Here is a 112,366-nt window from a genome sequence, read left to right on the forward strand (position 1 = left end):
GGCAAGTCGACGACGGCTGCCAATTTTGCCGCTCTCCTGGCCAGCAGTGGCAAGCGTACGCTGCTGATCGACGCCGACTTGCGCAATCCGGGCTTGAGCCGCACGCTGAAGTCACCGCCGCAGGCCGGGTTGATCGAGGCCGTGCTCGGCGAGGTACCTTGGACGAATGTCGTCAAGGTCGACCCGCGCACCAAGCTTGCCATCCTGCCCGTCGTCGTACGCGATCATCTCCTGCACACCAGCGAGCTGCTGTCGTCGCAAGGCATGCATCATCTCATGGAAAATGCGCGCAAGATGTTCGACTACATCGTCGTCGATCTGGCACCGCTGGGACCCGTCATCGATGCCAAGGCTTTTGCGCCGCAGGTTGATGCCTTCCTGCTGGTGACGGAATGGGGTGCGACGCCAACGAACCTCGTGCGTGATGTTCTGGAGCAGGAGCCCCAGATCAACTCGCGTATTCTCGGTGTCATCCTCAACAAGACCGACATGTCTGAACTGCCGCGCTATAGCGATTTCGGCGGAACCGAACGCTACCGGCAGAAGTATGTGAGCTACTACACCGAAGCGCAGCCGCGCGCGCAGGTGGATGCGTAGTTACCCTACGCCCTACCGGCCTTGAGGCGGGTTCTGGCCAGGGCATGTTCACGCCAGATCGTGAATATGCCCGCCGCCACCACGATGATCGCGCCCGCGATCATCGTGGCGCTCAGGCTTTCGCCGAATATCGCAACGCCGATGATGGCGGAAAAGACGAGTTGCAGATAAGTGAGCGGTTGGATCACCACCGCGTCCAGCAGATCGTAGGCGCGGATCAGGAAATAGTGGCTCGAGATGCCTGTCAGGCAAAGTATGCCCATGAAAGCCCAGTCCTGCGGCGCCAGCGTCGTCCAGAAAAACGGGCCGATGCAGCTCATCACGATGCCGCCGACGACGCCTGTGTAGAAGAAGCTGGTCTTGGCGCTGTCCTCGCGGCTGACATAGCGGGTGAGGACCACGTAAAGCGAGAAGAGCAGCGCACCGGCAAGCGGCATCAGGAAGCGTGTGTCGAAGAGGCCGCTCTCAGGTTTCAGGATCAGCAGAACGCCAACGAAGCCGCCGCAGATTGCCAGCCATCGCCGCCAGCCAACCTTCTCGCCGAGGATGGGTATGGACAGCATGGCCACCATCAACGGCCCCGACGACAGGATCGCCTGCGAACGGGCCAGGCCGACCATGACGAAGGACGAAATGACGACGACGATCTGCGCTGCAAGCAACAGGCCGCGCGCGATTTGCAGCACAGGCCGCCTGGTCCTGACGGCCGTGCGAAGACCACCCGGCGAGCGCGAGGCCAATGCGATGGCAAAGAGCATGAAGGCCCAATAACGGATCATCGCCACGAGAAGCGGCGGATAGGCGCTGACCAGATGTTTCGAGATGCCGTCCTGTATGGCGAATATGCTGATCGCCAACAGCGTGAAGACATAACCGGCTGTGTTAGATTTCATTTCGTTTCGAAGAAGATGTGCGGACCCCGGAGACGCCGGTCGCCCGACGCAGCGCTCACACTAGGCCATTCGCTTTCGCAATCATAGGCTTTGCTTTCGTCTTTTGCCCATGCACTGCCGACAGGATCAGCTCTTCTTGCGATCCGCGACAAAAGCGGTGAACCCTTCGATGAATTTGGCGAGGTTCTGCTTCACCTTGTCGTCGGCGATCCCGCCTTCCGCGTCGAAGACGCTGCCGGCGCGCGATACCATCAGCCGGCCGCCGAACCATGGATCGGCGCCGAGCGTGCGCAGCACCGTTAGCCAGGCGTTCTGGCTGAGGATCGTGCCGAAATTGCCGGGAGAGGCGCCGAGAACAGCAATCGGTTTCGCCCCAAAAACAAGAGCAATATCGTTGGAAGGTCGGCTCATCCAGTCGATGGCGTTCTTGAACACGCCCGGGAGCGAGTTGTTATATTCCGGCGTAAACAGGATCAGACCATTCGCCGATATGGCGAGGTCCTTGAGTTCCTGCACCTTCTCGGGGATGCCTTCTGCGGCTTCAAGATCGGCATCATAAAGCGGCACGCCATGAATGGTGCGCGCGACGAGCTCGACACCGCTCGGCGCCAGTTCGACGGCGGCATGAAGCAGGGCCGTGTTGAAGGAGCCTTTGCGCAGGCTGCCTGATATGCCGAGAATCTTCATCGCATCCCCCTGTGTCCGTTTGAGCGAGACATTTATGGTTCGGGGCCGTTCGTCAAGGGGTGGCGGTGATCTCGCCTTGCGTCATGCCGCAAGCAGGGACTTCAGCTTGATGCTGCTTGCCTCCAAGGCACCGGGATCAGGATGCGCGCGAGCGGCGATCAGCATTTCTGCGAGACGGATATCGCGCGCGACGGCATTGCCGCGGCCAATGCCGCTCGCGGCAAGAAGCCTGCCGCTTTCGTCGAGATGAAAGAGAATGAATGCGCTGTCGCCAAGATCGCGGCGGATATGCGTGGCCGCTCCGTCGGCGAGCCCGGCAATCTGCAATGTCAGGTCATACTGGTCGGACCAGAACCATGGCACGGCTGAGATTTCCGCGCCTTCTCCCAGCATGTTGGCGGCGGCCAGGTTTGCCTGCTCCTGCGCATTACGCCAGGATTCGAGCCGAACGCGTCGTCCGCCATAGAGCGCCAGCGGGAAGGAGCAGCAATCGCCGGCGGCATAGATATCGGAGGCTGAAGTCTCCAGCCGTTCGTTGATGGCGATACCATTGTCGATCGTCAGCCCGGCTGCCTCGGCAAGCCCGATATTCGGCGAGGCGCCGATGCCGACGAGCAGCAGGTCGGCAGGGATCATTTCACCATTGGCCAGCCTTATGATGACCTTGTCCGTCTCTTCCCTCACCTTATCGATGGTTTGACCGCAACGAACATTCACGCCCTCCAGCCGGTGGCGTTCCGTAATTGCCTCAGCGATTTCTTCCGGCACGCCGCGCTTCAGCACGCGGGGCAGACCCTCGATGACCGTAACGTCGGCACCCCGCATGCGCGCTGTTGCCGCCAGCTCGAGCCCAATGAAGCCACCGCCGATAATGGCGATGTGCCGACCCGGGTGGAGAGCGGCATGCAAAGCCACCGCATCCGCGTGGGTCCGCAGCACGCGGATGCGGTCGGAAGTGCCATCGGCACCCGGGAGACCGCGCGCGGTGGCTCCGGTTGCGAGCAGAAGCTTGTCGTAGCCAAGCATGTCTCCGTCTGCGAGCCTGATTGCTTTTGCGACAGGATCGATCGTTGTCACCGTCGTATCGAGCCTGAGGTGGATCGATTGCTCCTGGTAACGTTCCGATGCCGCGACGAATTTGGGGTCAGGTGCCTGACCCGATCCGTCTTTCGAAAGCGGCGGGCGTTCGTATGGGGCGATGGCCTCGGCACCGATCAGGGTGACGTCGCCGTCAAAGCCTTTTTCTCTGAGCGCGAAGGCTGCGCGAGCACCGCATTCTCCGGCCCCGACGATGACGAAATGAGCCACGATTGCCTCCTCAGAGTCCGATGAAAACTGTGCCGTCTTCGACCTTGACCGGATAGGTCTGCAGGTTGACGCAGACCGGCGCGCCCTTGGCCTCGCCGGTCCTGTAGTCGAAGCGGCCATTGTGCTTGGGACATTCGATGATGTTGTCCATGACCAGACCATCGGCAAGATGGATCTTTTCATGGGTGCACAGGCCGTCGGTGGCGAAGTAGTCGTCCTCGGGGCTGCGATAGACGGCAAAGGTTCGCCCATCATGGTCGAAGCGGATGACATCCTCTTCGTCGATCTCGCCTTCAGCGCAGACTTCGATCCAGTTGTTGCTCATGTTTTCCTCCCTTTGAGTGCCGTTATTATTGGGCTGCTGCCGGTAGTTCACTGTGGAATTCCTCGCGATAAGGCCGTGCCGTCGGCGGCAGTTCACGCTTCAGGAAGTAGTCCTCATTGCGTAGCTGCCGCAGGAAGGCCGGGATCATCTCGCGGTAGCCGGACCATATGGATGGGTTGGCCGCCGGCAGATCATGCTTGATCATCGCGTGCAGCTTCGGCAGGGCGTGATACGGCACCATCGGGAACATGTGATGTTCGACATGATAGTTCATGTTCCAATAGATGAAGCGGCTTACCGGGTTCATCATGACGCTGCGGCTGTTCAGCCTGTGGTCGATGACATTGTCGGCAAGGCCACCATGCTGCAGCAGGCCCGTCAGAACATGATGCCAGGCACCGTAGAGTCGGGGCAGGCCGATCAGCATCAGCGGCAGGATCGAGCCCATGGCAATCGCCGTCGCAACGGTCACGACATAGATGGCGAGCCAGATGCGGGCGATGCGGATGGCCTTTGGCTGCTCCATCTCGGGAATGAAGGTCTTTTCCGCGGCGCTGACGACGCCGGCTGAATTGCGCAGCATGTCGACCATGGCGTACCAGGCATCGAGGATGCCGACGAAGTTCAGGACAAGGCGGAAGAGATCAGGCGGCCGCATGACAGCAATCTCCGGATCGCAGCCGACGATGACCGTATCGGTGTGGTGGCGGGCATGGCTCCAGCGCCATGTCACCGGATTGCGCATGATCATGAAGCAAGCGATCTGATAGACCACATCGTTCATCCAACGGGTCTTGAACGCCGTGCCGTGGCCGCATTCGTGCCAGCGGCTGTCCGAGGCGGACCCATAAAGCACGCCATAGGCCAGGAAAAACGGGATACAGATCCATGAGCCCCAGAAGGTGATCCCGAGAGCTGCAAACAGCAGCATGCTGCCCAGCCAGATGATGGTGTCGCGGATCGCCGGCGCGTCGGAACGCTGCATCAGCGCCTTCATGTCCTTGCGCGGGATATCCGTGTGATACCATTCGGCGGCGGCAAGCCCGGTTTCCACCGCCCTTTTGCCGCTGGTGCCAAGCAGGCTGTAATCCCGTTTGATTATCTCAGTCATCGCCATCTCCCGCGGCACGCAACAGCACGCCGCCCTCATGTCGAAAACGATAGATCGAGTTTTCGCTTGCCTCAATGAGGGAATGATGGAATCTATCAAAACATATCAAACTCTGATGTCGTCGATGAAGGCATATCTCAGGAGCAACCATGCGTCGCCCCACCATATCGGATCTCGCCAAGGCATCTGGCGTTAGCGTCGCCACCATTGATCGCGTCCTGAATGGACGTCATCGCGTGCGGGAGGAGACGGCAAGACGGGTTTATGAGGCGGCACAGGAAATCGGCTATCATGCAGTCGGTCTCCTGCGTCAGCGAGTCTTCGAAGATCTGCCGCAATATCGACTGGGTTTCGTCCTGCAGAAGCCGGTTCAAGCCTTCTACCAGGCTTTCGCCAAGGAGGTCGTCGTGGCGGCGCAGGCGGTCACAACAGCCCGGATCAACGCTCTTGTGGATTTCGTGCCGGCTTCGACGCCAACGGCTATCGTCGAGAGAATGAAGGCGATGGCTGCGCGCAGCCAGGCGATCGCGCTCGTCGCGCCGGATTATCCAGCCGTCACGGCTGCAATCGAGGAGCTGAAGGAGAAGGGCATTGCGGTCTTTTCCCTGCTGTCCGATTTTTCCACCACCGCGCGGCAGGGCTACATCGGCGTCGACAATCGCAAGGTGGGACGCACCGCGGCCTGGGTTATCGCGCGTTCGGCGCGTCGGCCCGGCAAAGTCGCCTGCTTCGTCGGCAGTCATCGCTTTCTTGGCCACGAGCTGCGCGAAATCGGCTTTCGAAGCTATTTTCGTGAGAACGCACCGGAATTCGAGGTGCTCGATACGCTGATCAATCTCGACACACCGGAGATCACCCATGAAGCGACGCTCGATCTCCTGCAAAAGCATCCTGATCTCATCGGTTTCTATGTCTGCGGCGGCGGCATGGAGGGCGCGATTTCAGCGATCCGTGAAGAGCATCTGGCGGGCAAGCTGATCGCGGTCGTCAACGAACTGACACCAGAATCGAAGGCGGCGCTTGCCGACGATGTCGTTACCATGGCGATCGGCACGCCGCTCCCGGCTCTGTGCAAGGAACTGATGAGCCTGATGATGAAGTCGATCGAAAGCGATGCAACGGTCATCCCCGGACAAAGCGTCTTGCCCTTCGAAATCTTCGTCTCGGAAAACATCTAGCGCGAATGATGTAATTCTATCATTTCTGGGATAATTCTATCAAAAATGATGGTGATGGCCGATGGATTGCGATCATGAATCTCGCTAGTCCTTCGCTGGCTGGCGCAAGGGGTCGAGATATCTTTCCCGGCCATCGGTCTTGAGGAGGAGTGCCCATCATGAGTTCCATTCGTTTCGCGCTTAATCATATGTGCGCGCCGTCGCTTCCCCTGGAGACATTCTTTGCCGCTGCAAAGCAGCTCGGCATCGAGAGCGTCGAGATCCGCAATGATCTGGCCGGAAATGCCATCCTGGACGGCACGCCGGCATCAGCCGTCAAGGAGCTTGCAGCGCGCCATGGGCTTGCCATCATCTCGATCAACGCGCTGCAGCGCTTCAACGAGTGGACTGAGGAGCGCGCGAACGAGGCGGCCGAGCTGATCGCCTATGCGCGCGATTGCGGTGCCGCGCCTTGGTGCTTGTTCCGGTCAACGACGGCAGCGGCCGCGAGCCGGACGTGCGTCGTGCCAATCTCCGAAAGGCGCTGTCGGCCCTGAAGCCGATGCTGGAGGCTGCCGGCATCATCGGTCTCGTCGAGCCGCTCGGCTTCGAAATCTGCTCTCTGCGACTGAAGAGCGAAGCGGCCGAGGCGATCGACGAACTCGGGGCAAAGTCGACCTTCTGCCTGGTGCACGATACCTTCCACCATCATCTGGCCCGTGAGACCGCGATTTTCCCTGAGCTGACGGGCCTGGTCCATATTTCCGGCGTCAGCGATCCCGACGTATCGGTTGCCGACATGCGCGATCCCCATCGCGTTCTGGTCGATGCCAGCGATCGCCTCGATAACGTCGGGCAGCTGCGAGCGCTGCTGTCTGCCGGCTATGCCGGCCCTGCATCCTTCGAACCCTTTGCCCCGACAGTTCATGCTTTGACGGAGCCCGTCGCGGCGATCAAGGAAAGCATGGCGTATGTGACGGGCAAACTCTGAAGGCCGCAGTTGTCCGCGGGCAACTGAGCCGTGCTCAGTCGTGCGAATGTGTGCCCGAGTGATGCGGACCATGTTCCGATGGAATGAGATGCAGGTTTCCGAAGCGCACACCGCGTTGGGTGATCACGCTGTCGGCAAAGCTTTGTATCTCATCCGCCTTGCCCTTTAGCACCGAGACCTCAAGACAATCATGTCCGTCGATGTGGACGTGAAGGGTTGAGACCGAGAGGTCATGGTGGTCATGCTGCGCCGTCGTCAGCCGGCGCGACAGGTCGCGGGTCTCGTGCTCATAGACATAGGTGAGCGCCGCAAAGCAATTGGCTTCGCCATCGATGGCCGGTTGAGCGCGGGTCACGGCATCGCGAACGAGATCGCGCAGCGTTTCCGAGCGGCTTGCATAACCGCGCTGCACGCTGATCTTGTCGATCGTCTCCAGAAGATCATCATCGATGGTGATGGTAATGCGCTGCATATCGTGATCCTCTTTTGCCCCAAGCTTTGTTGGAATCGACTAGAGGAAATTTCGGCATGTTTTGCAACCAGGTGCATCGCTATTGCCGGCCACGGAAACGGCGCTGATAGGTCGGATCGTAGAGTGAGCTCTCACGGAAATCGCTGGCGCCGAGCGATGGGCCGACGAAGATCAGGGCGGTCCGTTCGATCGGTTCCGCCGCCACCTGCGCCTCGATCGTGCCAAGCGTGCCGCGAAGGATCCGCTCGTCCGGCCAGGAAGCCTTGACGACGATCGCAACGGGGCAATCCGCACCATAAAGCGGCGTCAGATCCTCGACGACTTTTGCGAGCGCATGGATCGCCAGATGGATGGCGAGTGTCGCGCCGGTAGCGCCGAATTTTTCCAGCGTCTCATTGTTCGGCATCGGCGAGGCGCGACCGGAAACGCGGGTGAGAACGAGGCTCTGCGCAACGGCAGGGATGGTCAGTTCGCGTCCAAGCGCGGAGGCGGCGGCGGCGAAAGCGGGAACGCCTGGTGTCAGCGTATAGTCGATGCCATGCTGCTCAAGCCTGCGGATCTGTTCGGCCACAGCGCTCCAGACGGAAAGGTCGCCGGAATGCAGGCGCGCGACATCCTCGCCCGCTGCTGCTGCTTTCAGATACTCCGCCTCGATCTCGTCCAGCGACATTGGCGCGGTGTCGACGATGCGGGCGCCGGGCGGGCAATATTGCAGCAATTCCGGCGAAACGATCGAGCCGGCATAGAGGCAGACCGGGCATTTGCCGATCAGGTCGCGACCGCGAACCGTGATCAGGTCCGCAGCCCCTGGGCCTGCGCCGATGAAATGCACCGTCATTGCTTTACCTCGTCTCTATTCATGGCTTGATCCAGGACCATTGCGTCACCGGCATGGCCGGCCGCCAGCCGGTCATGCGGCCGACGGGAGCGGCCCGGGCGATGTCGATGCGGACCAGGGAGCCGCCCCGCCGCGCGTGCTCGATGAGCAGAATGGCTTCCATTTGGGTCGTGACTGCATTGGCGACCAGCCTGCCACCGCTCTTCAACTGACTGATAGCGACGTCGAGCACACCCGCATCGCTGCCGCCGCCACCGATGAAAATGGCATCGGGCGTCGCCAGTCCCGCAAGCGCACCCGGCGCCTCTCCCTCGACGATGGTCAGGCCTGGCACGCCGAAGTTGCTGGCATTGCGCCGGATGCGGGCGGCTCGCTCGCTCGAAGCTTCGATGGCGATGGCGCGCAGCGATGGGTCTGCGAGCATCCATTCGATGCCGATCGAGCCGGAACCGGCGCCGATATCCCACAGCAGCTCGCCACGACGTGGCGCCAAAGCAGACAGCGTCATCGCGCGTATCTCGCGTTTGGTGATCTGGCCGTCATGCTCGAAAAGCTCATCGGCAAGGCCGGCGATGACCGGCAGGATGCGGGCGCTTTCGTCAGCCTTGACCTCAATGCCGCAGATATTGAGGTCGTTGATATCGCCGAGCGCAAAGTCGACCGCTTTTTGCTGCGAAACCTTCTCCTGCGGCCCACCGAGCGCCTCGAGAACCGTTAGCGTCGACTGACCAAAGCCGGTGGCGAGCAGCAAAGCGGCTAGAGCGGCCGGGCCCTCGCCATCGGATGTCAGCGCTAGAATCTTGCGGCCCGGATGCAGATGCGGACGGATGAGATCGATCGGGCGGCCGTGCAGCGAAAGGGTAGTCACATCCTGCAAGGGCCATCCAAGCCGTGAAGCCGCAAGGCTGAAGGAGGAGGGGGCGGGAATGACCATCATTTCGGAAGCGGGGATGTGCCGCGAGAGCGTCGCACCGACGCCATAGAAGAAGGGGTCGCCGGAGGCGAGCACAACGGTCGGTTTGCCACGAAGGGCGAGGACCGCATCCACCGATTTCTCGAACGGGCTCAGCCATGTCTGCACCTCGCCGGTGATCAGCGGCTGCATCAATTCGATATGGCGTGCCCCGCCGAAGACCATAGGTGCAGAAGCAATCAGCCGCTTGGCCTCATCACCAAGGCCGGCTGGACCGTCTTCGCCGATGCCGATAAGAGTGAGCCAGCGTTGAACTGAAGGTGTCTCAGCCATGGGCAAGGCTCGCATTCTGATCCTGGGCGGCACGACGGAAGCCCGTGCGCTGGCGGCAGCACTTGCCCCCCGCGCCGATCTTGACGTTGTCCTGTCGCTGGCCGGCCGAACCGCCGATCCGGCTCCACAGCCGGTTCCGGTGCGCAGCGGCGGCTTCGGCGGCGCGGAGGGTCTTGCCAGCTATCTCCAGGACGAAGGGATCGATCTGATGATCGATGCAACCCACCCTTTCGCGGCTCGCATCTCCGCTAATGCCGCACAAGCGGCTGCTCAAAGCGATGTTGCGGCCTTTGCGCTGCGCCGCTCGGCCTGGGTGCCTGTCGAAGGAGATGTCTGGCTTTCCGTTCACAGCGTCCCGCAGGCCATCGCCGCGCTCGGTGCGGCGCCGTGGCGAGTGTTCCTCGCGACCGGGCGGCAGGAGGCTCACTATGCCGATGCCGCTCCCCATCATCACTATTGGGTTCGCAGCGTCGATCCGGTAGAGCCGCCGCTGACGGCTCCCGATGTCTGCTATATCCATAGCAGGGGGCCGTTCCGGCTGGAGGATGAGCTGGAGATGCTGCGCGGGCATGGCATCGACGTAATCATCGCCAAGAACAGCGGCGGCGATGCCACCTATGCGAAGATCGAGGCTGCGCGGCAGCTTGGCATCAGGGTGATCATGATCGAACGCGCCGAGGCGACCGGCCTGCCGGCGGTCGAAACACTCGAAGCTGCGCTCGATCGGATCGATCATCTCGTCTCTTCCCTGATGAAGCGTGGCGTGTAGACCAGATCCGGGCGTCCTTCGCGGGCAATGACGCGCGTCTCGGCCGAGCCGATGATGACGCAGGTCGCCATATCGGCCTGCGACGCCTCAGCATCCGCCAGCCGCGCAATCGTCAGCCGCTCATCCGGGCGGCCGGCTGCTCGACCGAAGATGACGGGCGTGTCTGCAGGCAAGGTGGTGCGCAGGATTTCGAAGGCTGTGCCGAGCTGCCAGGGCCGCGCCTTGCTGATGGGATTATAGAGCGCAATGACGAGACCGGCCTGGGAGACGGCGCGGAGCCGGCTTTCGATAATGGGCCACGGCTTCAGATTGTCCGACAGCGAAATCGCGCAGAAATCATGACCCAGCGGCGCGCCGATGCGGGCGGCAACGGCGAGCATGGCGGTAATTCCCGGCACGACGACAAGGTCTACCTTATGCCATTCCTCCGGTCCGTGATCGATCGCTTCGCAGACCGCCGCAGCCATGGCAAAGACGCCGGGATCGCCACCTGAGACGACGCAGACATTGGCTCCCGCACCAGCGCGATCCAGTGCCGCCTTGGCGCGGTCCAACTCTTCGCGATTGTCCGAGGCATGGCGGATCTGATCGGCGCGAAGCGTCAGGCGATCCAGATAGGGGCCATAGCCGAAGAACTCGGTAGCGTCCGCAACAGCTGCTAACGCTTCCGGCGTGGTCTGCTCTGGGTTGCCGGGTCCCGTGCCGATAACATAGAGGCGCCCGCTCATGGCCTGCCTTCCCATCCTGGGACCAGCACCAGCGAGAAGTACGGCGCCTCGGCATCGTCGCGGCTTGCAAGCGGAGTCATCGCCCCGTTCGTCATCGTGCCGCGCTCGACATAGATGGCCTCGTTCAGCCGGCCGGCCAGTTCCAGCGCGCGGCGGATCTTCGGCAGGTTGCGGCCCACCTTCATGATCACGGCGGCCTGCGTATCGCCGAGGCGTCGGGCCAGTTCTGTCTCCTTCATCGTTCCCGGCAAAACCGAGAGAACGTCGTCTCCCTGCACCATCGGCAGGCCGGCGAGCGACCAGCAGCCGGACATGGCCGTTACGCCGGGTATGACCTCGGTCGGGAAGCGATCGGCCAGGCGCACATGCAGATGCATGTAGGAGCCGTAGAAGAGCGGATCGCCTTCGCTGAGCACGGCAACAGTCTTGCCCTCGCGCAGATGTGCCGCCACCATCTCGGCGGAGGCATCGTAGAAGGCGGTGATCTGCCTTCCATATTCCGGTGCGTCCTTGTCGATCTCCGTCGTGACGGGATAGTAGAGCGGCAGCAGCGTCACATCTGCCTTCAGAAATTCGCCGACGATCGCCTTTCCGTTGCCGCCTCTGCCCTGCTTGGCGAAGTAGGCGACCACGTCGGCGCGCTCCAAGGCTCTGACAGCCTTGATCGTCAACAGTTCCGGATCGCCCGGACCGGTGCCGACGCCGATCAACTGTCCGCTGGATGACATGCTCATAGGCCCGGCCTCGCCAAAGCATTGAGGGCAGCGGCCGTCATGGCACTGCCGCCGAGGCGGCCGCGGACGATGGCAAAGGGAACGCCGTAGGAATTCTCCGCAAGGGCATCCTTGGATTCCGCCGCGCCGACGAAGCCCACGGGCATGCCGATGATGGCGGCAGGCTTCGGAGCGCCATCGCGCAGCATTTCCAGGAGGTGGAAGAGAGCAGTCGGCGCATTGCCGATGGCAACCACAGAACCGGCAAGGCGTTCGGCCCATAGATGCATGGCGGCAGCCGAGCGCGTGTTGCCGATGGACTTTGCGATGTCGGTGGTGCGCGGATCCTGCAGCGTGCAGATCACCTCGTTGGCAGCCGGCAGACGGGCACGGGTAACGCCGCGGGCGACCATTTCCGCATCGCAGAAGATCGGCGCGCCGGCAGAAAGCGCCTTGCGGGCTGACGAGACAAAATTGGGGGAGAAAAGAAAGTGTTCAGCCGCTTCCACCAATCCGCAGGCATGGATCATGCGGACAGCGACATCGGCCTCGGCTTCGGGAAAACGCGACAAGTCTGCTTCGCTGCGGATGATCGCGAAGGAGCGTTCATAGATCGCATCCCCCTCGCGGATATAGTCATAGTCAGGCATTTCTATCCCTGTCGTAAAGCCGTCGCGATTGCGTCCCGGCCGAGCCGTTTAAGACACTGCCCGGCCGATTCGCCAGCAGCTTTGTTGTTTCGCACCAGATCACCGAGTTCGGCCAGTGCTGATTTCAGCTTGTCCCTGCCGATGTAGGTCACCGGCTCGCTCGATGCTGACCCATTTACGACAATACCATAGCCCGTTGTAGCCCCGACGATCGTAAGCATCGCCTCACCTGGATGGGCGCAGCCCTTTTCGCAGCCCGACAGATGCACGTCGAGCGAACCGTCGAGCAATTCCGGGGCGATGCGAACAAGATCGGTCGCGGCATGTCTTGTGACATAATGAGCGGAAGCACAAGCGCCCGCGCCTGAGCAGGGAATGGCATAATTCGCCGGGTCATCAGCGCGGGTTCGAAAGCCACAGTCAGCTGCTGCCTTGCGCAATTGTTCCGCTGCATTTGATGACAGCCCCAGCAACAGCATCGCATGTTCGGGCGCCGTGCGGATCTCATGGACACCAGCCATCTCCGCAACGGCGAGAAAGCGGCGAAGCTGCACGGCGTGGATCTGGCCGAAGGACGGGCGCAGTCCGAGGACGCTGCGCTCTTCATCGAGGGAGATGACGCCGACGGGTGAGACGGATGGGTCTCGCACATCGCGTGTACGGTAGCCGTCGAACTGAAACAGGGCGCGCAGGGCCTCTGTATCGAGGTCGCGGCCACGAGCGCCAGGGCCGATGTTTCCAAGGGTTTGCAACAGCAAGATCACGGCTGCGATCGCCTGTCCGTCCGGGAGGACCGCCGCAATCGGCTTTGCCGTTGCGGCCGTGCCGGATACTGCGAGGGTCCAAAGAGGCGGGCCATCGGCGGAGATTTCCGCTCGCAGCCGGATATCGGCCGAGAGCCCGTCCAGTGTCAGCCGCCCACCGCCATCGATGATAACAGTCAGTTTGGCCGCGAGGAGCGGCCTTGGACGAAGTGCCTCGATCGCCTGCCGGAGGCGGGTAGCCAAATCACGCGCGTCAGCGATCTCGAGCGGGTCCAATCCGCTGAGTGGCGGCACCTCTATGGCAACACCACTCTCGGGAACGATATCGGCGCGGTCGATATCGGCAGCCAGCCCTTCCATGCTCTGCGGGGTCATGCCGCGTAGCTGGAGATTGCCGCGCGCGGTGATCTCGATCAATCCGTTGCCGTGCGCTTCGGCAGCATCGGCCAGCGCTCGAAATTGGGCGACGGTCAATCCCGGCGTCGCCGGGCGAAGCCGCACGAGCAGGCCATCGCCCGTTTGCATCGGTGCGCTTAGAGATGGACAGGCGCCACGGACCATGGAGGGCCGGGGCGATGCAGCGGCACGCGGTTCGGCGTTCTCTTGCGAGACGCACGCTTGCCCTTCCATCCTCTGCCCTTTGGTCGCAACCATGAGACTGTCCTTCATAAAGGACATTTCCTTGCACAAAGGCGATCGGCGAGCAAATGAATTGGCCTCTTGTCGCTCATTCCCGATCGTCGAAATCGTGCCCCTTGCGCATGAGATAGATGTCCATGATCCATCCGTGTCTGGCGCGCGCCTGCTTGCGTGTCGAAAGGATGCGCTCGGAAACATCCACCAGCCTGCCGGCGATGATGATCTCGTCTTTCGTTCCGAGATAGGCTCCCCAATAGATATAGGCGTCGGGGTCGTCGATCTTGCTGAATGCCTGCTCGCCGTCGAGCATGACGACGGCCGTTTCGGCAATGCCTGGAAAGCTCTTGGCCAGCCGCCTGCCCGTGGTGATCTGCACCGGCTTGCCGACGAGGTTGAGGGGAATGCGGTGGCTTGCGGTCAGCGCCTGGATGCTGGTGATGCCGGGAATGACGCTGTAATCGAGTGCCACCTTGCCACGCCCGCTGACGCGGTCGATGATGCGCAGCGTGCTGTCGTAGAGACCCGGATCGCCCCAGACGAGGAAGGCTGCACTTTCGCTGTCCGTCAGATGCTGCAGAAACAGCCGTTCATAAGTTGCCGAAATCGCTTCGTGCCACTCGTCGACACTCTCAACATAGCTGCGATCGGCCGTCTGGCGCGAGGGTACATCGTAGTCAACAAAGCGCGTCGCCTTGTTGCTGACATAACGATTGCAAATCTCCCGGCGAACGTCGGCAAGTTCCGCCTTTGCCGCGCCCTTGCTGGGAATGAAAATGACATCGGCAGCATTCAGTGCATTGATCGCCTGCACGGTCAGATGTTCGGGGTTCCCCGTGCCAATACCGACGATGTGAATATGCCGCATGTGCTTGTCCTCGCTCTCAGCGCTCTTTGCCGGAAGCGCCTGGTCATTTCAATAGGAGCTTTCAGGTCGATTGCCGGTCGAAGGTCCAGCGGTTGACCATGTAGGCTCTCGGGGGCGTGCCGAGCACGCGCCGGAACATGGTGGTAAAGGCGGCCACGCTTTCGTAGCCAGCTTCAAGCGCGACGTTGGTGACGGGCTGGCCCTCGGCCAGCCGCGGCAGGCAGGCAAAGACGCTTGCCTGCTGGCGCCATGTCGTGAAGCTGATGCCGGTTTCCTTACGGAACTGCCGCGTGAACGTCCGCCGGCTCATGGCAAGCTTCTCGGCCCAGTCGTCCAGTCTGGCGTTTGGCGATGGGTTGGCGAGATAGTCGCGGCAGAGCGCGGTCAGCCGGCGGTCAGAGGGGAAGGGGAGGCCGAGCGGGCGTTCGGGCAGCGTCGCGATTTCCTCGACAAGCAGCGACAGGACCAGCTTGGCCTTTCGATGGCTGGCCGGTGCTTCCCCCAAGCGAATGGCCTCCAGCAACAGGCTGCGGGCGAGATCCGTGACTTCGACGACGCGCGGAGCCTCCTCCTTCGCGGGCTGGCCGCGCGGCATCACATAGACGGATTTCATGCTGACATCGCTCAGGATCTCGATCGAATGTTCGAGGCCGACTGGAATGAACAGGGCATGACCAGGCGGTACCATCCAGCGGCCCCGCGCTGTCATGATCAGGGCGACGCCGGCGAAGATGCAGAGCAATTGCGTGCGCCGATGATGGTGCCACGGAACGGTGTAGCCCTGTGGTGGCTCGGCGCTGTGAACGAGCACATCCGCAGGTGATTCCTCCATCCAGCGCATGTTCTGCACATGGTCTTTGTCGAGGGTCGCCAGCAACTGCTTCGATAGCTTTTCCATATTGGCCCAATCGCGAAACTATTGGACCAAAACACGAAAGAAGGACAACGGCAAGCCGTGTAAAAGGCGGATCAAACACTATGGTCGGCGGAGTTGTCGGCGCTGGAAGGAAATCCCAATGGTTGCGGCGTTTTCGGGTGCGCAGACCCGATTCGAGAAGACGACGATCTCGATCGTGGTGGCTGTCAGCACTTGCCACTTGCTGAACGACATCATGCAATCGCTGCTGACGTCGCTCTATCCGATGTTCAGAGAGAATTACTCACTCGATTTCGTCCAGATCGGCCTGCTGACGATGATGTTCCAGATTACCGCGTCGCTGCTGCAGCCGGTGGTCGGCATCGTGACGGACAAGTGGCCGATGCCCTATTCGCTGCCAGTGGGCATGGTCAGCACATTCTTTGGCCTCGTGTTGCTGGGCTATGCCGGGAGCTTCGGAATGTTGCTGGTCGCCGCCAGCCTGATCGGCTTCGGCTCGGCCGTCTTTCATCCCGAAGCCTCGCGTGTGGCGCGTCTCGCCTCCGGCGGCCGTCATGGGTTGGCTCAATCGCTGTTCCAGCTCGGCGGTAATGCCGGCTCGGCCATCGGGCCGTTGATTGCAGCCTTCTTCGTTCTTCAGCATGGCCAGACGAGCGTCGCCTGGCTTTCGGTGCTCGCCGTTATCGGCTTCATCGTTCTGAGCTGGGTCGGCAACTGGTTTGTCAACCATCGCCGCCAGCAATCGGCGCGCCCTGCGCCGAGCCGCACCTTGCCGATCGCCCGTAACAAGGCGATGTGGGCGCTTGCAATCCTCATCCTGTTGACGGCGACGAAGAACGTCTACATGGCGAGCATATCGAGCTACTTCACCTTCTACGTCATCGAGAAGTTCCACCTTGATGTCCGCGACGCCCAGCTGATGCTGTTCCTCTTCCTCGGCTCCGTGGCCGTCGGAACGATCATGGGCGGCCCGGTGGGTGACCGTCTCGGCGCACGCTTCGTCATCTGGTTCTCGATCCTCGGCGTCATCCCCTTTGCGCTGTTGATGCCCTATGCGGATCTGTTCTGGACCTGCGTCCTGACCGTCGTGATCGGGCTCATCTTCGCTTCGGCTTTCCCGGCGATCGTGGTCTTCGCGCAGGAACTGATCCCCGGCCGCGTCGGGCTGATCGGCGGCATTTTCTTCGGCTTCGCCTTCGGTGCTGGCGGCCTCGGCGCGGCGGCCCTCGGAGATTTTGCCGACACACATGGCATTTCCTTCGTCTATACGATCTGCTCCTATCTGCCGCTGCTCGGCCTGTTCACGATTTTCCTGCCGCGCATACCGCGGCATTGACCCAGGCCGGCAGAGCTGGTGGCTCTGCCTGCTTCCTTGTTTATTCAGGATAAAATTCTCTGCCCGCCGGTAATTTCTCCGATCGACACTGGCTATCTGACATGTCTTCATCCTAAGTTGCTGATGCGCTGCGGGTGGGAGGCCATTGAATGCACGTGGACATAAAGTCTGCGCCAAGGATGCGCCTGCCGCTCTGGTTTCCTTCCGACCGCGACACATATGCCCGTGATAGCTCATCCCGATTTGCGTTGACATCGAACCCGGTAGGACAGCCATGTTTCTCAGCCTCGCCCAGCGTTTGGATCGCCTGAAGGTACGTACCGCAGAGCTCGACCATTGGCGGGAACGCAGCACGTTAGCTATTGAAGGCTGTACGTTCGGCGGCGAGGAGATTGCCATCGGCCAGGTCTGGCCGCATCGCAATGGCGTCGTGCATTTTGCCGCGCAAGCCAGCGTACCGGCCGATTGGCCTCTTGAGGAGACACGTCTGCAGCTCGATCTCGGCGGGGAGAGCCTGATAACGCTCGACTTTGGAGAGGGGCAGCAGGAGAGCTTTGGTCTCGATCCCTATCATCAGGAATTCCCGTTGAAGGGTCGCAATCTGGCGATCAGCACTGACAGCGTTGCCCGCTTTCCCTTCGGTGAGCCGAACCGACAGCCGAAGCTGAACCGTGCCCGCCTCGCCTGGCTGGATCTGCCGGTCCATCGGCTGCATCTCCTGCTGCGGCAGATTGCGGAGGCAATCGGTGCGCTCGGTGAGCACGAGGTGGTGCCGCATATGCTGGATGCCGCAGAGGCTGCGCTGCGCAGCCTCGATTGGCCGTCTGCAACCGAACCCTATATCTCGCGCACGGCCGGTGCCGAGGGCCAGAGAAAGATCTGGGAATTGCCGGAACTCATTGAGAGCCCTCAAGCCCTCTCCGACCGTGAACGCCGAAGCGTGGCAGAGGCTTATCAGCAATTGCTGGCCCGCTTGAGCACACTCCAAGAGCGCTACCCTCAAAACGGTGAGTTGCTGCTGACCGGCCATGCCCATATCGATCTTGCCTGGCTTTGGCCTTACGACGAGACGCGTCGGAAGATGCGCCGCACGTTTCATACCGCTCTGTCATTGATGGAGCGTTCTCCGGATTTCCGCTTCAACCAGTCGACGGCGCATTACTATGCCCAGATCGAAGCCGACGATCCCGAGCTGTTTGCCCGGATCAAGGAGAAGGTTGCGGCGGGCTCCTGGGAAGTGATCGGCGGCATGTGGGTCGAGCCGGATACGAACATGCCGACAGGCGAGAGCCTGGTTCGGCAGATCCTCTACGGCCAGCGTTATTTCGAGAAGACCTTCGGCGCGCGCCATACCATCTGCTGGCTGCCGGATTGCTTCGGCTTTTCCGGAGCTCTGCCGCAATTGCTGCGCCAGGGTGGGATCGAAAGCTTCTTCACCATCAAGGTCAATTGGAGCGAAACCAACAAGTTTCCCTATGACCTGTTCTGGTGGGAGGGTCTGGATGGCAGCCGTGTCCTCGCGCATGTCTTCGACAATCCGATGGAAGGCTATAATGGCTTCGTCCGGCCGGATTGCTTCCTGCCGACCTGGAAGAATTTTCACGGCAAGACGCTGCACGATACTTCGCTTCTGGCGGTCGGTTATGGCGATGGCGGCGGCGGGGTGACGCCGGAAATGGTGGAGCGAGAGGAGCAATTGCGCGCATTCCCGGCAATCCCCAAAGCGCGATGGGGCAAGGTGGCGGATTTCTTCACCAGCGCCCATGTGACTGCAGGCGAAAAGCGGCTGCCCACCTGGTCCGGCGAGATCTATCTGGAACTGCATCGCGCCACGCTGACGAGCCAGAGCGGGGTGAAACGGCTGCATCGCAGGGCGGAGCGAGCCCTGATCACGGCCGAGACCGTGTCGTCCATCGCGCATATGGCCGGAGCGGCGTCACCGACCAGCCTCGAGGCCAACTGGCGCGTGACGCTGAAGAATGAGTTCCACGACATTCTACCGGGATCGAGCATCCGCGAGGTCTATCAGGATGCGGAGCGGGAGCTTTCCGAGGTCATCGACCATGCCAAGGAAGTTCAGCGGCAGGCTATGGAAGCGATTGCTTCCGTCTTGCCGAAGGGCGACGTCGCGGATGCGATCGTTGTCGTCAATCCCTCGCTCGATGCCCGACCGCTCAATGCCGTGCTCGCCGATGGCTCGATCGTGTCGACCGGCGACAGCATTGAACCCTTGTCCATCCGTGTATTCGACCGCGCAGCTTTGAAGCCGGCTGTGGGATTGCGGGCTTCAGCGGATCAGCTGGAGAACGAGCATCTTGTCGTTGTCATCGGGGCCGATGGGGCCGTCCAGAGCCTCATTCACAAGGCGAGCGGGCGTGAGGCGCTGGCAGAACCGGTCAACCAGCTCTGGGTCTATCCCGTCGACAAGCCGCGCAATTGGGACGCCTGGGATATCGATGTCGACTATGCTGAAGCGGGCGTTCGTCTCGATAAGCCCGAAAGCATCGAGCTGATTGAAGAAGGCCCTCACAGAGCTTCCATCAAGGTGGTTCATCGCTATCGCGATTCCACCATCGTGCAGCACTATATCTTGACCGCCAATTCACGAAGGCTCGACATCGAGACCAGCATCGACTGGCACGACCGTCGCACGCTGCTTCGCTCTCTGAGCCCGGTGGCGATCCGCTCGCGAACGGCGACCTTCGAATGCGCCTATGGTGTCGTCAGCCGTCCGACACACACCAATACCAGCTGGGATGCGGCGATGTTCGAGGCGGTCGCGCACCGCTTTGTCGATCTGAGCGAACCGGATTTCGGCGTTGCCCTGCTCAACGATGCGAAATACGGCCACAGTGCCCGCGACAATGTGCTTGGTATCAGCCTGGTGCGCGGGCCGATCTATCCTGATCCGCTGGCGGATGAAGGTGAGCAGAGCTTCACCCATGCGCTCATGCCGCATGCCGGCGAATGGCATAGCGGCGGCGTGCGTGAGGAAGCCGAAGACCTGAACCAGCCGCTGATCGTCGCATCAGCTGCGAACCTGGCAGAGACATCATTTGCCGCACTCGATGTAACGGGAACGTCGGTTGCGCTTTCAGCCATCAAACCGACAGAAGACGGCGACGGGCTGGTCCTCCGCCTCTATGAGCCGGCCGGCCGTCGAGGCAGTTTATCTGTTCAAGCGGCGAACGGCTGGCGGATCGGCGATGCCGTCACGCTGATGGAGGAGCCGCAGGCCCGCGATGCCGGCCCCGATATCTTGCCCTTCGAGGTCAGGAGCTGGAGGCTGATCAGGCGATAATAGCTGCGTCGCGAGGCAGGCCTCAGGCGTAGCGGCTGATGGCAAGATCGGTCGCGTCGATATCCGGCTTGCGGCCGCTGACGAGATCGCTGATGACTCGCGCCGAGCCGGAACTCATGGTCCATCCGAGCGTGCCGTGTCCGGTGTTGAGGAACAGTCCCTTGACCTTCGTCGGTCCGATCACCGGCGTTCCGTCCGGGGTCATCGGCCGCAATCCCGACCAGAAGGACGCCTTGGCGACATCGCCGCCGGGGAAGAGATCGGTGACCGAATGCTCGAGCGTCTGCCGGCGGGGAAGGCCGAGATCATTGGTGTAGCCGGAAATCTCGGCCATGCCGCCAACGCGGATGCGATCGCCGAGACGGGTGATGGCGATCTTGTAGGTCTCGTCCATCACTGTGGATTCCGGAGCGCGCGAGGCATCGGTGATCGGGATGGTCAGCGAATAGCCCTTGACCGGATAGACGGAGAGCCGGATTCCAAGCGGCTTCAGCAGCAGCGGCGAATAGCTGCCGAGTGCAACGACGACCGCATCGGCGTCGACGCGCCCGCGATCCGTCAGGACGCCACGCGCCTGGCCGCCTTGTACGTCGAGGCCCTTGATCGTCGTTCCATACTGGAACTGGACTCCCAATTCGATTGCCTTGGCGGCCAACGCATTGGTGAACTTGAAGCAATCGCCCGTCTCGTCCTTCGGCGTCAGCAGGCCGCCGACGATCTTCTCGCGAACATGCCGGAGTGCCGGCTCGACGCGGATGCAGCCGTCGGGATCAAGCACTTCATAGGGGATGCCGTCGGCCGCCAGAGCCTTGACGTCTTTAGCGGAGGCATCGAGCTGGTGATGAGTGCGGAAAAGCTGCAGCGTGCCCTGCATGCGCTCGTCATAGGCAATGCCGGTTTCCTCGCGCACCTGAGCGAGCGAGATGCGGCTATAATCGGCGAGACGCAGCATCCGGCTCTTGTTGATCGCATAGCGTTCGGACGTGCAGTTCGACAGCATCTTGACCAGCCATGACAGCATGGCGGCATCGACCTTCGGGCGCAGGATCAGCGGTGCGTGATGCATGAACAGCCATTTGATCGCCTTCATGGGAATGCCGGGCGCCGCCCAGGGCGAGCAATAGCCGAAGGACACCTCGCCGGCATTGGCAAAGCTCGTTTCCAGCGCCGGGCCTTGCTGCCGGTCGATGACCGTGACCTCGTGGCCCGCCTTGGCGAGCTGATAAGCAGATGTCACGCCGATGATGCCGGCACCCAGAACGACGACTTTCATGATGTCCCCAGTGAATTGAGCAATAGGAAGGTCAGACGTATCGCCTGTTGTGGCGATGTCCGAGACTGGTCAGGATCTCGTAGGAAATCAAGCCGGCATCATCGGCGAGATCCTGCAAAGTCTGATGATCTCCGAGGATTTCCACCAGGCTGCCGAACGGGAGCGTGCCTTCGGGCAGGGCGCTGATATCGATTGTCGCGCTGTCCATCGATACGCGTCCGACGATCGGCAGGCGAATGCCGTTGTAATAAACCGCTCCGCGATCGCTGAGGCTGCGGGGAAGGCCATCGGCATAGCCGGCCGCAATTGTCGCAAGCCGGGTCTGGGTCTTCGTTACATGCACGCCGCCATAGCCGATGCGAGCACCGGCCGGCACGGTTCGGGTCTGCACGACGGCTGCATCGAACCGGACGACGGGCTCCATTGGATTGGCGACGCCGCTGGTGGGAGCCCCACCATAAAGAGCGATGCCGGGCCGCGCCAGAACGCCGTGAAAATCGCCGCCGAGGAAGATGCCGCCGGAATTTGCGAAGGAGAGGTCGTAGTTCGGGAATTCTTTCGCGACGCGACGCATTTCCGCAAGCTGATCACCGTTCTGAGCGCTACCGACATCGTCGGCAGAGGCGAGGTGGCTCATGATGAACAATATGTCGAGACGGCTTGAGGTTTCGAGGTGAGCTGCGGCGGCAGCTCTTTCTTCAGGCGGTATGCCGAGCCGCGACATGCCGGTGTCGAATTGCAGGACTGCCGGAAGATTGCGCCCCACGGAATGCGCAGTCTGCGACCACTGCCGGAGCTGTTCGAGCGAATTGATGACAGGGATGATGCCGCCTTCGACGCAGGCAATTTCATTATCCGGCAACAGACCGTTCAACACGAAGATCGCTGCATCGCGCGGCAATTGTGGGCGGAGCCGAAGCGCCTCGATGAAATGGGCGACGAAGAAGTCTCGACATCCATGTTCATAAAGTGCCTTGGAGACCTGACTTGCGCCAAGCCCGTATGCATCCGCCTTGACGACAGCGGCCGTTCGCGCTGGTGCGACGATGGTGGCAAGCTTCTCGTAGTTCCGGCACAAGGCGACAAGATCAATGGTGAGATAGCCGTAAGCGCCGCTGTCGATCGTCAGTCTTGACGCCCGGGAATCCACTATGCCGCCGTCCATGTCCATCCTCGTTCTTTCGAAGGCAGATTATTGAAATGATCGCGAAATTGCCCAGCGAATAGTGATTGATTATTGTGTAATTGCGGAAATATTGAAACGATCAGCGAATTTTTGAAAGAATCCACATGACGGCACTCGACGCGATAGATCGCAATATTCTTCGCCTGCTGCGCCTGGATGCCCGTGTCAGCAATGCAAGGCTTGCGAGCGAGGTCGGCCTGTCTCCGTCCGCATGCCTCCGGCGCATCAAGCTGATGGAGCAAGCGGGGGTTATTCGGGGCTATACGGCGCTCGTCGATACGTCTCAGGCTGAAACGGCGATCGCCGTTATCATCAACATCACCCTAGAGCGGCAGACGGAGGATCATCTCGACCGCTTCGAGGCGGCGGTGCGTAAGCATCCGGAGATCCGCGAGTGCTTTCTGATGACGGGTGGTTCGGATTATCTCCTGCGCGTGGAGGTCGCCACGGCCGGCGACTTCGAGCGTATCCACAAGGATATTCTCTCGACCTTGCCGGGGGTTCTGCGCATCCATTCGAGCTTTTCGATCAGGAACGTGCTTGCGACGCGGCCGAAGAATTCGCGTTGAACACTCCATGCGGACCTGATGGATGGGGTCGCTTCACGCGATCCTGTCTCAGGCCTGATCCCAGCCAATGCCTGTGGCCGCATCCACCTCGCAGATCAACCCGCTCGGCTCATAGCTGATTTTCACCTTGCCGTTCAGTTCCGCCGCCAGCAGGTTTTCAATCAATCTGGAGCCGAAGCCCTTGCGTGTGGGCGGCTTGACGGTTGGTCCCCCGGTTTCCTGCCAACGCAATTTGAGCCGGTCGGTCTCGCCAACTTCTGACGACCATATGATCGCGACATGGCCGTCGGGCACCGAAAGCGCCCCATATTTGGCGGCATTCGTCGCGAGTTCATGCAGCGCAAGCGATATGGAGACGACCGTCCTCGGCGCAAGCTTGATCGCCGGGCCGGAAATCTCGAATCTCTCCCTCGGGTAGGGTGACAGCGCCTGGTTGATGACGGCCATCAGATCCGCTTCTTCCCATTTGCCATGGATCAGCAGATCATGGGCGCGCGCCATCGACGCCAGTCGCGCATCGAATGTCTCGACGGATGCCTTGTCGACATCGTCGCGTCCCAATGTCTGGCGCGATATGGCCATGACAGTTGCCAGCACGTTCTTGACGCGGTGATTGAGTTCGCCGGCCAAAACGCTTTGAAGGTGCTCGGCTTCCTTTTTTGCGCTGATATCATGGGCAATCTTCGATGCGCCAACGATCCGGCCATAGGTGTCGTAGATCGGGGAGACGCTCAGCAGGACATCGACGAGCTTACCATCGTTGCGCCGCCGCTTGGTCTCATATGGTTCTACCTTCTGCCCCGCCCGGATTTGCGCAAGGATCGCCGGCTCCTCGTCGCTCCGATCGTCGGGAACCAGCATCATGACCGAATGGCCGATGGCTTGCTCGACCGAATGGCCATAAAGCCTTTCCGCGCCGGTATTCCAGCTTGTGATCATCATGTCGAGATCGGTGCTGAGGATGGCATCGTCAGACGAGGCGATGATGGCGGCCAGGCGCCGCTCGACTTCCTGTGCCCGCTTGCGCTCGCTGATGTCGGTGACGACGCTGACGGCTCGTCGAATCCTTCCGGCGGAACGGTCGCGCACGCCGGACGCCGAATTCGTCACCCAGACGAGGTTGCCGTCCTTGCGAACATAACGCTGCTCGATCTCGAAACTTTCGCCGGTCGCCAGCATCGCTTTGAACAGTTGCACGGTATCGTGCTGATCGTCCGGATAGGTGATGTCCTGCATTCGCAGGTCTAGAAGTTCGCTTTCCGAATAGCCGACAATCTCGCAGAAACGCCGGTTGACGAGCGAGAAGCGGCCGTCGAGTTCATATTGCGCAATCCCGGTCGCGGATTGGGAAATGATGGCGCTAACCCGCTCCTCGCTCTCGCGCAACGCCTGTTCCGAGCGAACCCGCTCCGTGGTTTCGTTGACGATGCAGAACACCCCAAGCACCTTGCCGTCGCTGTCACGCACAGGCGAGTAGGAAATGTCGAAATAAACCGTCTCCGGATAGTCATGACGTTCGATGTAGAACGGTCGATCCTTGGCGACGACGGTCTTGCCTTCATTCAGCACGGTTCGCAGAAGCGGCTCCAGATCATCCCACAGTTCGGCCCAGTTTTCTCTCGCCGGACGACCCAAAGCCTGCGGATGCTTCTCGCCTATGGTGGGAGCGTAGGCGTCGTTGTAAAGCGCGACAAAATCCTCACCCCAGAACATTATGATCTGGGCTTGAGCGGAGAGCATGATATCCACGGCCGAGGTCAGGCAAGCGGGCCAAGCCGATCTGGGGCCAAGACTGGTCTTTGCCCAGTCGAAGCCAAAAATGAGCGCCGCCATCTCGCCGGTGTGGCCTGCCAATTCGGGCATGACGTTCAGGATGACACCCCCTCTTGAATGAGAACAATCCTGCAAGAATTGTCTCATCTCCCTCTAGTTCGCGAGCACTCATAGCATAATCCATGCGAGGAAGTGCAGAGGGAAGTTTCAGTGATTTCCATGTGTTTTAAGTAACATAGGCAAATCTTACTATGTATGCTTTTCCTCGGTTGCGGAGCGCACGGCCCGCTTGTGCTCGCAAGGCAGACCGAACAGGTCGCGTGCATCGCCGCGCGTGACGAATGCCGGCCGCCCGACCTCGCTGTCAGGTATCTGGCCGCGCATGCATTTCCTCGATCAACCATCTTTCGAGAGCCAAGGCGTCCGGCCGGTTTGCCAGGTGCGGAGCGATCCAGAGCACCATGCGGCGCGGCCCAGGCAGGAAGCCGAACGGCGCCACCAGACGCCCTGAGGCCAGTTGATCGAGCACCAGCATTTGGGGAACCACCGCGACACCGAGCCCGCAGGCTGCGGCCTGTATCAGCAGGTAAAAATGGTCGAAAGTCGAATGGCTGGGAAGGTTGAGTTCCTCTTGTTTCGCGGCTGACTGCCAATCCCTCCAGGCCTCCGGTCGGGTCCGCGTCGACAGAATGGTTCCGCCTTCGAGGTATTCAGGGCTATGGATGCCGGCTCGGCTCAGATATTCCGGCGAACAGACCGGACCGATCGCTTCGCCGCCAAGTTCGCGGATGATTGCGTCTTTCGGCGGTTCGATGACGCTTGAGCGGATCGCCAGGCCGATCTTGTCGCGGACAAAGTCGACCTGATCGTAGTTCATGTTGAATTGCAATGCGACCTGCGGGTGGCGCTCGTGGAATTGGCCGATGCGCGGAATGATCCATCCCATCATGATCGAGGAGGAGCAGGACAGGGTGAGCGGGCTGGGGCGAACGCGCTCGACGCTCGCCTGCATCAGGCCGAAGGCGCTCTGAAGTCCCTCCGCAAGCCGCGATCCTTCTGGCGTCGGTTCCGTCGAGTGCGCCCTGCGGGTGACGAGAATGACGCCCAGCGAAGCCTCAAGGCCACGAATGTGACGGCTGATCGCGCCGTGGGTCACGCAAAGCTCATCCGCGGCGAGCGTCATCGACCTGTGCCGCGCGGTTGCCTCAAATGCCTTGAGCGCATTCAGCGATGGAAGAGGGCCACTCATTTTCTGATCCCAACGATTTCATGATGTGATTTTTCCTCACATCATCGGGAGATTAAATCGTTTGCCCGCTACTTGTCCATCCCGCTAGAGATCGAAGTCAAAGGCGCGGGGCCGGAGGCAGTTCTTGGAAGGGAAATGGGAGTTTCCATTCCGTCATCGGCGCAAACGGACCGCCGCCTCTAGAATGATCGAGAACGGGGGAGGATTCAGAGTGCAGCCCGGTATTCAGGAAATGTCACAGGTCGAACGGTCGGCCATTGCCAAGGTGTCGAAGCGGCTGGTGCCCTTCATCGCCTTGATGTTCTTCATCAACTTCCTCGACCGCACCGCGATTTCCTTCGCCGGGCCGAACGGCATGACCACCGATCTGGCTCTGACGGCGGCGCAGTTCGGTTTTGCGGCGGGCATCTTCTTCGTTGGTTATATCGTGCTCGAAATCCCGAGCAATCTGGCGCTCCATAAATATGGCGCCCGCCGCTGGCTCGCCCGCATCATGGTCAGCTGGGGCATCGTCGCGCTGCTGTTCACCTGGGTATCGAGCGCGACGGAGCTTTACGTTCTGCGCTTCCTGCTCGGTGTCGCCGAAGCCGGCTTTTTTCCCGGTGCCATCCTGTTCCTCAGCCTGTGGGTGCCGGCACGGCATCGTAACAAGATTCTGGCCTTGTTTTACCTCGCCCAACCGTTGACGACGGTTATCGGCGCTCCGTTTGCGGCCATGCTGATCCAGATGCATGGCTTGTTTGGCCTCGAGGGCTGGCGCGTGATGTTCTTCGGCGTCGCGGTCCCTGCCATCGTCATCGGCATCGTGACCTGGTTCTATCTCGCCGATCGCCCTGATGATGCCAAGTGGCTGACGCAGGCTGAAAAGGATTGGTTGAACCGCGAGCTTGCCAGCGAAGAAAAGGCGAAGGTGGCAGAGCATGGCAAGATGACCGGCCTTGCGCTGACCGATAGCCGCGTATGGCTGCTCTCGGTGATCTATTTCGGCCTGATCTACGGGCTTTATGCGCTCGCCTTCTTCCTGCCGACGATCATTGCCGGCTTCGAGACGAAATTCGGCACTAAGTTTGACGTCTTCGACAAGGGCCTGATCACGGCGATCCCTTATCTGCCTGCTGCCGTCGTCTTGTTCTTCTGGAGCCGCGATGCATCGAAGCGCGGCGTCAGGCCGTGGCATATCGGCATACCCGCCCTCGTTGGAGCGTTCAGCATTCCCGCCGCGCTGTTCATGGGCTCGCCGGAAGCGACGATTGTCATGATCACGCTGACGGCATGCGCGATTTTCGCGGCCTTGCCGAACTTCTGGGCAATCCCATCCCGCTTCCTGGCAGGACCGGCCGCAGCGGCCGGCATCGCCCTGATCAACACGATCGGCAACATAGCCGGGTTTGCCGCACCCTATATCACCGGGCTCGTCAAGGATGCGACCGGTGTCTATGAATTGCCGATGTTTATCGTAGGGGCTCTGATGCTGCTATCGGCGCTGCTGGCCTTCTCTTTGAGCGGCCGTGTGGGTGCGCCGGAACTTACAGTTTCGAGCAGCAAGCGCTGAGAAGGCCTCCGGCAGCAAGTGAGAGAGTTCGATGGCGGTCACGAAATTGGCCGCCATTGTCCTCTAGGGACTACGCTCGGTCCGCAGTACGGGGTCGATGCCGGCGGGAGTAGGGCTGGCCCGCGCGCGAACTTCGCCCAAAGCCGCCGGCCATAGTCAGCCGGTATCGTTGCCTTCTCAGCCCGCCCGCAGCAGCATGCCGAACAGATCGCGCGGATCGTCCGGATCGGCGATGATATCCAGCTTCTGAAAGTAATCGGTGCCGACAAGCTTTTCGCGAACATAACGTAGCGCCGAGAAATCCTCGATGGCAAAGCCGACGCTGTCGAACAGGGTGATCTGTCCCTCGCTGCGGCGACCCTGCGTGCGGCCGCTCACCACCTGCCAGAGCTCGGTGACCGGATAATCCGGATCCATCTGCTGGATCTCCCCTTCGATGCGGGTCTGCGGCGGATATTCGACGAAAGTGTCGGCGCGCAGCAGGATATCGCGATGTAGCTCTGTCTTGCCCGGGCAGTCGCCGCCGATGGCGTTGATATGAACGCCGGCGCCGACCATGTTGTCAGTCAGGATCGTGGCAAGCTGCTTGTCGGCGGTACACGTCGTGATGATATCGGCGCCCTCGATGGCCGCCTGCGCCGATGTGCAGGGAACCAAACGCAGGCCCTTTCCGGTGAGGTTGCGCACGGTCTTTTCCGTGGCCCTCGGATCGATGTCGTAGAGGCGGACCTCTTCGATGCCGAGGACGGCCTTCATCGCCAATGCCTGGAATTCCGCCTGCGCCCCGTTGCCGATCAGTGCGACGCAGCGCGCCTTCGGCGGCGCCAGATGTCGAGCGGCCATGGCCGAGGTGGCGGCCGTGCGCAGCGCTGTGAGCAACGTCATTTCGGTCAGCAAAACGGGATAGCCGGTCGATACTTCGGCGAGCAGACCGAAAGCGGTCACGGTCTGCAGCCCCTGCGCCATGTTCTTCGGATGCCCGTTGACATATTTGAAGCTGTAGACCGCGCCGTCCGAGGTCGGCATCAGCTCGATCACGCCGTCATGGGAGTGGGAGGCGACACGTGGCGTCTTGTCGAAAAGATCCCACCGGCGGAAATCCGCTTCGACGGCATCCGTCAGTTCGACCAGCATGGTCTCGATGCCGACATGATGGACAAGCCGCATCATGTTCTCGACGCTGACGAAGGGAATGAAGGCTTTTTCCGAAGGAAGCGGTGCGGGCATTGTCATGTCCTCAATAAGATAATTCCCAGTAAGGTAACAAGCGGATCGATTGACTGAAATCGCAAAACTGTGCCAGTTCTGGTATGATTTTACACAAACTGCTCAGTATTTTTGACGGAAAAGACAGAAACAGGATTTGCGATGACGCTTGCCAAATATATTCCCGATGATCTCGACCGGCGCATCATCGCCCATTTGCGGGCCGACGGGCGCGCTTCACTGTCGAAATTGTCAGATGCGCTGGGCGTTGCGCGGGGTACGGTGCAGAACCGATTGGACCGTCTCATGGAGACCGGCACCCTTCTCGGCTTCACCGTCCGGGTGCGGGAAGATTATGACGAGCAGACCGTCCACGCGGTCATGATGATCGAAGTGGTGGGAAAGTCGACCACGCAGGTCATCCGCAAGCTGCGTGGCCTGCCGGAGATCTATTCGCTGCACACGACGAACGGCAATTGGGATCTCGTCGCTAATATCCGGGCAACCAGCCTCTCGGACTTCGATCGGGTCCTGCGCGAGGTACGCATGATCGACGGTGTCGCAAACAGCGAGACCAGTCTACTGCTCAGCAGCCTCTGACCTTTCGCATCGCTGAAGACGGCTCGATATCCGTCCCTGCTTAACCGCGGCTTGCGCGCAATATGCGCTTCCAGATGGTGCCGCCGAGGTATCGGTTGAACACGAGGAAATAGGCGACGATGAGGACAAAGAGCAGAAGCGCCGGCAGTCCGTTGAGCTTGAAGCCGTCATCCGTCCTGCCGCCGAAAATCGACGCGACGATATAGCCAAGAATAAAAAATGCGGTCAGGAAGTCGAGGATGGCGGCGAGAATGATGCGCCAGGTGGCTGGTTGCGCCGCGGCATTCGTATCAGGCATTGCTGGATCCCATCATGTCCGTGAAAGATCGTGGCGATAGCGTTCGCCGGCTTATTACATCACAGATACATCCAATGCGGCAGCGCTTTGTCAATCGCAGAGGTGGTTGCCTGCATCGATCTGCGCTGGCCATTCTTGGGCGCTCTTTGGTGGGCGTCGTGCCGCCCGTGAACGGACTTGAGAACTGTGCGGTGACGTTGTGCAGTGTAGCTTGAAAACTCGCGGCTTGTTGTTATGATTTCGTATGGAACTTACTTTGCTCGCCCACGCACTCGCCTGGACCGTGCTCGGTCTGGTGGCATTGACCACGGTCGTCCCGGTCGGGACCAGATATCCATTCATGGCGATGGCAACCATCGAGAGCGTCGTCCCATTCGGGCTCATGGGGTTTCTGTTCGTTATAGCTTACCCCGACGATCGGCGCATTGTTGCGCTTTTATGCATAACCGTCGCCGCAGCTAGCGAATCGATTGCGTTGGTCCTGCCTGAGAAGTGTCTGCGCATCGAGCGGGCGATCCTGAAAGTGCTTGCCACCGTCTCGGGGTTGCTTCTGGGCGCATTGTTTATGGAATGCATGCTGCAGGCGTCGTAGCTTTGCCTCGTATAGGCAACAGATGAACACTCAAACATCCATTTGGCGCTACCTCGGGGTATTCAGGCCGCTGGCGCGCTAACTTCCATATACAACTAGCGATCCGAAGCCTTGCCGCTATGGCTCTCCAGCCGGTAACGGTTCCCGGGATAAATGAGGCGCGCTGTGGAAACGACGCCGCGTGCCGACCATGTGCGCCGCCGGATTGTCAGGCAAGGCTCGGTCTTCAGGATCGTCAACAGCTTGCATTCCCAGGCCTGCGGCATGACTGCCTCGACCACATGTTCCGACCCGCTGAGCGGCGCGACTTCCGAAAGATAGGCATTTGGCGTCATGCCCGTAAAGTCTTGCTGCAGGTAGTCAGGCGCAGCGTCGGGGTGGACATGGCGGTCCTCAATCTGCACTGGCACACCGTTTTCGCTATGCACGATCAGCGAATGGAAGGCGGGCGATCCGATGTCCAGCCCCAGCGCATCGGCAACGTCGGGTGAGGCTGCTTCCTGGGCAAGAACGATCACGGTGGCCTGGTGAGAATGGCCGCGTTCGGCGATTTCTTCGGCGATATTGCGCACCTCGAAGAGGGCGGATGCTCCCTTGCGTTCGGCGACGAAGGAGCCGACGCCCTGGATGCGCACCAGTTCGCCTTCATTGGCGAGTTCACGCAGCGCACGATTGGCTGTCATCTTGCTGACGCCAAGTTCGGTGACCAATTCATTTTCGGAGGGAACGCGATGCTTGGGCGGCCACTCGCCGCTGTGGATGCGATCGAGGATCACCTGCTTGACACCGGCGTAGAGAGGCGATGCGTCGTTTTCCGCCAGTTCGCGTTTCATCTCGCCGGAGCGCTTCATTGCCTATTCCCTTTGCACGAACTGAATCTGCCTCGAAAACAACTTTCCCACTTGCATATCACAAATTATCTCATATGGTACCCTATACAACCTCGCAAACAATCCTAAAAATAAATTGGGAAAGCGGGCAAGCCGGCGTAGATCGGTAGGAAGTGCTGCAAGGCCTGTTTCAACCTCAGAGGAGCTCCACACGATGAAATTCAGTGCAATTCTTTTGTCAGGCGTCATGGCCGCCGCCGCTTTCGCGGCACCGGCTCTCGCCAAGGACTGGAAGACGGCGACGATCACCCTGGAAGGTGCCTACGCGCCATGGAATATGACGAATGCCGACGGTTCGCTCGGCGGCTTCGAGCCGGAACTTGCCAAGGTCCTGTGCGAACGCGCCAAGATCGACTGCAAGCTGGTTGCCTCCGATTGGGATGGCATGATCCCGGCGCTCAACGCCGGCAAGTTTGACGTGATCATGGACGCGCTGTCGATCACCGACGAGCGCAAGCAGGTCATCGGCTTCACCATTCCCTACGCCGCTACGCCTGCTGCTTTCGCAACCGCCAAGGACAGCCCGCTTGCCAATGCTGCCGGCACCGGCTCCACCATCAAGATGACCCCCGGCCAGACCGGCGTCAAGGAAATCGATGTGCTGAAGGAAGCCTTCAAGGGCAAGACCATCGGCATCCAGGCTGCAACTGTTTACGCCAAGTTCGTCTATGACAATTTCGGCTCGATCGCCACGATCCGCGAATACAAGACCGGTGCCGACCGCGATCTCGATCTGCAGAACGGCCGTATCGATCTCGGCTTCGACGACGCCGTCTACTTCGCGAACGCCTTTGCAAGCGCCAACGACTCGCTGGCCTTTACCGGCCCCGAAATCGCCGGCTCCATCTGGGGTGCGGGCGAAGGTCTCGGCATCCGTCAGGCTGATACCGATCTTGCCGACAAGTTCAACGCTGCGATCAAGTCAGCGCTTGCCGACGGCACCATCAAGACCCTGTCGATGAAGTGGTTCAAGGTCGACGTCAGCCCGGAATAATCGGGGCGGCCTTCGGGCCGTTACCACGGGTCTCCGGCTGCAAAGCCGGAGACCGTCAGTTATCTGACGTCAGAAACTGCCACGGACGGGGAATGGACGCTATGGCAAGCTTGCAACTGCTGGGCTTCGGCTCGAACGGGTGGGGCGCGCTGCTGCTCGTTGCCGCTTTGATGACGCTTGCCGTCACCGCGACGGCATTGGCAATCGGGGCGGTGTTGGGCGCGATCGTCGCCTCGGCAAAGCTCTCGGGCAGCCTGCCGCTGAAAATGCTCGGCAATGTCTACACGACGGTGTTTCGTGGCGTGCCGGAGCTTCTGATCATCTATCTCATCTATTTCGGCGGCTCCTCGGCGGTCACCTCGGTGGGCAAATGGTTTGGCTATGAGGGCTTTCTCGGCCTGCCATCCTTTGCCGCGGGCGCACTTGCCGTCGGCATCATATCCGGCGCCTACCAGGCCGAGGTTTTCCGCGGCGCCTATCTCGCCATTTCCAAGGGTGAACTCGAGGCAGCCTCGGCGATTGGCATGCATGGTGGCCTTCGGCTGCGCCGCATCATCATCCCGCAGGTGATACGCTACGCCATTCCGGGTCTTGGCAACGTCTGGCAGCTGAGCCTCAAGGATTCAGCCTTGATCTCGGTCACCGGCCTTGCGGAGCTGATGCGCACCAGCCAGGTCGCTGCCGGCTCCACGCGCCAGTATTTCCTCTTCTTCATCGTCGGCGGGATTCTGTACCTGATCCTGACCAGCCTGTCGGATCGCGTTTTCAACAGGGCGGAACGACGCGCCAATCGCAGCATGCCGGCTGCGACAATCGGCCAGGCTTGAGGAGCGGCAAATGGATTTTAACTTCCTCTCGAGCACCATGATCACACTGCTGCAGGCAGTGCCGATGACACTCCTGCTGTTTTCGCTGTCGATCGTAACAGGCGGCATCCTGGCGCTTGTTGTCGTCGCCCTGCGCGTCAGCGGCAATCCGATCCTGTCGGGCTTTGCCAAGGGCTATATCTTCGTGTTCCGCGGCTCGCCGCTATTGATCCAAATGTTCCTGGTCTTCTACGGCTTGGCGCAATTTTCCATCATCCGCTATTCGTTCCTCTGGCCCTTCCTGCGTGAGCCCGTGGTCTGCGCGATCCTGTCGCTGGCGCTGTGCACGGCCGGCTATACCGCCGAGATCTTCCGCGGCGGCATTCGCGCCGTTTCGCCGAAGGAGATCGAGGCGGCCCGCTCTATCGGCATGTCCCGCCTGCTGCTGGTGCGCCGTATCATCGCGCCCATCGCCTTTCGCCACGCTCTGCCGGCCTATTCGACCGAGATCGTCCTGATGATGAAGTCGACGGCGCTCGCCAGCCTCGTCACCGTTTGGGAAGTGACAGGCGTTGCGCAACGGTTGATCTCGCACACCTACCGCACGATGGAAGTCTTCCTCTGCGCGGCGATCATCTACCTCGTGCTGAATTTCATCATTCTGCAGGGCATGGCCCTGCTGGAATATTCGCTGTCCCGCCATCGCCGCGCCATCCCGCCGGCGTTGAAGGCCTAAAGACTTCATTGGAGCAGGCAAATCATGCCAGATGTAACCCGACTTTCAGTTCGCAACATCCGCAAGAGCTTCGGCACCCATGAAGTTTTGCGCGGCATTTCCCTTGATGCTCAGGATGGCGACGTCATTTCGCTGCTCGGTGCCTCTGGCTCCGGTAAGTCGACGTTCCTTCGCTGCATCAACCTTCTTGAGATCGCCAGTGATGGCGAGATCTGGGTGGATGGCGAGCAGATCCGCATGATCCACAAGAATGGCAAAAGTCGTCCGGCAAGCCACAAGCAGGTGGACCACATCCGCTCCGAGCTTGGCATGGTTTTCCAGAGCTTCAATCTCTGGTCCCATATGACAATCCTGCAGAATGTGATCGAGGGGCCGATCCATGTCTTGAAGCGCCCGCGCGCCGAATGCATCGCCGAGGCCGAAGCGCTTCTGGAAAAGGTCGGCATCGCCGACAAACGGCACGCCTACCCCGCGCATCTGTCCGGTGGTCAGCAGCAGCGCGCGGCCATTGCCCGTGCTCTTGCCATGAAGCCCAAGGTCATGTTGTTCGACGAGCCGACCTCGGCGCTCGATCCCGAGCTTGTCGGCGAAGTGCTGCGCGTCATGCGCGCGCTTGCCGAAGAAGGCATGACCATGCTGGTCGTCACCCACGAGATGAGCTTCGCCCGCAACGTCTCCAATCGCGTCGTCTTCATGAAGGAAGGGCTTGTCGAAAGCACCGGCACACCGGACGATATGTTCGGTGGCGGCGCATCGCCGGCCTTCCGCCAGTTCATCGGGCATTTCGGAACCGGACAATGACCATCACGATCGATAAGCCGTTATCCTGGCGCGAGGTTGCTCGCGTCAGCACCGGCGAACCGCTGACCCTGTCCGAGGCGGCATGGAAGCGTGTCGAGCAGGCGAGCCGCATCGTTGAGCGCATCGTCGAGACGGGCGTACGCGCCTATGGTGTGAATACCGGCGTCGGTGCCCTGTCCGATACCGTGGTGGACCGCCCCTCGCAAAGCCGCCTCTCGCGCAATATCATCCTCAGCCATGCCTGCGGCGTCGGCCCCCTTTTGCCGGCGCGTGAAGTGCGCGGCATTATCGCGGCGCAGATCGCCAATTTCGCCCACGGCCATTCCGGCGTCCGGCCTGAAATCATCCGTCATCTCGCGGCATTTCTCGAGCATGACTGCATTCCCGAGGTGCCCTCCAAGGGCTCTGCCGGCTACCTCACGCACAACGCCCACACCGCGCTCGTGTTGATCGGCGAGGGACGGGCAGTCGTGAAGGGCATGTCCATGACCGGAGCGCAGGCGCTTGCCGCGATCGGTCTGGGCCCGCTGGTGCTAGGCGCCAAGGAAGGGTTGAGCCTCGTCAATGGTTCGGCTTGCGCCACGGGATTGTCGGCTCTGGCGGTCTATCGTGCCGAGCGCTTGCTCGATTGGGCCGATGCCATTGCAGCATTGACGTTGGAAGCGGCCGGCTGCCAGATTGCCGCTTTCGATGAGGCCGTGCTGGCCCTGCGCCCGTCTGCCGGCATTGCCAAGGTCGGTCGCCGACTGCGCAGCCGCCTGCACGGTAGTGGTCTTGTCGCCGCAGCGCTTGGTCAGCGAACGCAGGACGCATTGAGCTTGAGGGCCGTTCCGCATGCGCATGGTGCGGCCTGGGATGTCTTCGAACAAACCGCCCGCATCGTTGATCAGGAACTGGCCTCGGTCACGGACAATCCGGCCGTCTCCGGCACGCCCGAGCAACCCGTCGTTTCCTCGGAAGCGCATGCCGTCGCACCCGCACTCGGTCAGGCGGCGGATAGCCTGGCGATCGCGATCGCGCAGATCGCCGCCATGAGCGAGCGGCGGATGGATCGCCTCGTCAATCCGCTGGTCAGCGGCCTGCCGCCGTTCCTGGCGAGTGATGCTGGTAGCCATTCCGGCTTCATGATTGCTCAGTATACGGCTGCGGCCCTGGCCAACGACAACAGGCGGCTGGCCGCGCCTGCATCGCTTGATGGCGGTTTGACCTCCGGCCTGCAGGAAGATTTCCTCGCGCACCCGACGGCTGCGGCCAGCAAGCTGCTCGCCATCCTTGACAATGCCGAGTACATCCTGGCGAACGAGCTCATGGCTGCGGCACAGGCCCATGATTTCCTTGTTTCGAAGGGTGCCAGAGCACCGGGAACGGACCGCCTCTACGCCGCCGTCCGTTCGCACGTCCCTCTCTACGGCGACGACCGCCCGCTGAATGCCGATATCGAGCGCCTGCAGGATCTGATCGCTCAGACCGTGCCGCCCGCCGAAAGTGAAACTGGAGCATAGAATGCCCGTGGAATTCGACCTTGCCGTCATCGGTCTCGGCGCGATGGGAAGCGCGGCCTTGTCTTTCGCCGCCGCACGCGGCGCAAAGGCAATCGGCATCGAAGCGCATTTTCCGGCGCATACCCTCAGCTCGTCGCATGGTGACAGCCGGCTGATCCGCCTCGGCTATTTCGAAGATCCCTCCTATGTTCCACTGCTGCAGCGCGCCTATCAGAACTGGCGCTCGCTCGAGGCGCGGCTGCGCGCCGAGATCCTGACCGTGACCGGCGTCCTGCAGATCGGCGCACCCGACAGTAAGATCGTCAGCGGCACGCGCGCTTCCTGCGAGATGCACGGCCTGCCGCATGAGATGCTCGACCGAGATGCGATGAAGCGCCGCTTTCCGGCATTCGAGCTTGAGGATGGAGAGGTCGCCTGCTCGATCCGCAGGGCGGCTATATCAGGCCAGAAGCGGCGATCATGGGCTATCTGAAGCTTGCCGCGGAAGATGGAGCGGCGCTGCATTTCGGCGAGCGGGTCACCGCCATCGAGCCCGATGATGCAGGCGTGACTGTTGTTTCGACGACAGGGCGCTATCGCGCACGCAAGGTCATCGTCGCGACTGGTACCTGGATCGCCGAACTCGTGCCGCAGCTCAGAGCCCATGCGCAGCCGATCCGTCAGGTGGTCGCCTGGTATCAGCCGAAGGACGGCTTCGTCGCCGAGCCAAAGCGCATGCCGTGCTTCCTGCGCGACGAGGGAGAGAACGGTTCGTTCTTCGGCTTCCCGGCAATTGGTATCGATGGCGTCAAGGTCGGCCGGCACGCACATTTCAGGGAGCCTATCGACCCCGAGGCTCCCAATCCGCCCGTCAACGACACCGATACGGCGCTACTCGACAGCTTCGCTGCCAAGCGTCTGCCCGATGCGGCATCATTCCGCGTGAGGGCGACGACCTGCCGTTACACCATGCTGCCGAGCGAGGATTTTCTCATTGATACCCTGCCGGGGCAGCCGAATGTCGTGGTTTCTTCGGCATGCTCCGGCCATGGGTTCAAGTTTACCAGCGTTGTCGGCGAAATCCTTGCTGATCTGGCGCTTCAAGGTGGAAGCGCGTTACCGACAGCTCTGTTTTCCTTTGACAAGCACTTTGGTGGCCGAGCGGCATAGCTGACTGACTGGCAAGCTCTAGCCGATCGTCATTCGCCGCAGGACGTCCGACCTGAAATAGAAGTGCTGAACGAGCGCGCCGAATATGTGCAGGACGACGACGATCCAAAGCAGCATTTTGATCGGGCCGCCATGGGCGAAGCCTGCCGCCTCGATGCCGAGATAATAGGTTGCTATTCCGGACAGCGGCATCGCGAAGATCAGCGCATAGAGCAAGACATGTGTCACACGCGCGATATGATGCAGGAATGCCGGCTGACCGTTTGGCCTTTCTGGAGTATCGGACGAGAAGCGGACGGCCAATCGTATGATGGCCAGCAGCAAGACTGCAATGCCGACATAGGCGTGGATATTGGCACTGGCGATATCGGCAGGCGAGGGTGTCTGGCCGTTGCGGATCAGGTGCTTCCAAGCATTCATGCCATCCGGAAACAAGAGATTGAAAAAGATAAGCAGAGCCATGAGCCAATGGAGCAGGCGCTGGGGAATGGAGTATGCGGATCTGGCCGGCATCGGATCTCCTTGATTGGAACTGTTCTAAAAATAGAACATGATTCTAACGAGAACCTGAATGCGCGGCCCAGACCCATGATCATTTAAAGAACCCCCCGGAATACTGTGGCGTTCCGGGGGCTCCTTCAGATCAGCTTAAAACGGCACGCGGTTCGAGAAACGATTCCAGGCCGTAGGCGCCGAATTCGCGGCCCATGCCGGACTGTTTGAACCCGCCAAAGGGCGCAAGCGGCTCGTGCGGTGCGCCGTTGATAACGACGCGACCAGCGTCGATCTGGTTTGCGACTCTCTTCGCTCTGCTGAGATCCGAGGAGAAGACATAGGCCTGGAGGCCGTAATCCGTGTCATTAGCGATCTCGACTGCATGCGCCTCGTCGCGATAAGGGATGACGCAGAGCACAGGCCCGAAGATCTCTTCGCGTGCGATCCGCATATCATTGTTGACGTTGGAGAAGACCGTCGGGCGAACGAACCAGCCGTGATCGATTCCCTTGGGTCGACCTTCGCCGCCGACAACCACGCGGGCGCCTTCTTCTTGGCCGAGACGGATATAGGATTGCACGCGATCCCATTGCTTCTGGCTGACCATCGGGCCGATCGTGACCGTCGGGTCGTTGCCATCTCCTACTCTTAGCGCGGAAACAGCCTTGGCCAGTCGATCATGGATTTCGTCCAGCCGGCTTTGGGGAGCGAGAATGCGTGTGCCGGCGATGCAGGCCTGGCCGCTATTGGCGAAGCCGGCCGCCAGCACCTGCGGAATGACGAGATCAAGATCGGCATCATCCAGGATGACGTTTGGGCTCTTGCCGCCGAGTTCGAGTGTCACGCGTTTCAACGTCACCGATGCTGCCTGAAAGATCGCCCGCCCGGTGACCGTTGAGCCGGTGAAGCTGATCTTAGCGATATCGCGATGCGCGCTGAGGGCCGCGCCCGCCACATGGCCATAACCGTTGACGATGTTGAACACGCCTTTCGGCAGCCCGGCAGCATGAAGGCATTCGGTGATCAACTGCGTTTGGATCGCGCTCATCTCCGATGGCTTGATGACCATGGTGGTGCCGGCGGCGATTGCCGTGGCGAGCTTGCTGCAGATGAAGCCGTAATTGCTGTTCCAGGGCGTAATAGCGGCTGCAACGCCGGCGGGCCGCATCTCCACGTCGGCATGGCCGATGCGACGGCGAAACTCATAGTCCTTGAGTGTCTCGGCCATGTGGAGGAAAGCCGTTGCGGCGTGCGGCACAGAGAAGCCGATGAAGCCGGCCGGCGCGCCATATTCCTCGCGCATGGCGTCGGTCAGGTCCGGGGCGCGTGCGGCGACTGCCTCATGCAGGCTGTGCAGCATCGCGATACGTTCGGCCTTGGAGCTTTGTAACTGGCCTGGGAAAGCCGCCTTGGCGGCGCTCACGGCATCGTCGATATCTCGTGCGTCTCCAAGGCGGACGGTACCGATCTGCTCTTCGGTGGTCGGGTTGAAAAGAGGGGCTATCTCCGTGCCATGGGGCTGAACGAAGCGGCCGTTGATGTAGATGGTGTCTATCGTGCGCATGAGCGTCTCCTTCATCTTCACGATAGAGGTAGGATGCGCTATTTGTTCGGTCTAGGAGGACAAAGACGAACAGGCTGATAAGGAGAATCGCGCAATGAAGGCAAGCCTTGCTGAGCTTGAGGCGATTGCAGCCGTTGCACGGCATGGCGGCTTTCGCGCAGCCGCCCGCGAACTCGGCATGTCTTCATCGGCGCTCAGCCATGCTGTCGCGACGCTGGAGGAGCGCCTGTCCGTGCGGATCTTCAACAGGACGACGCGGAGCGTGACGTTGTCGGATGCCGGCGAGCGTTTCGTTTCGGATATTGCGCCAGCGCTTGCGGCGATCGACACAGCCATCGAGAATGCCGGCATCTCTTCCGCAACCGTATCCGGCACACTCCGGCTCAACATGGCGCCCGGCGCCGCGCGCATGCTGCTGGTTCCTCTTATCCTCGAATATGGGCGGCGCTATCCGAATGTGGACGTCGAGATTGTCACCGACAATGCTCTGGTCGATGTCATCGGCAAGGGTTTTGATGCGGGCATTCGCCTCGCTGATGCTGTTCCCACAGATATGGTTGCCATTCCTATCGTTCCGACGGTCCGTTCGCTCGTCGTCGGCTCGACAGGCTACTTCAGCGATAGGCCGCGTCCGCTTGTTCCCGGTGATCTTCTGCAGCATCGATGCATTCGCGCTCGAATGGCAAGCGGCCGGCTCTATCGCTGGGAGTTCGAACGGCGTGGCGAGGCCCTGCTGATCGATGCGCCGGGGAGCCTTACTCTCGACGCATCCGACCTGCTGTTGACTGCGGCGCTCGAAGGGGCGGGTCTTGCCTATATCAGCGAAGCGTCTATCGCCGATCATATCGCGGCAGGCAATCTGATCTCCGTATTGGAGGATTGGAGCCCGCCCTATCCGGGACTCAGCCTCTATTTCGCCCAGCGCCGCCAGATGCCGGCGAGGCTTCGCGCCTTGATCGATCTCATCCGCGAGCAGAATGCCGCTCGCGCAGCCCAGGCGAAAGATTAAGTTTCCGACATGAACCCCGATAGAGCTTGAGCGGCGGCATATCGAGATGTAGCCATATCGCATCTGACATCATCATGATGATTGTGAAGGTGAGCCTGTTATGGACCAGAAGATCGAAGCCGTTCTCGAAGCCTATCACGAGCTTATTCGCGAGGAACACAGCAAGCCCAGGGACATGCCGCCGGGTGGGCGTGATGGCGGTCAAGATCGCCGATTGAGGGCTGTTGGGCCTGATACCGGTCGTTTCATCAATATTCTGGCAAAGAGCCTGAAGGCGCCCACTATTCTCGAGCTTGGGACATCCTTTGGCTATTCCGGTATCTGGCTGGCCGAAGCCGCGCGTGCAAGCGGCGGAAAGCTCATTTCCATGGAGCTGCACGCTTACAAGACTGAGTTTGCCAGGGAAATGGCCGGGAAGGCCGGGCTTTCGGAGCATATCGATTTCCAGATCGGCGATGCGGTCGAGATGATCAAGGCATTGCCTTCGGGCGTCGACTTCATCCTCGTCGACCTGTGGAAAGATCTCTACATTCCGTGCCTGGAAGCCTTCTATCCCAAGCTCAATCCTGGCGCGATCATCGTCGCGGATAATATGTTCATGCCCGGCAATGAGGACGTGAAACGTTATGGCGAGGCCGTTCGCGCCAAGCTAGGCATAACGTCCGTCCTCCTGCCTGTCGGCTCCGGGATCGAAGTCAGCCGATACGACTTTGTATAGGAACAGACGGCGGCCTTAGACGAAGGCCGCCGCCGATTTGGTTTTACTTAACGGCGTCTCTGGCCGCCTTTTCGATAACGGCGGCGACCTTTTCCGGCTGTGACGCGAAGACGGCATGGCTCGACTTGATCTCCGTCACGTCGCTGCCCGCCCGCTTTGCCATATCCCGCTCGAGTTCGGGATTGATGGAGCGATCCTGCGTGGCCACGATCGACCAGCTCTTCTTTGCCCGCCAGGCGGGATCGCTGATCTTGGCCGTGAAGGCTGCCTTGGAGGCGAAGACCTGCGATTTCGCCAGGAAATCGGCCTCGTCCTTCGGCAAATCACCAGCGAAATCGGCGGCAAAGGTTGCGGGGTCGAGATAGAGATACTGGCCATCCTTCGTCTCGCGGATATTCATGCTGCCCGCCGGCTTGGAGCTGGCGAGGCTTATCAGGCTCTCGCCCTTGTCGGGCTGAAACGCGGCGACATAGACGAGACCAGCGACATCGGGCCGGTTGCCCGCCTCGGTGATGACAATGCCGCCATAGCTGTGTCCCACAAGCAGGCTGGGGCCGCTCTGCAGGTCGAGCACACGGTTCGTTGCTGCAACGTCGTCGGCAAGCGAGGTGATGGGCTCCTGTACGATCGAGACCTTGAAGCCGTGCTTTTCGAGGATTTCGGTGGTCTTGCGCCAGCCGGATCCATCGGCCAGCGCGCCGTGGACGATGACGATGTTCTTGATCTCGGCAGCCTGGGCTGCAAAGGCCAAGGTGCTTGCGGCAAGGCCAAGTGCGACGGCGGAAAGAAAGCGCTTGTTCATGGGTAGGACTCCTGTCGGTAAAGGTTGATGTCGGGATTGGGGAGGGTTCATCCGAAGGTGAAGGCGTAGGCCTGGACCCCGGGATCGAGGAAACGGATTTCGAAGTTGCGTGCCGTCACGTCGCCGGACTGTCGAACGAGCTGGTAGAGCTTGGTTGCAGTCACCGTTCCGTTTCCGGCGGCATCGGTGTCGGAGCCGTGGTCGGCACCCGGCGCCTTTCCATCGATGGTCACCTGGAAGCGGATGGGTTTGCCGTCCGCTGCCGGCCCGAGGACGAGATGCAGGTCGCGGGCGCTGAAGCGGTAGCTTATGCCGCCGCCTGCCTTGCCGAGCGATGCCTGTTCGGCGCCGACTGTCCATGTGCCTGCCAATCCCCATTGGTTGAGGCTGGGATTGGCAATCGAATAGTCGGCGGCGGTATCGGCCTTCAGGCTTTCGGGAGAGACAAAACCTGTCGCCTGCTTGTAGCCGACATAGGTTTCGCCGGAGCGGATATGGCCAAGATCGGGACTTGCCTCTGCGCCCTTTGCATCCGGCACGACAGGCGCGCTCTGCGCCATGTCGCTGCCTGTTTCGCGCAGAAGATCCTGGATCGCACGCTCGGTCTGGGGATAGTTGCCTTCGCCGAAATGTTCGTAGCGGATCTGCCCCTTGGCATCGATCAGGTAATGGGCAGGCCAGTAGTTGTTCTCGAAGGCGCGCCAGATGCTATAATCGTTGTCGATAGCGACCGGATAGCTGATCTTGAAGTCGGCAATCGCCTTCTTGACGTTATCGACATTCTTCTCGAAAGCGAATTCGGGGGCATGGACGCCGATCACGACGAGGCCCTGATCCTTATACTTTTCCGCCCAGGCGCGAACATAGGGGATGGTGCGGATGCAGTTGATGCAGGAATAGGTCCAGAAGTCGACGAGCACGACCTTGCCGCGAAGCTGCGCAGTGGTGAGCGGCGGCGAGTTCAGCCAGGTAACGGCGCCGTCAAGCGATGGGGCCTGTCCTTCCACCGGAAGGTCGCTGTGGAATGGTCGGGTCGCATCGCTGACGGCGACCATTGCACTGTTGCTGGCGACTTCGGTGGCGGCCGCATCGGAGGGCTTCGTATGCAGCTTCTCCAGCAGGGCCTGCTCGAACGAGCCGGTGCTTGCATAGGACAGCCGGGCGAGAAGGCCAGTGTCGAGACCGAGGGCGATGGCTGCAACCCCTGCCAGAACGGCAACGCCGGCGAATTGGCGGATGCGCTCGCTGATCCCGAGCGATTGCTTCATCCGGGCAAAGATCTTGCCGCCGGCGAGGAGGGCGACGGCGAGCGAGGTCGCGGCACCGGCGCCATAGGCGAGCAGAAGGAATGTGGTCTGCAGGTTGGCGCCCTTCAGGGCAGCACCGGTGAGCACGAGCCCGAGGATCGGCCCGGCACAAGGTGCCCAGAGCAGCCCGGTTGCAATGCCAAGCACGAAGGAGCTCCGAACACTCGATGTCGCGCGGCCCTTGCCAGCGGCGTTCAGGAGATTGTTGCCGAGGTCGACGACCGGCCGGGAAAGCAGGCTCGACACGCGCGGCGACAGCAGGCTGAGGCCGAAGAGCGCGAGAAGCACGATCGCGACGAGGCGGCCATATTCATTGGCGCGAACGGCCCAGCCGCCGCCGATGGCAGCAAGCGTTGCGACCAAAGCAAAGGTGAGCGCCATGCCGGCAAGCATGGGCAGCGTGCTTCTGATGAAGGGCTGCCCGGCGCGGGCGAAGACGAAGGGGAGAATGGGCAGGATGCACGGACTGAGGATCGTCAGCGCGCCGCCAAGATAGGCAATGATGAGAAGCGTCATCGTCATTTTCCTTTGGAACGGATTGACCGGCTGCGGACGGCGACGTGCCGTGCTCAGCAGTGACGCTATCTGCCGTTGGCGACGTATCTCGAGTGTGTCCGGTTGAAGGGGAGAATGTACCGAAACGTCTGTGTCTTCGGCTTCGATACAGTGCGATACAAACTCAGCGGTGCCGGAGTGATTCTGCAGTGAGGGCAGTAGTTTGCCGCGACTATCCGGTGGAGGAAGCGGATTGTATCAGACTGTATCTGCGCCGCCTGAAGCTACATGGGCATTCAAAACTCGGCCGCCTGCGACACACCGGCGATACATGCGGCTGGCTTTCTTGCCGTCAACATCCATTCCACAGGAGAGACAGATGTCCGAGGAAATCAACCACAATCGCCGCCGCTTTTTCGGCATTGCCGCAATCGCAGTTGCCGCCGCCGAATTCGGCTTGCCGGCCATCGCCGGTGCACAGCAGTCGAAGCCTTCCGTTGCCGTTCCCGCGGTCAAGGCCGGCACACATACATCTTTCGCGGCTCTGAAGCAGATCGATGCGGGCGTGCTCAATATCGGCTATGCCGAGGCCGGCCCGGCGAATGGTCCGGCCGTGTTGCTGCTGCATGGTTGGCCCTACGACATCTATAGCTTCGTCGACGTGGCGCCGCTGCTCGCCGACGCCGGCTATCGCGTCATCGTCCCCTATCTGCGTGGCTATGGCACCACCCGCTTCCTTTCGGCCGATACACCGCGCAACGGCCAGCAGGCTGCTCTTGCTGTCGACATGATCGCGCTTCTCGATGCCTTGAAGATCGAAAAGGCCGTCATTGCCGGTTACGATTGGGGCGCTCGCACCGCCGACATCATGGCGGCCCTTTGGCCCGAACGTTGCAAGGCGCTGGTGTCGGTCAGCGGCTATCTGATCGGCAGCCAGGAGGTCAACCGCAAGCCGCTGCCGCCGAAGGCCGAGCTTGCCTGGTGGTACCAGTTCTATTTCGCCACCGAGCGCGGCCGCCTCGGCTATCAGGAAAACCGGCATGAATTCGCAAAGCTGATCTGGCACACCGCGTCGCCGCAATGGGCTTTTGACGATGCGACCTACGATCGATCGGCTGCGGCTTTCGACAATCCGGATCATGTCGACGTCGTTATCCACAATTACCGCTGGCGCCTTGGGATTGTCGAAGGCGAGGCGAAGTACGATACCTACGAGAAGACGTTGGCAGCAGGGCCAGTGATCTCGATCCCGACCATCACCATGGAAGGCGATGCGAATGGCGCTCCGCATCCGGAACCATCAGCTTACCGCGGCAAGTTTTCCGGCAAGTACGAACATCGCACCATCAGCGGCGGGATCGGCCATAACCTTCCTCAGGAAGCACCGCAGGCGTTTGCGCAGGCCGTGATAGATGTTGATCGTTTCTAGTTCGACGGTAGTGTGCGAGGAAGCGCCGGCTCATGCCGGCGCCCTCTGCTGCCGACGCGACACTGGATGAATATTCGTAGCCTGATGCTTACGATGATGAATGGGAAGTCAAATGGAGCATATCGACCACATCCTGATTGTCGATGACGATCGGGAAATCCGCGAGCTGGTGTCGAGCTATCTGACGAAGAACGGCCTGAGGACGACGACGGCCGCAGACGGTCGCCAGATGCGCAGTTTTCTCGAGGCCAATTCGGTCGATCTGATCGTGCTCGACGTCATGATGCCGGGTGACGACGGCCTTGTGCTTTGTCGCGAGCTTCGCTCCGGAAAGCACAAGGCGACGCCCGTTTTGATGCTGACGGCACGCAGCGACGAGATGGACCGGATTCTCGGCCTCGAAATGGGTGCCGACGATTATCTGCCCAAGCCATTCGCCGCCCGCGAGCTTCTGGCGCGCATCAAGGCGGTGCTGAGACGAACGCGGATGCTGCCGCCCAACCTGCAGATCAGTGAGGCCGGGCAGTTACTCGTCTTCGGCGACTGGCGACTCGATACTGTGGGACGTCACCTTCTCGATCGCGACGGAACGGAAATTGCCTTGAGCGGTGCCGAATACCGCCTGCTGCGCGTTTTCATCGATCACCCGCAGCGGGTGCTCAATCGCGATCAGCTGCTGAACCTCACTCAGGGCCGCGATGCCGATCTGTTCGATCGCTCCATCGACCTGCTCGTTAGCCGTCTCCGCCAGCGTCTGGGCGACGACGCCCGAGAGCCGACCTATATCAAGACGGTTCGCAGCGAAGGCTATGTCTTCTCCGTTCCGGTAGAAATTGCGGAGCTGCGTCCATGAGCACGGCGACCCTGCTGCATCGCGGGCTGTCGTGGCCCAGCACCCTGCGCTCGCGCATATCCATCATCCTGCTGGTCGGGCTTGCGATCGCCTACGGGCTTTCCTTCAGCGTGCTCTACATCGAACGCTACATGTCGGCAAAGGCCGTGATGCTCGGCACGCTGGAGAGCGACGTCGCGACGTCTATCGCGGTGCTCGACCGTCTGCCGGCCGACGAGAGGGCCGGCTTCGTCGATTGGCTCGGTCGCGGCAATTATAGCTTCGAGTTGGGGCCGGGGTTGCCGGGTGTGCCTGATACTTCGGGCCATGGCGCAGAAATTGCCGCCAAGATAGAAGAGGCCGTCGGACATCGCTTTCCCATACGAATGGAATCGATACCTGGCCCAATCTCGCGTCTGCAGGCGCATCTGAATTTGAGTGACGGAAGCCCGTTGACGATCGACGTCACGCCGAAGGGCATCATGCCGATCGCCTCCTGGCTGCCTTATGTCTTCGCGGTGCAGATGCTGGTCATCGTGCTGTGTACGTGGTTTGCCGTTCGTCTGGTGATCCGCCCGCTTGCCGAGCTTGCCGCGGCTGCCGACGCGCTCGATCCCAACAAGAAGGGGCAGGCTTTGAACGATGGGGGGCCGAGCGAGGTCGCTCATGCCGCCAAGGCCTTCAATGCGATGCGGGATCGGATTGCGCACTATCTCGAGGAGCGCGTCCAGATTCTTGCGGCGATTTCCCATGACCTGCAGACGCCGATCACGCGGATGCGCCTGCGCGCAGATATCGCCGACGAATCGCCCGAAAAGACCAAGCTGCTGCAGGATCTCGGCGAGATCGAGCGGCTGGTGCAGGATGGGATCGCCTATGCACGTAGTGCCCACGGCAATGGCGAGAAGAGCTCCCGCATCGATCTTGCCTCCTTCATCGAGAGCATCAGCTACGACTATCAGGACACGGGCAAATCGGTCGAGATTCTCGGCCTTATCCATGGGACGGTGGCGACCAAGCCGCATGCGCTGCGCCGCATCCTCACCAACTTCATCGACAATGCCCTGAAATTCGCAGGCGCGGCGGAAATTGCCGTGGAACGCAGGGATACGGGCGACGTCGTTATAACGGTTCTCGATCGAGGGCCGGGCATTCCGCAGGACCAGATCGAGGCGGTCATGCAGCCTTTCTTCCGGCTGGAGCAATCGCGCAACCGCAATACCGGCGGCACGGGGCTTGGCCTTGCGATCGCTCAGCAACTGGCGCAGACACTCGGCGGCTCCGTCAGGCTCTACAATCGCGATGGCGGCGGCCTGGCGGCCGAAGTCGTCATTGCCGCATCGTCCGCCTGAAGATTTTCAGCGTCTTTGTAAGCAATTGTATCCGGCCTGTAAGCGCATACGCTTCGTAACAAATCCCGCGTTTTGCGAAACATGCCGGATACGTCGATCCATCAAAACCACTCCGTCAACGGACGTCGCCCCAGACGACACAGCAAAGCGGGCGACCCAACAAAGGAGTGTTCCATGACCAAGATCGACAAGGTTCTCTACACCGCCAGAACCCACACCATCGGCGGCCGCGACGGCTCTGCCCGCAGCGATGACAGCCAGCTGGATGTCAAGCTTTCGCCTCCCGGCAGCGCCCATGCCGGCACCAACCCCGAACAGCTTTTCGCAGCCGGCTGGTCGGCCTGCTTCATCGGTGCGATGGGCCTGGCCGCAGGCAAGCGCAAGATCAAGCTGCCGGCCGATCTTTCGGTCGACGCCGAGGTGGATCTCGGAACCACCGAGGGCGCCTATTTCTTGCAGGCACGCCTGACGATCAGCATGCCGGGCATCGAATCGGATCTGGCAAGAACGCTCATCGAAGAAGCGCACCAGACCTGCCCCTATTCGAAGGCGACCCGCGGCAACATCAATGTCGAGCTGAAGCTCGCCTGAGAATCGCTCAAGCATCGATATTGCGCGCCGTACCGGAAGGCGCGGCGCGCGGAATCGTTAATTTTTATTGCATCGAATATCGAGCAAGGCCGGCTGTGCCTTATGCTTGGAGGATCCCATGAGACCTATCATTCTTCTCCTTGCAGGAGCTGCGATTTTCGCTGCTCCATGCGTTTACGACCCCGGTTCCAAGGAGCCTTCGGCGCTTGCGAGCATTGCCGTTTTGTGGGGCGGATCGGGGCTAAATCACGCGGTGCGTTAACCATCTGTTAACCATGCCAAAGGTACACAAGGTCAACGATTTATTCACATAGATGACCAAAGTGCTAACAGACGCTCGCTCGATCCGTATCAAGGGCCGCTCCTTTCTTGCGGTCATGCTTTCGCCCGACCTGCCGCTGGAACAGTGGCTGGTCAGGCTCGACGACCTAGCGGCCCGTTCGGCCGGTTTCTTTCTCGGGCGGCCGGTGGTGCTGGACATCACCGATCTGCCGATCGACAAGGCGCAGCTCAAGGAACTGATATCGGAGCTTTCGGCTCGCAATGTCAGCATCATGGGTATCGAGGGCGGTCGTCCGTCGCTTGCCGGGCCGGGAATGCCGCCAATTCTGAAGGGTGGACGCCCAGCTGCCGATTTCGAGGTGAACGAAGCCGAGCCGGTGGTCGAACTGCGCAACAGCGAAGTCAAGCCGGCACCGGTCGAGGTTCGCCCGGTCACCCAGTCGCTGATCATCCGCGAGCCGGTGCGCTCCGGCCAGTCAGTGATCTTTCCCGAGGGTGACGTCACCGTCATCGGGTCGGTGGCGTCCGGTGCGGAAGTCATCGCAGGAGGGTCCATTCATATCTATGGCGCACTGCGGGGCAGGGCCATGGCCGGATCCATCGGCAATGCCTCGGCGCGGATCTTTTGCCGCAAGCTCGAGGCCGAGCTGCTGGCGATCGATGGCATCTACAAGATGGCGGAAGACGTCAGTCCCGGCCTTCGCGGACAATCCGTCCAGCTCTGGCTGGATGGCGAGACGATCATGGCAGAAAAACTAATCTGAGCCGAAGCCGGCCAAAACAGGAGAGCGAGATGGGCAAGGTAATCGTCGTCACATCAGGCAAGGGCGGAGTTGGCAAGACGACGTCGACTGCCGCATTGGGGGCGGCTCTGGCACAGAGAAACGAGAAGGTCGTCGTCGTCGATTTCGACGTCGGGCTGCGCAATCTCGATCTGGTCATGGGCGCGGAACGTCGGGTGGTCTACGATCTGGTCAACGTCATTCATGGCGATGCCAAGCTGCCGCAGGCGCTGATCCGCGACAAGCGGCTGGAGACGCTCTTCCTGCTGCCGGCTTCGCAGACGCGTGACAAGGACAATCTGACGCCCGAAGGTGTCGAGCGCGTCATCAACGAGCTCAAGAACTATTTCGACTGGGTCATCTGCGACAGCCCGGCAGGCATCGAGCGCGGCGCTACGCTTGCGATGCGTCATGCCGACGTCGCCGTCGTCGTCACCAATCCGGAGGTGTCCTCGGTGCGCGATTCCGATCGCATCATCGGCCTGCTGGATTCCAAGACGCTGAAGGCCGAGCGCGGCGAGCGCATGGAAAAGCACCTGCTGCTCACCCGCTACGATGCCGCTCGCGCCGAACGCGGCGACATGCTGAAGGTCGACGACGTGCTGGAGATCCTCTCCATTCCCCTGCTCGGGATCATTCCGGAAAGCATGGACGTGCTTCGCGCTTCCAATATCGGTTCGCCGGTCACCCTCGCGGATGTTCGCAGCGCACCTGCTCTCGCCTATTTCGAAGCCGCACGCCGCCTTGCCGGCGAGCAGCTGCCGATCACCATCCCCGGCGAAAAGCGGGGCATCTTCGGCAAGATCTTCGCAAGGAGGGCCGCATGAATATCTTTGGACTGTTCCGCAAGCAGCAATCTGCACCCATGGCACGTGAGCGTCTGCAGATTCTCCTCGCCCATGAGCGTGCCTCGGTCGATTCGGATCTCGTATCCATCCTGCGTGAGGAAATCCTGGCCGTCATCGCCAAGCACGTACAGGTCGATCGCGACAAGGTGCAGGTGAAGATGGATCGCGACGAGAATGTCTCCATGCTGGAGATCGACGTCGAGATTCCCAGAGACGCAGCACTTCAGGCCGCTTGATAGGGGCCTGATACCGCCGCTACGTCGAGACAAGAGCAAAGGATTCTCTTTTCTGAGGGATCCTTTGCATTTCTTTGATCTTTGCTCTTGCAAAGAGTGCGATTCGCTATTATCTGCACGCCATCACCTGTAACGATGGCCTGCCGTGCTGACATTTCCGTGTCGAGCTGGCGTTCGCTGTCCGGGTTAAAGCAAGGGCGCTCCCCAGAAATGGGTCGAGCGCCCTTTGCGTTTGTCGGTGGCATCGAGGCGCTTTTCTTGTCCGAAGCGATGTGCCAGTTTGCTTTGATCATGCGGGAGGCGGCAGGCTTGGGCGGGTTGAATTGTCTCAGGAGAGCGTTGTTTGGATGGCTCTTGGCGGGCGTTGTAATTGCGGCAAGCGCTTTCGAAGCATCGGCTGCGGACAAGACGATCTATCTGACATTCGATGACGGTCCTCTGCCGGGAACGCAAAACGTTCTTTCGGTGTTGGGCCAGGAGAATGTTCCGGCGGCCATGTTCATGGTCGGCCTGCATGTCGAAACCATCCCCGCAGGTCGCGATCTGCTGGCGCAAGCCAAGTCGATGCCGCTGGTGACGGTCGGCAATCACAGCTACAGCCATGCCAACAATCGCTACAGGCGGTTTTATTCCAACACTCAGGCAGTCGTCGCCGATATGCTGCACGCCAACCAGGTGCTTGGCCTCACGCCGATGGTGAACGCGCGCCTGCCGGGCAGGGACGTCTTTCGCCTTCCGACGGTGTCGAGGGAGGATCTGTCGATCAACGTTGCCCAATGGGAGCGCGAGTGGCTGGATTATGAGCTCGTCGCCGAGGCCGGCTTCTATCTTTATGGCTGGGACTTCGAATGGGTGCACAGCGACGATGGCAAGCCGGTCCAATCGGTGGATCGTTTGGTCAACGAAATCGACCACCTCTTCCAGTACGGCCGTTTCACCCAGCGCGGAAAGATGATCCTGCTCATGCATGATCAGATGTTCCAGGATCAGTTCAACGGCCGTGACAACTTGCAGTCCCTCATTCGCAAGCTGAAGGAGCGCGGCTATGCCTTCGGCGATATCAAGAACTATGCACCCTCGAACCCGTGAACACTCTTGCATCTTCAGTTTCGGGTCTGTGATCCCTGGCACATAGCGCGAAACCGCTGCACGTCTTTGTGTGGCAGGGCGAAGGCTCAGCACAGAAGCGGTCGTCGTTTTCGAATATGCTTGCCTTACATATTCGCGCGAGCGTCATAGCTTTCCTGTGCCTTTTCGATGTGCTGCAGGTGGTTGATCGCCCACTCGTAGACGGCGCCGAACGGGGCCTGAAGCGTCCGGCCAAGATCGGTGATCGAATACTCCACCGCGACCGGTGAGGTCGCCAGCACTCTGCGCGAGATCAGCCCATTTCTTTCAAGCCGTCGCAATGCCTGGGTCAGCGCCTTGTGCGTGATGCCTTCCAGCCTACGCATGAACTCATTGAAACGGGTCGGCTTTTCCTCAAGGACGGTCAGTATCATGACGGACCATTTGTTCGCGACCTGATCGAAAAACGAGCGCGCCGCACAGTCCGCGAAGAAGACGTTGTCCACCTTTCCGGGCATCTGGATATCCTCCGGTATATCTACGCACTTTAAGGTGCGTAATTGATCGTAGATTTACAACGTATATCTAGAAGTCACCGAGCAATCAATGCCGGGCCGCCGAGCGGGAAGCTGGCGGACATGCCAGAGATTTCAAAGGAGACTATCAGTGGCAGAGAGCAATTTCGACCTATCGCGGCGCGGTCTGATGACCATCCTTGGAATGACGGTGGCGGCCGCCACCGCAGGCCCCAATCCTGTCCTCGCTGCGCCGGCGCGCGCCGCCAAGCTTTTCTACACGGTTTCCGGAAAGGGCCGGAACGTAATGCTGCTGCATGGCTGGACGTGTGATTCCCACGACTGGAGTTGGCAATTGCCCGCCCTCGAAAGCCGCTACCGGGTGGTTGCCGTCGATCTGCGCGGCCATGGCCGGTCCGAGGTCATGCCATCCGGTAGCTACATGCCTGGCGACTATGTTCGGGACATTGAAGCCCTGATTGAAAGGAAATTCCAGGGTGAGAAATTTATACTGATAGGGCATTCCATGGGTGGGCAGGTCGCTGCGCGCCTTGCGGCGAAGCGGCCGGATCTTGTCGACGCGGTCGTGTCCGTCGATGGTTCTCTCGGCTTTGCGGACAGCGTTGGGCCGGTCTTCAAGAAAACCGTCGATGGTCTCAAGACCCAGAATCCTGGCGTGGTTGGTCCGGCCCTGTTCGAAAGCGTCTACGATCCTTCAACCGATCCGGCACTCAAGCGCTGGCATGCAAGACGACTTCAGGGAATGCCGGAGCATCCTGTTCGGGAATCCTTCGGACCGCTATTCTTCGGATCTGACCAGGTCGGTCTTGGCAGCAATAGCGAAACCTTCTGCAAGACGATCACAGTTCCCTTCTATCATCTCTGCCGTGACGAGAGCCAGGCCGCACGGATGCGCACATGGTTCTCGAACGGGAAGTCCAAGGTCGACGTCTGGACGAACGCCGGGCATTGGATCATGCAGGACCGCAGGGACGATGTGAACTCGGCGATCGTGTCCTGGGTGGGGTCGCTATGAGCGACGGAGGCCTGAGTGCTCCCTATTGACGTTCCAAGCTGATGCAAGGGGCCGACGACGACGTCGAGGCAGTCAGCAAGCCGCTCGTTGAAACGGCAGCCTGAGCGGCACCATATGACTGGGCTCGTTTCCTTTCCAACAGGCACTAGCCCTGTCTCGCCGCAGCCCCTGCCGCGACCGTCAGGATGAAATCGTCGAGCTCCTGTTCCAGGTTTTCGATTGGCAGGCCGACAAACCGCCCCTCGATGCTGATGCTGACAACGCCATGCACGGCGCCGAACAGCGTTCTCGCGCGGATCGCGCGTGCCGTCTCCGACATGTTCGGTTGCAGCTCGGCCAGTGGCTCGGCAATGACGCCCATCAGGAACATATGCTCCTCCAGATGCCATTCGGGGCTCGGGCGGTCATTCGGCGGTCGATGATCGAAAAGCGCCTTCCATAGATTGCGATGGGTGACAGCAAACAGCAGATAACCGCGTGCAAGGTTACGCAGCCGGTCGGTCGGCGTGCGGTTCTTGACCTCGGCCAGCGCCAGGGAGGATTCCAGTGTTTTCAAAGTCGCCGAATTGACGTGGATGATCAATTCGTCGAGGTCGGCAAAGACGGTATAGAGGCCGCCAAGCGCACAGCCGACATCCTGCGTGACATCCCGCGCACGCAGGTTTGCCAGGCCGTCGGCGGCGATGCGATTGCGCGCCGCCTCGATCAGCCGCAGCTTTAGATCCTCGCGCTTTTCCTGCGTGTTTTTCGCCATCGATCATTCCAATTCATTTTTTTGAACGTTGTTCAAAATTTATCTTGAACAACGTTCACGGTTCTGGCATATCTCTCTTCGTGAACAACGTTCATAAACGGGAGACGACAAATGTTCAATGTAATTCTGACGCTCATCCGCGGCCGGGCTCATGATGCGGAGCAGGCGTTCATCGATCGCAATGCCGTGCCGCTGCTTGCGCAGCAGATCCGCGATGCGGCGAGCGCCATTCAGTCGGCGCGGCGGGCGGTGGCAATCGCAGTCGCGCAGAACGAGCAGGAAAAGAGCCAGCATGCGGTGATTGCCGGTCGCATCGCCGATCTGGAAACCCGGGCCGTTGCAGCGCTTCAGAAGGGCAGTGAAGAGCTTGCCCGGCAGGCGGCCGAGACGATCGCCCAGCTCGAAGCCGAGCGCGATGCCTCGGAGAAGGCGCAGGCGCAATTCACCCAGACGATCGACAAGCTCAAGGCAACCGTTCGCGCATCCGAAGCACGCCTGCAGGAATTGCAGCGTGGCGAGCGGCTGGCGCGCGCCACCGAACAGACGCAGAAGCTGAGCGCCGCCTGTGAAGATAATTCAGGCCTGGCGACCCTGGACGATGCAGAGGAAACGCTGGCGCGCCTTCGTGCCTATCAGGATCGTTGCCAGATTGCCGCTTCGGCCATGAAGGAAATGGACGCGGCGAGCCGGCAGACGGTCATCATCGAAAAGCTTGCCAATGCCGGCTTCGGCGCACCGCTTGGCCCATCGGCCGACGACGTGCTTGCCCGCCTGCGCAGCCGCATGAATTCAGCAGCCTGAAACCGAACACACCGAACATATGAGAGAGGGTACGATCATGAACGACAGCTTCCAGAAACATTCCCAGGCTTGGGTCAGCTTTTCCTATGTCTCCTTCGCCGCAGCCGCCTTTATGCTCTTCGTCGGTCTCTACATGATGCCGATCGATCTTTGGGGCAAAGGCTATCTCGCCATGGGCATCCTGATGCTGGTACAAACCACGGTCAACGTGACCAAGACGGTTCGCGACAACTCCGAGGCCGACAAGCTGATCCGCAAGGTCGAGGACGCCCGCACCGAGAAGCTGCTCGTTAAGTTCAATCGTGACGGTCAGGACTAACTTTTATTAACGACGCTACAGAGTTGTGTTCGCGCTCAACCTTTGCGTAACCACTCTGTGGCGTCTTGTTCACTGAACGAGGGGAACGTCATGCAAACCCATTTGATGAGATCGAGGAAATTCGCGCCGCTGTTCTGGACGCAGTTCCTCACCGCTTTTAACGATAATTTTCTCAAGCAGACTTTGATTTTCGTCATTCTCGCGCAGATGGCCGCTCAGGGCGCCGCGCTGGTGACGCTGGCCGGCGGCATTTTTATCGTCCCGTTCCTGCTGCTTTCGGCAGTTGCCGGCGAACTCGCCGACAAATACGACAAGGCCAAGATGGCCGAGCTTCTGAAGCGCTGCGAGCTCATTGTCGCAGGCATCTCGGTCGTCGGTATCGGCTTCTCGTCCATCTGGATCCTGATGCTCGCCCTTTTCGGCTTCGGCGTCATCTCCTCGCTGTTCGGGCCGATCAAATACGGCATCCTGCCGGACCATCTTGAAAGCAGGGATCTTCCCAAGGCGAATGCCTGGATCGAGGGTGGCACCTTCATCGCCATTCTGACAGGCACGATGATCGCCGCCGTCGCTTTCCGCGAGGGCGAGAATGTCTGGATCTTCGGACCGATGATGATGGGGCTTTCCATCCTTTGCTGGTTCTCCGCCCGCATGATACCCTCGACCGGCTCCAAGGCTCCCGATCTTGTCGTCGATAAGAATGTCGTTCGTTCCAGCTATCGGCTGGTCAACGAACTCCGCGCCGACAGCCGCATCTGGCGTGCGTCGCTGATGAATTGCTGGTTCTGGTTCGTCGGCGCCTTCATCATGTCGATGCTGCCGATCATGGTCACCGACATTCTCGGCGGTTCGGAAATCGTCGTGCCCGCCTATCTGGCGATCTTCGCGATCTCCGTCGCCATCGGCTCGGCCATCGCCGGCTGGATGGCCGCCGGCCGCATCGTGCTTCTGCCGGCACCGATCGGCATGCTGATCGTCGCGCTATTTGGTCTGGATCTGGCCTGGAACCTCTGGGGCCTACAGTCGATCTCGCATGCCGAATCCATTCTCGCCTTCTTCGAGGGACCGAAGACCATCTCGTCGCGATCGATCTCGCCGGCATGGCCATCGGCGGCGCCTTCCTCGCCGTCCCGACCTTTGCCGCCATGCAGAGCTGGGCAAACGAAGACCGGCGTGCCCGCGTCATCGGCGCGGCAAACGTGCTGTCGGCTCTCTTCATCGCAGTCGGTCTGGCGCTGGTGGCGGTGCTGCAGGCCATCGGCTTGTCGATCCCGGTCATCATTCTGAGCATCTCCGTGCTGAATGTCGCAGTTGCCTGGTTGATGCTGGAGACGTTGCCGACCAACGCCTTTCGCGATCTCATCTCCATCATTTTCCGCGCCTTCATGCGGCTGGAAGTAGAGGGCCTGGAAAACATCCGAAAGGCCGGCCCGGCGCCGATCATTGCGCTCAACCACGTCAGCCTGCTCGACGGCGCTCTGGCGCTGGCCATCACCGAGGAAGAGCCGGTCTTCGCCATCGACTACGCCTTTGCCAAGAAGTGGTGGGTGCGTCCGTTGTTGAAGCGCTGCAAGTTCCTGCCGCTCGATCCGACGAAGCCGATGGCAACGCGTTCGCTGATCAAGGTCATCCAGGACGGCAGCCCGGTCGGCATCTTCCCCGAGGGACGCCTGACGGTCACCGGCACGCTGATGAAGGTCTATGACGGCGCTGCCATGGTTGCCGACAAGACCGGCGCCATGATCGTGCCTGTTCGTATCGACGGCCTGGAAAAGAGCTACGCCTCGTACCTGACGTCGAGCCATGTCCGCCGCCGTCTCTTCCCCAAGGTCAAGGTGACAATCCTTGAGCCGGTGAAGCTGGATGTTTCTCCTGAGCTGAAGGGCCGCAAGCGGCGCATCGCAGCTGGTGCAGCACTCTATCAGATCATGTCGTCGCTGATGTTCCGCACGGCAGATACCGACAACACCGTGCTTGGGCGTGTCATCGAAAGCGCCCACGAATACGGCGGCAAGAAGCTCGCCGTGGAAGATCCGCTTTCCGGCAAGCTCTCCTATGCCAAGCTACTCACCGGTGCGGCGGTGCTGGGCGCGAAATTCAAGAAGATGTTCCCGGCTGACAAGACCCTCGGTGTCATGCTGCCGAACGCCAACGGCACGGCGGCGACCGTCCTCGGCGTCATGTCTGCGGGCAAGGTGCCGGCCATGCTGAATTTCACGGCCGGTGCTGCGAATATCCTGTCCGCCTGCAAGACCGCCGAGGTCAAACATGTCTTGTGCTCGCGCGCCTTCGTCACGCAGGCCAAGCTTGGCCCCGTTGTCGAAGAGCTTGAAAAGCAGGTCAAGTTCGTCTGGCTGGATGAGCTGCGCACGCAGATCACCCTGGTTGACAAGATCTTTGGCCTCCTCCGCAAATATCGACCGCTGGTCAAGCGCAAGGCCGACGATACGGCGGTGATCCTCTTCACCTCTGGTTCGGAAGGTGCGCCGAAGGGCGTGGTGCTTACGCATCGCAACATCCTGTCGAACGCCGCCCAGGCCGCCTCGCGCATCGATTTCCATCCGGGCGACAAGGTGTTCAACATCCTGCCGATGTTCCACTCCTTCGGCCTGACCGCCGGCACGATCCTGCCACTGGTCTCGGGCGTGCCGATCTTCCTCTATCCGTCGCCGCTGCACTATCGCATCGTGCCGGAGCTGATCTACGTCTCGAACGCGACCATCGTTTTCGGCACGGATACGTTCCTGAACGGCTATGCCCGCAGCGCTCACCCCTACGATCTGAGATCGATCCGCTACATCTTCTCGCCGGCGCGAACCGGTGAAGGCCTCGACCCGCGAGGTCTATATGGAGAAGTTCGGTCTGCGCATCCTTGAGGGCTATGGCGTGACCGAGGCCGCTCCTGTGATCTCTTTGAATACGCCGATGTACAACCGCTCCGGAACGGTCGGCAAGATCATGCCGGGCATGGAATGGAAGCTCGAGCCGGTTGCCGGCATCGATGAGGGTGGACGTCTTCTGATCCGTGGCGCCAATGTGATGGCCGGCTACCTGCGCGCCGACAATCCGGGCGTTCTCGAGCCGCTACCGGACGGCTGGCACGATACCGGCGATATCGTCACCATCGATGAGGATGGTTTCGTGAAGATCCGCGGCCGCGCCAAGCGCTTTGCCAAGATCGGCGGTGAAATGATCTCGCTTGCGGCAATCGAGACGCTCGCCGCCCAGCTCTGGCCCGGCGCGCTCAGCGTGGTTTCCTCCGTGCCCGATGCCAAGAAGGGCGAACGCATCGTTCTGCTCACCGATCAGCCGAATGCCACCCGAAGCGACTTCCTAGCCTTTGCCAAGGCGAAGGGTGCAACCGAGATGATGGTCCCGGCCGAAGTCACAGTCGGCAAGGTGCCTGTCCTCGGCTCCGGCAAGATCGATTTCGTCACGGCGCGAGCCATGGCGCTGGAAGGTGTCTCGGAGTCGCAAGCGGCCTAGGGCTTCATGACTGCATATATCGGGGGCGATGGGTCGAACCATCGCCCCTAACTGAAATGTGGAATCCAAGCATGTATCAATGCCGAGTCCACCTGCGGCACGCCAGTTTTAGGCGGTTTATCCTGCTAGCAATATCTTCCTGAAGCATTCTGCCCACTATACTGTGGCAGAATGCTCGTTTTCGCGACGGGAAAACTATTCATTAGAGCTGGTTCTGCTGATGACACCAAACGACTTGAAGATCGTGCGCCGAGCTTATGCGAAGCAGATCATGGCGGCTGTTAGAATTGTCGATGAGCGCATTGAAGCGGCTTTCGCCGAAGTGCCGCGAGAAGATTTCCTTGGTCCCGGTCCCTGGCCGATCTTCCGAATGCGGAAAGCCTATGTTCCAACCCCGACCGCCGATCCGGTCTACCTTTACACGGATGACATCGTTGGCATCGTCCCGGAGCGCCACATCAACAACGGGCAGCCGTCACTTCATGGCTTCCTGCTTTCGCAAGCTGCGCCTCGAGTAGGTGAGCATATCGTGCATGTTGGGGCTGGTACCGGCTATTATTCTGCGATCATGGCGAACCTCGTTGCCACCTCTGGCAAGGTGACGGCGATCGAGTTCGAGCCGGAGCTTGCTGCGCGGGCGAAAACAAATCTTACTCCCTATCGGAACGTTTCCGCGGTTGAGGGGGATGGCAGCTCCGTGGCTTTCGATGTAGCCGATGTGATCTATGTGAACGCTGGAGCAACGCGACCGGCAGATATCTGGCTGGACCGGCTCAATGATGGCGGAAGGCTGGTCCTTCCGCTTACGACCGATCTTGGATTCACCAGCAGTAATTGGAGCAACATGCATCTTCGAGGAGCGGTATTCCTGGTGACGCGCAAGGGTGACGAATTCCACGCGCAATGGATTTCGCCAGTGGCTATCTTCCCTTGCGAAGGAATGCGCGACGCGGAATCGGAAAGGGCGCTTGCGGCAGCATTCGAGAGCGGCGAGCACAAGAGGGTGACTCGGCTATACCGCGGTGATGAGCCGCCGACTGAGCAATGTTGGCTTCGCGGTCTAGGCTGGTGCCTAGCCTATGCTTAGACTGATTTTCTGAGAAGTTTGGTCGCAAAAACAAGGTGCAAAAGTCAGATTCTCGCGACAGATATTTACGGCAGGAACTATTCCAGATTTGGGTTGGGAGGATCAACCCACAGCCCCTTTTTTATAAAGGCCGTTCGTGCGTTACGAGACATGCGGCAGAATGATCTGAAACGTCGTGCCGTCCGTGTTGCTGTCGGACAGCTCGATGGTCCCGCCATGTGAAGCGATCATCGCCCTGACGATGCCGAGGCCCATGCCGGTGCCACCTTGTTCGCGGCGTGTCGAAAAGAAGGGCTCGAAGATGCGCTCTCGATTGCTTTCGGCAATGCCGGAGCCGTTGTCGCGGATCTGAATGGTGGTCTTACGCCCATCCGTCGTGATGTTGATCCTGAGCGCGGTCGCGCCGTTTTGAAAGGCATTTTCCGCAAGGTTGGCAAAGACGATGCCGGCGACTTCGCCGGGCAGTGCGATGTTCGCGTCGGTGCCGTCGTCCCCGATGATGGTCAACTGGCGGAGGCTTGCTGCCAAATGCCCGATGATATCATTCATGTTGCTGAGGCCCTGCTCGGACGGGAGTTCGGCCTTCGCCAGATCCCGCAGGCGCGACAGCAGCATATCCAGGCGTTCGGTATCCGCGATGATATTGGCGAGGAAGTGATTGCGCTGCGCGAGACTCATCGGATTGTCGTCTTCATCGTCGCGCAGAAGCTCGGCCGCGCCCTTGATCGAGGTGAGGGGCGATTTCAGCTCGTGCGAGACATACGCTGCGAAGGAACGGACATAGTCGGAATGATCGACCAGCTTGCCGGCAAGATCGAGGAAGCTCTGCGAGAGGGTTGCAACCTCGCGCGTGCCGTAGCTGTCGAGCGGCCGGATCGCAGCTCTTTCGCCACGCGCGATTTCGTCGGTTCGGGCGATCAGGGCATTGATCGGAACGGTCAAGGTACGGGTCAGTACGTAGGCGACCACGAGCGTGAGGATCAGGACGACGGCCAGGGTAGCGATTTCTGCCGGCGCAATCGCGCCGGATGCGACCCGCACCGCGCGAAACCAGATGACGGTCAGCACGGGTAGCGTCATCACGGTCAGCAGCACCGCATAGACGATGAGGTAGAGCGGCGGTCGCCACTTCGGCCTCACCCGGGGAGTACGCATCACGCGTCTCCTTCCATGACGGATGTCAGCTTGAAGCCGATGCCATGGACCGTGGCGATAATGCCCTTGCCGCCGGCGGCAGAAAGCTTGGCGCGGATATTGCGAATATGGCTGTCTATGGTGCGGTCGGCAACCTGCATATCCGCCCCGTAGGCTGCCTCCATGAGCTGATCGCGGTTGAAAACGATCTCCGGACGCGACAGCAGCGTATCGAGGATGGCGAATTCGAGCGCAGTCAAAATCAGCGGCGCATCGGCGAAGGTGGCGGTCCGGCCGCCGCGATTGAGGCGCAGCAGGCCGGCGGATATGGAATCTTCCTTGATGTCCGGTCCGGCGCCATGCCCGGCTCGTTTCAGGATGGTCTTGACCCGGGCCACCAGTTCACGCGGGCTGAAGGGTTTGGTGACGTAATCGTCGCCGCCGATCTCGAGGCCGAGGATCCGGTCTATTTCTTCATCGCGTGCCGAGAGAAACAGGATCGGCAGATTGGATGTCTTGCGGATCCGTCGGCAGACTTCCAGCCCATCCATCTCGGGCATGCCGACATCGAGCACGATCAGGTCGAGACCGCCCCGGTGAAAGGCCATCATGGCCTCTGTGCCGTTGCGGGCTGTCGTCGTCGCCATGCCGGCGCGGTCAAGCGCGAAGCAGATCACGTCGCGGATGTTAGGTTCGTCGTCGACCACGAGGATGCGCTTGATCATGCCGTGCCCATTTGAGTTGTACCGCCTGTTTTTCTTCGTTTCAGCCTCATCTTGCAAGGGTGGGATGATCGTAAAGGTAACGATCGAGGCGGGCGGCGCGGAAAGTCCAGCTTCTCCAGTCGCTCGGTCCCTCCCACTCGGCCAAGGCAAGCTCGCTGCGGACCTTGCCGGCGAAAGCGATCCGTTCCATTGCCTCTGCAGGCAGAGCGACCATGAAGGCATCGAGTGCCGGGATGGCGGGTGGCCCCAGTGTCCGAAGATAGTAGATGTCGAGTGGCATGCCTTGGCCAGAGACTTCCCGGCTATGGGCAACATTGAAGCGGGCGATGAAGGCGGGAATGTCGATAAGGGCGGTGGCGTAAAGCGTCATGACCAGCGTCGTCATGCTGAGGGCCACCAGCCATTCGTTGGAGCGCCGCAACAGGATGCGCAGCAGGATGAGAAAGAGACCCATGGCGACGAGACCCATCCAGATACCGGCCGCGACCCTTAGTTCCGTCAGCGAATAGGATTCGACATAGAGATCGAGCCTGAGGATGGAGGAGAGGCAGAGCAGGATGTTTTGCCCGATCCACAGATGCACGAGGCCGCGAATAAGCGCGCTCTTGTCACCCGGTCCGCCACGGCGCATGGCGGCGAGCACGAAGGCGGCGGCAAGTAGCGCCGTTACCATCAGCGGATAGGCGCCACGATGGGCGTATTCGGCGTGGCTCATGCCATCAGGCAGATTCACGCCGCCCCAGAGATAGGTGAGATCGAGTAGCGTCTGCACGGCAAACAGTGCATTGAAGACGACCAGCGAGCGCAGCAGCGCCGCATGCCCGAAGAATTCACTCTCAAATCTTGTGGCATCGATGATCTGCTCGCGGCGGCGCCAGGTGAGGCGTCTGAGGCGCGGGCGAAGCATCACGGACATGAAGGTGGCGACGATGAGCCAGAAGGCAATGCGCCAGGGGTCCAGGAATTGCAGCAGATAGGTGAGATCGACGCTGCGCAGCACTTTGTCGATCAGTGGATTGGCCATCGCGAAGAGGGTAATAAAACCGGCTGCGAAGGTAAGCGGCATGATCCAACCGCGAAGATGATGCCAGAGTTTCTCCGGTGTTTGCACCCGAGCATGCCAGATCCGGCCGTAGGCAGCTCTGCGAAATGGCCGCACGGGCAGATCCAGCAAAAAGCGAAGCAGAACGACTGGAAGGCGGCTCCAATGCCGTGGGAAGAGTCCGGTCGTGGCAAGCGAGACGCATGTGATGCCGAGCAGGCTGAGGGTGATGCCCATCCATGACGTGGTCTCAAGAAGCGGTGCCGACAGGACGATGCAAAGAGCCAGAAGCCCGATGATCCTTGAAGGAGACAATGGTCTCCTGGAGCATATCAACAGGCCGATGGCGATGGCATTGATCAGGAGGAGAAGATTGAGGCCCGGCTCCCTATTGAAGATGAGGACATCGGCAAGGGCGACGAGGGCGATCAGGACAAGGAGTTTGCGGTTGGAATATTTGGCGGGACTGGTCGGCACGGCGGGCATGTCAGAGGCGCTCATGGATATCGGCTCTCTCATCTCGTTCGTCGATTGTGAAGGGTATGATCGTTGCGCCTCGAGCGGGCGGATCTGCTTGGGTGCGATGACGATCCACCAGCCACCAGCCTTCCTTGAGAAGGCTGTAAGGCAGGCAAACGGGTGGGGTTCTGGGTTTGCTGGGTGTCTTGTTCATAGCGCGACAATGGCGCGCGCCTTTGCAGAATCTGTGCAGTGCCCGAGCAGCTATTCAGGAAAATTGCGCGCCGGCGATGGCCGAAACCCTATAGCCTGTGGTTGCATGCCGCAAAGCGAGGCTTTCTTTCGCCAATGATGGGTGTTCCGAACGGTGTGAATGTCTTGTTCAAGGAAATAAGGCTGGAACCTTTTGAAGTATAATCCGTTTTTGAAGTGCGCGGTCGATTTTGATTGCGTCGCCGAGAATTATAATCAGGAGTATATTCATGAAGTTTGCGTTCATTTCCGCAACCACAGCGCTAATCGTTGCCGCCGGTATTGCAGGTGCCGCCCAGGCGCAGCAGAGTGCAGCCACCGGCGCGGATGCCATCCTGACGGGACCGGGCATCACCATGGGAACGGCCGCAACCATGCCTTTGAAGTATGTCGAGATTCGCAATACCGATCTTGTGGCCTCGAAACTCATCGGCACCAAGATCTACAACAAGCAGAATGAATCCATCGGCTCGGTTTCCGATGTCGTGATCGGCGATGGCAAATCGGTTATTGGCGTCGTCGCCAGTGTCGGCGGCTTTCTTGGCATTGGAGAGAGCTATGTGGTGATAGACCCTGCGTCCATTGCCTTGTCGAATGAAAACGGCAGCTGGAAGGCCTATGTCGACACCACCAAGGACGATCTTTCGAAGGCTCCGAAACTCGATTACTCGAAAATCATGAAGTAGGCCTCAGGGATGCCGCCGCAGTTTGCGGCGCATATGATCCTCAAATAGGCTGAATGAATATATTGGGCGGTCGCAGGGCCGCCCGATTCTATTGTGCAGGCGTGGCCTCGATTGATGTCAAGCTCAGACGCTTTGACGGCTCCAGCTCGTTGTCACATGCGTCCCGTTCGAGACATCGTAGTCGACCTGTCCTTCCAGTCGGGTTGCCATCGCATTGATGAGCTTGCGTCCGAGCCCGGTTCCTTGGGCGCGGCCGGATAGGTCAAAGCCGATGCCGTCATCGCGTATGCTCAGGCTAGCCCGTGCCGCCTCGGCCTTGAGTGTAATCCAGATGTGGCCCGACCTGCCTGGAAACGCATATTTGATCGCATTCGTCACGAGTTCGGTTGCGATGACGCCGAGCGACACGGCGTTGTTGGGCGTCACGAACATCGCATCGAGTTCCATGATCACATCGATGTTCTGATCTTTGCTGCGCGTCGTGCTCAAAAGCTCATTGATCAGCGAGCGCAGATAGGCATCGAATTCGACCTCGCCATCGTTCTCCGATGTATAGAGGCTGCGATGGACGCCGGCGATGGCGGAGATACGGCTCTGGGTTTCCAGCAGCGCCGCTTTTGCGTCTTCGGTGCTGACGGTCTGCATCTGCATGCGGATCATCGCTGAGACAAGCGCCAGGCTGTTTGCTATGCGATGGTTCATTTCGGCAAGCAGAAGCTCGGCGCGCTCCTTGGCGAGCAGCAGTTGCCGGTCTGCGGCTTCCTTTGCCCGGCGCAGTCGATGATTCTCCACCGCCTGATCCAGCGTGCTGATAAGAAGCGGAAAGAAGTCGTCGGCCGACGATTTCATGACGTAGTCGGTGGCGCCGTTGCGCAGCGCCGTGATCGCAATCTGCGCATCGCTGGAGCCCGTCACGTAGAGGATGGGAACCGTCAGCGCCTTTTCACCGATCGTCTCGAGGAAATGAAGGCCGGTGCTGTCCTGCAGATAATGATCCAGCACAACGGCATCGAACTCCTCCTGTTCAAATGACACGAGGCCGGCGGCGACCGAAGGTGCATGATGCACCTGATACCCATGCCGCGACAAAATGCGCTCCGCCAATCGGGCAAGAGCAGGGTCATCATCTACATAGAGGATTTTCGCGTTTGCCATTAGGAAGCCGAAGGTACCTGGATGACGGAGAAGAACATTCCGAGATTTCGGATCGCGTTCGCAAAGCCGTCATAGTCCACAGGCTTGGTGATGTAGACGTTGGCGCCGAGATCATAGCATTTCTGGATCTCGCGTTCATCATCGGTGGTCGTCAGGACCACGACCGGCAGACACTTGGTGTGTTCGTTCCCCTTGATCTGTTCGAGGATATCGATGCCGGACATGTCGGGAAGATTGAGATCGAGAAGAATGAGGAGATGTCGGTCTTTATTGACGAGACCGTCGCGCTCTTCGCCGAGGATAAAATCGAGCGCTTTCTTGCCGAGCGTGAACGGAATGATCTCGTTGTGGACGCCGGCGCGACGCACGTTCTTTTCAATCAGCCTTGCATGACCTTCGTCGTCCTCGATCATGACGATCGTGACTTCCTGACCTGTCGCTCTCATGCCGATATGCTCCTTGTAATTTTTGTGAGATCCGACGGAAGCACCAGCCTGAAAATGCTACCTGTTCCCAAATCCGATTCGACGGTGATATCACCGCCAAGGTTTCTGATAAGCGAACGAACATAGGCAAGACCTATCCCTTCGCCGGACTGATCCTGGTCGCCCGCTCGTCGAAACAGCTCGAACACACGCTCCTGATCCTGCTTGGCGATGCCGCGGCCATTGTCGCGGACGTCGATCCTCACCCTGTCCCGTCCCTCGCGATAGGCGTTCACCCGCAACTCGAGGGGGCGGCCTTTCATCTGATATTTAACGGCATTGTCGAAGAGGTTGCCGACGATCTGCTCGAGCGAGAAGCGATCTGTAATCAGATTGCCTACGCCAACCGAGATTTCGGCTTTGCCGCCGGCATCCACGATCTGATGATGGACACTCGCTGCAGTCGCATCGAGCAGGCTTTTCAAGTCGATCTGTTCCGGCTGCAACTTGCGCCGCCCGTCACGGGAAATTTTCAATATCGCGTTGATCAGCGAATCCATTTTCTGTGTCGACGAACGGATGAAGCTGACGGCTTCGGGCAAATCCTCCTCGACGGCCAGGCGTGCCTCGCGAATATCGTTTTCATCCGGTTTGCTTTTTTCGGTAAGCACATAGGCGCGCAGCGATTTCATCGAGTTTTCCAACTCGCTCAGGAAGCCCATGATGTTGACCAGCGGCGCGCGCAGATCGTGCGTGACGATATAGGCGAAGCGTTGAATCTCCTGGTTGGCGCGTATCAGGTCCTGTGTTCGCTCGTTCACGCGTTCTTCCAGCCCCGTGTTGAGGCGCAGCACCGCTTCCCGCGCCCGGGAAAGGTCGCGTATGTGCTGGAAGATGATGGCAATCGCGCCGGCAAGCACGATGACGATCGCAAGGGCGCCGCAGATCGTAACCCAGCGAAGGTTCCCGGCGGCGGACAATTGGTCGGAGACGATCGTGCGCAAGCGATCGTCGATTGTGGCCAGGAAGCCGCCGAGTATGCTCCTGATATTATGCATGTAGAGTTCGCCCGTGTTGGTTTTCACCAACGCGACGGCGTCAGGCATGTCTCCTTGCTGGGCATAATCAATGGCGGTCTTCAACTCGGCCATCTTGAGATCGATGGCTTGATCGAGGCCCTTTAGTTTGCCTGCATAGTCAGGATCGGCGGAAGCAGCTTCCATCAATCTGGTGCGGCGGGCGGGAAGTTCGGCGACGGCTTTGTTGTAGGGCGCAAGATACGAGGCATCGGTCGTCAGCAGGTAACCGCGTTGCCCGGTCTCCGCATCCTGGATCGTGCTCAGCAAATCCGCCCCGAAGCTGCGTAACCTGCGCAGTTCGGTGGTGCGGGATGAGTAATCGCTATTGAGCTGCACCAGCCATAGGGATGAGCCGACGATGACGACAAGGACAGCGATCCCGAAGATCAAGGCCAACAGCGTCGACCGCAAGAAATGCATATTCGATTTCATGTATATCCATCCGCGCGGTGGGACGCGGTGTTTTGTATCGCGACAAATGGCTAAAGGAAAGCACAACATCGTGGGAGCGTATTGCAAGTTTTTGGTTGCGATCCCACGCGCTCATGAGACGTCAATTATTGTCCCGGTTCAAGCTGGTCGTCTGGTCGTAATGCTAAGCAAACCAACGCAGATTTAGCTGCAGAAGAATTTTATAATAATTGCAGCTGCCGGGCAGGTGTCCCGAAACGGGGCAGTTACTTGTGGAACTTAAGCTTATGTTTTCCAGCTTCCAGTCGGCCTATGGATTGCCGATCTGAAAATCGATTTGGTGGCCGTGCTGTCGTACGCACCCCTGACGACAGCCGGGAGTCCCGGGGTCGGCCCCTCAGTCGGGACCGGGATTCTCGTCAGTGGAGGTAGCGCCAACCTCCCTTACCTTGCAGGGGGCAGGCAGATTCATGCGACATGGCGCCGGAAACATCATTCCCCGTGGTTCACTAGCGCTTTATCCTGATAGACAGATGTCATAACTGAGGGATCGGCGAGACAGACACTTCAGACACGCATGAACGAGACGCAGAGGAAGCCGGCATATGAGAATTACGACAATTACGAATTGGGCCTACGGGATCACCGTGGTTCTGACCGTGCTGTCTGCCGCAGCTTTCATTCTGTCGGCCCGAAGCGCCACCCAGGAAAGGCAGGCGGTGGAGCAGCACCTGCTGTTGAACAGCATGGGCGAGGAGCTTGCCTTGGGGGCAGAGGAGACGACGGATGAAGCGCGTCTCTATGTCATGCGCGGCGATGCCAGGCACCTCGATGCCTTCACCGTCGATGAGGGTGAAGAGCGTCGCCGCGATACCGCGATCAATGCGCTGCGCAACCTTGGCATCCCGGATGGTGAACTTCAGATCGTCGAGCAGGTGGCCACCAATGCGGAGGCGCTCGACAAGGTCGAGGAGACGGCCGTTGCAAGCTATACCGGCGGCAATCAGGCGGGTGCCCGCGAGACACTGTTCGGTCCGGAGCACGAGCGTACTCAAACGGCGCTGCTCAACGCCGTCACCCAGTTTCGGTCTCTAGCCTCCGCGCGCACCGAGGCCGCTGTGCGCAGCGCGCAGGCACGCAGCGATCTCTGGGCTGATGTCGCCAAGGTGATGCTTGCTTTGACCGCCGCGATATTTCTTGCGGTCCTCTACTTCATCCTGCGGCGGAGGGTCGCTCTGCCGCTCGTGCGCATGACGGGGATCGTCAATCGGCTGGCAAACCAGGATTACACCGTCGAAGTTCCCAACGATCGCCGGGGAGACGAGATCGGCGAGATGAACGATGCCATACAGGTCTTCCGCGAGAACGGTCTGGAGCGCAACCGGCTGGATGCGGAGCGCAAGCGGGATCTGCAGACCAAGGATCTCATCTTGCAGATGATGCATCGCCTCCAGGCCTGCTACGCCCAGAATGAGCTGGCTGAGGTTGTAGCCCTCTTCGTGCCGCAGATCTTTCCTGGCATTGCCGGCTGCCTCTATACAATGAACGAGAGCAGATCGGCGCTGTCCGAGGTCAGCCGATGGCTCGATCCGGCGCACACAGAGCCGTCTTTCCCGGCCTCGGCCTGCTGGGGGCTGCGTCGCGGACGACCGCATGTCAGCCATGTCGCAGACAATGATATTTCGTGCCAGCATCTGGATGAATCAGGCGTTCCGGGGCTCTGCGTTCCCTTGACCGCGCTCGGCGAGGCGATCGGACTGCTCTATTTCGAAGATCGCACGAAAGATGCGACCGCCGTGGATGCGCCGCAGCTTTACCTCGAGCTGATCGCCGAAAATATCGGCCTTGCCATCGCCAATCTGCAGTTGCGGGACAAACTGACCAGCCTCGCGGTGCGTGATGCACTGACCGGTCTGTTCAACCGTCGTTCCCTCGACGAGGCTCTGAACACGCTCCACCGCGACCAGTCCGCCCGTACCGTCGTCTGCATGATGATCGACATCGACCACTTCAAGCGCTTCAACGACGAGTTCGGTCACGATGCCGGCGACGAAGTGCTGCGCCATGTCGCGCAGATCGTCTCCGATACGGTCGGCGGTGCCGGCACGGCCTACAGGTTCGGCGGGGAGGAACTAACGGTGATTGCGACCGATATTGCCGATGAGGAGGGCTTCCGGCTGGCGGAGAAACTCCGCACCGGCGTGTTCACCACGCCCTTCTCCTATCGTGGCCGTATCGTCGGGCCGCTTTCCATCTCGGTCGGCGTAGCCTCCTCTCCGATTTCCGGGCCGACGACGACCTTGATCAACCGTGCCGACGGCGCTCTGCTGAAGGCGAAGCTGAGCGGGCGCAACCAGACTGTCGCAGCCTTTGCGATGGGAGCACAAGAGGCGCTGAAAAGAGGCTAGCCCATCGCATTCGCTACGGGCTGCTCTATTTCAAGCCACGAGGGTATTGGCAAAACCCTGGGTTTCATTCAGCATGCGAAACAGCGTTGCCGTGCTTCGGCCCGAAGCGCTGCAGGCGTCAAATATCGTTGTTCTCGATGGCGCATAAATGTGCCTCGAAAGGCGCATCGGTCGGTTGCGCTGGTAATTGCGAAATGGGAGTGGAGATTTCGTGACTACATCTCACACAGCAACATCCCTAGGCGGTACGGCTTCCCAGGCATTGGGTCTTGATCCGGAAGTTGGGCGCAAGCTTCTGGCCGGGATTGAAGCCGGCCTGCTGCGGGACCTGCATGTCGTACTTGCCGCTCGCTCGGAGCATGTGTTCCTGGAATATTATACGACTGGTCGCGATGAAAACTGGGGTGCGGCGCTCGGCGATGTCCCATTCGACGCGGAGACGCTTCACGATCTTCGCTCGGTCACCAAGAGTGTCGTCAGTCTTCTCTATGGCATCGCACTGGACAAGGGGTTGGTGCCGCCGCCCGAGGCGTCGCTTTTCGCGCAATTTCCCGAATATGCCGATCTCGGTGCTGATGGCGATCGATCCAGGATCACCATTGAACATGCACTCACGATGACGCTTGGAATGGAGTGGGACGAGGACCGTCCCTATGCCGATCCCCTGAACAGCGAAATCGCCATGGAAATGGCGGAGGATCGTTATCGTTTCGTCCTTGAACGTCCGATCATTGCCGAGCCTGGGACGCGCTGGATCTACTCCGGCGGCAGCGTCGCGCTTGTGGGGGCAATCATCGAGCGAGGCAGCGGCAAATCCCTACCCGATTTCGCTCGGGAAGCCTTGTTCGAGCCGCTTGATATCGCGACATTTCATTGGTCTACCGGACATGACGGCGTGGCTTCCGCAGCGTCGGGGCTGCGTTTGACTGCCCCTGATCTGCTGAAGATCGGCATGCTCGTTCTGCAGAAGGGCATATGGCGCGGCCAAAGGATCATTTCCGAAGACTGGATCACACAGTCGCTGACACCGGCGATTCCAACTGGAGATGGTCTGGGCTATGGCAGGCTCTGGTTTTGCGGCGATGCGCCGGCCCCGGCATTTCCCGACGCACGGCCATGGTATGCCGGTTTTGGAAACGGCGGACAAAGGCTTTGGCTGATGCCCGATGCGGACATCGCCGTCGTCATCTATTCCGGCAAATACAATGAATGGGACGCCTGGGTTGCGCCCAACCGGATCTGGCGCGAGATCATTCTCGCCAATTTTCGGGAGGTTTGAAGGCGTATCATGGCCTTGTCTGAAGATAGTTTTCCCACACTCTCGACCGATCGCTTGCGGCTGCGCGAGCCGACCGCTGATGATTGCCAAGGCTGGCACGAACTGCTTTCGATCCCGGAGGTCACACGGTTTTCGAACTGGCCGGATGCACCGAAGAAGCCTCAGGCGGAGCGATCTTTGAAATGGATGTGCACGGCTTTGTCCAAGGGGAAGGGCTGCGCGTGGATCATGGAAGAAAGCGTATCAGGACGGCTGATTGGCGCCATCCGCTTCAACAGCATCAACCGGCATGCGAGAGTGGCGGAAATTGGGTATGAACTCCACCCGTCATCCTGGGGCAAAGGACTGATGAGCGAAGCGGCGCGGGCCATCGTGCGATGCGGTTTCGAGGATTTTTCGCTGAACCGTATCGAGGCTTGGACGCTGCCGGGAAATGTCGGATCCGATCGGGTTCTCGAAAAGGCCGGTTTCCGATATGAAGGCACGCTTCGCCAGAAGGCATGGTTCAAAGGAGCGTTCCATGACTTTCGCATGTTCGGTTGCCTAGCCGACGAACGATAGGGATTGCCTTCCTGCGATATGGTGCCGGGAGTTCAGGCCGTTAATGCGGATTGAAAATAGTCTCGCGGCGACCGCCCAAGGGAGCGCCGAAACATCGCCGAGAAGGCACTCGGGCTGTCGTAGCCGCATTCCAGGGCGACATCGAGAACGCTTTTTTCTTCCGCCAATAAAGTCAGGGCCTTCAGCATTCGCGCCTGCTGGCGCCATTTGCCGAAACTCAATCCCGTCTCGCGTTGAAACAGCCGCATGAAGGTTGCCCGGCTCATATGGAGCTGCTGGGCTGCCTGTTCGGTGGGGAGTTCGAGAGCAAGCTCGTTACGCATCCGATGACAGAACTCGGCGAGTACCGCATGCGTTGGCATCGGCAGGTTGAGCGGCTGCGCCGGCAGGAAGCTCAGTTCGAGAAGGAGCAAGCGGATAACGGCGTCCGCCATTTCCTGCTTGTCGGACTTGTCTACGAGTTCGGCGAGCCGGAGGATAAGCTCGCGCAGCAGCGGCGTAACCTCGACCACCATGCAGTCTTTCGGCAGGGCCGCATTGCTCTCGGCCTCGATCAGCAGCGAGCGAAATCGAACGCTCGTATGGCTTGTGGTGACATGCTCGAGGTTTGGCGGCAGCCAGACCGCGCGGCTTGGCGGGACGACCCAGGTGCCCCTGTCCGTCGTCAAGGATATTACGCCGCCAACGGCGTAGAGGAGTTGCGCCTGATGGTGGCTGTGCCTGGGGCTGGAGAAACGGTGATCATCATGTGCGATGACGGAAACGTCGTCAGTGATGCTGACACCAAACTGCAAATGTGCTTGATCCTTTTGCGACGATAATTGATCCATACACGTGAGAATAACATGGCTTGGAGCGATAACCTAGGGTTCGTTCAAGCAGGAATTTCTCGTCAGGTGTTTATCCCCTCCCGCAATTTGCATGGTTTCGACAGGCTGCATCCAGCAGCCATCGCATCCTTGCATCTGCAGGCAGGCTCCACTGACACGCTTGCTGATCTGCTTGTTTCCGTTGCGCTGCGACTTAGCGGCGGTCGTCGGGACTGACGGCATCCCGGCGACCGTAGGCTGCTGTCCGCTTTTTCCCAAAATACCGACACGCAACGGAACGGATCATGTTGAAGAATCCCGAAACCAAATATCGTCCCTTTATCTCACCCATCGAATTGCCTGATCGGCAATGGCCGAGCAGACGGCTCGCCAAGGCGCCGCGCTGGCTGTCCACGGATCTGCGCGATGGCAATCAGGCACTTGCCAATCCGATGGATGTCGAGCGCAAGCTGCGCTTCTACGACATGCTGCTCGCCTCCGGCTTCAAGGAAATCGAAGTCGCTTTTCCATCGGCCTCGCAGATCGAGTTCGATTTCGTCCGCGCCTTGATCGAGGAAGATCGGATTCCCGAGGATGTCGCGATCCAGGTGCTGACTCAGTCACGCAGCGATCTCATCGCCCGCACCTTCGAATCCTTGATTGGCGCCCGCAAAGCCATCGTTCATCTCTACAACGCCACCGCGCCGCTCTTCCGCCGCGTGGTTTTCGGCATGGAGCGGCACGAGATCGTCGATCTCGCCGTCAACGGTGTGACGGCGATGCTGGAGGAGAGCCTCAAGCAGCCGGATACCGACTGGACCTTCGAATATTCGCCTGAAACCTTCTGCTTCACCGAGCCGGATTTCGCGCTTGAGATCTGCGAGCGCGTGCTCGACGTCTGGCAGCCGACAGTGGATCACCCGGCCATCCTCAACCTGCCCGCCACGGTCGAGGTGGCAATGCCGAACGTCTATGCCGACCAGATCGAATGGTTTTGCCGCAACATTTCTCGCCGAGAAGCCGTCGTGATCAGCGTTCATCCGCATAATGACCGAGGCACGGCGGTGGCCTCAGCCGAACAGGCCCTGCTTGCCGGCGCCGACCGCGTGGAGGGTTGCCTCTTCGGCAATGGCGAGCGCACAGGTAATGTCGATCTGGTGACGCTGGCGATGAACCTCTACACGCAGGGCATCGACCCCGAGCTTTATTTTCCTTCTATTCGCGAGGTGGTTGGCACGGTGGAATATTGCAACGGCCTGCCTGTTCATCCGCGCCATCCCTATGCGGGCGAATTGGTACACACCGCTTTCTCGGGCTCGCATCAGGATGCCATCCGCAAAGGGTTTGCCGCTCACGAGCGCCGCAACGACGGCATTTGGGAAATGCCCTATCTGCCCGTCGATCCCGCCGATATCGGCGAGAGCTACGAGGCGGTCATCCGCGTCAACAGCCAGTCGGGCAAGGGTGGCGTCGCCTGGGTGATCGAGCAAGACAAGGGGCTGAAATTGCCGCGTGCCATGCAGGTCGATTTCAGCAGGCACGTGCAGCTTCTGGCCGACGAGACCAAGCGGGAGCTGACCGCCGAGGATATCTGGGCGGAATTCGTCCGCGCCTATCGCCTCGATGATACCGGCAGCTTCACTTTGGTCGACTATGAAGGCGGTTTTCGCCGAGGCTCCGGGTCGGAACGCATCTTCACCGGCCGCATCCACAATCGGGATCGAGAGATTGCCGTCTCGGGTCGCGGCAATGGTCTTGTCTCGGCGGTGCTGGCGGCGCTTGCTGAAGCCTTTGGCGTCGAGTTGAGCGTCATCGACTATCAGGAGCACGCGCTGCGTCGCGGAACGGACGCAAAGGCAGCCGCCTATCTGCAATGCGCCCGGCCGGACGGCAGGCAGGTCTTCGGCGTCGGCATAGACGACGACGTTGCAACGGCAACGGTCAAGGCGGTCCTCAACGCAGCAAGCGCGGCCGAGTGACGGCGATTGGCATCGTTCGCTATCGGTCGAGAAACCGACCGGTAGCGGCAATCGTCATGCAGCGGCGGCGGTGTTGGATCAATCGACTTGCTGTAGCCAGCCGCGATAGTGGACGATCAAGCCGATGACAGGCAGGGCGATCGAGACATCGAAGTGGAAACGATCGCTCTCCGACCATTCATAGGCCGTACTGCGCGGCGCAAGCAAGAGCGGCAGAGGAACGCCAAGAAATGACCATCCGCGGATCTCCATGCTAAGCCCGTTGCCGCGCGGGAGGAGATCGAATGCGAAGCGAAGCGGGCCGAAGCGCTCGACGAGATGACCTTTGTCCTCGCTCAAGCAACTGGAAAAACGCAATCCCGAAAAGTCGCGGGTCCAGCACTCGGTGCCGCTCTCTTCCTCGAAGGAGACATGCAGAGGATGAATTCCCTCTGGGGGAAATCCGAACAGTTTGGCGACCAGGCGGGCGGCAAGGGAGGCTCCGCGGCTGACGACCGCTTCACCCTCCGCCCCGCCGTCGCCGAAGACTTCATGCATGGCACGTACCGGCTGGGACAGGAGAGGGAAAGTCTGACCCATGACGCGCCGATAAAGCGGGGTATAGGACATTTCCCTCGTTTCGTCGGTGATGGCCAATGCCTGAAACAGTTCACGGAACTCGGCAAGCTGCGAGAGACCGCCTGCATGCCGGGCGCCGGGCGAAAGCCGGCCGTCTCGCAAGGCGCGCGTCAGCAATTGCGCGGGAAGGGTCGGGATTTCCACGCCATCGCCATTCTCGGCAATCAGCGTCCAGCGCCGGGCCTTCATCGCGCCGTGCGCAATCCCTTTTGCCTCTATCGTGACAGCCGAACGTGCGGTGCCTAACCGCACTGTAAGACCCTGAAGCGGCAGAAGGAGACGCCCAAATCCGCGCAGCGACGCGATCCAATCCCAAGCAACCGGCCAGGATAGCAGCCACAATGCCAAGGTCTGGAAGGCAAATTCCGGTCCGGCCCGGAAGATGACGCTCGGTCGTCCTTTTACCTGGTTGACCAGCAGATCGTGATCCGGCACGTCGGCGAGCGCGACCAGTCGCTGCAAGCTCGGCTGTCCGGAAATAGCGTAGGTTTCCCGCTTCAGCATGTGCCAGCCGATCTTTTCCTGCCAGCGCCGGCCGCGCCACACACGCACCGGCTTGCCGACATAGCTCAAGATCGCGGATGCGACCGAGGCTCCCGCCGTTGCGCGGTTGGAAGCGCCGATAGACATCTCGATCGAACGTACCTCGTCCATGTCATGGGTAAGTTCGGTGATGACGACGCTGGACAAGGCAGGAACGCTCGATGCACCTGACATGATGCAGATCGCGGCCGCTCGGGCTTGTTCATCGAGCTTGCCAATCGCGCCGACGAATTCGCGGGCATCGGCGAGGTCGATATAGTGGACGCCTGCATTGATGCAGGCTTCGGCAACCCGGTAGTCGCTCTGCTGGAATGGCCCTGCAGCATCGATGAGCAGAAATGGCCTGTGCTCGTTTAGGATAGCAGTCAGGCTACCATTGCGGTCGGCGCGCAGTGCAGTTGCGTTCTGCAATTGACGGGCAAGGGCCTCTGCTGCCTCACGGTTTCGCCCGGCAACCAGAACCTCGAAACCGTCGCCGGCCAGCCGTCGTGACAAGCGCGAACCGAAGCCGCCATAGCCGCCAAGAACGAGGACTTTCTTCAAAGGATGCGGTCCGCCTGCTCTGCTGTCGGCAGCCAGCAGGTCTCGCGCTTGCCGAAGATGCGGTAGCGATTGCGGGCCAGCCAGCGATAGGTGGGATCGCGTAGCCCTTTTGGAACGAGGCGCAGCAGGGAGAATGCTTTCCAGGGCCAGCCGAGGCCGGCATAGATGCCAAGCACGGCATCGCTGTCTCGCAGCACCTGCGCACCGTCAACGACGATCATGCTGTCCGGATCGGCGGGGTCGATGCCGAAACACCGATAGAGCCCCGCCCCGGTCTCATCTTGCATGGAGGCGAGGCGAAAGCGGCCGACATGGTCATGGCGCAGCACGAACTGGGCATTGGCCGAGCACAGGACGCACATGGCATCGAAAACGATGATAGGGCCTTGATATTGGCTGGTATTGCTGTCGCTCATGCGGGCGTCGGAGTTCCTGCGGCGGGTTCTACCGACAGCTTTGCCCGGCTACGAGCTACGCGTCAATTGCAGGATCGGAAGCGGTCGCTCGCGAGCCCACAAAAGCGTGTGATGCGGATCATGACGGGGCGCAGAGACAGATGCTCTACCTATCTGCTGAGTAGATCCGACCCGATCGCGACGATCGGGTCGGATGTTGGGCTTAGCGGTAACGCCATCCGCCGTGCCACCACTCGCGGTGTACCCAGTAGCGATGTCCATCCCAATAGCCGCGTCCCGGATAGAAGGCGCCATAGGCCGGGCCAACGGGCACGACGACGACAGGTCGGCCGTTGGGGCGGCAATGGCCATAGGGGCCGCGGTGGAAACCGTAGCCGCATCCGTCGGCGGCTTCGGCTTGTGAGATCGTTGCGAAGCAGGCTGTGGCCGCAAGGGCCAGCAAGATAATCTTTCTCATGATGTCCTCTAAAGAGCTTGATTATTATCCCTTCAGCACTTGAACGGCCGCGATCGGCAAATCCGTCGCAGCCTTTCGATATTTTCATTCGATTGTCGATGGAGCGCGGCCGCGACCGGAAAGTCGGTGCCGTCTGGATGCCATAGCCGGATCATCGGAGGTGCTTCAAACGAAACGCCTGGGAGGGGTGTTAAGCCTCGGCCTGTGTCAGGATTGCGTTTCCATTGTCTGGGATGGAAGGTTGGACTTCGCGGGACATGCTTTCTCTACCGCTGCTTCCAGCTTTGTCTCTCTGATAAGTTTCCCTCGCAGCAATGCGCGCAAGGTCATGGGCACGGTCTTGTATCGCTCCCCAAGACATAGATGCCCGTCGGAGCCGTATGCGAACAAGAGCTGGCGGCGGGCGAATATATGGGCGAGCCACAGGGCAAATGCTATTCCAACGCCCCAGCCCATCAGGGTGTCGCTTGCCCAGTGGGCACCCACCCATTGGCGCGACAGGCAGATCAATACACCGGCCGGCATGAAAACCGGACGCAGACGCGGAAAGACCAGTGCTAGCGACATAGCCATGGCACCTGCAGTCGCTGAGTGCCCGGATGGAAAGGATGCAAAGTCCGCGTGAAACGCGAAAGGCTGGAAATAGAACGCGCCATTCGTCTGCAGGAGTTCCGGCCGGGCGCGGCCGATGGTGTTCTTGAGCAGCGATGCGACAAGGCCACGCCGGCGACGGAGAGGAAGATGAAGGCGGCGGCAGTCGCGATGAGATCGGTGCCCGTCCGTGCGGATTTACGCAATTTATGCGCCGGGGCGAGGACAGCGAATATCAGCAGGGCGCCGCTGAATGACAAAACCAGAAGTCCGGTGCCGAAGCTGCTGATCCACTTTGCCGCCCCGCGCAGCTGATGCGGGAACGATTTCATCCAGACGCCCAGCGGATAGTCGGCGGTCACCATCACCAGCAGCGACAGGGTGAGGAAAATGAGGATGATTGCAATCGGACGCTCAAGAAAGGCGCGGTTTGCCGGGGGCGAGAGCGTTGGCGCTTCGAAGAAGCGCTTGACACCATTGACCAGGCGTGCGCGGCAGTTGCCGGCGAGATTTACTGGTGTTTCCTTCATGGGCTGAGAACCATGCAGGCGTACGCGCAGAAGGCCAATTGCCCGTCGCGGGCAATATGTTCGTTGATAGATCTGGCCTTCATCAAACTGGGTCTCAAGCTCCGTCTTTTCGCGCATCATTGCTACAAGAACACGCTGACAACCGCCTGAAAGAGCGTTCGCGCCGCACTTGCGTTTCTACGGGCATTGAGATTGCCTATGCATGACGCAGCCGATCGAAGTGCCCGGAATCCGGCAAGTGGCGTGCCACATCACCCTCCATCGGGCAGCAATGCTCGATATCGAGGTCATCCCGCTTGAGAGCTCGGCTGCGGCGAGGCTGAAAAGGGATGAATTGCCAAGGGGATGGCGAGCAAGACAGCTGGTAGACGCCAAAAGAGCCAGCGAAGGATTGCGTTACATGGCTTTTTTAGCGACAATCGATGTTGCGTTCGGTGGGAGGAGCCAGATGCACGAATATTCCGCGCATGCGGATCAGGTCTACGCGTCAGCACAGTCGGCCGCGGCCAGTTCTTCGGTCGTTGCCTCCTGGCGCCGCTGCATGACGATGCACCGTCTCGCGCCGGAAGAGAAACGTTTGCCAATGCGGCTGACGGGCCAGGAATTCGCGGCCGCCATGGAGCGCTCCGAGCGCCTGATTGCGGAAGCTTCCAACGAGTTGGATCGCCTCTTTCTCACAGTCGGCAAAGCTGGATGCTGCCTGCTGCTCACCGACCGGGACGGCATAGCGCTCGAGCGCCGTGGCGCTGTTGGAGACGACAAGGAGTTTCATGACCTCGGCCTATGGACAGGCACGATTTGGACCGAAGCAAGCATGGGCACCAACGGCATCGGCACCGCCTTGGCGGATGATCGGGCCGTGGCGATTTTCCGCGATCAGCATTTTCTTTGCGCCAATATCGACCTGAGCTGCACGACCGCGCCGATCCGAGATCATCGTGGGCAATTGGCCGGAGCGCTCGACATTTCCACCTGCCGTGATGACGTTAACGATGTGACTTTGGCGATCCTCTCGCAGACCGTTCGCGATGCGGCGCTGCGCATCGAGCTAAACCTGTTCAGGAGCGCCTTCGCCGGTGCCCGCTTTGTCATGGTTCCCACGGATACGGCGTCCACATCGGCGCTTCTGGCCGTCGATCGTAATGATCTCGTGCTCGGGGCGACCAAGGCGGCCCGTCTTGCGCTGAAGCTGGACGATCATCGCATTGCCGCTGGGCTTCCGGCCTCGGACGTGTTGCGCGAGCAGCAAGGAGGGGCGGGCGAAGACCTGCAGGAGGCCGAGCGCGCCGCGTTGTTGCGTGCGCTTTCGCGCGCAGACGGCAATGTCTCACAGGCAGCCACGGCACTCGGCATGAGCCGCTCGACGCTGCACCGGAAGATGAAACGGCTCAATTTGCATTGATTTACCCATGACCGGCATTTGTCCGGCGCAGCTGTCGCAGAGTTGCGACACTGTGCGCTGCGGTATTGTTCGCCAACACTACCAAGTAAAAGAGGATGGACGCAGATTTCTCCCATTGGGTCCCTATCCCGGACCTGCCGACCAAGGGAGGATGGCATGCTGCATCAGAAGATCGTCGAATCTCCGTTCAAGCTGAAATACGGCAATTACATCGGTGGCGCCTGGCGCGAACCGATCGGCGGCAAATATTTCGACAACCTCACACCGATCACCGGTGGCAAGATCTGCGAAATACCGCGCTCCGACGAAAAGGATATCAATGCCGCGCTCGATGCCGCCCATGCGGCTAAGGACAAATGGGGCAGGACCTCCGTCGCCGAGCGCTCCAATATCCTGATGAAGATCGCCCAGCGCATGGAGGATAAGCTGGAGGTGCTGGCGCAGGCGGAAAGCTGGGATAACGGCAAGCCGATCCGCGAAACCATGGCCGCCGACATTCCGCTCGCCATCGATCACTTCCGCTATTTCGCCTCCTGCATCCGCGCACAGGAAGGTTCGATCGGCGAGATCGACCATGACACGGTCGCCTATCACTTCCATGAGCCGCTCGGCGTCGTCGGGCAGATCATTCCGTGGAACTTCCCGATCTTGATGGCAGCCTGGAAGCTTGCGCCGGCGCTTGCGGCCGGCAATTGCGTTGTCATCAAGCCTGCCGAACAGACACCGGCTTCGCTGCTGGTCTGGGCCGAACTGGTGGGCGATCTCCTGCCGCCGGGCGTTCTCAACATCGTCAACGGCTTTGGCCTCGAGGCCGGCAAGCCGCTTGCCACCAGCCCGCGCGTCGCCAAGATCGCTTTTACCGGCGAAACGACGACCGGCCGGCTGATCATGCAATATGCCAGCCAGAACCTGATCCCCGTCACGCTGGAGCTCGGCGGCAAATCGCCGAACATCTTCTTTGACGATGTTGCGGCTGCTGACGATGATTTCTTCGACAAGGCGCTCGAAGGTTTTGCGATGTTTGCCCTCAACCAGGGCGAAGTGTGCACATGCCCAAGCCGCGCGCTGATCCAGGAATCGGTCTACGACCGCTTCATGGAAAAGGCGATCAAGCGTGTGGAAGCGATCAAGCAGGGCAACCCGCTCGATTCCGCAACGATGATCGGTGCCCAGGCTTCGAGCGAGCAGATGGAGAAGATCCTCTCCTATCTCGATATCGGCAAGCAGGAAGGGGCGGAAGTGCTGACGGGCGGCGCGCGCGCGACCTCGGCGGCGAACTGGCGAGTGGCTATTACATCAAGCCGACGATCTTCAGGGGCCACAACAAGATGCGTGTGTTCCAGGAAGAGATCTTCGGCCCGGTGGTTTCGGTGACGACCTTCAAGGACGAGAAGGAAGCGCTCGAAATCGCCAATGACACGCTCTACGGCCTCGGCGCCGGTGTCTGGACGCGTGACGGCAATCGCGCTTATCGCTTCGGCCGCGAGATCCAGGCGGGCCGCGTCTGGACGAATTGCTACCACGCCTATCCGGCGCATGCGGCCTTCGGCGGCTACAAGCAATCCGGTATCGGGCGCGAGACGCATAAGATGATGCTCGATCACTACCAGCAGACCAAGAACATGCTGGTGAGCTACAGCCCGAAGGCGCTCGGGTTCTTCTGAGACCTCCCAACGAAGCCAATGAGGCTCCCAGCTGTGGTTGGGGGCCTTCGTGCATTGCGGTCAATCAAGGAGGATGATCATGGATGACATAGGCACGGAGCCGCGCGTACTGGCGACAGACAAGGCGCTCGACCTCATCCGCGAGATACAGCAGGATCATCCCGATATCCTCTTCCATCAATCCGGAGGCTGTTGCGATGGCTCATCGCCCATGTGCTATCCGGTGAACGAGTTCATGATCGGCGACAACGATGTGAAACTCGGCGAGATCGGCGGCGTGCCCGTCTATATCAGCGGCAGCCAGTTCGAGGCGTGGAAGCACACGCAACTGATCATCGACGTCGTGCCCGGCCGCGGTGGCATGTTCTCCCTCGACAATGGTCGAGAGAAGCGGTTCCTCACCCGCTCGCGGCTTTTCGGCGGCGGCGAGGCCTGTGCAATTCCGGATATCGGCCGCCCGCCTGCGCGATAAGCTGCGCGGATCTTGCTTGTAGTATTTGCCTAATACCCGCAGTGCACATTCCTTTGCTAAACTATGCCTGTTGGTTTTGAGGGAGGAACACGATGCCAGCAGCAAAGATCTTGATGATCACCGGTGATTTCACCGAGGATTATGAAACCATGGTGCCGTTTCAGACGCTGCTTGCCTGCGGCTACACGGTGCATGCCGTCTGCCCCGGCAAGAATGCCGGCGAGACGGTGGCGACTGCCATTCATGATTTCGAAGGCGATCAGACCTACTCAGAGAAGCGCGGTCATAATTTCGCGTTGAACGCCACCTTCGCCAGCATCCGTGCCGAGGACTATGATGCGCTGGTGGTCCCAGGCGGCCGCGCACCGGAATATCTTCGCCTGAACCCCGATGTCATCAAGGCAGTGCAGCACTTCTTCGAAGCCGGCAAGCCTGTCGCCGCCATTTGCCATGGCGCGCAATTGCTGGCGGCTGCCGGTGTTCTCAAGGGACGGACCTGCTCGGCCTATCCCGCCTGCCGCCCGGAAGTCGAGCTTGCCGGCGGCATATATGCCGATATCGCCATCAACGATGCCGTAGCCGATGGCAACCTCGTGACCGCGCCCGCCTGGCCCGCGCATCCATCCTGGCTGCGTCAGTTCATGGCAGTTCTCGATGCGAGCGCCCTGTCGGAAGCCAACGCAGCCTGAGGGAAAGCCGGGAGGCATGCATGTGCGAATTGTTCATCAAGGCCGATGCCAGGCTCTGGGAAAGCACGACGCGATCCCTGCGTATCGATGGCATGGTGACCAGCGTGAGGCTGGAGAATTTCTTCTGGTCGAAGCTTGAGGAAATTGCCCGGCGCGACGGCATGAATGTGGTCCAGCTGATCACGAAGCTGCATCACGAGTCGATCGATGCCGGACATGATCTCGGCAATTTCACATCGTTTCTCAGGGTCTGCTGCTCACGCTATCTCGACCTGCAGCTTGCCGGAGATATCTCAAGCGATCTCTCCGAACCCATCGCCGGGCTCGATGCCCCGGCGATCCTCGACCGGGAGCGCCTGAAATATCATTGATCCGGCTTGCTCTCCGCCGTGCCCCACGCGGCGGAGAGCACGGTTCCTTGCCCAGCGGCCTAAAGTTTGGCGAAGGCCACGCTTCTCCAGATCCATCCCGCCTCCAGTGCCGTCTTCTGCAAGGGCGCCTTGATGGCGGTCGTGTCGAATGCATACTCGTAGATCGCGCCGAACGATCCATCCTCGCGGAAACCATAGGACTTGCCGAAGCTCTTTTCTGCCGTCTGGCCACGAAAGGCCGAGGCTGCGAGAGCAATCGTCGGAACGCCCGCACTCCATTCAACGGACCATTCCTGGTCGACCGAACGAACCTCGCCCTTTTGCTCGTCAAACCGCATCAGCACCTTGAAGAGCCGCTTGATGCCGGCCTTCGCGAAAAACTCGTACCATTGCGCGTCAACGATCTTCCATTCGGCAACAAGGTCCACTCCTTCGGCGCTACCGTCCCGAACAACAAAGGGTACTGAATCCTGGTTGAGCGAGATGAGGGCGGTTCGGAGCATGGCGATCGGTTGGCGCCCCACACCTTTCTCGGGATATTTTTTGCCGGTGAACAAGTCCCAAAGGCCCATTTTCGCCATCCGTGTCTATGTGGGGAAGCCGGCGGATAGTGATACATGCAATGAGATCAGCGGCAATCGCCATTTTTGGGGGACAACGTTCAGTGTCGGCAGGATGACGAGTTTGGTCGGTTTTTTGCTGCGAAATGCAACTATAAAGGGGCATTTCCATCTGGTGATATATCCCAGGTTATCCAATGCTTAACTAACCTATGGTAGTGATGTAGCTGCCAACTATCGCATGACGCATAGTGTGTTTTCCGCCAGGCTTCCATGAGGGAGAAGCTGTTGCGCGTCGGGAGTTTGCAATGACGTCGATCTTCAACGCACCTTCGGCAGCGCTCGCCATTCTTCAACAGATCAATGCTGCCACGTCCGCACCGCAGCCGCCGCAATCGAGCACGGACAATCTCATTGCCGTTGCCCACGGTCAGGCGGACAAGGTTGCGGTCTCCAGACAGCCGACGCAGGCGCAGTCGAAAGTTTCCGAGGCGTTCTTTGGAACAGACGGTAAGGTCAACATCACGAAGCTGAAGATGGATCTCATCGAGCGCACCGGTAAGGCGCTCGGTGTTGAAAAGGATAGCTTCGTTTCGATGGATGACTTCATCGCCGCCATGAAGGAGGCCTTCAACAAGATCAAGAATGATCCCGGCGCCATTCACGCGATTGAGAAGGACCTCGGCCTCGATAAGCTTGGTTTGTCGCTTGAAGACGTTATCAACAGTGCCAAGGATGGCGAGAACAACGACAAGGTGACACGAGCCCTCGAAAGGCAACTCAACCAGGGCAGAGACAAAAAGGATGACGGTCAGACCGGTCAGGTGACGGCAATCGGCTTGGATAAAACCGGCCTCTATGGCCTCCTGTCGTTCTACTAGTTCAAGTCTAAGCGACCGTCGATAAGCCGGGCCGCCGCCTCCGCCGCAGTCTCCATATAGCTTGGGTCGCGATGCAGCAGCACGACGGCAAACGAGCCATCGAGAAGCAGCATGATCTGCCGGGCAAGGGAAGCGGCTTCAGCGCCAGCTCCGGCCTCTGTAAAAACTCCCGAAAGCCAGTCTTCGACACGTTTCTTGTGAGCGCGCGCAACAACCAAGGCGGGGTGGCCGGGAAGGTTGACCAGCTCGACAGAGGTGCGCAGGAAGCCGCAGCCTTTCCATTTTCCACTCTGTGCGGAGCGGGCGAGATGGCGAAAAATGCCGGCGATCTTCTCGGCTACGCTGCCTTCCGCTTCGTCGAACCAGCGCTTGAACACGACAAGGTTCGGCTGATCGCGGGCCTCCAGATGAGCGGCGATCAGGTCATCCTTGCTGCGGAAATGATAGTAGAGGGTGCGCTTGGTCACCCCGGCTTTTTCCGCGATCGCATCGACGCTGACGGCCCGGATGCCGTCCTGCTGGAAAAGCTTCGCGGCGGCCTGCAGAATGCGGTCGCGTGTCGGCAGGGTTTTATCTTTCATGACCTCAAAGTATACCGGGTAGTGAATATACACAACGCGGCAATCATCCCATGCTGCCGGCCATGAGCGACGAAGCGATCCTTTCATCGACCATCAGCGGTCTGCCGATTTCCATTCACTGCGAAGACGGCGTTGTCCTTGGTGGTCATCTCTGGCGCGCGGAGAGGAGTGCCCCGGTTGGTAACGTGATTATCAATCCGGCAACCGGCGTCCTCGCACGCTACTATCACCGCTATGCGCAATTTCTGGCGAGGCACGGCTTCGATGTCCTGACCTTTGATTATCGCGGCATCGGCCAATCGCGTCCGCAACTGCTCCGCGGCTGCCACTATCGCTGGCGAGAGTGGGGCGAGCGGGATTTCGAGGCCGTGCTCCAATTCATGGCCAAGCATCGGCGCGATGGTCCGCTTATGGTCGTCGGCCACAGCATCGGCGGTTTTCTGCCGGGATTGGCTGCAAGTGCCGAGATGATCGACCGAATGCTGACTGTCGGCGCCCAATATGCCTGGTGGGGAAACTATGCTCCACGCCGGCGTCTCCGCCTGTTCGTGAAATGGCATATTGCCATGCCTGCGATGACCGCCTTCTACGGTTATTTTCCGGGCCGCCGGCTTGGCTGGCTGGAGGATTTGCCGAGGGGCGTCGCGAACGAATGGAGCTTTCGCGGTCGCCGGTTCGAGCGCAGCCATCCGAAGGGCGAGAGGAAAGAGGTGTTGCGCCGAATGGCTGCGGTCAAAGCGCCGATCCTGGCGGTCGCGGTTTCCGATGATGAACTCGGCACCGTGCCGGCGGTCCGCCGGACACTGGACTATTATACTGGCGCGCAACGCACGGCCGTGTTGTTGGCCCCATCCGACTTCGGTCGCGATACAATCGGCCATTTCGGCCTGTTCCACGATAGCCACACGGCCGGCTTCTGGACCGATACGCTGTCATGGCTACAGGAGGGGCGGAATCCCTGGCCGGCATCTGTGGTTGCATGAGAAAGCTAAGGGCGGGTCTTCCAACCCCAGCATTGATCTCTTCCGGACTCTCACTCATGAAATCGGGATATAACTTCATGCCGATTATGCCGCCTAATCGTTAGGTGTCACCTCACATATTTTCTCCCCATCTAAACCGGAACGCTCGCAAGAGCAGGAGAAATGCGATGAAGAATCGTATGCTTGGAAATAGCGGCCTTGAGGTCTCGGCCCTCGGATTTGGCTGCATGGGCCTGAATTTCAGCTATGGCCATGCGTTGAGCAGGGATGAAGGCGTCAAGCTGGTGCGTGATGCTGTCGAGCGTGGTGTTACCTTTTTCGACACGGCCGAAGTCTATGGCCCCTTCACCAATGAGGAAATCGTCGGAGAGGCCCTGCGGCCTGTCCGCGATCAGGTGGTAATCGCCACGAAATTCGGCTTCAACATCGAGAACGGCAAGATGAGCGGCCTCAATAGCCGCCCCGAACATATCCGCGAGGTGGCGGATGCTTCGCTGAAGCGACTGGGCATTGAAGTCATCGATCTCCTCTATCAGCACCGCGTCGATCCCGAAGTGCCGATCGAAGATGTTGCCGGCACCGTGAAGGATCTGATCGCCGCCGGCAAGGTCAGACATTTCGGCCTCTCCGAACCCGGTGCACAGACAGTGCGCCGCGCCCATGCGGTGCAGCCAGTGGCGGCACTGCAGAATGAATATTCGCTGTGGACGCGCGGGCCTGAAACCAATGGCATCCTGGAGGCCTGCGAGGAACTGGGCATCGGCCTCGTTGCCTACAGCCCTCTCGGCAAGGGCTTCCTGACCGGCGCGATCGGCAAGGACACGAAGATCAGCGAGAATGACTTCCGCAAGCTTCTGCCGCGCTTCACGCCGGAAGCGATGGAGAAGAACCAGGCACTCGTCGACCTGCTGCAGCAGATCGCCGGCAGTAAGAATGCCACACCCGCGCAGATCGCACTTGCCTGGCTATTGGTGCAAAAGCCCTGGATCGTTCCGATCCCCGGCACCACCAAGCTGCATCGCCTGGAGGAAAATCTGGCGGCGGCCGATGTCGAGCTGAGCGCGACAGAGCTTGCCGAAATCCAGCGTGCTCTCGCAGAGATCGCCATTGAAGGCGAGCGCTATCCGGAACAATGGCTGAAGACCACGGGTCGCTGAGCCCTACGCTGATTGCCGGCGGCCTCCCGCCGGCACATCTTGCCGCATTGCCAGAACCCCCGATATAACTGGCACACAATTATATCGGGGGTTCATGAATGCAGCGGGAGGAACTGGTCGATCTGAATGCCTTTGCCGTCATCGCTGAGGAGAAGAGCTTTACCCGTGCGGCTGCCAAGCTCGGCACCTCCCAGTCGTCTCTCAGCCATACGATCCGGCGTCTGGAGGCGCGGCTCGGCGTGCGGCTGTTGACGCGCACGACCCGCAACGTGGCGCCGACGGAAGCGGGAGAGCGGCTGTTGGCCACGCTTCTGCCGGCGCTTGAAAGCATCGGCACGGAACTCGCTTCCTTGAGCGAATTGCGCGAGAAGCCGGCCGGTACCATCCGCATCACCACGTCGGAACATGCAGCCACCAGCATCCTCTGGCCTGCGCTTGAAGGGCTGTTGCGGCAATATCCAGACATTCATGTCGAACTCAGCATGGATTCCGCCCTGCGCGATATCGTCGCCGATCGCTTCGATGCCGGCGTCCGGCTCGGCGAGGCGGTCGCCAAGGATATGATCGCGGTCAAGATCAGCCCCGATGTAAGAATGGTCATCGTTGGCTCTCCGGACTATTTCGCGAGGCATCCGGAACCGAAGACGCCGAACGATCTATCGGATCACAACTGCATCAATCTGCGTTTGCTCAGCGCCGGCGGCCTTTATGCCTGGGAGTTGGAAAAGGAGGGGCGCGAGGTCCGCGTCCGGGTTGACGGCCAGCTCGTCTTCAACAATATCGGCATGATCACGCGTGCGGCCAAGGCCGGCTTGGGGCTCGGCTTCGTGATGGAGGATCATATTGCGGAGGAACTGGCGAGCGGCCAGCTCGTCCGGGTTCTCGAGGATTGGTGCGCGCCGTTTTCCGGCTACCACCTTTACTATCCGAGCCGCCGGCAACCTTCGGCTGCCTTCTCCCTTTTGGTCGAGGCATTGCGCTACCGAGGCTGATCGTGCCGATCGCTGCATATCACCATCCCGGCCGCCTTGGGCGACCGGGATCGGCGTATTGTCTCAGGCTGCTTCCGGAACGGAAAGCGACGCCATGTCGATGACGAAGCGATAGGGAATATCGGCTCGCTGCAAGGCCGCAAATGCCTCGTTGATCTGTTCTGGGCGGATGATCCGGCACTCGGGCAGGATGCCCTTTCGTGCGCAGAAATCGATCACTTCCTGAGTCTCGCGCATGCCGCCGATCGGCGATCCGGCAACGCGACGGCGGCCGACCAGGAAAGGCAGGCCGTTGACTTCGCCCCAGGGGCCGACCTGGCCGACAATGACAAGCGTTCCGTCGACGTCGAGCAGCGGCATATAGGCATCGAGATCGTGCTTGACCGGGACGGTATCGATGATCAGGTCGAAGGCGTTGGCTGCGGCTTGCATTGCCGTTGTATTGCTCGAGACAAGGAAATTGTCCGCGCCAATTTCGCGGGCCGCCTTCTCCTTGTCGGGCGAGCGCGAAATCATCGTCACCTTGGCACCCATGGCTGCCGCGAGCTTGACGGCCATGTGGCCGAGGCCGCCCATGCCGATGACGCCGACACGGCTATGTGGGCCGACATTCCAAGTGCGCAGCGGCGAGTAGGTCGTGATGCCGGCGCAAAGGATCGGAGCGGTGCGGGAGATGTCCATGCCCTCGGGCACGGTGCAGACGAACTCCTCACGCACGACGATATGCTTGGAATAACCGCCCTTGGTGATCGAACCGTCGATGCGGTCGGGGGTGCTGTAGGTGCCGGTATTGCCCTCGCGGCAGAACTGCTCCTCGCCGCGGCGGCACTGATCGCAATGCTGGCAGCTGTCGACCATGCAGCCGACTGCGCCGTGGTCACCCACCTTGAACTTGGTGACGTCGCTGCCGATCTCGATGACGCGGCCGACGATTTCATGCCCCGGAACCAGCGGATAGAGCGCAAAACCCCAGTCGTTATGCGCCATATGGACATCCGAGTGGCAGATGCCGGCATAGACGATTTCCATCACGACGTCATTTGCTCGTGGTGCGCGGCGCTCGAAAGTATAAGGCTCCAGCGGCGTTTCCGCCGAAGTGCATGCATAGCCAATGGTCCTCATGTCCTCATCCCCGTCATTTGGTTGTCTTGAAACCTGCTGTGCTGCAGGTCTCGATTATCCGACGAAGATTAACCGAGGCTAGGCACGGCGTTAATAGGGCTGGCTTTGATAGCAATCATGTCGATGATTCATGAATGACTGCCCGATGTTGCAATCGGCGCCGGATCATTAATATCCTCAAGGCGCGATGCTTGCGGAAGAGGCCTGAAAGGCAGGCAATCTGCCGCTTTCAAGCAAACGGCCGAACGTCCGACCCATTATCCGGATTCCCGAACAGTAAAATCATAAATTCGCGTCTTATTCCTTTTCTTTGCCGATATTACATATACATAAGGATTTATGTATATATAAGTTTCAGGCCGGTCGGGGGACAGGGGAATGCATCTTGACGAATTTGTTGCGCTCGGCCGATCGGGACTGAGCGTCAGCCCACTTGGCTTGGGAACCATGACCTTTGGCGAGGGCGTCGCCTGGCAGGCGCGCGTAAACAAGCCCGCGGTGATCCTGGATCGCTATGTCGGCCTCGGCGGCAATTATCTCGATACGGGTAGGGGAGACGAAAAACCGGGTGCCCAGACGGTTGTCGGCAATTACCTCGCACAGAACTCGAGCCAGCGCGACCGCCTCGTGATGGCGGCAAAGTTCGGTGTCAGCCAGGAAGATGTTGGCCGTGGTCGCGAAGCCATCATAGCGGAATGCGAGCGAACCCTGCGGCGGCTGCGCACGGACCATCTCGATCTCTTCTGGCTCGATAATTGGGACATGCAGGTCCCTCTCGACGAGATACTGGCGGGATTGAACGATCTCATCCAATCGGGAAAGCTGCGCTATTTCGGCATCTCTGATGCCCCCGCCTGGAAGGTCGCGCATGCGCAGCTGATCGCGCAGTTTCACGGCTGGGCGCCATTCATCGGCCTGCAGATCGAATATTCGCTGGCGGCCCGGCTGTTCGAGAGCGAGCTCATTCCCATGGCGCGCGGGATGGGGCTTGGCGTCGTCTCGCATTCGCCCTTAAATGGCGGGCTTATCAGCGGCAAATATACACGAAAGAACATCGGAAACCTCACCTCTGACGGCGCGTCGCCATTGGCGCAGCACCCCGATGAACAGCGTCTCGAAATCGTCGACGCCCTCATCCGCATTGCCGCCGAACTCGACACCACTACCGCGCGGGTAGCCCTTGCCTGGGTATTGGCGCGGCCGGCCGTTTCCTCGACCATTATCGGCGTACACACCTTGGCACAGCTCGATGATGATCTTGGTGCGCTCGATGTTCAGCTCTCGCGCGAGCAAACGACAACGCTCGACGCGCTGACCATTCCGGTCCACTCGCTCGTCCTGCCGGTCATATTGCAGAATGCGGCGCCGCCCAGCTGCGTGGATTATTCCACGATGAATCAGAGGCTCTCCTGATTTTCGGGTGACCCGCCCTTCTGGCTTCTCTTATCGCCTTATCTTCCTATGTAAGCACTAAGTGTCAGGAAGAGGAACAGCATGAGCGATGCGCCGCAGCCGCCGAATGTGAATCGGAACGTATTGCGCGAGCTCGTTGCGGGGTTGAGTGACGGCATCATCCTGCTCGATCCCGAGGGCGCGATTTCCTGGGCAAATAGTGCTGCATTGCAGATGCACCGGGTCTCCGCGCTTGAGGAGTTGGGCAGTGATGCCGCCGGCTATCGGCAGGCCTTCACGCTGCGCTACCGCAACAATCATCTGCTGGAGGAAGGGCAGTATCCGATCGAGCGGCTGCTGAACGGAGAGACTGTCGACGAAGTGACGGTCGAGATATCGCCTGCGGCGGATCTCGATCTCATCTGGGTGCATACCGTTCGCAGCCTGATCATTGCCGATGCTGGTGCGCGGCCGGACGTGCTGGCACTCATCATTCGCGACGAGACGCCGCTGTTCGAGGCGGAAGAGCGTTTCGAGCGCGCCTTCAATGCCAACCCTGCGCCCGGCCTGATTTGTCGCCTCGATGACCTGCGCTTCATCCGCGTCAACCAGGGCTTCGTAGAAATGACGGATTACGCCAAGGAAGATGTCATCGGAAAAACCGTCGATGAGATCGGCCTCTTTGCCAATTGCGATACCGGCGAGGACGCGTTGTCTAAACTTGTCGAAGGCCGGCTGATTCGTCAGCGCGAGGCGCTGATCCCCCTGCAAGGCGGTGGCGACCGGCTCGTCATTGTTGCGGGAGAGCCGATCGCCGTCGGTGAAGAGCCATGCATGCTGTTTACTTTCGCGGATCTCGATGCACGGCGAAAGGCTCAGAATGCGCTTCGCCAAAGCGAGGAGCGGTTTTCGAAATCCTTCAGGCTCTCGCCGGCGCCAGCGGCTATTTCCCGGCTGGACGATTTTGTTTTCACCGAAGTCAACGACGCCTTCGTTCAGCTCTCGGGTTATGGGACCGAAGAGGTCATCGGGAAAACGGCAAGCGAGCTGCGCCTGTGGGATGACATCGCCGCCCGGCGAGCGATGGAAAAGAAATTGACCGACAATGCGCCGCTCCGCGATGAAGCCTTGCGCATGAAGCAGAAGGATGGCTCGCTGGCTGATTGCCTGGTGTCTGCCGAGCGTGTGGAGATCAACGACCAGCAATGCGTCATCTGGTCGTTGCAGGACGTCACCGAGCGCAGGCGCAGCGAAGCGGAACTGATCGAAGCCATCGAAAGCGTGATGACCGACACGTCGTGGTTCAGCCGTTCCATCGTCGACCGGCTTGCAACCTTGCGGCAGGTCTCGAACGGCAAGGGCTCCACGGCGCAGCTCCTCGATCTCAGCGAGCGGGAGAGGGAAGTGCTTGCTTTGATCTGCCGTGGCCAGAGCGATGCCGAGATGAGCGAGACGCTGCATCTTTCCAGAAATACGATCCGCAACCACGTCGCATCGCTCTACGCGAAGATCGGCGTTAACAGGCGCTCGGCCGTTGTCATATGGGCGAGGGAGCGCGGTTTCACCGGCATGTCGGCATCGGCGAAGGTTCGAAAATAGGCCAAAGGCAGCCTCGTTCGGGCTCCATCGGAACGCCCCGCTTAAGAATCGGCATTGCAGGCCTCAAAAAGGCTAATTTGTACTAGCGCCAATAGTATTTTCCGCTCTGAAAGCCCATGCCGCCCCGCCCTACTTCCTTGTTCATGGCTTCGGTCAAAACCGAGGCCGCTGCTTTTGAACAAGCTAGGAGACAAGACCATGGATAAGAACCGTATCAAGGGTGCAGCCAAGGAAGTAAGCGGCTCCATCAAGGAGGCCGCGGGCAAGCTGACCGGCAACGACCAGCTCAGAGCCGAAGGCGCTGCCGAAAAGGTCGAAGGAAAAATCCAGGCCAAGGTCGGCAAGGCCAAGGACGCCATCAAGGATGCGCTTCGCTAAGAAGCGCGCGTCCGCTCTTGCGATCCCCGAGGCGTCCCGATGCTCTTTCTGGCCAAGCTTTCATCGCTAACGGCGTCGTCCGATAGCTGCGCGACCTGCGCAGCTATCCGGTGCCTGATTGCCTATGCCGATGGGCTCGAAGACTCGCATATCGAGGTTGCCAGCGTCGAGGGCACGATTGTCCTTTCGGGCATCGCATCATCAGACGAAGCGCGTGAGCGGGCGCTCGGGATTGCCGGCGAATATGCCGGCATTCGCATCATCAACAATATCGCCCTCAGCACCGATGAAGGATCGTCAGATCAGTCCGAGATCAGTGTCTAGGCATAGGGCGCAGGCCGACCTCACGGCCGCGCTCAATTTCCGCAAGGAGACATCATGAACAAAACCATTATCGCGGCTGCGGCCATTTCCGTTGCCTTTGGTTCTGCAGCTTCCGCTGCCAGCACGCATCATCATCCCAAAAAGCACCCGGCGCAGGTCGCGTCCGAGCCTAAGGAACGCCTGGGAACGCTCTCCTGCGAGGTTGCCGGCGGCGTCGGCATGCTCATCGGTTCCAGCAAGACGGTCAGCTGCACCTTCAAGCAGAGCTCTGGCAAACTGGAGCGCTACACCGGAACTATCGGTAAGCTCGGCATCGATATCGGGATTACCGGCAAGTCCTATCTGAGCTGGGTCGTGGTCAACACTGCGCCTGCTCGCATCGGTGACGGCGCTCTTGCCGGTACCTATGTCGGCGCCTCCGCGGGCGCTTCCGTCGGCCTCGGGCTTGGCGCGAACGTCCTGATCGGCGGCAACTCGAAGAACTTTGCCCTGCAGCCACTGAGCGCCGAGGCCGGAACCGGCCTTAACGTCGCGGCGGGTGTTTCGCGTCTGCAGTTGAGCCCGGCTCGCTGACAAGCGATCGACACCGGCGCCCGCCATCCGGTCGCGCGCCGTTGTCATTCCCCGCATGTCCATTGTGATCTTCAAAATCGGCGGACCAGCGCAAGCGGCCCGCTCCCATAAACGCGTCGCGAGGTTAGTCCCGTGAGTGAATCCATGAGCTATAACACCAGTTATCCAACATCCGCAGATATGCCGTTCATGCGGCGAACATCTTGGGGCGCGATCCTTGCGGCCAGCGCCATCGCCCTTGCCGTTCAGATCGTGCTGAACCTCCTCGGCGTCGGTATCGGCGCTGCAATCGTCAACCCAAGCAACAGCCAGAGCGCGCCCGGTCTCGCCGCCTCGATTTCCGGGGCAGCCTGGTTCATCGTGTCGGGCCTGCTGGCGGCTTTCGTCGGCGGCTATGTCGCGAGCCGTCTTTCCGGGACTATATCGACCGCCGTCGGGGTCCTGCATGGGATCGCCGCCTGGGCCGTATCGACCCTGATCGTCGTCTATCTCTTGACCACATCTGTCGGTGCAGTGGTAGGCGGTGCCTTCAACGGCGCCACGGAACTGTTGTCAGGCGCGGGCAAGACCGTTCAAACTGCTGCAGTCAGCGCGGCCCCCGCCATTGGCAATATGCCCAATCCGATGGATGCGATCGAGCAGCAGATCCGCGACACCGGCAATGATCCGCAGGCACTGCGTCAGGCAGCGATTTCGTCCGTCCAGGCCGTACTCACCGGCGACCCCGCGAAGGCCGACGAAGCCCGCACCCGTGCCGCCGACGCTTTGGCGCGTGCCCAGAATATTCCGGCGGATCAAGCGAAGAATGAGGTAGCTCAATACGAGCAGCAATATCACCAGGCCGTCGATGCAGCCAAGGCAAAGGCTATTCAGGCAGCTTCCGTCACGGCAAAAATCGTTTCGACGGGTGCCTTCGTCGCCTGCATCTCTCTCGTTCTTGCGATCGCCGCTTCCTGGATCGGTGCGGCCTGGGCCGCGGCGTCCAACCGCAATCAATATTAGCCACGAGAAAGCTATTACGCAGCAGCATCCTGTAAAGTGACAGGACGATCCGGACGCGGCCTGAAACCGGCCGCGTCCGAATGTTTTTCTACTTCACATCAGGCGATGTCGAAGCGGTCGGCGTTCATCACCTTGGTCCAGGCAGCCACGAAGTCGCGTACGAACTTCTGGGTGGCGTCACCCTGGCCGTAGACTTCGGCGATAGCGCGCAGCTGCGAGTTGGAGCCGAAGACGAGGTCGGCGCGCGTGGCGGTCCACTTGACTTCGCCGGTTGCGCGGTCGCGTCCTTCGAACACGTCCTTTGCATCCGAAACGGCCTTCCACTCCGTGCCCATGTCGAGCAGGTTGACGAAGAAGTCGTTGGTCAGCGTTTCCGGACGCTTGGTGAAGACGCCATGCTGGGTCTGGCCGGCATTGGCGTTCAGCGCACGCAGGCCGCCGAGGAGGACCGTCATTTCAGGCGCAGTCAGCGTCAGCAGCTGGGCCTTGTCGATCAGCAGCTCTTCCGACGAGACCGTGTAGGCACGCTTCTGATAGTTGCGGAAGCCATCGGCGATCGGCTCGAGAACGGCAAAGGCTTCTACGTCGGTCTGTTCCTGCGATGCATCGGTACGGCCCGGTGCGAAGGGAACGACCACATCGTGGCCGGCCTTCTTCGCAGCCTGTTCGACGGCAACGGAGCCGCCGAGGACGATCAGATCGGCCAGAGAAACCTGCTTGCCGCCGGTATGGGCATCGTTGAACTTCTTCTGGATGCCTTCGAGCGTGCTGAGCACGGAAGCGAGCTGGGCCGGCTGGTTGGCCTCCCAATCCTTCTGCGGCGCAAGACGAATGCGAGCGCCATTGGCACCGCCACGCTTGTCGGAACCGCGGAAGGTCGATGCGGAAGCCCAGGCTGTCGAAACCAGCTGCGGGATGGTGAGGCCCGAGGCTGCGATCTCGCCCTTCAGCGCGTCGATATCGTTGGCGTCGATCAGAGCGTGATTGGCTGCCGGGATCGGATCCTGCCAGATGAGCTCTTCCGTCGGAACTTCCGGGCCGAGATAGCGGGCGTGCGGGCCCATGTCGCGGTGCGTCAGCTTGAACCAGGCGCGGGCAAAGGCGTCAGCAAAGGCGTCCGGGTTCTCGAAGAAGTGCCGCGAGATCTTCTCATAGGCCGGGTCGAGGCGCAGAGCGAGGTCGGACGTCAGCATGGCCGGCGCGTGACGCTTGGAGCTGTCGTGTGCGTCCGGCACAGAGTTGGCGCCTGCGCCATGCTTCGGGGTCCACTGGTGTGCACCGGCCGGGCTCTTTGTCAGTTCCCAATCGTAGCCGAACAGGTTCCAGAAGAAGTTGTTGCTCCACTTGGTCGGCGTCGAGGTCCAGGTCACTTCCAGACCGCTGCCGATGGTGTCGCCGCCCTTGCCGCTGCGGAAGCTGTTCTTCCAGCCGAGGCCCTGTTCTTCAATGCCGGCTGCTTCCGGCTCCGGGCCGACATGGGCGGCATCGCCGGCACCATGCGTCTTGCCGAAGGTGTGGCCACCGGCGATGAGGGCGACGGTTTCTTCGTCGTTCATGGCCATGCGGGCGAAGGTTTCGCGAATGTCGCGGGCCGAAGCGATCGGGTCCGGATTGCCGTTAGGGCCTTCCGGATTGACGTAGATGAGGCCCATCTGCACGGCTGCGAGCGGGTTTTCCAGATCGCGGTCGCCGGTGTAGCGCTTGTCGGCAAGCCAGGTGTCTTCTGCGCCCCAGTAGATGTCTTCTTCCGGTTCCCAGACGTCCTCACGGCCGCCGCCGAAGCCAAAGGTCTTGAAGCCCATGGATTCCAGCGCGACGTTACCGGTCAGGATCAACAGGTCGGCCCAGGAGATGCTGTTGCCGTATTTCTGCTTGATCGGCCAGAGCAGGCGGCGTGCCTTGTCGAGGTTGACGTTGTCCGGCCAGCTGTTGAGCGGCGCAAAGCGCTGCGTGCCCGACGATGCGCCGCCGCGGCCATCGGCTGTGCGGTAGGTGCCGGCGCTATGCCATGCCATACGGATGAAGAGCGGGCCGTAATGACCGAAGTCGGCCGGCCACCACTCCTGCGAATCCGTCATCAGCGCGGTGAGGTCCTTCTTCAGGGCCTCGAGGTCGAGCTTCTTGAATTCCTCGGCGTAGTTGAATGTCTTGCCCATCGGGCTGGACAGTGCGGAATTCTGGTGAAGAATCTTGAGGTTCAGCTGGTTCGGCCACCAGTCACGGTTCGATCTGGCCGACACGGTCGTGTTGCCGTGCGGAAACGGACACTTGCCAGCGCCTTCGACTTTATTGTCCATAATTTTCTCCCTTGTAATGGCTTGAAGCATACTGCCCTGAAGGTGTCGTCACCCCTTGGGAAGCAGTTCGGTTTCGCGTCTGGCGCAATGACGACATGTCACGCGCGTGGAATCTCTAACTATTCTGACCTCCCGCGAAGCGGGCCGTCCGGAGGCAAATCATATTTGGCGCCTGGCATTTCAACCGGTCCAGGGCATCAATCAACCACCGCAGTCAATGCTCTCAATGTGAGCGTCGTGTGACATCGCGGCGGCATTTCATTTCCGGCGTGCGCACTATAGTCAAGCCGTTCCATTAATTTAAGTTGGATTTCCTGATCGACGCTATAAGATGAGCTTATGACAAATCTCACCCTCAAACAGCTTCGGTATTTCGAGGCCTTGGCAAAGCACGGTCACTTCGGGCGGGCGGCGGATGTCTGCGCGATCTCCCAGCCAGCCCTGTCGATGCAGATCAAGGAACTGGAGGAGCAGCTCGGGACCGATCTGTTCGAAAGAGGTGCGCGGCAGGTTCGCCTCACCAATTTCGGAGAGGCGTTTGCCGTGCGTGTCCGTGAGATTCTGCGCTCGGTGGATGAGCTGGGAGATCTGGCGCGCGCTTCACGAAACCAGCCCGTCGGGCGGCTGCGGATCGGCGTGATCCCGACGGTCGCGCCTTATCTGCTGCCCACCATCATCGGTAACCTCACCAGCATGTATGATGGGCTTGATATTCATGTGCGCGAGACGCTGACCTCAAAACTTGTGGAGGAGCTGGCGGAAGGAAGGCTTGACACGGCCATCGTTGCCCTGCCCGTATCCGAGCCCTCGCTGACGGAGGTGGCGCTGTTTGCGGAAAACTTCGTGCTGGTGCGGCCAAGCGAGGATGAAGGCAAGCCGGTACCCAATCGAGAGGCGCTGCGCGAGATGCGATTGCTGCTGCTGGAAGAGGGGCATTGTTTCCGCGACCAGGCTTTGTCGTTCTGTAGCATTCAGTCGGCGCTGCCGCGGGAGCTTATGGACGGCAGCTCGCTATCGACGTTGGTGCAAATGGTTAGCGCCGGCATCGGTGTCACTTTGATACCGGAGATGGCAGTGGCGGTGGAGACTCGTTCCGCCTCGGTATCTGCTGTCCGTTTCCAAAGCCCGCAGCCGTCGCGCACGATCGGCATGATCTGGCGCAAGACGAGCCCCCTGGCCAAGCAGCTCATGCGGATCTCCGAGGTCGTTCGCCAATCGGCTGATGCCGTGCGCGAACAGCACGATTCGATGTGGCGTGCGCAGGATTTCGAATTCGACGATCGGAGGCGGTCGCCCGCTTCTCGTTACCGTGACGGCAATTTCGCGGAGGGTAAGGGGAGTGATTCCGCTTCGAAATAGCAGGACCCATGGGTGGGAGCGAGACCTTGTCCACAGACGAAGGAATTTCAAACGATTAAAGTAATTTTAATCGTTTAAATTTTTTAATACCTTGATTTACAAAGAATCTCTTCCATGTCATGCCAATATCGCATGGCAATGGAGGTCGTGATGCAAGAGTTCGAAAACGTAAGAAATGAAATTCCTACGTATGTGATTGATCGTCTCGAGAGCGAATGGCGGATGGTACAGCCTCAGGACCCGCAGCTGAAGGCCGGCCTGCAAACGGCGCGCCCCGAAAACACCGCGCCTGCCGCATCTGACAGCCTCGGTTCCCTGGATAAGTGACGGGTCTTGAGGGCTCGGCCTCCGCCGTGCCCTGACACGGCGAGATCTTCGGACGGCGCTTGGCGCCAGCATGCCTTACAAATATCTCACAGCGAAATTCGGATCAGCCCTGACCATGGTCAGGGCTGCCGGCTCGTTGTTCGGGTATGGGCAGGCGCCTGTGCTTCTGCCTAGGCGTCGAGGTAGCGTTCGGTCAGACGTGCCCACATGGCGGCGCCGACGGTGAGGCTCTCGTCGGCGAAGTCATATTTTGCGCTGTGCAGTATCGGCGAATTGACGCCGTTGCCGAGGCGCAGGAAGCTGCCGGGCTTGTGCTCCAGGAAGTAAGAAAAATCTTCGCTGCCGGGGATGAGATTGCATGTGGTGACCTTGTCTGCGCCGACAAGCTCTTCCGCAACCGTGCGCGCGAAAGCGGTTTCCGCCTCGGAATTGACGACGACCGGATAGCCACGGATGTAATCTATCTCGGCGCTGGCGCCGTAACCTTCTGTGACGGATTGAACCAGTGTGCGGATGCGAGTTTCGAGCAATCCGCGTATCGTCGGATCGAAGGAGCGGATGCTGAGCAGCATCTTCGCGCTTTCGGGGATGACGTTTGACGCCTCACCGGCATGGATGGAGCCGACGGTGACGACGGCTGTCTGTGTCGGGTCGATGCTGCGGGAGACGATCGTCTGCAGGCTCATGACGAGATTGCAGGCCACAACGATCGGATCGACCGTCAGGTGCGGACGGGAGGCATGGCCGCCCTTGCCAATAATCGTGATCTCGGCGGTATCGGCCGCTGCCATCAGCGGGCCGGACCGCATCAGCCATGAGCCCTCCGCGGCGCCGGGATGATTGTGCAGGCCGAAGATGACGTCGAAGGGAAAGCGCTCGAACAAGCCGTCATTGATCATGGCCTGGGCGCCACTTGGGGCGCCGCCTTCCTCGGCCGGCTGGAAGATCAGGTTGACGGTGCCATTGAAGCGGCGGGTGCGAGCGAGATATTCGGCCGCCCCCAACAGCATCGTCGTGTGGCCGTCATGGCCGCAGGCATGCATCTTTCCTGGTGCTTTGCTAGCATAGGGGCGACCCGTCTGCTCGGCGATCGGCAGGGCGTCCATATCGGCGCGGATGGCGATGCTCTTCTTGCCGGCCCCAACGGTAAGGCGCGCGACGACGCCATGGCCGCCGACATTGCGCGTCACCTCGTAACCCCAGCCTTCCAGCTTCTCGGCGACGAAGCGGGCTGTCTCCGCCTCCTCATAGGAAAGCTCGGGATTGGCATGCAGATGCTGCCGGATGCCGGTCAATTCGGCCTTCATCGGTTCGAAATCCGAAAGGCGGGCGAAATCGTTGTCGAGGGTCATGGCCATTCCAGTGGTTTGCTTGCGTGGGGGCGCGTCAAAAAAGGTCGAATGCTGTCGCGCTAGATGAAGCGCGACAGGAAGCTTCTGGTGCGGGGATGCTGCGGGTTGCCGATCACATTCTCCGGCTTGCCCTCTTCGACGATCTTGCCGCCATCCATGAAGACGACCCGGTCGGCCGCTTCGCGGGCAAAGCCGATCTCGTGGGTGACGACGATCATCGTCAGGCCCTGCTTGGCGAGGTCGCGCATGGTGGCGAGCACTTCGCCGACGAGTTCCGGATCGAGCGCCGAGGTCGGCTCGTCGAACAGCATCAGCTTGGGCTTTATCGCCAAGGCCCGGGCAATTGCCACGCGCTGCTGCTGGCCGCCGGATAGCTGCCGAGGGTAATTGTCTGCCTTGGCCGAAAGACCGACACGGTCGAGCAGCGCCCGCGCATTATCCGTCGCCTGTTTGCGGCTTTCGCCGTGAATGCCGACCGGCGCTTCGATGATGTTCTGCAGCGCCGTCATATGCGGATAGAGATTGAACTGCTGGAACACCATGCCGATCTTGCGCCGCTGCAGGGCGATCGCGTGACCGGAAAGCTGCACGAGGCGGCCCCTGTTCATGCGATAGCCGATCTGCTCGCCATCCACCTCGATCGAGCCGCGATTGATGGATTCGAGGTGGTTGATACAGCGCAGAAAGGTGGATTTGCCGGAGCCAGAGGGGCCGAGGATGACGACCACTTCGCCCGGCGCGACATCGAGATCGATGCCCTTCAGCACTTCGAGATGTTCGAAGGACTTGTGGACATTGCGGGCGCGCACGAGCGGCGGCAGGTTGACGTGGGCGTTCATTGGCCTGCCTCCTGTGCGGGCACCAGGGCGGGCGCATCTTCCTTCATGGCTTTTACTGTGCCGGTGCGGCGGTCGCTGCGGCTATAATGGCGCTCGATATAGCTCTGGCCGATGTTCAGCACCGAGGTGATCAGCAGATACCAGATGACGGCGACGAGCAGCATCGGCACGACTTCGAAGGTGCGATTGTAGATCGACTGCACGGAATAGAGCAGGTCGGCCATGGCGATGACGCTGACGAGCGAGGTCGCCTTGATCATGCTGATGAGCTGGTTGCCCGTGGGCGGCACGATGGAGCGCATCGCCTGCGGGATGATGATGCGGCGGAGCGCGCGGGCTCGCGTCATGCCGAAGGCCTCGGCCGTTTCGAACTGGCCTCTTTCGACCGAAAGCAGGCCGCCTCGGATGATCTCCGCCATATAGGCGGCTTCATTCAGCGCAAGGCCGGCGATGGCTGCGGTCATCGGGCTGATGACGGAATTCGTGTCCCAGCTGACGAAGGTCGGGCCGAAGGGAATACCGATCGAAAGTGTCGGGAAAAGCGTCGAGAGATTGTACCAGAAGATCAGCTGCACGAGCAGCGGCGTGCCGCGGAAGAACCAGATGAATAGCGAGGCAAGCGAGCTTGCCAGCGTATCCTTCGACATGCGGGCGACCGCCAGGAGCAGGCCGAGCACGATGCCGAACGCCATGGCGACGACAGTCAGGCCAAGCGAGACATACAGGCCGCTGATGACGACTGGATCGAAGAAATACTGGCCGACGACATGCCAGCCGAAGTTCTCGTTGTTGGCGACCGACCAGGCGAAATAGGCCGCAATCGCAAGTGTCACGACCCAGGCTGCCACGCGGCCCTTCGGGAACGGTTTGTGGGCATTCGCCACATCCCGCTCGGCCGCATCGCCGGAGGGCGATGCGATATCTCCGGTATTCGTGCTCATTTCGGCAACGTCCCGCCAAGGTTGATACCGGGTTCCTTGATCATGTTGTTCTCAAGGCCCCATTTCTTCATGATGGCGGCATAGGTGCCATTATCAATCAAAACCTTAACGGCGTCCTTGAGAATAGGTCCGAGCGGCGAGCCCTTCGGCACAACGGCGCCTTGATAGAGATCCTCGAAGCCGTTCTTCTGGCCGACGCCGGTCAGTTCCAGCTGGCCGTTTGCCTGCGACACGAAATAGGTGAGCGGTGCTTGCGACGAGAAGAAGGCGTCGGAACGCTTGGAGCGAACAGCGAGGATCGAGCTCGGCTGATCAGTGAAGGACTGGACTTCGATCGCGCCCTTGCCGTCGGTCTTGCACTTTTCCGCCTGGACCTGGATCACCTTTTCCGCCGAGCCGCCGGCCATAACGGCGATGCGCTGGCCGCAGGCGCTATCGAGCGAGGTAATGGCTTTCGGATTTCCCTTCTGGACGGCGAAGACGACGAATTCCTGCACCCAGTCGACGAAATCATTGGCCTCCTCGCGGCTCTTGAAATCGCCGATCGGGCCGAAGGCGAACTGGTAGCGGCCGGAATTGATGCCTGCGAGGATTGCCGGCAGGCCGCTGACGCTTTCGTGCTCGATCTTCACGCCAAGGATCTCGCCGATGGCGTCGGTCAGATCGGCGCTGGCGCCGGTGAGCTTGGTGCCGGTGACGATCTCATATGGAGGAAATGAGCCATTGTTGACAGAGATCATCTTGCCCGATGTGCGCAGGGCTTCCGGCAGCTTGGCGTGCAGATCGGCGTTGACCGAGAGTTTCGGCAGGCTGGCGTCTTGCGCGAAGGCCGAACCCGAGATCATCAGGCCTGCCACGGCAAGGTAGGTCATTTTCTTTAGCGACATATGCGTTCCCCTTTTTTTGCTTTGCATTTCTGAGTTTTAGTCGATGGTTACCTGGCGCTCGTCCGGCTGCCATCGACGTCGAACGGAAAGAGTTCTTCCGGCGTCATCAACCGCGGCAGGATGCCCTGGATGTGCAGCTCGCCGGCGAAGTCTGCGATCATCTTGCGATTGGCCGCAAAGCCGCTTGCATCCCAGCCCTCCGGCAGCTCGGCCGCCGATTTCAGCAATTCGTCGAGCATGAAGGGCGTGGTATCGGCATATTTGCGCCGTTTGCTGAGCCAGACACGCTGCGATTCATCGATCAGGGCGCTCAGCTCGGCAATGACCCAGGGATGCTCGGCGACGATTTCCGCCTTCAATCCGATCAGGTGCATACCCGGTACATAGCCCACATCCTCGAAATAGCGACGTTCGGCGCTGCGGAAATCGGAAAGGAGCTGGCGGAAGGCAGAGCCGCCGGCGAAATAGCCGTCCGGCATGAAGGGTGTGAAGATCGCGTCGAGGCCGCCTTCCTTCAGGAGGTCGACCATCGGCCTTTCGCCGGGCGCTGCCTCGATGCGGCCAGGGCGGCCGAAGCCGTCGAGACGGTCGGTGATCGGATGGGCTTCAGTGAGGCGACCGGCATACCACATGGCATCCTCGACGCCGACACCTTCGCGGCGGAGTGCGGCGCGCGTCCAGGTATTGCCGGAGTCGCGCCAGCCGGTGACGCCGATGCGCTTTCCGGCCAGCTGCGCAAAGCTCGTGATCGGGCTGTCCTTGGCCGTGATGACGCAGCGGTGGCGGAAGCCGCGCATGATGAAATTCGGAATGCCAACGACGCTCTCGTCGCCGTCGATGCGCAATTGCGTGTAGCGGCTGAACGAGGTTTCGGCGGCGTCATAGGCATCGCTCTTGCCGACATGCGAGATGAGCGTGCCGACCCGATCCACCTTCAGGTCGAGCTTGGGGGAGGAGACGTCTCCCAGGACCAGCGGCGTCATGTAGTCCCAGTCACGAAGGGCAAGGCGAAGAGTAAGGGGCATGAATATTCACTCGCGAGAAAACTTGTTTTCACAATGGTTAAATGTTCAATATGGGTCGATCAAATGTTATTACGTTATTGAACATTAAAAGATGGCGCGGAAATGAGCGAAAATCGGGATGCGAAGTGGTTTGCCGAAAAATTGAACGATCGGACGATTCGCGGAATCGCGATCGAAACCAGTGCGTTGATCCGCGCCGGCGCGCTTCCTGTCGGCACCAAGCTGCCGCCGATCCGCGATCTGGCCTTTGCGCTCGGCATCAGCCCGGCAACGCTGTCCGAGGCGTGGAGCGAGCTCCGGCGACAAAAGATCATCAGCGGTCGCGGCAGAAACGGTACATGGGTTAGTGGTGATCGTTTCGTTGCCAAGCCGGCCCGTCTCGCAAGCGTCGGCGACTATGGCGACGGTGCATTGAACCTGACGGCAGCCGTTCCCGATGTCCGGCTGTTGCCGAAGCTGGAGGCGGCAATGACCTATGGGGCTTCGGCCGAGAGCCTCAACAGCTATGAGCGCAGCCGTATCCTGCCGGAGCTGGAGGAAGAGGTCAGGAAGAGCTGGCCCTATGGGCCTGAAGCCTTCCTTGCAACCAATGGTGGCTATAATGCCGTCTATACGCTGATCAATGCTCTCGTCATGCCGGGCGCTTCCGTCGCCATCGAAGACCCAACAGGCATGCGACTACTGGATATTCTGGAGGATCGCGGCGCCCGCATCATTCCGGTAAAATGCGACGAGGAGGGGCCGCTGCCATCGGCGCTGGAGGAGGCGTTGAAATACCGCCCGGTCGCCTTCATCTTTCAGCCGCGCATCCATTCCGTCACCGGCCAGAGCGTCAGCCCAGCACGTATGGCAAGGCTTGCCGAGATTCTTCGCGACAAGGATACGCTGATCGTCGAAGACGATGGTGTTGCCGATATCTCGACGGCGCCGCGCCATTCGATGGGACATCTCTTCCCCGACCGTGTCATCCATATTCTCTCGTTTTCGAAGACGCACGGCCCGGATCTGCGCCTTGCGGTGCTGTCGAGCTCGCGCGCGATCATCGACCAGATCCAATCCTATCGCAGCTTCAGTTCCGGCTGGACCAGCCGTATCCTGCAGGCCGCCGCCGCCTGGCTGCTGCGCGATCCCGCGACGGCGGCTTGTCTGGACCATGCCCGCAAAATATATCGGGAGCGTCGCGATGGCCTGATCGAGGCGCTCGGCGAACGGGGTGTGATGGCACAGCATGGAGGCGGCCTATGCGCCTGGATACCGGTTTCCTCAGAACCTTTCGCGATAGTCACGCTTGCTGCGCGCGGTATCGCCGTGCATCCGGGTGCCAAGTTCTCCATTCTGAGCAGCAGCCACTTGCGCGTCGCAACCGCCAATCTCTCGGAGCGTCGCGATGAGGTCGCGGACGCCGTCGCGCTGGCCGCCGTCCATACCTGACCGGCCGGCGGCTATTCGCCGGGCGCGTTCGCGCTTACCGTCTTGCTCTCGCTTTTCCAGGATGACGCATATCGGACGAGCACGGTCGCCAACTGCGCCGTGACAAATGCGATGATCGAGATGAGGACGAGATAGAGGGGAACATAGACGAGAGGCTGTGACTGCTGCATCTCGCGGAAGACATGGCCATAGATCTCGGTAAAACCGCGATGGCACATGTAGATCGGGTAGGAGAGATAGCCGAGGAAAATGCCGATCCGCTGCAGCCTTGCCGGGAGCTCAAGCATCGTGCCCGCGAGGACGATAAGCGGCGAGATCAGGACGCAGAATATCAGCGCATATTTCAGCGAATAGGTCGGCAGGAACAGCAGAATGCAGATCGCCGCAATCGGCAGGATGGCCGCATAGGTGTTAGCGGTCCGCCCAAGCGTGGAATTGCTCCGCAGCCGGTAGATGATCATGCCGAGGGTGAAGGAGAAAAGCACCCGGGAAAGCCCGCCGTCGACGGAGTGCCATTCCCAGCCGAGGTCGAGCGACTTGTGAAAGAAGACCGAAGCGATCAAAGCCAGCAGCGAAATAACGGCGACGACAACGAGGCTCCGGGTTTTCAGTCTGAAAAGGACAAGCGCGAATATCAGGTTCGCCAGCAACTCCCAGAACAGCGACCAGGCCGGCCCGTTCAAGGGATAGAGTGGCCAGAGGTCGCCGGCCGATCGCGTGAGGAAGCTCGGCGAAGGCAGCATGAATATGGTCGAAAGAATGCTTGCGCCAAGATCGGCTCGCCCAACGCCCGATCCCTGCCAATGCAGCAGCAACTGGATAAGGCCATAGACGCTGCCGATCAGGAAGAGTGGATAGAGCCGCGTGTATCGGGCCTTCATGAAGGCCAGCACGGTCATGCCGCCGGCAAGCTTCTCGCCATAGGCCCGGGCGATGACGAAACCGCTGAGGACGAAGAAGAAGTCAACGGCGACATAGGCCGACGGCGCATAGGGCCTGTCGAGATGGTATACCACGACGGCCAGTGCCGCGAGGCCACGCATGGCATCGAGTGCGGCATATCTATGTTTCGGTGCGTCAGCCATCATTGGGCGAGACCTCGTTGAGCGAAGATGACGCGCTGCCCTATCCGGCAGCGCGGGCACCGAAGAACTCGTTTCGCAGGTTGCGATCGAGTGGGCGGACACGCGACAGATTGCCCAGCAGCTGACGTGGATGGCGCAGCACCGACGGGTTCAGGAAATGGGTCCGGAGGAGATTGGAGGACTTGCTATGGGCGCCGCTATGCCCGACGCGATAGATTGCGCCGCGAAATGGAAGCGATGCTAGCGGATGACCTGCCTCGGCGAGCATCTTGCCGATGCGCACATGGCTGCCCAGCATCGACTTGATGTAGTCGATATCGGCTTCCTCGAAACTTGCCGGCAGCCGGTAGAGGTCCGATCGGATGATCAGCGACGTGCCGCAGTAATTGGCGAAGTCATTGTGGTGCAGCAGTAGCCGGCCGCCTTCGTTCCAGAGATAGCCGCGGTCGATCTTCCAGCCATTGGCATCGCTGTTCTTTCCAGCAAATTCGACGATACCGGCGCTGACGAAATCGTCGTCGTCGACAATCATGAAGAAGCGTGTGTCGCGGGCAGATAGCATGCCGGCCAGCACCCGCCGGCCCTTGTCCAGGCGGAAGGCGTCATAGACCTTTTCGCGATCGGCAGCATTGATATCGTGCAGCAGGTTCGGCGGAAAGGTCACCCGCGCGACCGAGAATTTCGGTGGCAGATCGGGCAGATCGGCGCCTTCATTGGCGACGATCACGGCGCGCCAGTCGCCGTTGGATTGCCCGGAGATAGAGGCTATCGTTTGCGATAGCCTGCTTTTCAACGAAGGCCAATCATTGGAATTGGCCTGATGACGAACAGGAATAATGAACGTAACCAGTGTCATAAACGCGCCCTTTCTGACAGTTGGTATTTTCATCGCTGGGATCGAAGGGGCGCCGTGGGGGACGGGCCCTTTCTATCCATTGTTTGCGATGGCAGTGATTATGCCTTTGCGCGACGACCTTGCAGCGTCGTGCGCACCAGGAAGAGGATCCTTTCTCTGCATAGAAGGAAGATGAGAGCTGAATAGGTGAGGCCGCCGACCAGTATTTCGCAGATCAGCCGGACGGCAAGGGAGGAGTCGCTGAGGGCAGACGATGTTGCCAGCACCACCACGAGCATTCCGAGATAAGCGGCTATCGGCCTCAGGAACTGGCCGAAATATTCGGGGATGCTGAGCCCGATCAATTTTGAGACCATCCAGAGCGTCAGCGGCCATAGCATGATGACGCCGAGCATGAGCCCGAAGACAACAGTCGCCACGCCGTATTCGTAAAGAAAAAATACTGTGAGGATGGCAACGATATTGCGCACCAGCTGATAGTAGAACCACCAGTCGGACTTGCCCTGGCTCGTTATCAGCGAGGCCTGGATGACGCCGATGCCGGCCATCAGGCCGATCACGCAGAAGAAACGCACCGGCCAGATCGCCGCCGTCCAGTGTGGGCCGAAGATCAACGGTATGGCGTCATCGGCAACAGCCGCGAGTCCCATGAAAGCCGGAAACGAAATCAACGAGCAGCCGAAGGTCGCCATGAGGAAGGCTTCGCGGACCTTTTTCTGGTCGTGCTGCAGCGAGGAGAGCAGGACATGGCTCACCGACGTCAAGCCGCCGGCGACGACGTTGTTGAGCATTTCGTAGAGACGGCGCGCGAAGTTATAGATACCGAGCGCGGCCGGGCTCACCAGGGTGCCAATGATCAGCTGATCGAGGTTCATGGTCTGCAGGAAGCGGTTGCCGGACGCGAAGACGCCGTAGCGGAGCAGTTCGCGCAGGCTTGAGAGCTTGATCCTGACGCCAGGGAGCCACCTGGCGCCCCAGAAGGCGGCCACGCAGGCTGCGGCCGGTGCCGCAATCTGGGCGATCGCCAGGGCCCATAGGCCAAAGCCGGCAAATATCAGCGACAGGCAGATGGTGGCCGATACGAAGGTGGCAATCGCGGTGCGCACGGCGGCGAGATGGAAGGACATCGTCCGCCCGATCAAGGCGTTGGGAACGATGATCATCATGTCGAAGAAGATCTTCAATCCGATGATCATCAGCAGGCTGACGATCTCGTCATGGCCGACCCAATGGGCAAGCGTCGGGGAAAGGAGGAAGAGTGCGGCATAGAGGATCGCCGCCGAGAAGAAGGACAGCCAGAAAACGGTATCGAGATGGCTGCGGCGGATGGATTTCTGCTGGATCAGCGCTTCGCCGAAAGCGGTTGGGCCAAAGCCGGCCGTAAAACTGACAATAGCGAAGGCGAGCGCCACCAGGCCGAAATCCTGCGGCAGAAGAAAACGCGAAGTGACGACAAAGACGAGACTGTTGAGCGCTGTCGGGATCAACGTATCGAGCGCCGACCAGAATGCACCTCTCAATGCGGCCCGCGATCGGTTTTCGCTCAGATGTTCAAAGACGATTTCATCCGCTTCGGAAGCCAGCAACCGCATACCTCGCCTTTTAGATTTTCAACTGGCGCAGGCGTCTCCCGACGCCGGCCAGTTGCCGCGCCGTCATCTTTCGATAGAGCCGAGCGGCACACTGGAGGCTTGATCTAGGCCAGGCTTTCGATTTGTCTAGGGATGATTATTGCATTGCAACATTACGTTGCTGAAAAGCTGCTGCGATCGAAGTAAGCGCGGAAGATCGGGCGCTTTCGAAGTCATTGGGCGGCAGAGCGAACCTTTGGCGCATCGTCCCATTCGATATCGGACGCCAATTCCACCTCGTTGGAGAGCTCGTCCATGACATAGAGATAGCCGTCCAGCATGTCGCAGGCGCGTTCATTGGCGCCGATCTTCGCTTCAGTTTCACCGATCGCGGTGGCAATCGCCTTGATGCGGGCGCGCAGCATATGGCCAACGACATCCTTGCCGGAGGGCTTGCCGAGGCGGTCGAGATGAAGGCTGATGCGGCTGGAGTGCCGTTCCAGCTCGCTTTTGCTGAAATGCGCCTTGCGGATCTCCTCGAGCAGAGCCGCGCGCATCTTGGCAACCGGATCGAATGTACCTGGTTCGCGTTCGTCGAGAACCATGTCGGTAATAAGCTTCTCGATGGCAACCAGCGCCTGCAGGTCGACGGCGTCGGTCAATTCGACATCATAGCCAGTATCGTCGAAGACCTTGCGGCGCACGGGGTCCAGAAGCAGCTCGTAGGCTTTCTGCAAACGCGAGAAGGCCTCGGTGTCGCCGCCGGAGTCGGGATGAGCGGCCTTGGCCCGTTTGCGATAGGCAGCCTTAATCTGCTCTTCGCTCGCGTCGCGTTCAACGCCGAGAATATCGTATGGATCAGTCACTCCAACTCCTGCCGCCGCTTAATCCTGTTGGGGGTCGAAGCCCCTTGCCGCTTATTTCACCGGCAGGCAAGAGGCTCGCCGTCGGCTCTTTCCTATCCGTCCACGACGTCTTTGTACCATCACAACGGCAGAGTTTGGACAAAAACGATCATGTGTCAAAGGTGAAGTGTCTCTTCTGTGGAAATTGATCGCCCTAGATCGTCCTGTCGAAGAAGACGGTCGTGCGTGCCTGTTTCAGCCGATAAAGCTGGGCCGGGCGGTTGCTGGCGCGGCGCATTTCTCCCTCGATGGGCTCGATGAAATCCACCTCCGCCATGCGCTTTCGGAAGGCGGATTTATCGAGGCTTCGGCCCAAAAGGCGCTCATAGACGGCCTGTAATTCTCCCAGCGTGAAGGCTTCCGGCAACAGATGGACCGGCAGCGTCGAATATTCGACCTTGTTTCGCAGCCTTGCAATCGCGGCCTTCAGGATGGCGGCATGATCGAAGGCGAGGGGCTCTGCGACGGCCTCGCCATTGATCGGCGACCAGGCGACATCAATGACATTGCCACCCTGCTGCAGGGCGGCCGCGTCCAGCGAAATCAACGCCATATAGGTCACGCTGAGGCTCCAGCCGCGAGGATCGCGCGCGGCGCTTCCGTAGACACCGACCTGTTCAAGATAGGGCGTGGCGACGCCGGTCTTGTCGCGAAGCACGCGCCGGGCCGCCGCCTCCAGATCCTCGTCTTCATCGACATGGATCCACCCGCCGGGCAGCGCCCAAGCGCCAGCGAATGGTGCGCCGCCGCGGCGCGCCAGCAAAACCTCAAGCCCGGCCGCCGTCAGCGCAAAAATGGCAAGATCGACCGAGACGATCGGCCTTTGATAGGAGTCTTCGAAGCTGCTCATGCTGTGGAACATAGCGCGCCATCCCCTTAGTGTAAAGTTTCAACTAACTTAGTTGACATTAATCACTAAGTGGTGTTTCTTTGCGCCGTGGCGGCTTGCAAGGCCGTCTTCTTCGCTCAGGAGGCACTCATGTTCGGATTTCGTTTCATCAAGGCGCAGCCGACCCAGTATGTGATCCAGTATCGCAATGGTCGGCCCCAGCGTGAGGGCGCCGGGCTCTCCTTCTGGTACTTCGCGCCGTCGACCTCGCTGGTCGTGGTGCCGACTGCGAGCGTCAACGAACCGTTCATTTTTCCGGAAGTGACGTCGGACTTTCAGGAAGTGACTGTCCAGGGCCAGATCACCTACCGCATCGCCGATCCGAAGCGGACCGGAGAACTGCTTGATTTCTCGCTCAACGCCAAGGGTGTCTACGGTTCGGAAGATCCGCAGAAGCTGTCGCAGCGATTGATCGACCAGGTTCAGGTGGCGATGCGGGCCGAGGTGCAGGCCTTGTCGCTGAAGGAGGTGCTGGCCGCCGGCGAATTGCTGGTCGGTCGCGTCGCCAACACGCTGCATGGTCACCCGGCGCTGCAGGCGCTGGGTCTGGAACTCCTGAGCCTGTCGATCCTGGCTGTGAAGCCGAAGCCGGAGACCGCCAAGGCTTTGGAGGCAAGTGCCCGCGAGGCGCTGTTGCGCAGCGCCGACGAGGCGATCTATGCGCGCCGCAACGCGGCCGTCGAGCATGAACGCACGATCAAGGAAAACGAGCTCGCCACTGAAATTGCCGTTGAAAACAAGAAGCGCCAGGTGCGTGAGGCGCAGATGGATGCGGAACGTTCGGTACAGGAGCGGCAGTTGCAGATCCGGGCCGAGGAGATGACCGGCAGGATCGCCCTGGAAGAGCAGAACAAGTCGTTCGTTGCGCTTGCCTCGGCCAATGCGCGTGAAGAGGCCGATGCAAAGGCCTATGGTCTGGCCGCGATGATGAAGTCGTTCGGCGATGCCGATCCGAAAGTGCTGCAGGCGCTGGCATCGGTCGGCATGGATCCCGGCCAGTTGATGGCACTCGCCTTCCGCGATCTTGCCGACAACGCCACCAAGATCGGCCAGCTCAACGTCACGCCTGATCTCCTGCGTGAAATCATGCAGCCGCAGCCAAGGGGTTAAGTGATGCCGGCCGCAGAGGATAGACGGGCTGACGACAGAAAGATCGTCCTGATCGTGCGTGACACGCGTCTGGACGAGTTGATCGTACGGTTCAACACCGTCCAGCAGGCGCAGTTCTATGTCGAGCATCTCGGCGCGGACTTCGGTGATTATCTGGCGGAACAGCAGCATTACCGGGCGGCCGTGCAGGAGGTCGAAGTCAGCCTTCGCGCAGTCGCGCGGGTGCAGACGCTCAACCGGCGCTATCTCGGCAATTTCATCTTCGGTGCCGATGATATCGTCGTCGTGCTCGGGCAGGATGGTCTTGTCGCCAACACGCTCAAATATCTCGATGGGCAGCATGTGCTCGGCGTCAATCCCGATCCGAAGCGCTGGGATGGCGTGTTGCTGCCGTTCCGTGTGGGCGACGTTCGCAAGGTGATGCCGGAGGCTCTGGCGCAGCGCAGAACACTCAAGCGAGTCAGCATGGCGAAGGCGTCATTGAATACCGGTGAGGTGCTTTATGCGGTCAATGACCTCTTCATCGGCCCGCGAAGCCACGTCTCCGCCCGCTACGATCTCCGGATCGGCGAGGCGCACGAAAAGCAATCGTCGAGTGGGATCATCGTTTCCACAGGCATGGGGTCGACGGGATGGCTGAAGAGTCTCTATGCCGGCTGGACGGGAGCGGCTGCCAGTTTCGGCATGGAGGTACCGGCCGGGCTTGCCGATGCGACATTTCCCTGGGATGCCGAGTTCCTGCACTATTTCGTGCGGGAGCCTTTTCCGAGCCGGACGACCGGCGTTTCCCTGGTATCGGGGCAGATCGCGGCGGAGACGTCGATGGCGGTCGTCTCCGAAATGGCCGAGCATGGTGTCATCTTCAGCGACGGCATCGAGGCCGATTTTCTCCCCTTCAACGCCGGAACGCTGGCAACCATCGGTCTTGCCGAACGGCAGGGGCTGCTGGTGACATGAAAGCAGCCGGCCCGCCTCCGGAATGAGAGACGGGCCGGCTTGTTTGGTCTTGTTCAGGCCTTAGGCAGCCGAGAAGGGTACGGCTACGAATGTCTTGGCGCCATCGCGTTCGATCAGGAGCAGGACGGATTTGCGGCCATCCTTGTTTGCCTGCGCGACGGCGGTCTGCACCTCATGAGCATTGCGGACCGGCTGGTCGTTGACCGAGACGATGATGTCGCCGGTCTGGATGCCGGCGGCAGCCGCCGGCTTGTCCGGGTTGACGTTGGCAACGACGGCGCCCTCGACACTGCGCGGCAGGTTCAGCTGCTGACGCACATCTGGGGTGAGGTTGGCAAGGCCGACACCGATGCTCGGCTGGTTGGAAGGCTGCACCTTGTCGTCGCCACTATCGTTTGCAGCCTGCTTGCTGTCGTCATTGCCGCCGATGGTGACGTTGACGTCCAAGCTCTTGCCGTTGCGCCACAGAGTGACCGAGCGATGGTCGCCCGGGGATAGATCGGCGACAAGCCGCGAGAGATCCTTCGGCGTCTTGACGGTTTCGTTGCCGACAGCAGTGACGATATCGCCACTCTTGATGCCTGCACGGGCAGCCGGTGTGTCGTCATTGACGCTGGCAACGAGCGCACCCTGCGTCTGCGGCAGACCCATGGCATTGGCGACATCCGAGGTTACCGGCTGAATGGCCACGCCGAGATAGCCGTGGTCGATCGAACCGCTCTTTTCGAGCTTGGCGACGATCGTCTTGGCCTCGTCAGAGGGGATGGCAAAGCCGACGCCGACGCTGCCGCCATTCGGCGAGTAGATGGCGGTGTTGATGCCGACGACATTGCCTTCGCGGTCAACGAGCGGGCCGCCGGAATTGCCGTGGTTGATCGGAGCATCGATCTGGATGAAGTCGTCATAGGGGCCGCTATGCAGGTCGCGGCCACGGGCCGAGACAATACCAGCTGTTACCGTCGTGCCGATGCCGAAGGGGTTGCCGATCGCCAGGATCTGGTCGCCGAGCTTCAGCCTGTCGGAATCGCCCCAGGCGATGG

General features: G+C 60.3%; 107 protein-coding genes and 4 pseudogenes (2 of these 111 cut by a window edge). 56 read left to right on the forward strand and 55 right to left on the reverse strand.

Annotation, left to right across the window (positions count from 1 at the left end; translation table 11 throughout):
• Window positions 1–597: the 3' end of a polysaccharide biosynthesis tyrosine autokinase gene (locus BSK43_RS34315; protein ID WP_077470263.1), read on the forward strand. It extends 1,746 nt beyond the left edge of the window; the window shows 597 of its 2,343 coding nt (coding positions 1,747–2,343); its start codon lies off the left edge, out of view; it ends in the stop codon at window positions 595–597.
• Window positions 598–602: 5 nt separating this feature from the next.
• On the opposite strand, the gene BSK43_RS34320 is transcribed toward BSK43_RS34315, so the two are convergent.
• From BSK43_RS34320 to BSK43_RS34340, 5 genes are all read right to left on the reverse strand, one after another.
• The gene (locus tag BSK43_RS34320; protein ID WP_077470264.1) at window positions 603–1,490 is read right to left on the reverse strand and encodes a DMT family transporter; all 888 of its coding nucleotides are present in this window, start codon (window positions 1,488–1,490) and stop codon (window positions 603–605) included.
• Between the two features lie 126 nt (window positions 1,491–1,616).
• Window positions 1,617–2,177 (reverse strand): NADPH-dependent FMN reductase, encoded by a 561-nt coding sequence (locus BSK43_RS34325; protein ID WP_077470265.1) that lies wholly within the window; start codon window positions 2,175–2,177, stop codon window positions 1,617–1,619.
• Between the two features lie 81 nt (window positions 2,178–2,258).
• Window positions 2,259–3,485, reverse strand: a complete 1,227-nt coding sequence (locus tag BSK43_RS34330; protein WP_077470266.1) for an FAD-dependent oxidoreductase — start codon at window positions 3,483–3,485, stop codon at window positions 2,259–2,261.
• A 10-nt stretch (window positions 3,486–3,495) separates the two neighbouring features.
• Window positions 3,496–3,810 carry a MocE family 2Fe-2S type ferredoxin gene (locus tag BSK43_RS34335; protein ID WP_077470267.1) on the reverse strand — a complete coding sequence of 105 codons (315 nt, stop codon included), beginning with the start codon at window positions 3,808–3,810 and terminating at the stop codon, window positions 3,496–3,498.
• A gap of 25 nt (window positions 3,811–3,835) precedes the next feature.
• A complete protein-coding gene (locus BSK43_RS34340) occupies window positions 3,836–4,927 on the reverse strand; it encodes a fatty acid desaturase family protein (RefSeq protein WP_077470268.1) in 1,092 nt (363 codons plus the stop codon).
• Window positions 4,928–5,070: 143 nt separating this feature from the next.
• On the opposite strand from BSK43_RS34340, the gene BSK43_RS34345 reads away from it, so the two are divergent.
• Both BSK43_RS34345 and BSK43_RS34350 read left to right on the forward strand, forming a co-directional pair.
• Window positions 5,071–6,099, forward strand: a complete 1,029-nt coding sequence (locus tag BSK43_RS34345; protein WP_077470269.1) for a LacI family DNA-binding transcriptional regulator — start codon at window positions 5,071–5,073, stop codon at window positions 6,097–6,099.
• Window positions 6,100–6,257: 158 nt separating this feature from the next.
• Window positions 6,258–7,069 (forward strand): annotated as a pseudogene (locus BSK43_RS34350) (TIM barrel protein).
• A gap of 34 nt (window positions 7,070–7,103) precedes the next feature.
• Here BSK43_RS34350 and nikR read toward each other — a convergent pair.
• The 3 genes from nikR to cbiE form a co-directional block, all read right to left on the reverse strand.
• Complete coding sequence (gene nikR / locus BSK43_RS34355; protein WP_068395344.1) at window positions 7,104–7,541, reverse strand: nickel-responsive transcriptional regulator NikR; 438 nt, start codon at window positions 7,539–7,541, stop codon at window positions 7,104–7,106.
• A 79-nt stretch (window positions 7,542–7,620) separates the two neighbouring features.
• Entirely contained in the window at window positions 7,621–8,379 is a 759-nt protein-coding gene (cobM, locus tag BSK43_RS34360) for a precorrin-4 C(11)-methyltransferase (protein ID WP_077470271.1), read from the reverse strand.
• A 19-nt stretch (window positions 8,380–8,398) separates the two neighbouring features.
• Complete coding sequence (gene cbiE / locus BSK43_RS34365; RefSeq protein WP_077470272.1) at window positions 8,399–9,640, reverse strand: precorrin-6y C5,15-methyltransferase (decarboxylating) subunit CbiE; 1,242 nt, start codon at window positions 9,638–9,640, stop codon at window positions 8,399–8,401.
• On the opposite strand from cbiE, the gene BSK43_RS34370 reads away from it, so the two are divergent.
• Window positions 9,624–10,394 (forward strand): cobalt-precorrin-6A reductase, encoded by a 771-nt coding sequence (locus tag BSK43_RS34370; RefSeq protein WP_077470273.1) that lies wholly within the window; start codon window positions 9,624–9,626, stop codon window positions 10,392–10,394. The two genes, cbiE and BSK43_RS34370, sit on opposite strands and share 17 nt — an antisense overlap.
• Here BSK43_RS34370 and BSK43_RS34375 read toward each other — a convergent pair.
• The 6 genes from BSK43_RS34375 to BSK43_RS34400 all read right to left on the reverse strand — a co-directional run bounded on the left by BSK43_RS34375 (window position 10,358) and on the right by BSK43_RS34400 (window position 15,651).
• Window positions 10,358–11,122, reverse strand: a complete 765-nt coding sequence (locus BSK43_RS34375; RefSeq protein ID WP_077470274.1) for a precorrin-3B C(17)-methyltransferase — start codon at window positions 11,120–11,122, stop codon at window positions 10,358–10,360. The genes BSK43_RS34370 and BSK43_RS34375 overlap by 37 nt on opposite strands.
• On the reverse strand, window positions 11,119–11,850 hold the full coding sequence (locus BSK43_RS34380) for a precorrin-2 C(20)-methyltransferase (protein WP_205910702.1): 732 nt from the start codon (window positions 11,848–11,850) through the stop codon (window positions 11,119–11,121). Before BSK43_RS34380 ends, BSK43_RS34375 begins: the two co-directional genes overlap by 4 nt.
• 2 nt (window positions 11,851–11,852) lie before the next feature.
• Window positions 11,853–12,485 carry a precorrin-8X methylmutase gene (locus BSK43_RS34385; protein WP_077470276.1) on the reverse strand — a complete coding sequence of 211 codons (633 nt, stop codon included), beginning with the start codon at window positions 12,483–12,485 and terminating at the stop codon, window positions 11,853–11,855.
• Window positions 12,486–12,487: 2 nt separating this feature from the next.
• Window positions 12,488–13,927 carry a precorrin-3B synthase gene (gene cobG, locus BSK43_RS34390; RefSeq protein ID WP_348641770.1) on the reverse strand — a complete coding sequence of 480 codons (1,440 nt, stop codon included), beginning with the start codon at window positions 13,925–13,927 and terminating at the stop codon, window positions 12,488–12,490.
• Between the two features lie 49 nt (window positions 13,928–13,976).
• Window positions 13,977–14,753 (reverse strand): precorrin-6A synthase (deacetylating), encoded by a 777-nt coding sequence (gene cobF, locus BSK43_RS34395; RefSeq protein ID WP_077470278.1) that lies wholly within the window; start codon window positions 14,751–14,753, stop codon window positions 13,977–13,979.
• Between the two features lie 61 nt (window positions 14,754–14,814).
• Entirely contained in the window at window positions 14,815–15,651 is an 837-nt protein-coding gene (locus BSK43_RS34400; protein ID WP_068395330.1) for a helix-turn-helix transcriptional regulator, read from the reverse strand.
• A 118-nt stretch (window positions 15,652–15,769) separates the two neighbouring features.
• Here BSK43_RS34400 and BSK43_RS34405 point away from each other — a divergent pair, with 118 nt between their 5' ends.
• Together BSK43_RS34405 and BSK43_RS34410 are read left to right on the forward strand one after the other, a co-directional pair.
• Complete coding sequence (locus tag BSK43_RS34405) at window positions 15,770–16,966, forward strand: MFS transporter (RefSeq protein WP_077470279.1); 1,197 nt, start codon at window positions 15,770–15,772, stop codon at window positions 16,964–16,966.
• 274 nt (window positions 16,967–17,240) lie between these two features.
• On the forward strand, window positions 17,241–20,267 hold the full coding sequence (locus BSK43_RS34410) for a glycoside hydrolase family 38 C-terminal domain-containing protein (protein ID WP_077470280.1): 3,027 nt from the start codon (window positions 17,241–17,243) through the stop codon (window positions 20,265–20,267).
• Window positions 20,268–20,289: 22 nt separating this feature from the next.
• Here BSK43_RS34410 and BSK43_RS34415 read toward each other — a convergent pair whose 3' ends face one another.
• Entirely contained in the window at window positions 20,290–21,540 is a 1,251-nt protein-coding gene (locus tag BSK43_RS34415) for a D-amino acid dehydrogenase (RefSeq protein ID WP_077470281.1), read from the reverse strand.
• 31 nt (window positions 21,541–21,571) lie between these two features.
• On the reverse strand, window positions 21,572–22,705 hold the full coding sequence (gene alr / locus BSK43_RS34420) for an alanine racemase (RefSeq protein WP_077470368.1): 1,134 nt from the start codon (window positions 22,703–22,705) through the stop codon (window positions 21,572–21,574).
• 125 nt (window positions 22,706–22,830) lie between these two features.
• Here alr and BSK43_RS34425 point away from each other — a divergent pair, with 125 nt between their 5' ends.
• On the forward strand, window positions 22,831–23,295 hold the full coding sequence (locus tag BSK43_RS34425) for an Lrp/AsnC family transcriptional regulator (protein ID WP_077470282.1): 465 nt from the start codon (window positions 22,831–22,833) through the stop codon (window positions 23,293–23,295).
• Between the two features lie 48 nt (window positions 23,296–23,343).
• Here the strand turns inward: BSK43_RS34425 and BSK43_RS34430 are convergent, their stop codons facing one another.
• From BSK43_RS34430 to BSK43_RS34435, 3 genes are all read right to left on the reverse strand, one after another.
• Entirely contained in the window at window positions 23,344–25,128 is a 1,785-nt protein-coding gene (locus BSK43_RS34430; protein ID WP_077470369.1) for a PAS domain S-box protein, read from the reverse strand.
• Between the two features lie 189 nt (window positions 25,129–25,317).
• On the reverse strand, window positions 25,318–25,452 hold the full coding sequence (locus BSK43_RS36075; RefSeq protein ID WP_281406667.1) for a hypothetical protein: 135 nt from the start codon (window positions 25,450–25,452) through the stop codon (window positions 25,318–25,320).
• Window positions 25,433–26,317 (reverse strand): LysR substrate-binding domain-containing protein, encoded by an 885-nt coding sequence (locus tag BSK43_RS34435; RefSeq protein WP_077470283.1) that lies wholly within the window; start codon window positions 26,315–26,317, stop codon window positions 25,433–25,435. The genes BSK43_RS36075 and BSK43_RS34435 overlap by 20 nt, the downstream gene beginning before the upstream one ends.
• A gap of 232 nt (window positions 26,318–26,549) precedes the next feature.
• Here BSK43_RS34435 and BSK43_RS34440 point away from each other — a divergent pair, with 232 nt between their 5' ends.
• Window positions 26,550–27,869, forward strand: coding sequence for an MFS transporter (locus BSK43_RS34440; RefSeq protein WP_136687496.1), 1,320 nt, complete (start codon window positions 26,550–26,552; stop codon window positions 27,867–27,869).
• A 177-nt stretch (window positions 27,870–28,046) separates the two neighbouring features.
• Here the strand turns inward: BSK43_RS34440 and BSK43_RS34445 are convergent, their stop codons facing one another.
• Complete coding sequence (locus BSK43_RS34445) at window positions 28,047–29,096, reverse strand: ornithine cyclodeaminase (RefSeq protein ID WP_077470285.1); 1,050 nt, start codon at window positions 29,094–29,096, stop codon at window positions 28,047–28,049.
• A 141-nt stretch (window positions 29,097–29,237) separates the two neighbouring features.
• Here BSK43_RS34445 and BSK43_RS34450 point away from each other — a divergent pair, with 141 nt between their 5' ends.
• Window positions 29,238–29,675 (forward strand): Lrp/AsnC family transcriptional regulator, encoded by a 438-nt coding sequence (locus tag BSK43_RS34450; protein ID WP_068395312.1) that lies wholly within the window; start codon window positions 29,238–29,240, stop codon window positions 29,673–29,675.
• 40 nt (window positions 29,676–29,715) lie between these two features.
• Here the strand turns inward: BSK43_RS34450 and BSK43_RS34455 are convergent, their stop codons facing one another.
• Complete coding sequence (locus tag BSK43_RS34455) at window positions 29,716–29,973, reverse strand: hypothetical protein (RefSeq protein ID WP_077470286.1); 258 nt, start codon at window positions 29,971–29,973, stop codon at window positions 29,716–29,718.
• Between the two features lie 244 nt (window positions 29,974–30,217).
• On the opposite strand from BSK43_RS34455, the gene BSK43_RS34460 reads away from it, so the two are divergent.
• The gene (locus tag BSK43_RS34460) at window positions 30,218–30,565 is read left to right on the forward strand and encodes a hypothetical protein (protein WP_077470287.1); all 348 of its coding nucleotides are present in this window, start codon (window positions 30,218–30,220) and stop codon (window positions 30,563–30,565) included.
• 95 nt (window positions 30,566–30,660) lie between these two features.
• Here BSK43_RS34460 and hutC read toward each other — a convergent pair whose 3' ends face one another.
• Window positions 30,661–31,416 carry a histidine utilization repressor gene (gene hutC / locus BSK43_RS34465; protein ID WP_077470288.1) on the reverse strand — a complete coding sequence of 252 codons (756 nt, stop codon included), beginning with the start codon at window positions 31,414–31,416 and terminating at the stop codon, window positions 30,661–30,663.
• Between the two features lie 193 nt (window positions 31,417–31,609).
• On the opposite strand from hutC, the gene BSK43_RS34470 reads away from it, so the two are divergent.
• The 6 genes and pseudogenes from BSK43_RS34470 (at window position 31,610) to solA (ending at window position 37,443) form a co-directional block, all read left to right on the forward strand.
• Window positions 31,610–32,449, forward strand: coding sequence for a transporter substrate-binding domain-containing protein (locus BSK43_RS34470; RefSeq protein WP_077470289.1), 840 nt, complete (start codon window positions 31,610–31,612; stop codon window positions 32,447–32,449).
• A gap of 101 nt (window positions 32,450–32,550) precedes the next feature.
• Entirely contained in the window at window positions 32,551–33,276 is a 726-nt protein-coding gene (locus tag BSK43_RS34475; protein WP_068395997.1) for an ABC transporter permease subunit, read from the forward strand.
• A 10-nt stretch (window positions 33,277–33,286) separates the two neighbouring features.
• Window positions 33,287–33,991, forward strand: coding sequence for an ABC transporter permease subunit (locus BSK43_RS34480; protein ID WP_077470290.1), 705 nt, complete (start codon window positions 33,287–33,289; stop codon window positions 33,989–33,991).
• 24 nt (window positions 33,992–34,015) lie between these two features.
• The gene (locus BSK43_RS34485) at window positions 34,016–34,792 is read left to right on the forward strand and encodes an ATP-binding cassette domain-containing protein (protein ID WP_077470291.1); all 777 of its coding nucleotides are present in this window, start codon (window positions 34,016–34,018) and stop codon (window positions 34,790–34,792) included.
• Entirely contained in the window at window positions 34,789–36,294 is a 1,506-nt protein-coding gene (gene hutH, locus BSK43_RS34490) for a histidine ammonia-lyase (protein WP_077470292.1), read from the forward strand. The genes BSK43_RS34485 and hutH overlap by 4 nt, the downstream gene beginning before the upstream one ends.
• 1 nt (window position 36,295) lies before the next feature.
• Window positions 36,296–37,443 (forward strand): annotated as a pseudogene (solA, locus tag BSK43_RS34495) (N-methyl-L-tryptophan oxidase).
• Between the two features lie 18 nt (window positions 37,444–37,461).
• Here the strand turns inward: solA and BSK43_RS34500 are convergent.
• Both BSK43_RS34500 and BSK43_RS34505 read right to left on the reverse strand, forming a co-directional pair.
• Complete coding sequence (locus BSK43_RS34500; RefSeq protein WP_077470293.1) at window positions 37,462–37,956, reverse strand: cytochrome b/b6 domain-containing protein; 495 nt, start codon at window positions 37,954–37,956, stop codon at window positions 37,462–37,464.
• Between the two features lie 130 nt (window positions 37,957–38,086).
• Window positions 38,087–39,502 carry an aldehyde dehydrogenase family protein gene (locus BSK43_RS34505; protein ID WP_077470294.1) on the reverse strand — a complete coding sequence of 472 codons (1,416 nt, stop codon included), beginning with the start codon at window positions 39,500–39,502 and terminating at the stop codon, window positions 38,087–38,089.
• Between the two features lie 94 nt (window positions 39,503–39,596).
• On the opposite strand from BSK43_RS34505, the gene BSK43_RS34510 reads away from it, so the two are divergent.
• Window positions 39,597–40,511, forward strand: a complete 915-nt coding sequence (locus BSK43_RS34510) for a LysR family transcriptional regulator (RefSeq protein ID WP_077470295.1) — start codon at window positions 39,597–39,599, stop codon at window positions 40,509–40,511.
• A 100-nt stretch (window positions 40,512–40,611) separates the two neighbouring features.
• On the forward strand, window positions 40,612–41,229 hold the full coding sequence (locus BSK43_RS34515; protein WP_077470296.1) for a DUF1442 domain-containing protein: 618 nt from the start codon (window positions 40,612–40,614) through the stop codon (window positions 41,227–41,229).
• Window positions 41,230–41,272: 43 nt separating this feature from the next.
• Here the strand turns inward: BSK43_RS34515 and BSK43_RS34520 are convergent, their stop codons facing one another.
• Together BSK43_RS34520 and BSK43_RS34525 are read right to left on the reverse strand one after the other, a co-directional pair.
• Window positions 41,273–42,031: an alpha/beta hydrolase gene (locus tag BSK43_RS34520; RefSeq protein WP_077470297.1), complete on the reverse strand. Its 759-nt coding sequence runs from the start codon at window positions 42,029–42,031 to the stop codon at window positions 41,273–41,275.
• Window positions 42,032–42,078: 47 nt separating this feature from the next.
• Window positions 42,079–43,854: a cytochrome c biogenesis protein DipZ gene (locus BSK43_RS34525; RefSeq protein WP_077470298.1), complete on the reverse strand. Its 1,776-nt coding sequence runs from the start codon at window positions 43,852–43,854 to the stop codon at window positions 42,079–42,081.
• 358 nt (window positions 43,855–44,212) lie between these two features.
• Here BSK43_RS34525 and BSK43_RS34530 point away from each other — a divergent pair, with 358 nt between their 5' ends.
• The 8 genes from BSK43_RS34530 to BSK43_RS34570 all read left to right on the forward strand — a co-directional run bounded on the left by BSK43_RS34530 (window position 44,213) and on the right by BSK43_RS34570 (window position 51,274).
• Window positions 44,213–45,262: an alpha/beta hydrolase gene (locus tag BSK43_RS34530; RefSeq protein ID WP_077470299.1), complete on the forward strand. Its 1,050-nt coding sequence runs from the start codon at window positions 44,213–44,215 to the stop codon at window positions 45,260–45,262.
• Window positions 45,263–45,374: 112 nt separating this feature from the next.
• The gene (locus BSK43_RS34535; protein ID WP_047554526.1) at window positions 45,375–46,115 is read left to right on the forward strand and encodes a response regulator; all 741 of its coding nucleotides are present in this window, start codon (window positions 45,375–45,377) and stop codon (window positions 46,113–46,115) included.
• Window positions 46,112–47,446, forward strand: coding sequence for a HAMP domain-containing sensor histidine kinase (locus BSK43_RS34540; protein WP_077470300.1), 1,335 nt, complete (start codon window positions 46,112–46,114; stop codon window positions 47,444–47,446). The genes BSK43_RS34535 and BSK43_RS34540 overlap by 4 nt, the downstream gene beginning before the upstream one ends.
• 174 nt (window positions 47,447–47,620) lie before the next feature.
• Window positions 47,621–48,037, forward strand: a complete 417-nt coding sequence (locus tag BSK43_RS34545; RefSeq protein ID WP_068395280.1) for an organic hydroperoxide resistance protein — start codon at window positions 47,621–47,623, stop codon at window positions 48,035–48,037.
• 314 nt (window positions 48,038–48,351) lie between these two features.
• A complete protein-coding gene (gene minC, locus BSK43_RS34555; RefSeq protein WP_077470301.1) occupies window positions 48,352–49,083 on the forward strand; it encodes a septum site-determining protein MinC in 732 nt (243 codons plus the stop codon).
• Window positions 49,084–49,112: 29 nt separating this feature from the next.
• The gene (gene minD / locus BSK43_RS34560) at window positions 49,113–49,928 is read left to right on the forward strand and encodes a septum site-determining protein MinD (protein WP_068395278.1); all 816 of its coding nucleotides are present in this window, start codon (window positions 49,113–49,115) and stop codon (window positions 49,926–49,928) included.
• Window positions 49,925–50,185, forward strand: a complete 261-nt coding sequence (gene minE, locus BSK43_RS34565) for a cell division topological specificity factor MinE (protein WP_068395276.1) — start codon at window positions 49,925–49,927, stop codon at window positions 50,183–50,185. Before minD ends, minE begins: the two co-directional genes overlap by 4 nt.
• Before the next feature lie 354 nt (window positions 50,186–50,539).
• Window positions 50,540–51,274 carry a polysaccharide deacetylase family protein gene (locus BSK43_RS34570; protein WP_246662779.1) on the forward strand — a complete coding sequence of 245 codons (735 nt, stop codon included), beginning with the start codon at window positions 50,540–50,542 and terminating at the stop codon, window positions 51,272–51,274.
• Between the two features lie 125 nt (window positions 51,275–51,399).
• On the opposite strand, the gene BSK43_RS34575 is transcribed toward BSK43_RS34570, so the two are convergent.
• Entirely contained in the window at window positions 51,400–51,771 is a 372-nt protein-coding gene (locus tag BSK43_RS34575; RefSeq protein ID WP_077470302.1) for a helix-turn-helix domain-containing protein, read from the reverse strand.
• A gap of 148 nt (window positions 51,772–51,919) precedes the next feature.
• Between BSK43_RS34575 and BSK43_RS34580 the strand changes: the two genes are divergently transcribed.
• A complete protein-coding gene (locus BSK43_RS34580) occupies window positions 51,920–52,804 on the forward strand; it encodes an alpha/beta hydrolase (RefSeq protein WP_246662780.1) in 885 nt (294 codons plus the stop codon).
• Between the two features lie 145 nt (window positions 52,805–52,949).
• Here BSK43_RS34580 and BSK43_RS34585 read toward each other — a convergent pair whose 3' ends face one another.
• A complete protein-coding gene (locus BSK43_RS34585) occupies window positions 52,950–53,558 on the reverse strand; it encodes a TetR-like C-terminal domain-containing protein (protein ID WP_077470303.1) in 609 nt (202 codons plus the stop codon).
• A 111-nt stretch (window positions 53,559–53,669) separates the two neighbouring features.
• Between BSK43_RS34585 and BSK43_RS34590 the strand changes: the two genes are divergently transcribed.
• The 4 genes and pseudogenes from BSK43_RS34590 (at window position 53,670) to BSK43_RS34605 (ending at window position 59,251) form a co-directional block, all read left to right on the forward strand.
• Window positions 53,670–54,359: a PspA/IM30 family protein gene (locus BSK43_RS34590; protein ID WP_077470304.1), complete on the forward strand. Its 690-nt coding sequence runs from the start codon at window positions 53,670–53,672 to the stop codon at window positions 54,357–54,359.
• A gap of 37 nt (window positions 54,360–54,396) precedes the next feature.
• Entirely contained in the window at window positions 54,397–54,678 is a 282-nt protein-coding gene (locus tag BSK43_RS34595) for a YiaA/YiaB family inner membrane protein (protein WP_034506376.1), read from the forward strand.
• A gap of 90 nt (window positions 54,679–54,768) precedes the next feature.
• Window positions 54,769–58,164: pseudogene (locus tag BSK43_RS34600) on the forward strand (acyl-[ACP]--phospholipid O-acyltransferase).
• Between the two features lie 220 nt (window positions 58,165–58,384).
• Window positions 58,385–59,251 carry a methyltransferase domain-containing protein gene (locus tag BSK43_RS34605; protein WP_077470305.1) on the forward strand — a complete coding sequence of 289 codons (867 nt, stop codon included), beginning with the start codon at window positions 58,385–58,387 and terminating at the stop codon, window positions 59,249–59,251.
• 141 nt (window positions 59,252–59,392) lie between these two features.
• Here BSK43_RS34605 and BSK43_RS34610 read toward each other — a convergent pair whose 3' ends face one another.
• The 3 genes from BSK43_RS34610 to BSK43_RS34620 are packed head-to-tail and all read right to left on the reverse strand — an operon-like array spanning window position 59,393 to window position 62,653.
• Window positions 59,393–60,406 carry a HAMP domain-containing sensor histidine kinase gene (locus BSK43_RS34610; protein WP_077470306.1) on the reverse strand — a complete coding sequence of 338 codons (1,014 nt, stop codon included), beginning with the start codon at window positions 60,404–60,406 and terminating at the stop codon, window positions 59,393–59,395.
• Window positions 60,406–61,110, reverse strand: coding sequence for a response regulator (locus BSK43_RS34615; protein ID WP_077470307.1), 705 nt, complete (start codon window positions 61,108–61,110; stop codon window positions 60,406–60,408). Before BSK43_RS34615 ends, BSK43_RS34610 begins: the two co-directional genes overlap by 1 nt.
• Before the next feature lie 46 nt (window positions 61,111–61,156).
• Entirely contained in the window at window positions 61,157–62,653 is a 1,497-nt protein-coding gene (locus BSK43_RS34620) for a DUF4173 domain-containing protein (RefSeq protein WP_077470308.1), read from the reverse strand.
• 440 nt (window positions 62,654–63,093) lie between these two features.
• Between BSK43_RS34620 and BSK43_RS34625 the strand changes: the two genes are divergently transcribed.
• A complete protein-coding gene (locus BSK43_RS34625) occupies window positions 63,094–63,549 on the forward strand; it encodes a PRC-barrel domain-containing protein (protein WP_077470309.1) in 456 nt (151 codons plus the stop codon).
• Window positions 63,550–63,672: 123 nt separating this feature from the next.
• On the opposite strand, the gene BSK43_RS34630 is transcribed toward BSK43_RS34625, so the two are convergent.
• From BSK43_RS34630 to BSK43_RS34640, 3 genes are read right to left on the reverse strand one after another with little or no spacing between them, the layout of a single operon-like run.
• Window positions 63,673–64,704 (reverse strand): histidine kinase dimerization/phosphoacceptor domain -containing protein, encoded by a 1,032-nt coding sequence (locus BSK43_RS34630; RefSeq protein ID WP_077470310.1) that lies wholly within the window; start codon window positions 64,702–64,704, stop codon window positions 63,673–63,675.
• Window positions 64,704–65,150: a response regulator gene (locus BSK43_RS34635; RefSeq protein WP_077470311.1), complete on the reverse strand. Its 447-nt coding sequence runs from the start codon at window positions 65,148–65,150 to the stop codon at window positions 64,704–64,706. Before BSK43_RS34635 ends, BSK43_RS34630 begins: the two co-directional genes overlap by 1 nt.
• Window positions 65,147–66,640: a CHASE3 domain-containing protein gene (locus BSK43_RS34640; RefSeq protein ID WP_077470312.1), complete on the reverse strand. Its 1,494-nt coding sequence runs from the start codon at window positions 66,638–66,640 to the stop codon at window positions 65,147–65,149. The genes BSK43_RS34635 and BSK43_RS34640 overlap by 4 nt, the downstream gene beginning before the upstream one ends.
• 584 nt (window positions 66,641–67,224) lie before the next feature.
• Between BSK43_RS34640 and BSK43_RS34645 the strand changes: the two genes are divergently transcribed.
• The 3 genes from BSK43_RS34645 to BSK43_RS34655 all read left to right on the forward strand — a co-directional run bounded on the left by BSK43_RS34645 (window position 67,225) and on the right by BSK43_RS34655 (window position 70,867).
• Complete coding sequence (locus BSK43_RS34645) at window positions 67,225–69,027, forward strand: diguanylate cyclase (RefSeq protein WP_077470313.1); 1,803 nt, start codon at window positions 67,225–67,227, stop codon at window positions 69,025–69,027.
• Window positions 69,028–69,238: 211 nt separating this feature from the next.
• Complete coding sequence (locus BSK43_RS34650) at window positions 69,239–70,306, forward strand: serine hydrolase (protein ID WP_205910690.1); 1,068 nt, start codon at window positions 69,239–69,241, stop codon at window positions 70,304–70,306.
• Between the two features lie 9 nt (window positions 70,307–70,315).
• Window positions 70,316–70,867, forward strand: a complete 552-nt coding sequence (locus tag BSK43_RS34655) for a GNAT family protein (RefSeq protein WP_077470315.1) — start codon at window positions 70,316–70,318, stop codon at window positions 70,865–70,867.
• Window positions 70,868–70,899: 32 nt separating this feature from the next.
• On the opposite strand, the gene BSK43_RS34660 is transcribed toward BSK43_RS34655, so the two are convergent.
• The gene (locus BSK43_RS34660; RefSeq protein WP_136687444.1) at window positions 70,900–71,661 is read right to left on the reverse strand and encodes a helix-turn-helix transcriptional regulator; all 762 of its coding nucleotides are present in this window, start codon (window positions 71,659–71,661) and stop codon (window positions 70,900–70,902) included.
• Between the two features lie 320 nt (window positions 71,662–71,981).
• On the opposite strand from BSK43_RS34660, the gene leuA reads away from it, so the two are divergent.
• Complete coding sequence (leuA, locus tag BSK43_RS34665) at window positions 71,982–73,655, forward strand: 2-isopropylmalate synthase (protein WP_077470317.1); 1,674 nt, start codon at window positions 71,982–71,984, stop codon at window positions 73,653–73,655.
• A 78-nt stretch (window positions 73,656–73,733) separates the two neighbouring features.
• Here leuA and BSK43_RS34670 read toward each other — a convergent pair whose 3' ends face one another.
• The 5 genes from BSK43_RS34670 to BSK43_RS35940 all read right to left on the reverse strand — a co-directional run bounded on the left by BSK43_RS34670 (window position 73,734) and on the right by BSK43_RS35940 (window position 77,353).
• Complete coding sequence (locus BSK43_RS34670; RefSeq protein ID WP_246662781.1) at window positions 73,734–75,359, reverse strand: SDR family oxidoreductase; 1,626 nt, start codon at window positions 75,357–75,359, stop codon at window positions 73,734–73,736.
• Window positions 75,356–75,775, reverse strand: a complete 420-nt coding sequence (locus BSK43_RS34675) for a thiol-disulfide oxidoreductase DCC family protein (protein WP_077470319.1) — start codon at window positions 75,773–75,775, stop codon at window positions 75,356–75,358. The genes BSK43_RS34670 and BSK43_RS34675 overlap by 4 nt, the downstream gene beginning before the upstream one ends.
• Window positions 75,776–75,977: 202 nt before the next feature.
• Window positions 75,978–76,232: a hypothetical protein gene (locus BSK43_RS34680; RefSeq protein WP_077470320.1), complete on the reverse strand. Its 255-nt coding sequence runs from the start codon at window positions 76,230–76,232 to the stop codon at window positions 75,978–75,980.
• 207 nt (window positions 76,233–76,439) lie between these two features.
• Entirely contained in the window at window positions 76,440–76,898 is a 459-nt protein-coding gene (locus BSK43_RS35935; RefSeq protein WP_246662807.1) for a phosphatase PAP2 family protein, read from the reverse strand.
• Window positions 76,790–77,353, reverse strand: a complete 564-nt coding sequence (locus BSK43_RS35940; RefSeq protein WP_246662782.1) for a hypothetical protein — start codon at window positions 77,351–77,353, stop codon at window positions 76,790–76,792. Before BSK43_RS35940 ends, BSK43_RS35935 begins: the two co-directional genes overlap by 109 nt.
• A gap of 448 nt (window positions 77,354–77,801) precedes the next feature.
• Here BSK43_RS35940 and BSK43_RS34690 point away from each other — a divergent pair, with 448 nt between their 5' ends.
• The 5 genes and pseudogenes from BSK43_RS34690 (at window position 77,802) to BSK43_RS34710 (ending at window position 81,951) form a co-directional block, all read left to right on the forward strand.
• On the forward strand, window positions 77,802–78,755 hold the full coding sequence (locus BSK43_RS34690) for a helix-turn-helix domain-containing protein (protein WP_077470321.1): 954 nt from the start codon (window positions 77,802–77,804) through the stop codon (window positions 78,753–78,755).
• Window positions 78,756–78,911: 156 nt separating this feature from the next.
• Window positions 78,912–80,419, forward strand: a pseudogene (gene adh, locus BSK43_RS34695) (aldehyde dehydrogenase).
• A 79-nt stretch (window positions 80,420–80,498) separates the two neighbouring features.
• The gene (locus BSK43_RS34700) at window positions 80,499–80,891 is read left to right on the forward strand and encodes a DUF779 domain-containing protein (RefSeq protein ID WP_136687445.1); all 393 of its coding nucleotides are present in this window, start codon (window positions 80,499–80,501) and stop codon (window positions 80,889–80,891) included.
• Window positions 80,892–80,983: 92 nt separating this feature from the next.
• The gene (locus BSK43_RS34705; protein WP_077470322.1) at window positions 80,984–81,580 is read left to right on the forward strand and encodes a DJ-1/PfpI family protein; all 597 of its coding nucleotides are present in this window, start codon (window positions 80,984–80,986) and stop codon (window positions 81,578–81,580) included.
• A gap of 20 nt (window positions 81,581–81,600) precedes the next feature.
• Entirely contained in the window at window positions 81,601–81,951 is a 351-nt protein-coding gene (locus BSK43_RS34710) for a ribbon-helix-helix domain-containing protein (protein ID WP_077470323.1), read from the forward strand.
• A gap of 59 nt (window positions 81,952–82,010) precedes the next feature.
• On the opposite strand, the gene BSK43_RS34715 is transcribed toward BSK43_RS34710, so the two are convergent.
• Window positions 82,011–82,523 carry a hypothetical protein gene (locus BSK43_RS34715; RefSeq protein WP_077470324.1) on the reverse strand — a complete coding sequence of 171 codons (513 nt, stop codon included), beginning with the start codon at window positions 82,521–82,523 and terminating at the stop codon, window positions 82,011–82,013.
• Window positions 82,524–82,819: 296 nt separating this feature from the next.
• On the opposite strand from BSK43_RS34715, the gene BSK43_RS34720 reads away from it, so the two are divergent.
• Complete coding sequence (locus tag BSK43_RS34720; protein WP_077470325.1) at window positions 82,820–83,392, forward strand: hypothetical protein; 573 nt, start codon at window positions 82,820–82,822, stop codon at window positions 83,390–83,392.
• Here the strand turns inward: BSK43_RS34720 and BSK43_RS34725 are convergent.
• Window positions 83,389–83,973 (reverse strand): TetR/AcrR family transcriptional regulator, encoded by a 585-nt coding sequence (locus BSK43_RS34725; protein WP_077470326.1) that lies wholly within the window; start codon window positions 83,971–83,973, stop codon window positions 83,389–83,391. The genes BSK43_RS34720 and BSK43_RS34725 overlap by 4 nt on opposite strands.
• 62 nt (window positions 83,974–84,035) lie before the next feature.
• Here BSK43_RS34725 and BSK43_RS34730 point away from each other — a divergent pair, with 62 nt between their 5' ends.
• From BSK43_RS34730 to BSK43_RS34740, 3 genes are all read left to right on the forward strand, one after another.
• Window positions 84,036–84,956 carry an alpha/beta fold hydrolase gene (locus BSK43_RS34730; RefSeq protein WP_077470374.1) on the forward strand — a complete coding sequence of 307 codons (921 nt, stop codon included), beginning with the start codon at window positions 84,036–84,038 and terminating at the stop codon, window positions 84,954–84,956.
• Window positions 84,957–85,123: 167 nt separating this feature from the next.
• Window positions 85,124–86,113 (forward strand): aldo/keto reductase, encoded by a 990-nt coding sequence (locus tag BSK43_RS34735; RefSeq protein WP_077470327.1) that lies wholly within the window; start codon window positions 85,124–85,126, stop codon window positions 86,111–86,113.
• Window positions 86,114–86,211: 98 nt separating this feature from the next.
• Window positions 86,212–87,105 carry a LysR family transcriptional regulator gene (locus BSK43_RS34740; protein WP_068395220.1) on the forward strand — a complete coding sequence of 298 codons (894 nt, stop codon included), beginning with the start codon at window positions 86,212–86,214 and terminating at the stop codon, window positions 87,103–87,105.
• Between the two features lie 63 nt (window positions 87,106–87,168).
• On the opposite strand, the gene BSK43_RS34745 is transcribed toward BSK43_RS34740, so the two are convergent.
• Entirely contained in the window at window positions 87,169–88,227 is a 1,059-nt protein-coding gene (locus tag BSK43_RS34745; protein WP_077470328.1) for an NAD(P)-dependent alcohol dehydrogenase, read from the reverse strand.
• A gap of 378 nt (window positions 88,228–88,605) precedes the next feature.
• Between BSK43_RS34745 and BSK43_RS34750 the strand changes: the two genes are divergently transcribed.
• From BSK43_RS34750 to BSK43_RS34775, 6 genes are all read left to right on the forward strand, one after another.
• The gene (locus BSK43_RS34750) at window positions 88,606–89,640 is read left to right on the forward strand and encodes an aldo/keto reductase (protein WP_077470329.1); all 1,035 of its coding nucleotides are present in this window, start codon (window positions 88,606–88,608) and stop codon (window positions 89,638–89,640) included.
• A gap of 81 nt (window positions 89,641–89,721) precedes the next feature.
• Entirely contained in the window at window positions 89,722–91,218 is a 1,497-nt protein-coding gene (locus tag BSK43_RS34755; protein ID WP_077470330.1) for a PAS domain S-box protein, read from the forward strand.
• Between the two features lie 198 nt (window positions 91,219–91,416).
• Window positions 91,417–91,596 (forward strand): CsbD family protein, encoded by a 180-nt coding sequence (locus BSK43_RS34760; RefSeq protein WP_068395212.1) that lies wholly within the window; start codon window positions 91,417–91,419, stop codon window positions 91,594–91,596.
• A 39-nt stretch (window positions 91,597–91,635) separates the two neighbouring features.
• Window positions 91,636–91,920, forward strand: a complete 285-nt coding sequence (locus BSK43_RS34765) for a BON domain-containing protein (protein WP_077470331.1) — start codon at window positions 91,636–91,638, stop codon at window positions 91,918–91,920.
• 54 nt (window positions 91,921–91,974) lie between these two features.
• Window positions 91,975–92,493, forward strand: coding sequence for a DUF992 domain-containing protein (locus BSK43_RS34770; protein WP_174073870.1), 519 nt, complete (start codon window positions 91,975–91,977; stop codon window positions 92,491–92,493).
• Between the two features lie 189 nt (window positions 92,494–92,682).
• Window positions 92,683–93,495 carry a PhnA-like protein gene (locus BSK43_RS34775; RefSeq protein ID WP_246662783.1) on the forward strand — a complete coding sequence of 271 codons (813 nt, stop codon included), beginning with the start codon at window positions 92,683–92,685 and terminating at the stop codon, window positions 93,493–93,495.
• 98 nt (window positions 93,496–93,593) lie between these two features.
• On the opposite strand, the gene katG is transcribed toward BSK43_RS34775, so the two are convergent.
• On the reverse strand, window positions 93,594–95,792 hold the full coding sequence (gene katG, locus BSK43_RS34780; RefSeq protein WP_077470333.1) for a catalase/peroxidase HPI: 2,199 nt from the start codon (window positions 95,790–95,792) through the stop codon (window positions 93,594–93,596).
• 339 nt (window positions 95,793–96,131) lie between these two features.
• Here katG and BSK43_RS34785 point away from each other — a divergent pair, with 339 nt between their 5' ends.
• Both BSK43_RS34785 and BSK43_RS35320 read left to right on the forward strand, forming a co-directional pair.
• The gene (locus tag BSK43_RS34785) at window positions 96,132–97,151 is read left to right on the forward strand and encodes a hydrogen peroxide-inducible genes activator (protein ID WP_077470334.1); all 1,020 of its coding nucleotides are present in this window, start codon (window positions 96,132–96,134) and stop codon (window positions 97,149–97,151) included.
• A 150-nt stretch (window positions 97,152–97,301) separates the two neighbouring features.
• Window positions 97,302–97,478: a hypothetical protein gene (locus BSK43_RS35320; RefSeq protein WP_169055502.1), complete on the forward strand. Its 177-nt coding sequence runs from the start codon at window positions 97,302–97,304 to the stop codon at window positions 97,476–97,478.
• A 170-nt stretch (window positions 97,479–97,648) separates the two neighbouring features.
• On the opposite strand, the gene BSK43_RS34790 is transcribed toward BSK43_RS35320, so the two are convergent.
• Genes BSK43_RS34790 through BSK43_RS34810 form a run of 5 tightly spaced genes read right to left on the reverse strand, consistent with a single transcriptional unit; the run spans window position 97,649 to window position 102,522 of the window.
• Window positions 97,649–98,830: a M20 aminoacylase family protein gene (locus tag BSK43_RS34790; protein WP_068395975.1), complete on the reverse strand. Its 1,182-nt coding sequence runs from the start codon at window positions 98,828–98,830 to the stop codon at window positions 97,649–97,651.
• 59 nt (window positions 98,831–98,889) lie between these two features.
• Window positions 98,890–99,669, reverse strand: a complete 780-nt coding sequence (locus BSK43_RS34795) for an amino acid ABC transporter ATP-binding protein (protein WP_077470335.1) — start codon at window positions 99,667–99,669, stop codon at window positions 98,890–98,892.
• Window positions 99,666–100,610 carry an amino acid ABC transporter permease gene (locus BSK43_RS34800; protein ID WP_077470336.1) on the reverse strand — a complete coding sequence of 315 codons (945 nt, stop codon included), beginning with the start codon at window positions 100,608–100,610 and terminating at the stop codon, window positions 99,666–99,668. Before BSK43_RS34800 ends, BSK43_RS34795 begins: the two co-directional genes overlap by 4 nt.
• A complete protein-coding gene (locus BSK43_RS34805) occupies window positions 100,607–101,497 on the reverse strand; it encodes an ABC transporter substrate-binding protein (protein WP_077470337.1) in 891 nt (296 codons plus the stop codon). Before BSK43_RS34805 ends, BSK43_RS34800 begins: the two co-directional genes overlap by 4 nt.
• 47 nt (window positions 101,498–101,544) lie before the next feature.
• Window positions 101,545–102,522: an ABC transporter substrate-binding protein gene (locus BSK43_RS34810; RefSeq protein WP_077470338.1), complete on the reverse strand. Its 978-nt coding sequence runs from the start codon at window positions 102,520–102,522 to the stop codon at window positions 101,545–101,547.
• A 102-nt stretch (window positions 102,523–102,624) separates the two neighbouring features.
• On the opposite strand from BSK43_RS34810, the gene BSK43_RS34815 reads away from it, so the two are divergent.
• Window positions 102,625–103,953 (forward strand): PLP-dependent aminotransferase family protein, encoded by a 1,329-nt coding sequence (locus BSK43_RS34815; protein ID WP_077470339.1) that lies wholly within the window; start codon window positions 102,625–102,627, stop codon window positions 103,951–103,953.
• 11 nt (window positions 103,954–103,964) lie between these two features.
• On the opposite strand, the gene BSK43_RS34820 is transcribed toward BSK43_RS34815, so the two are convergent.
• The 5 genes from BSK43_RS34820 to BSK43_RS34840 form a co-directional block, all read right to left on the reverse strand.
• A complete protein-coding gene (locus tag BSK43_RS34820; protein ID WP_077470340.1) occupies window positions 103,965–105,041 on the reverse strand; it encodes an acyltransferase in 1,077 nt (358 codons plus the stop codon).
• A 37-nt stretch (window positions 105,042–105,078) separates the two neighbouring features.
• Window positions 105,079–105,894, reverse strand: a complete 816-nt coding sequence (locus tag BSK43_RS34825; protein ID WP_077470341.1) for a galactosyl transferase — start codon at window positions 105,892–105,894, stop codon at window positions 105,079–105,081.
• Window positions 105,895–105,992: 98 nt separating this feature from the next.
• Window positions 105,993–107,486, reverse strand: coding sequence for a lipopolysaccharide biosynthesis protein (locus BSK43_RS34830; protein WP_077470342.1), 1,494 nt, complete (start codon window positions 107,484–107,486; stop codon window positions 105,993–105,995).
• Window positions 107,487–107,698: 212 nt separating this feature from the next.
• A complete protein-coding gene (locus BSK43_RS34835) occupies window positions 107,699–108,331 on the reverse strand; it encodes a DnaJ domain-containing protein (protein ID WP_077470343.1) in 633 nt (210 codons plus the stop codon).
• 193 nt (window positions 108,332–108,524) lie between these two features.
• A complete protein-coding gene (locus BSK43_RS34840; protein ID WP_246662784.1) occupies window positions 108,525–109,232 on the reverse strand; it encodes an NUDIX domain-containing protein in 708 nt (235 codons plus the stop codon).
• A 117-nt stretch (window positions 109,233–109,349) separates the two neighbouring features.
• Here BSK43_RS34840 and BSK43_RS34845 point away from each other — a divergent pair, with 117 nt between their 5' ends.
• Together BSK43_RS34845 and BSK43_RS34850 are read left to right on the forward strand one after the other, a co-directional pair.
• Window positions 109,350–110,369, forward strand: a complete 1,020-nt coding sequence (locus BSK43_RS34845) for an SPFH domain-containing protein (RefSeq protein WP_077470344.1) — start codon at window positions 109,350–109,352, stop codon at window positions 110,367–110,369.
• 3 nt (window positions 110,370–110,372) lie between these two features.
• Entirely contained in the window at window positions 110,373–111,326 is a 954-nt protein-coding gene (locus tag BSK43_RS34850) for a sugar kinase (RefSeq protein ID WP_077470345.1), read from the forward strand.
• Between the two features lie 60 nt (window positions 111,327–111,386).
• Here BSK43_RS34850 and BSK43_RS34855 read toward each other — a convergent pair whose 3' ends face one another.
• On the reverse strand, window positions 111,387–112,366 hold the 3' portion of the coding sequence (locus tag BSK43_RS34855; RefSeq protein WP_077470346.1) for a DegQ family serine endoprotease. Its footprint extends 520 nt past the window's final position; 980 of the gene's 1,500 nt are visible here — the last part of the coding sequence; its start codon lies beyond the right edge, outside the window; it ends in the stop codon at window positions 111,387–111,389.

Source organism: Rhizobium sp. P44RR-XXIV (assembly GCF_001999485.2).
Lineage (GTDB): Bacteria > Pseudomonadota > Alphaproteobacteria > Rhizobiales > Rhizobiaceae > Rhizobium.

Excerpts from the sequence above, each read along its gene's own strand:
- BSK43_RS34615 (WP_077470307.1), bottom strand. The coding sequence starts at position 61,110 with ATGATCAAGCGCATCCTCGTGGTCGACGACGAACCTAACATCCGCGAC.
- BSK43_RS34640 (WP_077470312.1), bottom strand. The coding sequence starts at position 66,640 with ATGAAATCGAATATGCATTTCTTGCGGTCGACGCTGTTGGCCTTGATC.
- BSK43_RS34325 (WP_077470265.1), bottom strand. The coding sequence starts at position 2,177 with ATGAAGATTCTCGGCATATCAGGCAGCCTGCGCAAAGGCTCCTTCAAC.
- BSK43_RS34820 (WP_077470340.1), bottom strand. The coding sequence starts at position 105,041 with ATGATGGCTGACGCACCGAAACATAGATATGCCGCACTCGATGCCATG.
- BSK43_RS34655 (WP_077470315.1), top strand. The coding sequence starts at position 70,316 with ATGGCCTTGTCTGAAGATAGTTTTCCCACACTCTCGACCGATCGCTTG.
- BSK43_RS34795 (WP_077470335.1), bottom strand. The coding sequence starts at position 99,669 with ATGAACGCCCACGTCAACCTGCCGCCGCTCGTGCGCGCCCGCAATGTC.
- BSK43_RS34545 (WP_068395280.1), top strand. The coding sequence starts at position 47,621 with ATGACCAAGATCGACAAGGTTCTCTACACCGCCAGAACCCACACCATC.
- BSK43_RS34745 (WP_077470328.1), bottom strand. The coding sequence starts at position 88,227 with ATGAGGACCATTGGCTATGCATGCACTTCGGCGGAAACGCCGCTGGAG.
- BSK43_RS34335 (WP_077470267.1), bottom strand. The coding sequence starts at position 3,810 with ATGAGCAACAACTGGATCGAAGTCTGCGCTGAAGGCGAGATCGACGAA.
- BSK43_RS34375 (WP_077470274.1), bottom strand. The coding sequence starts at position 11,122 with ATGAGCGGGCGCCTCTATGTTATCGGCACGGGACCCGGCAACCCAGAG.
- BSK43_RS34605 (WP_077470305.1), top strand. The coding sequence starts at position 58,385 with ATGACACCAAACGACTTGAAGATCGTGCGCCGAGCTTATGCGAAGCAG.
- BSK43_RS34525 (WP_077470298.1), bottom strand. The coding sequence starts at position 43,854 with ATGACGCTTCTCATCATTGCCTATCTTGGCGGCGCGCTGACGATCCTC.
- BSK43_RS34405 (WP_077470279.1), top strand. The coding sequence starts at position 15,770 with ATGGTTGCGGCGTTTTCGGGTGCGCAGACCCGATTCGAGAAGACGACG.
- katG (WP_077470333.1), bottom strand. The coding sequence starts at position 95,792 with ATGGACAATAAAGTCGAAGGCGCTGGCAAGTGTCCGTTTCCGCACGGC.
- BSK43_RS35320 (WP_169055502.1), top strand. The coding sequence starts at position 97,302 with ATGCAAGAGTTCGAAAACGTAAGAAATGAAATTCCTACGTATGTGATT.
- minD (WP_068395278.1), top strand. The coding sequence starts at position 49,113 with ATGGGCAAGGTAATCGTCGTCACATCAGGCAAGGGCGGAGTTGGCAAG.
- BSK43_RS34425 (WP_077470282.1), top strand. The coding sequence starts at position 22,831 with ATGACGGCACTCGACGCGATAGATCGCAATATTCTTCGCCTGCTGCGC.
- BSK43_RS34800 (WP_077470336.1), bottom strand. The coding sequence starts at position 100,610 with ATGAGCACGAATACCGGAGATATCGCATCGCCCTCCGGCGATGCGGCC.
- BSK43_RS34460 (WP_077470287.1), top strand. The coding sequence starts at position 30,218 with ATGGAACTTACTTTGCTCGCCCACGCACTCGCCTGGACCGTGCTCGGT.
- BSK43_RS34785 (WP_077470334.1), top strand. The coding sequence starts at position 96,132 with ATGACAAATCTCACCCTCAAACAGCTTCGGTATTTCGAGGCCTTGGCA.
- BSK43_RS34385 (WP_077470276.1), bottom strand. The coding sequence starts at position 12,485 with ATGCCTGACTATGACTATATCCGCGAGGGGGATGCGATCTATGAACGC.
- BSK43_RS34435 (WP_077470283.1), bottom strand. The coding sequence starts at position 26,317 with ATGAGTGGCCCTCTTCCATCGCTGAATGCGCTCAAGGCATTTGAGGCA.
- BSK43_RS34760 (WP_068395212.1), top strand. The coding sequence starts at position 91,417 with ATGGATAAGAACCGTATCAAGGGTGCAGCCAAGGAAGTAAGCGGCTCC.
- BSK43_RS34740 (WP_068395220.1), top strand. The coding sequence starts at position 86,212 with ATGCAGCGGGAGGAACTGGTCGATCTGAATGCCTTTGCCGTCATCGCT.
- BSK43_RS34635 (WP_077470311.1), bottom strand. The coding sequence starts at position 65,150 with ATGAGAGCGACAGGTCAGGAAGTCACGATCGTCATGATCGAGGACGAC.
- BSK43_RS34610 (WP_077470306.1), bottom strand. The coding sequence starts at position 60,406 with ATGCGTACTCCCCGGGTGAGGCCGAAGTGGCGACCGCCGCTCTACCTC.
- BSK43_RS34700 (WP_136687445.1), top strand. The coding sequence starts at position 80,499 with ATGGATGACATAGGCACGGAGCCGCGCGTACTGGCGACAGACAAGGCG.
- BSK43_RS34720 (WP_077470325.1), top strand. The coding sequence starts at position 82,820 with ATGACGTCGATCTTCAACGCACCTTCGGCAGCGCTCGCCATTCTTCAA.
- BSK43_RS34540 (WP_077470300.1), top strand. The coding sequence starts at position 46,112 with ATGAGCACGGCGACCCTGCTGCATCGCGGGCTGTCGTGGCCCAGCACC.
- BSK43_RS34475 (WP_068395997.1), top strand. The coding sequence starts at position 32,551 with ATGGCAAGCTTGCAACTGCTGGGCTTCGGCTCGAACGGGTGGGGCGCG.
- cobM (WP_077470271.1), bottom strand. The coding sequence starts at position 8,379 with ATGACGGTGCATTTCATCGGCGCAGGCCCAGGGGCTGCGGACCTGATC.
- alr (WP_077470368.1), bottom strand. The coding sequence starts at position 22,705 with ATGGACGGCGGCATAGTGGATTCCCGGGCGTCAAGACTGACGATCGAC.
- cobF (WP_077470278.1), bottom strand. The coding sequence starts at position 14,753 with ATGCGGCATATTCACATCGTCGGTATTGGCACGGGGAACCCCGAACAT.
- BSK43_RS34455 (WP_077470286.1), bottom strand. The coding sequence starts at position 29,973 with ATGCCTGATACGAATGCCGCGGCGCAACCAGCCACCTGGCGCATCATT.
- BSK43_RS34410 (WP_077470280.1), top strand. The coding sequence starts at position 17,241 with ATGTTTCTCAGCCTCGCCCAGCGTTTGGATCGCCTGAAGGTACGTACC.
- BSK43_RS34595 (WP_034506376.1), top strand. The coding sequence starts at position 54,397 with ATGAACGACAGCTTCCAGAAACATTCCCAGGCTTGGGTCAGCTTTTCC.
- BSK43_RS34510 (WP_077470295.1), top strand. The coding sequence starts at position 39,597 with ATGAAGGCAAGCCTTGCTGAGCTTGAGGCGATTGCAGCCGTTGCACGG.
- BSK43_RS34710 (WP_077470323.1), top strand. The coding sequence starts at position 81,601 with ATGTGCGAATTGTTCATCAAGGCCGATGCCAGGCTCTGGGAAAGCACG.
- BSK43_RS34645 (WP_077470313.1), top strand. The coding sequence starts at position 67,225 with ATGAGAATTACGACAATTACGAATTGGGCCTACGGGATCACCGTGGTT.
- BSK43_RS34585 (WP_077470303.1), bottom strand. The coding sequence starts at position 53,558 with ATGGCGAAAAACACGCAGGAAAAGCGCGAGGATCTAAAGCTGCGGCTG.
- BSK43_RS34840 (WP_246662784.1), bottom strand. The coding sequence starts at position 109,232 with ATGTTCCACAGCATGAGCAGCTTCGAAGACTCCTATCAAAGGCCGATC.
- BSK43_RS34625 (WP_077470309.1), top strand. The coding sequence starts at position 63,094 with ATGAAGTTTGCGTTCATTTCCGCAACCACAGCGCTAATCGTTGCCGCC.
- BSK43_RS34810 (WP_077470338.1), bottom strand. The coding sequence starts at position 102,522 with ATGCCCCTTACTCTTCGCCTTGCCCTTCGTGACTGGGACTACATGACG.
- BSK43_RS34575 (WP_077470302.1), bottom strand. The coding sequence starts at position 51,771 with ATGCCCGGAAAGGTGGACAACGTCTTCTTCGCGGACTGTGCGGCGCGC.
- BSK43_RS34630 (WP_077470310.1), bottom strand. The coding sequence starts at position 64,704 with ATGGCAAACGCGAAAATCCTCTATGTAGATGATGACCCTGCTCTTGCC.
- hutH (WP_077470292.1), top strand. The coding sequence starts at position 34,789 with ATGACCATCACGATCGATAAGCCGTTATCCTGGCGCGAGGTTGCTCGC.
- BSK43_RS34515 (WP_077470296.1), top strand. The coding sequence starts at position 40,612 with ATGGACCAGAAGATCGAAGCCGTTCTCGAAGCCTATCACGAGCTTATT.
- minC (WP_077470301.1), top strand. The coding sequence starts at position 48,352 with ATGACCAAAGTGCTAACAGACGCTCGCTCGATCCGTATCAAGGGCCGC.
- BSK43_RS34815 (WP_077470339.1), top strand. The coding sequence starts at position 102,625 with ATGAGCGAAAATCGGGATGCGAAGTGGTTTGCCGAAAAATTGAACGAT.
- BSK43_RS34830 (WP_077470342.1), bottom strand. The coding sequence starts at position 107,486 with ATGCGGTTGCTGGCTTCCGAAGCGGATGAAATCGTCTTTGAACATCTG.
- BSK43_RS34450 (WP_068395312.1), top strand. The coding sequence starts at position 29,238 with ATGACGCTTGCCAAATATATTCCCGATGATCTCGACCGGCGCATCATC.
- cobG (WP_348641770.1), bottom strand. The coding sequence starts at position 13,927 with ATGTCCTTTATGAAGGACAGTCTCATGGTTGCGACCAAAGGGCAGAGG.
- BSK43_RS34845 (WP_077470344.1), top strand. The coding sequence starts at position 109,350 with ATGTTCGGATTTCGTTTCATCAAGGCGCAGCCGACCCAGTATGTGATC.
- BSK43_RS34790 (WP_068395975.1), bottom strand. The coding sequence starts at position 98,830 with ATGACCCTCGACAACGATTTCGCCCGCCTTTCGGATTTCGAACCGATG.
- BSK43_RS34675 (WP_077470319.1), bottom strand. The coding sequence starts at position 75,775 with ATGAGCGACAGCAATACCAGCCAATATCAAGGCCCTATCATCGTTTTC.
- BSK43_RS34590 (WP_077470304.1), top strand. The coding sequence starts at position 53,670 with ATGTTCAATGTAATTCTGACGCTCATCCGCGGCCGGGCTCATGATGCG.
- BSK43_RS34750 (WP_077470329.1), top strand. The coding sequence starts at position 88,606 with ATGCATCTTGACGAATTTGTTGCGCTCGGCCGATCGGGACTGAGCGTC.
- BSK43_RS34340 (WP_077470268.1), bottom strand. The coding sequence starts at position 4,927 with ATGGCGATGACTGAGATAATCAAACGGGATTACAGCCTGCTTGGCACC.
- BSK43_RS34485 (WP_077470291.1), top strand. The coding sequence starts at position 34,016 with ATGCCAGATGTAACCCGACTTTCAGTTCGCAACATCCGCAAGAGCTTC.
- BSK43_RS34415 (WP_077470281.1), bottom strand. The coding sequence starts at position 21,540 with ATGAAAGTCGTCGTTCTGGGTGCCGGCATCATCGGCGTGACATCTGCT.
- BSK43_RS34345 (WP_077470269.1), top strand. The coding sequence starts at position 5,071 with ATGCGTCGCCCCACCATATCGGATCTCGCCAAGGCATCTGGCGTTAGC.
- cbiE (WP_077470272.1), bottom strand. The coding sequence starts at position 9,640 with ATGCGAGCCTTGCCCATGGCTGAGACACCTTCAGTTCAACGCTGGCTC.
- BSK43_RS34715 (WP_077470324.1), bottom strand. The coding sequence starts at position 82,523 with ATGGGCCTTTGGGACTTGTTCACCGGCAAAAAATATCCCGAGAAAGGT.
- BSK43_RS34480 (WP_077470290.1), top strand. The coding sequence starts at position 33,287 with ATGGATTTTAACTTCCTCTCGAGCACCATGATCACACTGCTGCAGGCA.
- BSK43_RS34680 (WP_077470320.1), bottom strand. The coding sequence starts at position 76,232 with ATGAGAAAGATTATCTTGCTGGCCCTTGCGGCCACAGCCTGCTTCGCA.
- BSK43_RS34805 (WP_077470337.1), bottom strand. The coding sequence starts at position 101,497 with ATGTCGCTAAAGAAAATGACCTACCTTGCCGTGGCAGGCCTGATGATC.
- BSK43_RS34725 (WP_077470326.1), bottom strand. The coding sequence starts at position 83,973 with ATGAAAGATAAAACCCTGCCGACACGCGACCGCATTCTGCAGGCCGCC.
- BSK43_RS34730 (WP_077470374.1), top strand. The coding sequence starts at position 84,036 with ATGAGCGACGAAGCGATCCTTTCATCGACCATCAGCGGTCTGCCGATT.
- BSK43_RS34850 (WP_077470345.1), top strand. The coding sequence starts at position 110,373 with ATGCCGGCCGCAGAGGATAGACGGGCTGACGACAGAAAGATCGTCCTG.
- BSK43_RS35940 (WP_246662782.1), bottom strand. The coding sequence starts at position 77,353 with ATGAAGGAAACACCAGTAAATCTCGCCGGCAACTGCCGCGCACGCCTG.
- hutC (WP_077470288.1), bottom strand. The coding sequence starts at position 31,416 with ATGAAGCGCTCCGGCGAGATGAAACGCGAACTGGCGGAAAACGACGCA.
- BSK43_RS34520 (WP_077470297.1), bottom strand. The coding sequence starts at position 42,031 with ATGAACAAGCGCTTTCTTTCCGCCGTCGCACTTGGCCTTGCCGCAAGC.
- BSK43_RS34320 (WP_077470264.1), bottom strand. The coding sequence starts at position 1,490 with ATGAAATCTAACACAGCCGGTTATGTCTTCACGCTGTTGGCGATCAGC.
- BSK43_RS34535 (WP_047554526.1), top strand. The coding sequence starts at position 45,375 with ATGGAGCATATCGACCACATCCTGATTGTCGATGACGATCGGGAAATC.
- BSK43_RS34530 (WP_077470299.1), top strand. The coding sequence starts at position 44,213 with ATGTCCGAGGAAATCAACCACAATCGCCGCCGCTTTTTCGGCATTGCC.
- BSK43_RS34440 (WP_136687496.1), top strand. The coding sequence starts at position 26,550 with ATGTCACAGGTCGAACGGTCGGCCATTGCCAAGGTGTCGAAGCGGCTG.
- BSK43_RS34690 (WP_077470321.1), top strand. The coding sequence starts at position 77,802 with ATGCACGAATATTCCGCGCATGCGGATCAGGTCTACGCGTCAGCACAG.
- BSK43_RS34445 (WP_077470285.1), bottom strand. The coding sequence starts at position 29,096 with ATGCCCGCACCGCTTCCTTCGGAAAAAGCCTTCATTCCCTTCGTCAGC.
- BSK43_RS34620 (WP_077470308.1), bottom strand. The coding sequence starts at position 62,653 with ATGAGCGCCTCTGACATGCCCGCCGTGCCGACCAGTCCCGCCAAATAT.
- BSK43_RS34400 (WP_068395330.1), bottom strand. The coding sequence starts at position 15,651 with ATGGAAAAGCTATCGAAGCAGTTGCTGGCGACCCTCGACAAAGACCAT.
- BSK43_RS34775 (WP_246662783.1), top strand. The coding sequence starts at position 92,683 with ATGCGGCGAACATCTTGGGGCGCGATCCTTGCGGCCAGCGCCATCGCC.
- BSK43_RS34755 (WP_077470330.1), top strand. The coding sequence starts at position 89,722 with ATGAGCGATGCGCCGCAGCCGCCGAATGTGAATCGGAACGTATTGCGC.
- BSK43_RS34430 (WP_077470369.1), bottom strand. The coding sequence starts at position 25,128 with ATGGCGGCGCTCATTTTTGGCTTCGACTGGGCAAAGACCAGTCTTGGC.
- nikR (WP_068395344.1), bottom strand. The coding sequence starts at position 7,541 with ATGCAGCGCATTACCATCACCATCGATGATGATCTTCTGGAGACGATC.
- BSK43_RS36075 (WP_281406667.1), bottom strand. The coding sequence starts at position 25,452 with ATGCGCGGCCAGATACCTGACAGCGAGGTCGGGCGGCCGGCATTCGTC.
- BSK43_RS34470 (WP_077470289.1), top strand. The coding sequence starts at position 31,610 with ATGAAATTCAGTGCAATTCTTTTGTCAGGCGTCATGGCCGCCGCCGCT.
- BSK43_RS34735 (WP_077470327.1), top strand. The coding sequence starts at position 85,124 with ATGAAGAATCGTATGCTTGGAAATAGCGGCCTTGAGGTCTCGGCCCTC.
- BSK43_RS34770 (WP_174073870.1), top strand. The coding sequence starts at position 91,975 with ATGAACAAAACCATTATCGCGGCTGCGGCCATTTCCGTTGCCTTTGGT.
- BSK43_RS34765 (WP_077470331.1), top strand. The coding sequence starts at position 91,636 with ATGCTCTTTCTGGCCAAGCTTTCATCGCTAACGGCGTCGTCCGATAGC.
- BSK43_RS34370 (WP_077470273.1), top strand. The coding sequence starts at position 9,624 with ATGGGCAAGGCTCGCATTCTGATCCTGGGCGGCACGACGGAAGCCCGT.
- minE (WP_068395276.1), top strand. The coding sequence starts at position 49,925 with ATGAATATCTTTGGACTGTTCCGCAAGCAGCAATCTGCACCCATGGCA.
- leuA (WP_077470317.1), top strand. The coding sequence starts at position 71,982 with ATGTTGAAGAATCCCGAAACCAAATATCGTCCCTTTATCTCACCCATC.
- BSK43_RS34500 (WP_077470293.1), bottom strand. The coding sequence starts at position 37,956 with ATGCCGGCCAGATCCGCATACTCCATTCCCCAGCGCCTGCTCCATTGG.
- BSK43_RS34380 (WP_205910702.1), bottom strand. The coding sequence starts at position 11,850 with ATGTCATCCAGCGGACAGTTGATCGGCGTCGGCACCGGTCCGGGCGAT.
- BSK43_RS34505 (WP_077470294.1), bottom strand. The coding sequence starts at position 39,502 with ATGCGCACGATAGACACCATCTACATCAACGGCCGCTTCGTTCAGCCC.
- BSK43_RS34825 (WP_077470341.1), bottom strand. The coding sequence starts at position 105,894 with ATGACACTGGTTACGTTCATTATTCCTGTTCGTCATCAGGCCAATTCC.
- BSK43_RS34705 (WP_077470322.1), top strand. The coding sequence starts at position 80,984 with ATGCCAGCAGCAAAGATCTTGATGATCACCGGTGATTTCACCGAGGAT.